Source organism: Mycobacteroides sp. H001 (genome assembly GCF_001440005.1).
In the GTDB taxonomy this organism is placed as follows: domain Bacteria; phylum Actinomycetota; class Actinomycetes; order Mycobacteriales; family Mycobacteriaceae; genus Mycobacterium; species Mycobacterium gwanakae.
This window is the reverse complement of record NZ_LJYH01000038.1, coordinates 57,672-171,754: the sequence shown is the minus strand read 5'-3', so window position 1 is coordinate 171,754 and position 114,083 is coordinate 57,672. Positions and strand designations below refer to the sequence as shown.

Annotated in this window: 114 protein-coding genes, 2 tRNA genes and 2 pseudogenes (2 of these 118 cut by a window edge); 50 read left to right on the top strand and 68 right to left on the bottom strand. The window is 63.2% G+C overall.

What is annotated here, in order from left to right:
• Positions 1–865 carry the 3' portion of a hypothetical protein gene (locus tag AOT83_RS19290; RefSeq protein ID WP_057966241.1) on the top strand. 509 nt of this gene lie to the left of the window's left edge, so only the last 865 of its 1,374 coding nucleotides appear in the window; its start codon lies beyond the left edge, outside the window; the stop codon is at positions 863–865.
• A 12-nt stretch (positions 866–877) separates the two neighbouring features.
• Complete coding sequence (locus AOT83_RS19285) at positions 878–1,936, top strand: DUF2235 domain-containing protein (RefSeq protein ID WP_057966240.1); 1,059 nt, start codon at positions 878–880, stop codon at positions 1,934–1,936.
• Here the strand turns inward: AOT83_RS19285 and AOT83_RS19280 are convergent.
• The 6 genes from AOT83_RS19280 to AOT83_RS19250 form a co-directional block, all read right to left on the bottom strand.
• Entirely contained in the window at positions 1,926–2,522 is a 597-nt protein-coding gene (locus tag AOT83_RS19280) for an LpqN/LpqT family lipoprotein (protein ID WP_057966278.1), read from the bottom strand. The genes AOT83_RS19285 and AOT83_RS19280 overlap by 11 nt on opposite strands.
• A gap of 390 nt (positions 2,523–2,912) precedes the next feature.
• On the bottom strand, positions 2,913–3,725 hold the full coding sequence (locus tag AOT83_RS19275) for a hypothetical protein (protein ID WP_131726931.1): 813 nt from the start codon (positions 3,723–3,725) through the stop codon (positions 2,913–2,915).
• A 115-nt stretch (positions 3,726–3,840) separates the two neighbouring features.
• Positions 3,841–4,389 carry an LppA family lipoprotein gene (locus AOT83_RS19270; protein ID WP_057966238.1) on the bottom strand — a complete coding sequence of 183 codons (549 nt, stop codon included), beginning with the start codon at positions 4,387–4,389 and terminating at the stop codon, positions 3,841–3,843.
• Between the two features lie 155 nt (positions 4,390–4,544).
• A complete protein-coding gene (locus tag AOT83_RS19265) occupies positions 4,545–6,206 on the bottom strand; it encodes an alpha/beta hydrolase (RefSeq protein WP_131726930.1) in 1,662 nt (553 codons plus the stop codon).
• A gap of 249 nt (positions 6,207–6,455) precedes the next feature.
• Positions 6,456–7,730 (bottom strand): hypothetical protein, encoded by a 1,275-nt coding sequence (locus AOT83_RS19255; protein WP_057966277.1) that lies wholly within the window; start codon positions 7,728–7,730, stop codon positions 6,456–6,458.
• The gene (locus AOT83_RS19250; RefSeq protein WP_046253336.1) at positions 7,730–8,458 is read right to left on the bottom strand and encodes an MspA family porin; all 729 of its coding nucleotides are present in this window, start codon (positions 8,456–8,458) and stop codon (positions 7,730–7,732) included. The genes AOT83_RS19255 and AOT83_RS19250 overlap by 1 nt, the downstream gene beginning before the upstream one ends.
• A 594-nt stretch (positions 8,459–9,052) precedes the next feature.
• Here AOT83_RS19250 and AOT83_RS19245 point away from each other — a divergent pair.
• The 3 genes from AOT83_RS19245 (at position 9,053) to AOT83_RS19235 (ending at position 10,580) form a co-directional block, all read left to right on the top strand.
• Complete coding sequence (locus AOT83_RS19245) at positions 9,053–9,466, top strand: DUF6319 family protein (protein WP_234797646.1); 414 nt, start codon at positions 9,053–9,055, stop codon at positions 9,464–9,466.
• 28 nt (positions 9,467–9,494) lie between these two features.
• On the top strand, positions 9,495–9,989 hold the full coding sequence (locus tag AOT83_RS19240) for a nuclear transport factor 2 family protein (protein ID WP_057966235.1): 495 nt from the start codon (positions 9,495–9,497) through the stop codon (positions 9,987–9,989).
• A gap of 120 nt (positions 9,990–10,109) precedes the next feature.
• Positions 10,110–10,580: a hypothetical protein gene (locus AOT83_RS19235; RefSeq protein WP_057966234.1), complete on the top strand. Its 471-nt coding sequence runs from the start codon at positions 10,110–10,112 to the stop codon at positions 10,578–10,580.
• A 270-nt stretch (positions 10,581–10,850) separates the two neighbouring features.
• Here AOT83_RS19235 and AOT83_RS28360 read toward each other — a convergent pair whose 3' ends face one another.
• The 12 genes from AOT83_RS28360 to AOT83_RS19185 form a co-directional block, all read right to left on the bottom strand.
• Positions 10,851–10,985: a hypothetical protein gene (locus tag AOT83_RS28360; RefSeq protein ID WP_276203392.1), complete on the bottom strand. Its 135-nt coding sequence runs from the start codon at positions 10,983–10,985 to the stop codon at positions 10,851–10,853.
• Positions 10,978–12,591: a hypothetical protein gene (locus tag AOT83_RS27905; RefSeq protein WP_165592889.1), complete on the bottom strand. Its 1,614-nt coding sequence runs from the start codon at positions 12,589–12,591 to the stop codon at positions 10,978–10,980. Before AOT83_RS27905 ends, AOT83_RS28360 begins: the two co-directional genes overlap by 8 nt.
• Positions 12,592–13,110: 519 nt before the next feature.
• The gene (locus AOT83_RS26990; protein ID WP_057979771.1) at positions 13,111–13,314 is read right to left on the bottom strand and encodes a hypothetical protein; all 204 of its coding nucleotides are present in this window, start codon (positions 13,312–13,314) and stop codon (positions 13,111–13,113) included.
• Entirely contained in the window at positions 13,311–13,808 is a 498-nt protein-coding gene (locus tag AOT83_RS27665; RefSeq protein WP_057990369.1) for a hypothetical protein, read from the bottom strand. Before AOT83_RS27665 ends, AOT83_RS26990 begins: the two co-directional genes overlap by 4 nt.
• 58 nt (positions 13,809–13,866) lie before the next feature.
• Entirely contained in the window at positions 13,867–14,307 is a 441-nt protein-coding gene (locus AOT83_RS19220) for a hypothetical protein (RefSeq protein WP_057964017.1), read from the bottom strand.
• 11 nt (positions 14,308–14,318) lie between these two features.
• A complete protein-coding gene (locus AOT83_RS19215; RefSeq protein ID WP_240482990.1) occupies positions 14,319–14,924 on the bottom strand; it encodes a hypothetical protein in 606 nt (201 codons plus the stop codon).
• Between the two features lie 2 nt (positions 14,925–14,926).
• Positions 14,927–17,185: a hypothetical protein gene (locus AOT83_RS19210; RefSeq protein WP_057964018.1), complete on the bottom strand. Its 2,259-nt coding sequence runs from the start codon at positions 17,183–17,185 to the stop codon at positions 14,927–14,929.
• Complete coding sequence (locus AOT83_RS19205) at positions 17,182–17,517, bottom strand: hypothetical protein (protein WP_057964019.1); 336 nt, start codon at positions 17,515–17,517, stop codon at positions 17,182–17,184. Before AOT83_RS19205 ends, AOT83_RS19210 begins: the two co-directional genes overlap by 4 nt.
• A 710-nt stretch (positions 17,518–18,227) precedes the next feature.
• Positions 18,228–18,779, bottom strand: coding sequence for a hypothetical protein (locus tag AOT83_RS27900; protein ID WP_157858377.1), 552 nt, complete (start codon positions 18,777–18,779; stop codon positions 18,228–18,230).
• A complete protein-coding gene (locus AOT83_RS27440; RefSeq protein WP_057964021.1) occupies positions 18,719–19,087 on the bottom strand; it encodes a hypothetical protein in 369 nt (122 codons plus the stop codon). The genes AOT83_RS27900 and AOT83_RS27440 overlap by 61 nt, the downstream gene beginning before the upstream one ends.
• Positions 19,084–21,507 (bottom strand): phage/plasmid primase, P4 family, encoded by a 2,424-nt coding sequence (locus AOT83_RS19190; RefSeq protein ID WP_057964022.1) that lies wholly within the window; start codon positions 21,505–21,507, stop codon positions 19,084–19,086. The genes AOT83_RS27440 and AOT83_RS19190 overlap by 4 nt, the downstream gene beginning before the upstream one ends.
• A 62-nt stretch (positions 21,508–21,569) precedes the next feature.
• Positions 21,570–21,761 (bottom strand): hypothetical protein, encoded by a 192-nt coding sequence (locus tag AOT83_RS19185; RefSeq protein ID WP_057964023.1) that lies wholly within the window; start codon positions 21,759–21,761, stop codon positions 21,570–21,572.
• 1,153 nt (positions 21,762–22,914) lie between these two features.
• Here AOT83_RS19185 and AOT83_RS19175 point away from each other — a divergent pair.
• Together AOT83_RS19175 and AOT83_RS19170 are read left to right on the top strand one after the other, a co-directional pair.
• The gene (locus AOT83_RS19175) at positions 22,915–23,412 is read left to right on the top strand and encodes a hypothetical protein (protein ID WP_057964025.1); all 498 of its coding nucleotides are present in this window, start codon (positions 22,915–22,917) and stop codon (positions 23,410–23,412) included.
• 197 nt (positions 23,413–23,609) lie between these two features.
• A complete protein-coding gene (locus AOT83_RS19170) occupies positions 23,610–24,173 on the top strand; it encodes a hypothetical protein (protein ID WP_057979773.1) in 564 nt (187 codons plus the stop codon).
• A gap of 252 nt (positions 24,174–24,425) precedes the next feature.
• Here the strand turns inward: AOT83_RS19170 and AOT83_RS19165 are convergent, their stop codons facing one another.
• Positions 24,426–25,109 carry a hypothetical protein gene (locus AOT83_RS19165; protein WP_057964027.1) on the bottom strand — a complete coding sequence of 228 codons (684 nt, stop codon included), beginning with the start codon at positions 25,107–25,109 and terminating at the stop codon, positions 24,426–24,428.
• Positions 25,110–25,631: 522 nt separating this feature from the next.
• Here AOT83_RS19165 and AOT83_RS19155 point away from each other — a divergent pair.
• From AOT83_RS19155 to AOT83_RS19135, 5 genes are all read left to right on the top strand, one after another.
• Positions 25,632–25,892 carry a helix-turn-helix transcriptional regulator gene (locus AOT83_RS19155; protein ID WP_057964029.1) on the top strand — a complete coding sequence of 87 codons (261 nt, stop codon included), beginning with the start codon at positions 25,632–25,634 and terminating at the stop codon, positions 25,890–25,892.
• Positions 25,893–26,096: 204 nt separating this feature from the next.
• On the top strand, positions 26,097–26,399 hold the full coding sequence (locus AOT83_RS19150) for a hypothetical protein (RefSeq protein ID WP_057964030.1): 303 nt from the start codon (positions 26,097–26,099) through the stop codon (positions 26,397–26,399).
• Between the two features lie 7 nt (positions 26,400–26,406).
• On the top strand, positions 26,407–28,557 hold the full coding sequence (locus AOT83_RS19145; RefSeq protein ID WP_057964031.1) for a hypothetical protein: 2,151 nt from the start codon (positions 26,407–26,409) through the stop codon (positions 28,555–28,557).
• A gap of 4 nt (positions 28,558–28,561) precedes the next feature.
• The gene (locus AOT83_RS19140) at positions 28,562–29,194 is read left to right on the top strand and encodes a GAD-like domain-containing protein (protein WP_057964032.1); all 633 of its coding nucleotides are present in this window, start codon (positions 28,562–28,564) and stop codon (positions 29,192–29,194) included.
• 34 nt (positions 29,195–29,228) lie between these two features.
• The gene (locus AOT83_RS19135; RefSeq protein WP_240482992.1) at positions 29,229–29,792 is read left to right on the top strand and encodes a hypothetical protein; all 564 of its coding nucleotides are present in this window, start codon (positions 29,229–29,231) and stop codon (positions 29,790–29,792) included.
• An 82-nt stretch (positions 29,793–29,874) separates the two neighbouring features.
• Here the strand turns inward: AOT83_RS19135 and AOT83_RS19130 are convergent, their stop codons facing one another.
• From AOT83_RS19130 to AOT83_RS19105, 5 genes are all read right to left on the bottom strand, one after another.
• Entirely contained in the window at positions 29,875–30,420 is a 546-nt protein-coding gene (locus tag AOT83_RS19130) for an MT-A70 family methyltransferase (RefSeq protein ID WP_157858379.1), read from the bottom strand.
• A 38-nt stretch (positions 30,421–30,458) separates the two neighbouring features.
• On the bottom strand, positions 30,459–31,460 hold the full coding sequence (locus tag AOT83_RS19125; RefSeq protein ID WP_082628293.1) for a DNA adenine methylase: 1,002 nt from the start codon (positions 31,458–31,460) through the stop codon (positions 30,459–30,461).
• 11 nt (positions 31,461–31,471) lie between these two features.
• Positions 31,472–32,023 (bottom strand): hypothetical protein, encoded by a 552-nt coding sequence (locus AOT83_RS19120; protein ID WP_131726942.1) that lies wholly within the window; start codon positions 32,021–32,023, stop codon positions 31,472–31,474.
• A 4-nt stretch (positions 32,024–32,027) separates the two neighbouring features.
• Positions 32,028–32,591: a recombinase family protein gene (locus AOT83_RS19115; protein ID WP_057964035.1), complete on the bottom strand. Its 564-nt coding sequence runs from the start codon at positions 32,589–32,591 to the stop codon at positions 32,028–32,030.
• A gap of 216 nt (positions 32,592–32,807) precedes the next feature.
• Positions 32,808–33,125, bottom strand: a complete 318-nt coding sequence (locus AOT83_RS19105) for a hypothetical protein (protein WP_240482994.1) — start codon at positions 33,123–33,125, stop codon at positions 32,808–32,810.
• 90 nt (positions 33,126–33,215) lie between these two features.
• Between AOT83_RS19105 and AOT83_RS19100 the strand changes: the two genes are divergently transcribed.
• The 3 genes from AOT83_RS19100 to AOT83_RS19090 all read left to right on the top strand — a co-directional run bounded on the left by AOT83_RS19100 (position 33,216) and on the right by AOT83_RS19090 (position 35,139).
• Entirely contained in the window at positions 33,216–33,551 is a 336-nt protein-coding gene (locus AOT83_RS19100) for a DUF3024 domain-containing protein (RefSeq protein ID WP_057964037.1), read from the top strand.
• Between the two features lie 151 nt (positions 33,552–33,702).
• The gene (locus AOT83_RS19095; RefSeq protein WP_057964038.1) at positions 33,703–33,999 is read left to right on the top strand and encodes a helix-turn-helix domain-containing protein; all 297 of its coding nucleotides are present in this window, start codon (positions 33,703–33,705) and stop codon (positions 33,997–33,999) included.
• Positions 34,000–34,020: 21 nt separating this feature from the next.
• Complete coding sequence (locus AOT83_RS19090) at positions 34,021–35,139, top strand: tyrosine-type recombinase/integrase (protein ID WP_057964039.1); 1,119 nt, start codon at positions 34,021–34,023, stop codon at positions 35,137–35,139.
• A gap of 258 nt (positions 35,140–35,397) precedes the next feature.
• On the opposite strand, the gene AOT83_RS19085 is transcribed toward AOT83_RS19090, so the two are convergent.
• On the bottom strand, positions 35,398–35,823 hold the full coding sequence (locus tag AOT83_RS19085) for a hypothetical protein (protein ID WP_057964040.1): 426 nt from the start codon (positions 35,821–35,823) through the stop codon (positions 35,398–35,400).
• 53 nt (positions 35,824–35,876) lie between these two features.
• On the bottom strand, positions 35,877–36,572 hold the full coding sequence (locus AOT83_RS19080) for a hypothetical protein (RefSeq protein ID WP_057964041.1): 696 nt from the start codon (positions 36,570–36,572) through the stop codon (positions 35,877–35,879).
• An 84-nt stretch (positions 36,573–36,656) separates the two neighbouring features.
• Here AOT83_RS19080 and AOT83_RS19075 point away from each other — a divergent pair, with 84 nt between their 5' ends.
• Positions 36,657–37,217 (top strand): hypothetical protein, encoded by a 561-nt coding sequence (locus tag AOT83_RS19075; protein ID WP_057964042.1) that lies wholly within the window; start codon positions 36,657–36,659, stop codon positions 37,215–37,217.
• A 33-nt stretch (positions 37,218–37,250) separates the two neighbouring features.
• Here AOT83_RS19075 and AOT83_RS19070 read toward each other — a convergent pair whose 3' ends face one another.
• The 3 genes from AOT83_RS19070 to AOT83_RS19065 are packed head-to-tail and all read right to left on the bottom strand — an operon-like array spanning position 37,251 to position 39,594.
• Positions 37,251–38,825: a hypothetical protein gene (locus AOT83_RS19070; protein WP_234797620.1), complete on the bottom strand. Its 1,575-nt coding sequence runs from the start codon at positions 38,823–38,825 to the stop codon at positions 37,251–37,253.
• 10 nt (positions 38,826–38,835) lie between these two features.
• On the bottom strand, positions 38,836–39,081 hold the full coding sequence (locus AOT83_RS27660) for a hypothetical protein (RefSeq protein WP_131726943.1): 246 nt from the start codon (positions 39,079–39,081) through the stop codon (positions 38,836–38,838).
• 15 nt (positions 39,082–39,096) lie between these two features.
• Positions 39,097–39,594, bottom strand: a complete 498-nt coding sequence (locus AOT83_RS19065; RefSeq protein ID WP_057964043.1) for a restriction endonuclease — start codon at positions 39,592–39,594, stop codon at positions 39,097–39,099.
• Positions 39,595–39,906: 312 nt separating this feature from the next.
• Here AOT83_RS19065 and AOT83_RS28445 point away from each other — a divergent pair, with 312 nt between their 5' ends.
• A complete protein-coding gene (locus AOT83_RS28445; RefSeq protein WP_346424259.1) occupies positions 39,907–40,053 on the top strand; it encodes a hypothetical protein in 147 nt (48 codons plus the stop codon).
• Between the two features lie 129 nt (positions 40,054–40,182).
• Here the strand turns inward: AOT83_RS28445 and AOT83_RS19060 are convergent, their stop codons facing one another.
• Entirely contained in the window at positions 40,183–40,419 is a 237-nt protein-coding gene (locus AOT83_RS19060) for a hypothetical protein (RefSeq protein WP_057964044.1), read from the bottom strand.
• A 126-nt stretch (positions 40,420–40,545) separates the two neighbouring features.
• Between AOT83_RS19060 and AOT83_RS19055 the strand changes: the two genes are divergently transcribed.
• A complete protein-coding gene (locus tag AOT83_RS19055) occupies positions 40,546–41,346 on the top strand; it encodes a hypothetical protein (RefSeq protein ID WP_057964124.1) in 801 nt (266 codons plus the stop codon).
• A gap of 81 nt (positions 41,347–41,427) precedes the next feature.
• Here AOT83_RS19055 and AOT83_RS19050 read toward each other — a convergent pair.
• The 3 genes and pseudogenes from AOT83_RS19050 to AOT83_RS19040 all read right to left on the bottom strand — a co-directional run bounded on the left by AOT83_RS19050 (position 41,428) and on the right by AOT83_RS19040 (position 43,439).
• A pseudogene (locus AOT83_RS19050) lies at positions 41,428–41,704 on the bottom strand (hypothetical protein).
• Positions 41,705–41,801: 97 nt separating this feature from the next.
• Positions 41,802–42,737 carry a hypothetical protein gene (locus AOT83_RS19045; RefSeq protein WP_234797623.1) on the bottom strand — a complete coding sequence of 312 codons (936 nt, stop codon included), beginning with the start codon at positions 42,735–42,737 and terminating at the stop codon, positions 41,802–41,804.
• A gap of 102 nt (positions 42,738–42,839) precedes the next feature.
• On the bottom strand, positions 42,840–43,439 hold the full coding sequence (locus tag AOT83_RS19040) for a hypothetical protein (protein WP_057964045.1): 600 nt from the start codon (positions 43,437–43,439) through the stop codon (positions 42,840–42,842).
• A 91-nt stretch (positions 43,440–43,530) separates the two neighbouring features.
• Between AOT83_RS19040 and AOT83_RS19035 the strand changes: the two genes are divergently transcribed.
• The 3 genes from AOT83_RS19035 to AOT83_RS19025 all read left to right on the top strand — a co-directional run bounded on the left by AOT83_RS19035 (position 43,531) and on the right by AOT83_RS19025 (position 46,086).
• Positions 43,531–44,196: a hypothetical protein gene (locus AOT83_RS19035; RefSeq protein ID WP_234797624.1), complete on the top strand. Its 666-nt coding sequence runs from the start codon at positions 43,531–43,533 to the stop codon at positions 44,194–44,196.
• A 574-nt stretch (positions 44,197–44,770) separates the two neighbouring features.
• A complete protein-coding gene (locus AOT83_RS19030) occupies positions 44,771–45,415 on the top strand; it encodes a hypothetical protein (RefSeq protein WP_057964047.1) in 645 nt (214 codons plus the stop codon).
• Positions 45,416–45,609: 194 nt separating this feature from the next.
• Positions 45,610–46,086 (top strand): hypothetical protein, encoded by a 477-nt coding sequence (locus AOT83_RS19025; protein ID WP_057964048.1) that lies wholly within the window; start codon positions 45,610–45,612, stop codon positions 46,084–46,086.
• Positions 46,087–46,468: 382 nt separating this feature from the next.
• Here AOT83_RS19025 and AOT83_RS27435 read toward each other — a convergent pair whose 3' ends face one another.
• The 11 genes from AOT83_RS27435 to AOT83_RS18975 all read right to left on the bottom strand — a co-directional run bounded on the left by AOT83_RS27435 (position 46,469) and on the right by AOT83_RS18975 (position 56,010).
• Positions 46,469–47,023 carry a hypothetical protein gene (locus AOT83_RS27435; protein ID WP_109394627.1) on the bottom strand — a complete coding sequence of 185 codons (555 nt, stop codon included), beginning with the start codon at positions 47,021–47,023 and terminating at the stop codon, positions 46,469–46,471.
• Between the two features lie 597 nt (positions 47,024–47,620).
• The gene (locus tag AOT83_RS26965; RefSeq protein WP_157858380.1) at positions 47,621–48,217 is read right to left on the bottom strand and encodes a sensor domain-containing protein; all 597 of its coding nucleotides are present in this window, start codon (positions 48,215–48,217) and stop codon (positions 47,621–47,623) included.
• Between the two features lie 103 nt (positions 48,218–48,320).
• The gene (locus AOT83_RS19015) at positions 48,321–50,408 is read right to left on the bottom strand and encodes a hypothetical protein (protein WP_057964049.1); all 2,088 of its coding nucleotides are present in this window, start codon (positions 50,406–50,408) and stop codon (positions 48,321–48,323) included.
• 61 nt (positions 50,409–50,469) lie between these two features.
• Positions 50,470–51,462: a hypothetical protein gene (locus AOT83_RS19010; RefSeq protein ID WP_081343687.1), complete on the bottom strand. Its 993-nt coding sequence runs from the start codon at positions 51,460–51,462 to the stop codon at positions 50,470–50,472.
• Between the two features lie 477 nt (positions 51,463–51,939).
• Positions 51,940–52,503 carry a DUF6036 family nucleotidyltransferase gene (locus tag AOT83_RS19005; RefSeq protein WP_057964050.1) on the bottom strand — a complete coding sequence of 188 codons (564 nt, stop codon included), beginning with the start codon at positions 52,501–52,503 and terminating at the stop codon, positions 51,940–51,942.
• Positions 52,503–53,021 (bottom strand): helix-turn-helix domain-containing protein, encoded by a 519-nt coding sequence (locus AOT83_RS19000; RefSeq protein ID WP_234797626.1) that lies wholly within the window; start codon positions 53,019–53,021, stop codon positions 52,503–52,505. The genes AOT83_RS19005 and AOT83_RS19000 overlap by 1 nt, the downstream gene beginning before the upstream one ends.
• Positions 53,022–53,179: 158 nt before the next feature.
• The gene (locus tag AOT83_RS18995) at positions 53,180–53,440 is read right to left on the bottom strand and encodes a helix-turn-helix domain-containing protein (protein ID WP_057964051.1); all 261 of its coding nucleotides are present in this window, start codon (positions 53,438–53,440) and stop codon (positions 53,180–53,182) included.
• 931 nt (positions 53,441–54,371) lie between these two features.
• A tRNA-Val gene (locus AOT83_RS18990) sits at positions 54,372–54,443 on the bottom strand.
• A gap of 31 nt (positions 54,444–54,474) precedes the next feature.
• Positions 54,475–54,936, bottom strand: a complete 462-nt coding sequence (locus AOT83_RS18985; protein WP_030095377.1) for a peroxiredoxin — start codon at positions 54,934–54,936, stop codon at positions 54,475–54,477.
• On the bottom strand, positions 54,936–55,361 hold the full coding sequence (locus AOT83_RS18980) for a DUF3052 domain-containing protein (protein ID WP_030095376.1): 426 nt from the start codon (positions 55,359–55,361) through the stop codon (positions 54,936–54,938). Before AOT83_RS18980 ends, AOT83_RS18985 begins: the two co-directional genes overlap by 1 nt.
• Before the next feature lie 91 nt (positions 55,362–55,452).
• Positions 55,453–56,010, bottom strand: a complete 558-nt coding sequence (locus AOT83_RS18975; protein WP_030095375.1) for a hypothetical protein — start codon at positions 56,008–56,010, stop codon at positions 55,453–55,455.
• Between the two features lie 140 nt (positions 56,011–56,150).
• Here AOT83_RS18975 and aceE point away from each other — a divergent pair, with 140 nt between their 5' ends.
• From aceE to AOT83_RS18935, 8 genes are all read left to right on the top strand, one after another.
• Complete coding sequence (aceE, locus tag AOT83_RS18970; protein ID WP_057964052.1) at positions 56,151–58,940, top strand: pyruvate dehydrogenase (acetyl-transferring), homodimeric type; 2,790 nt, start codon at positions 56,151–56,153, stop codon at positions 58,938–58,940.
• Between the two features lie 51 nt (positions 58,941–58,991).
• Complete coding sequence (locus tag AOT83_RS18965) at positions 58,992–60,272, top strand: PucR family transcriptional regulator (protein WP_030095373.1); 1,281 nt, start codon at positions 58,992–58,994, stop codon at positions 60,270–60,272.
• A gap of 159 nt (positions 60,273–60,431) precedes the next feature.
• On the top strand, positions 60,432–61,340 hold the full coding sequence (locus AOT83_RS18960; RefSeq protein ID WP_081343688.1) for an ACP S-malonyltransferase: 909 nt from the start codon (positions 60,432–60,434) through the stop codon (positions 61,338–61,340).
• Positions 61,341–61,466: 126 nt separating this feature from the next.
• Positions 61,467–61,766, top strand: coding sequence for a meromycolate extension acyl carrier protein AcpM (acpM, locus tag AOT83_RS18955; protein WP_030095371.1), 300 nt, complete (start codon positions 61,467–61,469; stop codon positions 61,764–61,766).
• A gap of 5 nt (positions 61,767–61,771) precedes the next feature.
• Complete coding sequence (gene kasA, locus AOT83_RS18950; protein WP_030095370.1) at positions 61,772–63,025, top strand: 3-oxoacyl-ACP synthase KasA; 1,254 nt, start codon at positions 61,772–61,774, stop codon at positions 63,023–63,025.
• An 18-nt stretch (positions 63,026–63,043) separates the two neighbouring features.
• Entirely contained in the window at positions 63,044–64,465 is a 1,422-nt protein-coding gene (locus AOT83_RS18945; protein WP_030095369.1) for a carboxyl transferase domain-containing protein, read from the top strand.
• Positions 64,462–65,295, top strand: coding sequence for an alpha/beta fold hydrolase (locus tag AOT83_RS18940; RefSeq protein ID WP_057964053.1), 834 nt, complete (start codon positions 64,462–64,464; stop codon positions 65,293–65,295). Before AOT83_RS18945 ends, AOT83_RS18940 begins: the two co-directional genes overlap by 4 nt.
• A 59-nt stretch (positions 65,296–65,354) precedes the next feature.
• Positions 65,355–65,762, top strand: a complete 408-nt coding sequence (locus AOT83_RS18935; protein WP_030095367.1) for a hypothetical protein — start codon at positions 65,355–65,357, stop codon at positions 65,760–65,762.
• Between the two features lie 3 nt (positions 65,763–65,765).
• Here the strand turns inward: AOT83_RS18935 and AOT83_RS18930 are convergent, their stop codons facing one another.
• Both AOT83_RS18930 and AOT83_RS18925 read right to left on the bottom strand, forming a co-directional pair.
• The gene (locus tag AOT83_RS18930) at positions 65,766–66,308 is read right to left on the bottom strand and encodes a DUF3145 domain-containing protein (protein ID WP_057964054.1); all 543 of its coding nucleotides are present in this window, start codon (positions 66,306–66,308) and stop codon (positions 65,766–65,768) included.
• Positions 66,309–66,486: 178 nt separating this feature from the next.
• Positions 66,487–67,305, bottom strand: coding sequence for a serine hydrolase domain-containing protein (locus AOT83_RS18925; RefSeq protein ID WP_057964055.1), 819 nt, complete (start codon positions 67,303–67,305; stop codon positions 66,487–66,489).
• 24 nt (positions 67,306–67,329) lie between these two features.
• Here AOT83_RS18925 and AOT83_RS18920 point away from each other — a divergent pair, with 24 nt between their 5' ends.
• Entirely contained in the window at positions 67,330–68,418 is a 1,089-nt protein-coding gene (locus AOT83_RS18920) for an S-(hydroxymethyl)mycothiol dehydrogenase (protein ID WP_044104408.1), read from the top strand.
• A 7-nt stretch (positions 68,419–68,425) separates the two neighbouring features.
• On the opposite strand, the gene AOT83_RS18915 is transcribed toward AOT83_RS18920, so the two are convergent.
• On the bottom strand, positions 68,426–69,490 hold the full coding sequence (locus tag AOT83_RS18915) for a GGDEF domain-containing protein (RefSeq protein ID WP_030095363.1): 1,065 nt from the start codon (positions 69,488–69,490) through the stop codon (positions 68,426–68,428).
• Between the two features lie 74 nt (positions 69,491–69,564).
• Here AOT83_RS18915 and AOT83_RS18910 point away from each other — a divergent pair, with 74 nt between their 5' ends.
• Complete coding sequence (locus tag AOT83_RS18910) at positions 69,565–70,938, top strand: styrene monooxygenase/indole monooxygenase family protein (RefSeq protein WP_057964056.1); 1,374 nt, start codon at positions 69,565–69,567, stop codon at positions 70,936–70,938.
• Here AOT83_RS18910 and AOT83_RS18905 read toward each other — a convergent pair.
• On the bottom strand, positions 70,935–72,143 hold the full coding sequence (locus tag AOT83_RS18905; RefSeq protein WP_030095361.1) for a lipid-transfer protein: 1,209 nt from the start codon (positions 72,141–72,143) through the stop codon (positions 70,935–70,937). The two genes, AOT83_RS18910 and AOT83_RS18905, sit on opposite strands and share 4 nt — an antisense overlap.
• Positions 72,144–72,165: 22 nt before the next feature.
• Positions 72,166–73,326, bottom strand: a complete 1,161-nt coding sequence (locus AOT83_RS18900; RefSeq protein WP_057964057.1) for an acyl-CoA dehydrogenase family protein — start codon at positions 73,324–73,326, stop codon at positions 72,166–72,168.
• Between the two features lie 81 nt (positions 73,327–73,407).
• Between AOT83_RS18900 and AOT83_RS18895 the strand changes: the two genes are divergently transcribed.
• The 3 genes from AOT83_RS18895 (at position 73,408) to AOT83_RS18885 (ending at position 76,229) form a co-directional block, all read left to right on the top strand.
• Positions 73,408–73,992, top strand: a complete 585-nt coding sequence (locus tag AOT83_RS18895; protein WP_057964058.1) for a TetR/AcrR family transcriptional regulator — start codon at positions 73,408–73,410, stop codon at positions 73,990–73,992.
• 29 nt (positions 73,993–74,021) lie between these two features.
• Positions 74,022–74,642 (top strand): TetR/AcrR family transcriptional regulator, encoded by a 621-nt coding sequence (locus AOT83_RS18890; protein ID WP_057964059.1) that lies wholly within the window; start codon positions 74,022–74,024, stop codon positions 74,640–74,642.
• Positions 74,643–74,738: 96 nt separating this feature from the next.
• Positions 74,739–76,229: a carotenoid oxygenase family protein gene (locus AOT83_RS18885; RefSeq protein ID WP_057979775.1), complete on the top strand. Its 1,491-nt coding sequence runs from the start codon at positions 74,739–74,741 to the stop codon at positions 76,227–76,229.
• Here AOT83_RS18885 and AOT83_RS18880 read toward each other — a convergent pair.
• Positions 76,226–76,738, bottom strand: coding sequence for a MarR family transcriptional regulator (locus AOT83_RS18880; RefSeq protein ID WP_057964130.1), 513 nt, complete (start codon positions 76,736–76,738; stop codon positions 76,226–76,228). The two genes, AOT83_RS18885 and AOT83_RS18880, sit on opposite strands and share 4 nt — an antisense overlap.
• Positions 76,739–76,830: 92 nt before the next feature.
• On the opposite strand from AOT83_RS18880, the gene AOT83_RS18875 reads away from it, so the two are divergent.
• From AOT83_RS18875 to AOT83_RS18865, 3 genes are read left to right on the top strand one after another with little or no spacing between them, the layout of a single operon-like run.
• Positions 76,831–77,808 (top strand): zinc-binding alcohol dehydrogenase family protein, encoded by a 978-nt coding sequence (locus AOT83_RS18875; RefSeq protein WP_057964061.1) that lies wholly within the window; start codon positions 76,831–76,833, stop codon positions 77,806–77,808.
• Positions 77,809–77,865: 57 nt separating this feature from the next.
• On the top strand, positions 77,866–80,349 hold the full coding sequence (locus tag AOT83_RS18870; protein WP_030095350.1) for a glycogen/starch/alpha-glucan phosphorylase: 2,484 nt from the start codon (positions 77,866–77,868) through the stop codon (positions 80,347–80,349).
• A 32-nt stretch (positions 80,350–80,381) separates the two neighbouring features.
• A complete protein-coding gene (locus AOT83_RS18865; protein ID WP_030095349.1) occupies positions 80,382–81,017 on the top strand; it encodes an isochorismatase family cysteine hydrolase in 636 nt (211 codons plus the stop codon).
• A gap of 131 nt (positions 81,018–81,148) precedes the next feature.
• On the opposite strand, the gene AOT83_RS18860 is transcribed toward AOT83_RS18865, so the two are convergent.
• A complete protein-coding gene (locus AOT83_RS18860) occupies positions 81,149–82,288 on the bottom strand; it encodes an acyl-CoA dehydrogenase family protein (protein WP_057964062.1) in 1,140 nt (379 codons plus the stop codon).
• Positions 82,289–82,363: 75 nt separating this feature from the next.
• Here AOT83_RS18860 and AOT83_RS18855 point away from each other — a divergent pair, with 75 nt between their 5' ends.
• Positions 82,364–82,663: a hypothetical protein gene (locus AOT83_RS18855; RefSeq protein ID WP_057964063.1), complete on the top strand. Its 300-nt coding sequence runs from the start codon at positions 82,364–82,366 to the stop codon at positions 82,661–82,663.
• Here the strand turns inward: AOT83_RS18855 and AOT83_RS18850 are convergent.
• The 4 genes from AOT83_RS18850 to AOT83_RS18835 form a co-directional block, all read right to left on the bottom strand.
• On the bottom strand, positions 82,660–83,691 hold the full coding sequence (locus AOT83_RS18850) for a M4 family metallopeptidase (protein WP_030095272.1): 1,032 nt from the start codon (positions 83,689–83,691) through the stop codon (positions 82,660–82,662). The two genes, AOT83_RS18855 and AOT83_RS18850, sit on opposite strands and share 4 nt — an antisense overlap.
• An 81-nt stretch (positions 83,692–83,772) precedes the next feature.
• The gene (locus AOT83_RS18845; RefSeq protein ID WP_030095271.1) at positions 83,773–84,036 is read right to left on the bottom strand and encodes a protealysin inhibitor emfourin; all 264 of its coding nucleotides are present in this window, start codon (positions 84,034–84,036) and stop codon (positions 83,773–83,775) included.
• 10 nt (positions 84,037–84,046) lie between these two features.
• Positions 84,047–85,081, bottom strand: coding sequence for a M4 family metallopeptidase (locus AOT83_RS18840; protein WP_030095270.1), 1,035 nt, complete (start codon positions 85,079–85,081; stop codon positions 84,047–84,049).
• Positions 85,082–85,175: 94 nt separating this feature from the next.
• Positions 85,176–86,762 carry an ATP-binding cassette domain-containing protein gene (locus AOT83_RS18835; protein WP_057964131.1) on the bottom strand — a complete coding sequence of 529 codons (1,587 nt, stop codon included), beginning with the start codon at positions 86,760–86,762 and terminating at the stop codon, positions 85,176–85,178.
• Between the two features lie 188 nt (positions 86,763–86,950).
• Here AOT83_RS18835 and AOT83_RS18830 point away from each other — a divergent pair, with 188 nt between their 5' ends.
• Positions 86,951–87,898, top strand: a complete 948-nt coding sequence (locus tag AOT83_RS18830; RefSeq protein WP_057964064.1) for a hypothetical protein — start codon at positions 86,951–86,953, stop codon at positions 87,896–87,898.
• A 2-nt stretch (positions 87,899–87,900) separates the two neighbouring features.
• Here AOT83_RS18830 and AOT83_RS18825 read toward each other — a convergent pair whose 3' ends face one another.
• A complete protein-coding gene (locus AOT83_RS18825; RefSeq protein WP_057964065.1) occupies positions 87,901–88,602 on the bottom strand; it encodes a hypothetical protein in 702 nt (233 codons plus the stop codon).
• Between the two features lie 113 nt (positions 88,603–88,715).
• Complete coding sequence (locus AOT83_RS18820; protein WP_109394629.1) at positions 88,716–89,384, bottom strand: M15 family metallopeptidase; 669 nt, start codon at positions 89,382–89,384, stop codon at positions 88,716–88,718.
• A 61-nt stretch (positions 89,385–89,445) separates the two neighbouring features.
• Here AOT83_RS18820 and AOT83_RS18815 point away from each other — a divergent pair, with 61 nt between their 5' ends.
• The 3 genes from AOT83_RS18815 (at position 89,446) to AOT83_RS18805 (ending at position 91,898) form a co-directional block, all read left to right on the top strand.
• The gene (locus AOT83_RS18815) at positions 89,446–90,477 is read left to right on the top strand and encodes a catalase family peroxidase (protein ID WP_057964066.1); all 1,032 of its coding nucleotides are present in this window, start codon (positions 89,446–89,448) and stop codon (positions 90,475–90,477) included.
• Positions 90,477–91,007, top strand: a complete 531-nt coding sequence (locus AOT83_RS18810; protein WP_057964067.1) for a cytochrome b/b6 domain-containing protein — start codon at positions 90,477–90,479, stop codon at positions 91,005–91,007. The genes AOT83_RS18815 and AOT83_RS18810 overlap by 1 nt, the downstream gene beginning before the upstream one ends.
• 66 nt (positions 91,008–91,073) lie before the next feature.
• Positions 91,074–91,898 (top strand): glycoside hydrolase family 16 protein, encoded by an 825-nt coding sequence (locus tag AOT83_RS18805; RefSeq protein ID WP_030095263.1) that lies wholly within the window; start codon positions 91,074–91,076, stop codon positions 91,896–91,898.
• A 7-nt stretch (positions 91,899–91,905) separates the two neighbouring features.
• Here the strand turns inward: AOT83_RS18805 and AOT83_RS18800 are convergent, their stop codons facing one another.
• Positions 91,906–92,676 (bottom strand): S1/P1 nuclease, encoded by a 771-nt coding sequence (locus AOT83_RS18800; RefSeq protein WP_057964068.1) that lies wholly within the window; start codon positions 92,674–92,676, stop codon positions 91,906–91,908.
• 124 nt (positions 92,677–92,800) lie between these two features.
• On the opposite strand from AOT83_RS18800, the gene AOT83_RS18795 reads away from it, so the two are divergent.
• The gene (locus AOT83_RS18795) at positions 92,801–93,070 is read left to right on the top strand and encodes a hypothetical protein (RefSeq protein ID WP_057964133.1); all 270 of its coding nucleotides are present in this window, start codon (positions 92,801–92,803) and stop codon (positions 93,068–93,070) included.
• Positions 93,071–93,074: 4 nt separating this feature from the next.
• On the opposite strand, the gene AOT83_RS18790 is transcribed toward AOT83_RS18795, so the two are convergent.
• Complete coding sequence (locus AOT83_RS18790) at positions 93,075–95,435, bottom strand: arylsulfatase (RefSeq protein ID WP_057964069.1); 2,361 nt, start codon at positions 95,433–95,435, stop codon at positions 93,075–93,077.
• Positions 95,436–95,609: 174 nt separating this feature from the next.
• Here AOT83_RS18790 and AOT83_RS18785 point away from each other — a divergent pair, with 174 nt between their 5' ends.
• The gene (locus tag AOT83_RS18785; RefSeq protein ID WP_057964070.1) at positions 95,610–96,428 is read left to right on the top strand and encodes an RsiV family protein; all 819 of its coding nucleotides are present in this window, start codon (positions 95,610–95,612) and stop codon (positions 96,426–96,428) included.
• Between the two features lie 149 nt (positions 96,429–96,577).
• Here the strand turns inward: AOT83_RS18785 and AOT83_RS18780 are convergent.
• Positions 96,578–97,052, bottom strand: a pseudogene (locus AOT83_RS18780) (hypothetical protein).
• Between the two features lie 190 nt (positions 97,053–97,242).
• On the opposite strand from AOT83_RS18780, the gene AOT83_RS18775 reads away from it, so the two are divergent.
• On the top strand, positions 97,243–100,914 hold the full coding sequence (locus AOT83_RS18775) for a hypothetical protein (protein ID WP_057979776.1): 3,672 nt from the start codon (positions 97,243–97,245) through the stop codon (positions 100,912–100,914).
• A gap of 460 nt (positions 100,915–101,374) precedes the next feature.
• Here the strand turns inward: AOT83_RS18775 and AOT83_RS18770 are convergent, their stop codons facing one another.
• The 6 genes from AOT83_RS18770 to AOT83_RS18745 form a co-directional block, all read right to left on the bottom strand.
• Positions 101,375–102,247: a hypothetical protein gene (locus AOT83_RS18770; RefSeq protein WP_057964072.1), complete on the bottom strand. Its 873-nt coding sequence runs from the start codon at positions 102,245–102,247 to the stop codon at positions 101,375–101,377.
• A gap of 374 nt (positions 102,248–102,621) precedes the next feature.
• Positions 102,622–102,695 (bottom strand) — tRNA-Ile (locus AOT83_RS18765).
• Positions 102,696–102,745: 50 nt separating this feature from the next.
• Entirely contained in the window at positions 102,746–104,296 is a 1,551-nt protein-coding gene (locus AOT83_RS18760; protein WP_057964073.1) for a DUF4173 domain-containing protein, read from the bottom strand.
• Positions 104,293–105,309 (bottom strand): HAMP domain-containing sensor histidine kinase, encoded by a 1,017-nt coding sequence (locus AOT83_RS18755; RefSeq protein WP_057964074.1) that lies wholly within the window; start codon positions 105,307–105,309, stop codon positions 104,293–104,295. Before AOT83_RS18755 ends, AOT83_RS18760 begins: the two co-directional genes overlap by 4 nt.
• Complete coding sequence (locus tag AOT83_RS18750; protein ID WP_078343063.1) at positions 105,306–105,968, bottom strand: response regulator transcription factor; 663 nt, start codon at positions 105,966–105,968, stop codon at positions 105,306–105,308. The genes AOT83_RS18755 and AOT83_RS18750 overlap by 4 nt, the downstream gene beginning before the upstream one ends.
• A gap of 86 nt (positions 105,969–106,054) precedes the next feature.
• A complete protein-coding gene (locus AOT83_RS18745; protein WP_109394631.1) occupies positions 106,055–107,272 on the bottom strand; it encodes an oxygenase MpaB family protein in 1,218 nt (405 codons plus the stop codon).
• A gap of 74 nt (positions 107,273–107,346) precedes the next feature.
• Between AOT83_RS18745 and AOT83_RS18740 the strand changes: the two genes are divergently transcribed.
• Both AOT83_RS18740 and AOT83_RS18735 read left to right on the top strand, forming a co-directional pair.
• Entirely contained in the window at positions 107,347–107,991 is a 645-nt protein-coding gene (locus AOT83_RS18740) for a TetR/AcrR family transcriptional regulator (RefSeq protein WP_057964077.1), read from the top strand.
• 51 nt (positions 107,992–108,042) lie between these two features.
• Entirely contained in the window at positions 108,043–109,278 is a 1,236-nt protein-coding gene (locus tag AOT83_RS18735; protein ID WP_234797627.1) for a DUF445 family protein, read from the top strand.
• An 89-nt stretch (positions 109,279–109,367) separates the two neighbouring features.
• Here the strand turns inward: AOT83_RS18735 and AOT83_RS18730 are convergent, their stop codons facing one another.
• Positions 109,368–110,744, bottom strand: a complete 1,377-nt coding sequence (locus AOT83_RS18730) for a metallopeptidase TldD-related protein (protein ID WP_057964078.1) — start codon at positions 110,742–110,744, stop codon at positions 109,368–109,370.
• Positions 110,741–112,255 (bottom strand): TldD/PmbA family protein, encoded by a 1,515-nt coding sequence (locus AOT83_RS18725; RefSeq protein WP_057964079.1) that lies wholly within the window; start codon positions 112,253–112,255, stop codon positions 110,741–110,743. The genes AOT83_RS18730 and AOT83_RS18725 overlap by 4 nt, the downstream gene beginning before the upstream one ends.
• A gap of 53 nt (positions 112,256–112,308) precedes the next feature.
• Between AOT83_RS18725 and AOT83_RS18720 the strand changes: the two genes are divergently transcribed.
• The 3 genes in view from AOT83_RS18720 to AOT83_RS18710 are tightly spaced (each overlapping or abutting the next) and all read left to right on the top strand, a layout consistent with a single transcriptional unit that may run on beyond the window.
• The gene (locus tag AOT83_RS18720; RefSeq protein WP_057964080.1) at positions 112,309–113,175 is read left to right on the top strand and encodes a sugar ABC transporter permease; all 867 of its coding nucleotides are present in this window, start codon (positions 112,309–112,311) and stop codon (positions 113,173–113,175) included.
• Positions 113,162–113,977 (top strand): carbohydrate ABC transporter permease, encoded by an 816-nt coding sequence (locus AOT83_RS18715; protein WP_057964081.1) that lies wholly within the window; start codon positions 113,162–113,164, stop codon positions 113,975–113,977. The genes AOT83_RS18720 and AOT83_RS18715 overlap by 14 nt, the downstream gene beginning before the upstream one ends.
• Positions 113,977–114,083: the 5' end (the start) of an extracellular solute-binding protein gene (locus AOT83_RS18710; RefSeq protein WP_057964082.1), read on the top strand. It continues 1,156 nt past the right edge of the window; 107 of the gene's 1,263 nt are visible here — the first part of the coding sequence; the start codon lies at positions 113,977–113,979; the stop codon falls past the right edge of the window. Before AOT83_RS18715 ends, AOT83_RS18710 begins: the two co-directional genes overlap by 1 nt.

Genomic DNA, 114,083 nt, shown 5'->3' with positions numbered 1-114,083 from the left:
GCAGCAGAAGCAAGACGAGGCCCGCATGATCATGCGGAATGTCTGGTCCCCCGTGTCACAGCAGGCGGCCTCCGGTCTCCCCGCTCTTCCTCCCGCTCCGCAGTTCGCAGATGCCGCAGCCATGCCGGTCAACGCCGCATCATCGCTATCCGGCTTGGGTTCCGGCAAGGACATCAAGCCCGACCAGATCAAACCCATCGATGAAGCTGCGGTACGCGCCGCTGCAGCCGCGGCTCTGGCAGATCCCGCTCAAGCATCTGCCGCAGGTGGCTCCGGTGCCGCGGGTGCTGCCGCAGCCGCCGCAGGTGCGGCGGGTGGTGGTTCCGGAGCTGGCGCTGGAAGCCCCGCGGCCGCAGCGTCCGCTGCCGCCGGAGCGGGCGCCGGAACCCGACCATCCTCAGGTGGAAGCACCACCGCAACCGGTCCAAACACAGGATCAGTGCCGGGCACCTATGGCATCGGCCGGTGGGGCAAGCCGACCACCAATAAGGACGAAAACAAGGACAAGGACCAGAACGCCGATCTGACTCCCCTCGCTGCCGGGCCGATCATCGCCGGTTCATACACCGCGGGTGCCGGCATGGGACTTTCGGCCGCACCTGCAGTGTCGCCAATGTCGGGCATGGGCATCGCTCAGCCGCCGACCATGATGACGCCCGGCGCCGCAGGCCAGCATCACCAGGAGGACGAGGATCAGCACTTCACCCCGGAGTTCCTGGTGAGTCTCGACAACGGCAATGAGCTGATCGGACCGCTGCCCAAGGTGTCTCCCGCCGTCATCGGCGTGTGGAACGAAGAGCATGTCGACTACCAGAATCCTCACGCCTCGCCCTACGATCCGAAGCCCTACGACGGCGAGGACTAGCACCACGCGACGATGACCAAGAACATCGTCATCTGCTTCGACGGCACGGGCAACCAAATCCGTGCTGCGGGAAACACGAATGTCGTCCGCGGCTACGACATGGTGATTCATGATCTGACCGACCGGCAGATCTCGTACTACGACCCCGGAGTCGGCACCGATCCCGCCATCGGCACCTACACCCCGATAGGTCAATTCGCCGCTCGCATGCTGGGTATCGCATTCGGCGTTGGCCTGCGGGCCAAGCTGGCCCAGGCCTACACATATCTGATCGAACGGTGGCAGCCCGGAGACCGCATCTTCATCTTCGGGTTCAGCCGCGGCGCGTTTTGCGCGAGAGGCCTTGCCGGGCTGCTTAACTCAGTGGGCATGCTGCGCCCCGGCTCACAAAATCTCGTGCCTTACGCAGTGAGCCTGTATGCGCAGTCGTGTGAAAGCTGGTCAGCGGAACGCTGGGATCAGCTGCACTCGTTCTCACGCACCGTAGCCCGACGCGAGGACGGAAAGTTTGCCATTCCCATCACCTACCTAGGGCTCTGGGACACGGTCAGCGCGCCCGGCATCTTCAAGCGCAGTATGCAATGGCCTTATGCACCAAGTGTTCCCAATGCACTGGCTGGTCGACATGCGGTGGCGATCGACGAGAAACGCCGACCGTACCGCGAGTACCTCATCAAGTACCTCGGCGATCAACGGCTCGTCGATGAAGCGTGGTTCACCGGCATACATTCCGATGTGGGCGGCGACTACGCCGACGACGACCGGCTGTCCGACATCGCACTCAAATGGGTGATCGACGGTGCCGCCGAACACGGCTTGCTGCTCAATACTGAAAAATACCAACGATATTGCTCGGTTGAACCCACCTACGCCATGGGCGAGATTCATCGAGTCAACTGGCTCTGGGCACTGCCGATATTCCGTCACCGCCGCATTCCCGATGGTGCCTGGATTCACGCCAGCGTTGCCGACCGTATGGCAGAAGATGACACTTACCGACCCCGGCTACCGCAGCGCACCACCATCATCGATTCCCAATGGGCCTCTCCGGCAACCGATATCAGGATGTAGCGGGCGGACTGACCTGTAGCCCTGCGAGAATGGTTTCACGTGCGCTGTCAAAATCGCCCACGGTGTCATCCAGCGCCTGCACCGATACCCCGATGGTGAAAATCTTGCGGTCATTCTTCACCGCGACAACGGTGGTGGTAACCCGGTGGACAGGGATCTTTCCCAGACCCATGTTGTAGGTCAACGTCTTCGACGGATACCCGCAGATAGTGCCCGTCGCTTCGACAAGATCGGTAATGCCGAACATCTCCAGCCCCTGCTGCTCGGCGGCAAAGGCTGCCTCCTCCGTCGACACCTTGCCGGTCAGATCGGCCATCGCCACCGTGGCGTTCGGAACAAACCCTTTGGCCTGAAGATCCGGGGCTGACAAGTAGACCCGCACCACTCCACTCTCAAACCGCTTCACGCGCTCCCACCCCGCGGGCTGCGGAACCTCGACGCGCGGCTCAGAGTCGTTGTCCAACGGCACTTCCAGAAGCGGCACCGACACCGAGCTGCACTTGGGGTTGGTGAGCCGCTTGCCCTCTTCGCCGGGAGTGGCTATCGCTTCACCGTCGACGATCGCCGTGCATCCCGAAGCCAGCATCGTCGCTGCGCACATCGCAGCCAGCATCCACCGAGGTGCCTGAATCATTGGCTCAGCCTAAGGCAGAGATTGACTACAAACGGTTAACTCGAACCGCGGGATATGTGTACTCACACCGGCACAGACCTCGTGCCAGCTGAGGCTGTTTTGGCTCATGGAGATGGGCCCAGCAACAGCGTCTCTGTCCGTCGCGTGGCGGCGAAATACTCATCCCCCACTCTCCTGGTATCTCAGACGCAGACTCTGGCGCAGCGGGGATTTCGAGTAGGACCGAACACCTGGTGTGGCCAGCTTCTCGTACGCACTCCTACGTGTAGCCCGTTGGTTCGCGAGCTGCGCAGTTATCGTTGCCGAGATGTCCTTAGCAGCCCACCGACGCGGCAGCGTGTGCTAAGGCTGGGTCTCAGTGCAGATGGTGTAGAGGCGTACGGGGTGGGCGAATCCGCCTTCGGTGCAGTCGTGGGTGTGGTTGACGTTACGGAAGACTCGTACCGGTTTTTCTTTGTTGGGTATGGCGGGGTCGTCGCACGCGACATTGATGATTTTCCCGGGGCTGATTGCTAGGCAGCGGCTGGTTTGCCAGGCGTAGTCCAGACATGCAGTCCATTGCCCATCAGGGCCATTGTGGTAGTAGCTTTGGTCAGCATCGCGGACGCATTCACGAGGGTGGCTGACTTGCTGGATGATTTTGACATTGCTGCGCTCGGAGTCGCAGGGCACGACCGACAGCGTTGAGTGCGCCGTGGTGCCGCCGAGTTGCGCGCAGGCACCTACCGGAGCAGCGGTGTCCGCTGTGGAAACCTTTTGTGCGGGGTCGGGGTACTGGCGCGGCAGGATTGTGAAGTCAGGCGGTGCCTGAGGAGCCTTATCGACGTCTTTCCACGCTTGTTCCCAGGCTGCCGCTATTTCTTTGTCGGTGGTCTGACGTACTAGCCATCCTTGGCTGATGGCTAGATAGTCGGCTCCGACCGCGACTGCGGCCACTATCGTGACTACGCCGGCAGCCAGGGCGCGGCGCCCGGTGTGCGAGATACGTGTAGCAAGCAGCCAGGCCGCCGCCACCGCTAGCGCGGCGACCAGGAACCACCAAATGCCTTGCCCGGCACGGCGCCACCAAATCATGTCGGCGATGGCGAGGGCTGCCACAACTACGAGGGCTGCACTCGCAACTAATGTCCAGCGGCGAATCGGTGGGCGGCTCATCTGCCGATGGTGGCTTCCGGATTGGACCGGGCCCGTGGCCGCGTCGTCTCCGAGCTGTTGGCTCCGCTGCGTTTCGTCAGTGTCGTTGTTTATAGAGTCAGTCACGTTCTGGGCCTTACCGGGTGCCGCTGGCAGGAGGATTGCCCTGTTCAGACTGGTAACGGTCCAGAGATTTCTGCCATAGCCGACAGCCCACTGACCCTGCCAGCCTCGCTACGACGCGGGTACCGATTTCGAAGCTGTTCGTCCATTGGTTGTTGGGGTCCGGGTTGTAGTCGTTGTCGTGGATGACGATGTCGTGGTTTTGGGCCACATCGGTGTTTCCTGCCCACTGTGTGATTCCGAAACCGCGCGCTTTGTCCTCGACGATCTTGACGGCGGCTGGCCACACGTCCTCGGGGATCGGGCCGCTGAACAATGCAGACCGTGTGTTGCGGGTGACCGCCAGCACTGATTCTTCGGCTGGCGTCTCGTATCGGGTGTCTTGGAGGCAGCTAAGCCAGTGGAGCCCGTCATCGTGCCATTTCCAGGTCAGGCCGGGCACCAGGGCTGCGATCTGGTCGGCCATCTGGGCGATAGCAGCTTCAGCAGCGGCGTAACCCTCTTCCGATGAGCCTTTCGGAGCCAGCTTGGCGATTTCTTCTTGAAGGCGCTCCGCGCTCATTGGTCCTTTGCCCGAATCACCACTACTGCAACCGCTCATGACCACGACCGCAGCTGCCAGTGCCGCAGCCCCGGCACTCCAACGTGAACGTCTGGACGTGGCATGCACAGATCCTCCTGCGTGGACGTAATGGCGATACTCTCGCACTTGGAAGCTCACTTCATTTCCTTGGTGATGATTCCTGGTTCAGCCGGTATCGCCAGCCCCGGCTGGTTGATGAGCACGGTAGCCAAGTTGTATCCCGACATACGCAGCAAATTGTTGGAGCCCTTCCGCGGATATTCCGAATGCCCGTAGGCACGCTCGCGGAACTGATTATCCAGCGGGCTGCAACCTCCCTGATCAGCGAGCAGCTGCTTGAAATTCCCCTTATAGGGGCTGGACCACAACGGGTTAATACCGCCGATCAGATCATTCTCGGCCAGCATCGCGAACACCCGATCAGGACTCATCCCCAGCCCGCCGGGCGTGCCCGCGGCCAGACCCGGCGAGCCATAGAGCACCGCGTAGTCGACATACTCCGACGCGCCGTTCTTGAGCGCATACGAACTCAGCAGCGAACCATACGAATGACCAAACAAGGCCACTGTCTGGTTCGGATTAGTCACCTGCATCATGGACAAGAACAGCTTCAGGTTCTGAGCGCCCTTGGCGGCCTTACTCGGGGTGGCGGCCCCCAGATCGATGCCGGGCGCGTCGTAGCCGATCCACGCAATCGACGCTACCGTCTCACCGCCGTGACCTGACAACTGCAGTTGCTTGCCGCCTTCCACAGCGAGGTTGTAAGCCTCGGGAACCATGCTCGACAGCGATGAGGATGTCCAGCTGGTGATGCCGGGCACCGTCACCGAGACGTGATCGGCCACCGCCGGATTGCCCACTGAAATTGCGGCCAGAATCCGCTCACTGGTGTCCCACATCCCGCGGCCGGTCGTCGGGGTGCCCGGGCCATTGAAATCCACCAGATAGGTATTCGGCGACTGCGCCAATGCGTTCTCAATCGACTTGATCTCATTGAGTCGATCGTTGATGTTGGATAGCTCCCCGCGGTTGCCGATATTGCGCCGCAAGAAGCTGTCATTGATCTCGTCGCGGCGGTTCTCCAGCCATTTCTTCTGCTCGGCCATCTGCGAGCGTAAGGCCGTATTTGCATCGTTGGGGCCCGATGCGATCGCTGAGGCGGCCTGGCCATCTGGCACGTTGACGGGCTGTCCCTTGCACTTCTGGGATTCCTCGTCCTTGGACTGCTTCTGGTTGTTGCGTGTATTCGAGCAGTTACAGCCGTCTTCACCGGGGCCTTCCCGGCCCGGCACCAGTTGCCCGCCAACATAAGAGCCACCGCTGGCTCCGGTGTTCCACACCGTCTCTGCGATTTGGTAATGCTGTGCAACTTCATCGCACTGCTGGCGCCGCTGCTCAGAATCCTGGTTGTCCCGGTCCTGCTGGTTCTGCTGCTGATCAGACTGCTGATCCTGCTGCTGATCGGCTTGTTGTTGTTGTTGAGGCTGCTGTTGCGAACCTTGTTGTGGTGTGTTCTGTTGTGGCGCTTGATAGTCCGGGTTCGCCTGGCCAGGCCCTTGGGTGTACGGGGTAGCGGTTTGGTAATTGGGGGGCTGGGTGCCATGTTGGGGTTGTTGCGCGCCCTGTTGGGTCTGCTGGCCTTGCTGCCCTGCTTGTTGTCCAGCTTGCGGGGCACCCGTGTTGTAGATGCTGATCCCATTGTTTTGGTCTAACGGCGCCCGATTGCCACCCTGGTAGTCCGGCATGGAGCTGGGCACGCCTGGGGGCTGAAATTGCGATCCGCCGCCGTCAGTCATGCCGCCGGTGGGTCCCGTAGGACCTGTGGGGTCCGCGGTGGCCCCCGGCACCAGGTTGATGGCTCCGATCCCTGTCGGCTCGTCGGTGATGTGCCAGCCCGCCATAGCCACAGCGGTCACCGCGACAGCAGCCAAGCTGCGCCGAATCCCCTCGGGTACAGACGTTTTGCGCGCCTTCATCGGCGTCATCAGCAGTTGCCTTTTCTCTTCTAAGTCAGGCTCGGCCTGCGATCGTTGTCCCCCGACCGGTCAACTGCAATAACGGTTGTTGTTCGAGGGCAAGAACCTGGTGTTGGTACCTGGCCCGGCGGGTTGGCATACCCAGCCGCCCAGCAAGTTCTCCTTGGACCACGCCGCATGACCGTTGGCCACATTCAGGCATGCCTCGTAGTCGGGCCCCGTCTGTCCAAACGTGGCGGTGCACTGCGCCGACATGTTGGCGAACGCTTGGTTCTTGCATACGTCCACCGACATTTGGGCCGGCGTGACATCCAGGCACATCGCCTGCCGCTGGCACGAAGTCCAGAAGTCGGCCGTCCGTCCGTCCTCGGATCGGAACTCGTTGGGCCCGGACAGGCAGCGATCGGCATGCCGTTGTGCGTACAGCACCGGATCGACACTGGCGGGCCGGTAAGCACCGCCCGGATCAACCACGTAATCGCCTGGTGCACCAATGATTTGCGCGGCCTTCTTCGCCTCTGGCGGGCCGCCGCCCTCGGGCAGCCCGTCCCAGTCGGTGGCCAGCTGACCGCTGGCCGGGATCGACGACGCCCGGTAGGACAGCGTGATCGTGATCGGGAAGGCGAAGATATCCGCGGGTCCAAGATCGAGCGCCAAGTTGGACTGCTGATACATGTAGTCGCCGTGGATCACCGGGTTCACTTGCACCGGATTGCCCTTGGCATCGCGTGCCACCGGCACCGACAACGTCGCAATAGTCGTGGCTGGCAGTCCCGGCGCGGCGTCGGACTCGACCAGCACCACATTGCTGCCCTGACGCACATGGGTGCCCTCAGGAACCCGCAGACCAAAGGTGAAGTTCTCCGGCGTGAAGATGGTGCGCCGGATGATGTTCACATCGGCGCCACCCCCGGCGAACGGGGAAATCCGGTAGTCGGTGTCACGCGAGGTGAAAGTCGCCGCGCCACCGTCTCCCCACTGTGCCGGCGTGAGCTCACGCTCCTGCGGCAAGTGCAGTACGACATCCTTACCGGCGATCGCCGTCGGCAGGTGGGTGCCATCGGTCGGCGATGGCGAGATCGTGACGTTGGAGCGTTCGCGTCCCGCCGCCAACGGGCGACCGGTTCCCGGTCCGAGGCCCAACGGCGTGTTCGTCTTCACCTGAGCCCCACCGATCGGGGATATCCGCGGCAGATCATCGGGCTGGGCCACCGGATACGGAATCGGCTTCGGGGGCGGCGGCTGGATGGGATCTGCCAAAGTCTTTGGAGCAGAAGCCATCACGATTGCAGAAACGAAAGCCAGCGCGGCCATCAGCGCGGCACCACGGGTACGGATAGTCATCACAGATCCTTGGGCTCGCCGTAGATGGTCTGGGTGTCATTGCCGTTCTCGGTGCGGATCCGGAACGTCGCGAAGGACTGGATCTTCACCTGGCCACCGCAACCATCGGCTTCGACGTTCTGGTTACGCACCTGCGAGACCGCCCGCATGTTCCGGAAGTTGATCCGGTCCATCGGCAGCTGAGCCAAGCCACCCGGCTTGAGCAGCACGCGCATGTAGCCGCCGATGTGCTCCTGGGCGCCCAACGAACCACCGCCGGACACACCACCGAAGCCTCCACCACCGCCACCGCTCTGACTGCCCTGTCCGTAGCCACCGCCATAGCCCTGGCCAAAAACCTGCTGAGAGAGCGTCAAACCGAGGTCCCCGCCCAACTCCACACCCGACGAGGAGTCGGTGCGGCAACCCACGAAGTACCCGGTCTCCAACTGCGCGTCTTGAATGACCGCAGACCCAGAGCCCGTGATGGTCGCCTCGGCCCGATAGGACACGCGCGCCTGCCAAGAGTTGCTCGCACCCGCGATGTTGTCGATGTGATCGATGACCTCGTTGGTCAGCGTCAGGCCAACTGTCCAGCCGTCGTCCGTCACGAACTGCTGGTACTGGTCCGGCATCCCCTGCGGATCCGCGGCGGCGTCAGAAACGCCCACCATAAGCCCCATCGCAGCAGCGACAGACGCTGCGATGGAAGTGAAACAGCTTCGACGTGCCAAATTTGGCAACTTCATGAAACCGAACCCCTCCGTGTCCCGTCCTAACCCGATCGGGTCGAACCCCCGTGCGCTTGCCCTTCGATGGGCAATGCCACTCAGTGCGTCTTACTGCGAAAACACATCACATGGCAATGGTGGAGAATCTAAGGCCGAGACCCTCTCTTGTCAACACTGAGACTGTTTCGTCACAGTTTGCGCCTTCAAGATCGCGAATTATGACGAGGTCACCGGCTATAGGGGCAAAAAGGTGTCAGCATCACTATCGAAAGCGTTTCCGGAGCGACTGCAGCGAACACCCAACACGCGGCTCGGCCATCCACCAGAGGATTCGGTCATTCAGCCACCCTGGATCTGCGGAAATGTCACGAGAGGCAGGCTTCGCCGTGACTCAAACATGAACAGCAGTCCATGCCGCAGGTTGCTAGAAGGCAACATCAAGGCGTTTGCCTGCTAACCGGCACCGATGAGGCCGCGAAGCCTCTCACGCCCCGCCGCCGACTAGCCCAGCCGCGTGCGCGGCGAGTTGCCGCAATCTATCGAACGTGTGTTCTAATGACTCTCACTATCCGCCCACTGCGCGCGAACCTTCAGAAGGAGCTCATTGTGACGATGACCGTAGATAGTCCAGCAGTAGACATATTGGACACGGAGCCAAGCACTCCCGAGGTTCTGGTGAGCCCTGTTGCGTCGACCGCCGAAGCTCCTACCGAGGAAAAGTCGCAGAAGGCGACCCCTAAGAAGGCCACGGGCAAGAGAACCAAGACTCTCGAACTGACTCTCACCGTCACCGGCACCGCCGACGGCGAATGGCACGCCGAACTCAAACAGGGCAGCACCTACCTGGCCCGCAACCTCGCTGTCGCGGCGGCCGCCGTCTCCCGCGCCGCCAAGGAACTGCACGAGGATCTCTCCACCCCTATCGACGCGGTAATCGAGGAAGCGCGATCGCAGCAGGCCGCCAAGGTCGCCGCTCTGGAAGCCGAACTCGAGGCCGCGCGCAAGGCTCTGGCCGACTTGGACTGAGCCTCGTGCGGGATGGGAAAGTAGCCAGATGAGAAGACCACTGACCCTGGCCACAGTCGCGCTGGCACTGATGTTGTCCGGCGCGACCGGCCTTGTGTCCGCGTGCGGACATTCGGACGTTTCCGCATCCGACGGGCGCGATAGTGGCCGCCAAGAGGCCAACCGTCAGCTTGTCCTCAACTTCTACGACCGGTTCTTCAACAAGCACGAGGTGCAGCGGGCCGCCGAGGTAGTGACCGACGACTACCGGCAGCACAACCCCAATGTGCCGGATGGCAAGGCGCCGTTCGTGTCCTACTTCGCGGGATTCTTCGCCGAGCATCCGGGAGCAGCGGCCAAGGTGGTGCGCAGCGCAGTCGACGGCGACTTGGTCTATCTGCACGTGCATTCGACCAATGACCCACAGGACCGCGGACAAGCGGTGGTCGACATCTTCCGCGTTGACGGGGGCAAGATCGTCGAGCACTGGGACGTGATTCAGGACGTTCCGGCAGAGTCAGCCAACGGCAACACAATGTTCTGACGACGCCGGCCTTTAGCGACCCCTCGGCGCTCCTATCGACTTTTCGATACCTCAGCAAAGCTCTCAATGCAGTCCGGCTAGAGTGAGTGGCGGTCGGGCAAAGGCGCATCGAGAGGTCACATGCCGTTCATCAAGCGTTGCTACCCGGCGTCCGTGGATAGAGTGTGGTCCGTTTTCGTCGGCCTCGAAAATCTCGGCCCCGACGAGCCCGGTCTTTGGTCGTTCGACGCAACCGACTACGAGCCCGTCGTCGGCAAAAAGTTCAACCTCAAGTGTCTGCCGATCTTGGGCACACGCTTCAATGGCAACTTCGACTGCAAAGTCATTAGCATTGAGCCACAAAGATTTTGGGCCACCACGCTAGAAGCGGAAGCTCCGCGAGGGCCTTCCGCCCGGTGGGTGCAGCAGGTAGAGTTCACCGATCACTATGGCGGCACGCTTCTGAACTGGAACCTATCTGGAGTGCAGACCGCCGATCCCCACGAACGTTTCCTGCATCGCTTCTACGGCGGATCGGCAAGCCAGGCCCTAACAGACCTGGGGCACTACCTCGAAAGAACCCGACCACAACTGTGGCAGACGGCGAGATAGACCCGCACTTCTTGGTGGGCGCGGAGGGTTTCGAACCCTTTTTCATGTGCAGGTAGGGGGCTCGAAAAGAGCTATTGAGCAGGTTAGAAGCCCCACGGTATCGGATGGGTTCGGGCTCAATCGGGCACGTTTGTGCCCAAAATGTGCCCACAGAATCTGTCACTCCTCGACGCGCTCGTACTCGACGCCCATCTCATCCAGCACCGTCCACACCGACGACTCCACGCACCCACATTGAGTGTTCTTCTCCACTTCCATCTCCTTCCTCACTCAGATCACCCTCGTCTCCCCATGCCACTCACCCTTGCGCTGCCTCTCGGGAGCGTCCCAGCCCGAGAACTTCCGACCGTTCTCCGTGTCCTGCTCCCCCAGAGCCTCCGCACCGCCAGCACCGATGTCAGCCACGCGCGCCAGCTCCCCCAACACCCTCCGCGTCTCCCCCAGCGCCGACTCCAACAACTCCGCGTGTCCCGCCCTCACGCCGACCGCGTTCACGACGGGCAGCCCCGCAGCCGCCGACCGCATCGGGCAGGAGGACACCGTGCGGGTGGATGGATACCCCGTCCGCTGTCACGTACACGCAGCGGGTCTCGAATCCCCGCCGAATGCTGGCCACAGCGAGTGGCTGAGCCCACCCCGCCTGCTCGAATTGGTGACAGAGTGAAGCCAGCACGCGGTGCAAGTGCACCTCGTCGTCAGGGAGGTCGGTGATGAACAGTGCTGGGACAAGAGCTGTCTCGGACTTCGGGGACTCGATGCCAGGGGCTAGTCCATATCGCTGTTGAATCCACGCGGCATCCACCACGGGGCTACGAGTCGGGGTAGGGCTCGGTGTGGTGGGGCTCGCTGGTGTCCCCTGCACGGCGGGTGCTGCGGGCTGCGTGACAGGGGGCGGGGTGCTGAGACCCCCTCCTCCGATGGGGGTGAGCCCAGGGGTCACGGGGGTCACGGGTGGGGTGCCCGCCGTGCCAGGGGTGATGCCAGTGGACGCGGGAACGCTCGGTGTGATCGTGGTGCTCGTGGTGCTCGGAGCCGTGGACAGTTGGTGACCGCTGGCACTGGTGACCATAGTGGCGACAGACTCGGCGGCGGCAGCGGGGAGCCCATCGAGCGGGAGGCTCGGGATGCGCGGCAGCCCAGCGGGTTTCGGAGCCTGGTGGTGCTGCTCGGTGGACTGGTGCGCTTGCGGACTCGGCGTGCTCGGGGAGGAGGGGGTGTGCGGCGAGGCTGCGCTCGGGGTTCCCGTGGCGTTCTGATTTCCTTGCCCTCCACCGACGAGGTTGGAGAGCGTGGGGTGCGGGGCCGCTGGTGCGGTGGGAGTGCTTGGTGCGCTCGGTGATTCGGTGGTCGGGGCTGTCACGGCGCGGGGCATCTCGGGGAGAGCTTTTGGGGTCACCTCGGGAGTCCGACCCGAGTTGTATGCCGTCACGGTCGCGCGAGGATCAGGCCGCTCGGCGGTCGGGCTCGTGGGGATGCTCGTGTAGCTCGGAGTGCGGGAAGAGCCTGGGGTGCCAGAGAGCGAGTGCCCGATGCCGTCCAAGTCCGATTCCAATGTGGTCTTCAGGGAGGAGATGTCGGCCCGATACTGGGCGATGAGTTCATTGGATGACGGGCTGGCGGGAGTCCCTCGGAGTTCTGATTCAAGAGCCGCGCGGACTTCGGATGTTCCAATCAGCACGAGGTCGGTAATCCGCCCCTTCGCCCCTGAGACTCTATTTGCAGCATCGACCATCCACCCCGATACGGCGGTGAGGTTCCGCGACTGCTCCAACAAGTCTGTGGCGGCACTCGCATATCCGTCCGCCACCCTCTCGGCGGTGAGCCCCTTTTCATCGACCATCTTGCTCTCTGCGGTCAGCGCCTCGTTGGCTTGCGCTGCCGCAGAGGAGCTTGCATCGTCGGCTACACCTTCCGCTGTCCGATAGGCGTTCTCGGACTCCTGAATCCAGTTGTCCTCCATAAGAGAGAACTGGTCATCCGCAGGCTTCGGAATATCTGGTTGTTGAGGCATCATGCACATCCATCAGGGAATCTACTGTCAAGCGCCGAATCTGAAATATCGTGTCCCGCTGCAAGTTCGGTATTCACGTGCGTGACGTAGTGGTCAAACTGTTTCGTTGTTGCGCTTCCCCCAGGAGAGCCAGAGAACGCAATCAAGTCCGCCCTGGTCTTGCTCAACCACATGGTCACCCACCCGAGTTTCGTCCGTACCCAAGACTCACTCCCTGGACTGCGAACGCCCTGTAACTGGGCAGCTACCGACTCATCGCTCGGAAGCTCCAGACTCGCTGGGGCACTTTCATTCCCGATAATCACCCGTGGACACGGCGGCAGCGGGTGGCTCGCCCACACCTGCGACACATCCACCAGAGCCCGAGACGGAGCCGTGGTGCTGGTCTCCCCCGCCCCCGTGGGGGTGGTGGGATGCGACGAACACCCCACCACCGAGAGTCCCACGCCGAGCGCGACGACCAGTGCTGCGAGAACTGTTGTGCCCGTCCGGGATTGCGTGTTGTTCATGCTTGACACGCTATCCCCTCGTGCGAGTCTCGGGCTGAGACCAGTCACCTGGCCCATCGACGAGCGTGCCTTGCGGGGGCACGCCGACGATGAGGTCACACGAGCTGGTGTCGAGTTCTGGTGACCATTCACACCAGGGGCTCGGGTCGGCTCCAGCGTGCGGGGCGGTCAGGATGCCCAGTGAGAGGAAGCTGGCGGCGAGCAGGGTCTTCATCGTCCCTGTCCTTCCGTCAGTCCAGGGGACGCCGAGTGGATAGTTCCACCTCGTACATAGTCGAGTGAAAAGCCCTCGGGTGGAGTGCCCTTGAGCGCCAGCGTCGAGTCAACCAGCGCTCCGGCCAGCCGTCCACGCGCGTCCTGGATGTAGGAGTGGTACTTGGCTTGCGCGTCGGGGCTGGAATCCTTGTTCCCCGTGGTCGCCATCATCGAAATAGCCATCTTGGCTGCGACGACGTGCTGTCGTGCATCGAACACGACCGCCTCCGCGCGCTGCTGGTCCACTCCTGGCTGCACATCGCTCAGAGCGCTGCAAGCGGGCCACGGCCACTCGTTCCCGATGAGACCGTGCGGGTCAGCGGGACGGGCTACCTCCGTGCAGTTCGAGTCGGCGGCGACGGGTCTGGCGCTGGGCGTGCTGTTGCTCCCGCACGCCGTGAGACCGACCGTCAGCGCGGCGCTCGCAGCCGCGAGGATCAGGTTCTTCTTCATGTTTCTTCCCTTTCTCGTGCTGGTCGGTCTGGTGAATGTTTTGTCTGGGTAGACGGTCTTAGTTGCTCTGCTGGCGCAACGAGCTGAGCAGGTTCCCCGCTGCTGGCGGTGCGGGCGTGATCGGGGACTGGGGCGGCTCGACGGCGCGGGGGTACTCGCCTTCCTCGTCCTTCTCGAAGTCTTCGTCCGCGAAGTCGTCATCGTCGGCCCAGTCGTCGTAGTCCTGAACAGGGCGGTCGTAGCGGCCCATGACAGCCACGGTGTCTCGTCGGCTCGCACCGATGGCGACGACGAACGAACCGACGCACACCAACCAGCCAATCACGGCGGCGGCGACTGACCACGTGGGCGCGGGATGGTTCGAGAGCGCCACGCCCGTGCCGATGATGCCCGCCACTAGACCTACGAAACCGATTGGACCGTAGCGGTCGGCGTGCTGGTCATACCTTTTGTCCAGCGCTCGGGCGACCTCGATGGGTACTTCAACTTCTCGTGACATATCAATTCCTCCTAAGCCACTTCTGATTTCGTCTCTGGTAGGTGCCAACCACTTGGCAGCACCATCGGGCTCAGCGCTTTGAGCCGAGCGTCCGTGCACGGCACGACGGTCGGGATTCCCATGACGGCGGCACCCGCAGCGGCGAGGGCGACAGTGCTCATCCGATAGCTCTCGCCCCGGTCCCGTACGCTCGGCCATGTGTCGCGGACAGCTCGGTCGAGCACGTCGTAGCCCCGATGGCCGACCGCTCCGTGGCCGCACATCCACTTCATCGCCGTCGCCGTGGCAAGCTCGCCCACTGGGATCCCCGCGTCCAAGAGGCGAGTGGTGATCGACCACCAGAGCGCCGCTCTGCGACCACCACTCGGGTCGCGGTTCATGTCACCCAAAGTCAATTTCGACATCACCACAAGGGTCGGTAATCCCTTGCTGAGCACAGCATCCGTGACCATTTCGCTCGTTGTGTCCGTGCGGGCGCGGGTGGCCGCGAGCGAATAATCCCGACCGCTCGGCGGGGCGACAATCAGCCCCGTGGAAGGCACCGACTCGCCTTCGGCGATGCGGGCGATGGACACCGACGTGACCGTCACGTCCAAGGCAATCACGTTGCGAGACATGCTCACCACCCATCCAGGTCGGTGCGCGGCGCTGGCCGCGCGGTGGGCTCGGTCACGGTTTCTTCCTTCTTCGTGGGAGCGGGGGTCGCCCGCTTCCGGGGTGTGCGAGGGGACTTGGGAGTTTCGGGAGCAGGCTCGGAAAGTGCTGTCACGTCCCGACTCTCGGGTTGCGGCTCGGGGGTGGAAACCCTGCTCATCGAGGCGTCTTCATCGGCGAAGTCGAGTGCCGCCGTGGCGAGACTGGCTGTCTGTGCACCGAGCCACGATGGGTTCATGGGGTCGCGCTTCTCCATACCGGGACGGAGGTTGCCGTCGCGGTCGGTCAGTGGGACGACGGGTGTCTGGGCAACTTCTTCCAACTCGCCGTCTGACCAGGCGGGTGATGCTGCATGGATTCCTAGTCGCGGCGCGAGCCACGGCACGGAGGCGCTGATGGGCTCCCATTGCTCCCACGCTGCACGCACCTGCTCGGTCGGCGGAGCCACTTTGGGGTCAGCGTGAGGGTCGAGTGATGTAGTGCCTGGGCTCCACCCGTAGAGCGACTGGAAGATGATGACCTTCTTGCCCAACTCATCGCCCGTCATGCCGCGCCCCTTGTGCCCGACCAGGCGAGGTCCGAGTTGCGCGGCACGTTCACGGGTGGCAGGACCGAAAGCGTTGTTCAATGTTTCGCTGTCGTCGGGGTTACCCAGAGACACCGCCAGCGAGATGTTCGCCTGCCACGAGCCTGGAATGCTCGCAGGGTCGGACTGTTCTTTGCGTACGGTCTGCGTGGACAGCACGACGTGGATTCGGGTCTCACGCGCAACGCGGAGAAGGGAATCAACCAACAGGCGGAACCACTTCAAACCCTTGGTTCCGTACTCACTCACGATGCCCATGCCGAGGTATCCGAACTCATCGAGAATGACAGCGATGGGCGGGAAGTCGAACGCCGTCGCGCCTTTTCCTTCCCGCTTGGCCTGTGCAGCGGCGGCGATTCGACGGTCCATCTCGGACTTGACCGCTTGCAGCATCACGACGAGTTGTGCGGTGTCGGTGGCCACCATCTGAATCCCCGGAAGTCCCTCCAGGCCCGCGAAATCGGACGGCTTACCCGAAGCGACGAACAGCCGCCAGCCCCCGCCCGCGTCCTGGCCGCTACGAGGATCGCGGTATCCCGTCCGCAGCATTTCGACCTGCGTGCGAACCCACACCGACTTACCACCTCCCGTGCCGCCGACCACGAACGCGTGGGGGTGGTCGGCCAGCGGATAGGTCAACCACTGGCCGCGTGCATCCACGCCCATCACCCACTCGGCAGCGTGATACCGCCCAATCGCCTCGCTCACCGTGCTCACGGGAGCACTCGGCGGCTCAGGTGCCAGCGCCCTCGGGAAAACGTCAGGCGCATCCTCGAAACGCAGCTCGATGGTTCCCTCCGTGCCGTCGAGCACACGGAGGTTTTCCGACTTCACGCCTGCCGCCGAGAACCCCGACCGCAGGGCTGACAATCCCCTAGACCACTTGTCCGCCGAGTCGCCCGTGCGATGCGCGAAGCGTAGAACCAGCCCAGACTCATCGACCTCGACAGCGACCAACGACGGCACATCGACCACCGTCAGACGACGTTCGTACACGCCATACTCGCCTGAAATCTGCTCCGTGCGGGTCTCGCTCGTCGTCACGCCAGCGGCTTCCAGAAGCCGAGCCAACCAAGCGTCGTCGCGGACTCTTTCGAGCACTGCATAGCGCCGCGCGATGTCGGGCAGCAGCGCTTCTACCCCGTCAGCCCATGCGACGAATGCCGCATCGCTGGACAGATCGGGAGCCTCGCAGCGAACAACATGAGAGATCACGTCGGACTCGCTGATCCCGCCGCCTGGCTTCAGCACGAGCACTGGCCCTGCATCGGATGCGGAGGCTCCGAGCCGTGTGGCGAGTCGAGCAGGAAGCGCGGCACGCCAGTGACATAGCCAAATCGGAGGGATGCCCGCCGAGCCGCCCGTACGCACAGTCCTCGCCGCGCTCAGGATCCTCTTTTCCTCGCCCGACCAGAACTTCTCGCGTTCGGACACCGCGCGCTGCGCGTCGGTCGCGGCGCGCTGGGCGATGGATTCGAGTTTCTCGCTGAGCTTCTCGCGCTCGATGTCAGCCTTTTCGCCATCTTTCAAGATGGCCAACGAGTTCGCGTCCTGCATGCGGAAGTCGCGTTGCCACAGAAATTCTTCGCGGCGCTCATGTTTGCGGGCGAGCGCGGCACGGCGCGCGTCGCGGCTCATGCGGACCACCCCGAGCCCTGCTCAGACTGCGCCTGGGCGGCGGCGCGCTGCACGGCAGCCTGCCCGCGCTTGTCCGCACGGAGCACCGCGCGACGCACCATGGCGCGAGCCTCGCGCTCTGCCCGCGCGACTTGCAGCGCGGACTCCTGGCGGGCCTGTGCCCACTCGGTCGGTCGGACATGGGGGGTCGGACGGGAAGACTGCCGCCCCTGGACGCTCATCCATCCGATGAGCCCAGCCACAGCCAGCATCCCGAAGCCGATGAGGGGATAGTCCGAAAGGAGCGACATCCCCGAAAGTCCAAGCACGACAACAAAAATCCACTTTCCCATGGGGCACCTCCTTCGGGCTAGCTACCAGGGCAGACCCGAAGGGGCTGTACTGGGGCTAATTGAGATTATAAAACCAAAATCTTTGCCCTGTCAACCCTTGATTTCACGACTTCCGGTGTCTACCAGCACTTCCCGTTACTATGACATTAACACTACCGTTTGCTATCGGTGCATAAAGTGCCCCTGAACTGGGGTTTCAGGGATGGCGGGTGACATGAGAAGTTGCGAGGACGGTGCATTTCCGCAGGTCAGAAGCTATAGATGCTACTGAGGGTATCTGTAAATCTGACGGAAAAGTCCAGGTCACAGGTGGTTTCGGCCATCCAGGATGTTCGCCGCGAGCGCCGTGCCGAGTCGAAGACTCGGTGCGGTGGGAGCATCGGGGCGGGTGCTGGGAGTTGAGTTGGGCTTACGACACGGGGATGCGGGTGCCCGAGAGCCGTTCTGGGGCTCCAGGATTGGTGGTTGGAGCCGTCTTACGGGCGGGCTTCCAAGAGGGCTCGGGAGCGGGTCGTCGGGTGGTGCTCGAATGTGTGCAGAAGGGGTTCTCTAGCAGGCCATATAGAGCAGTGCCCGAGGGTTCGGGGAAGGGGCTGATGAATCTTACGGAGCGTCTTACGGAGCACCTTACGAGCCGTCTTACGTCGTGCCTTCCGCGCGGTCTTACGGAATGAGGGGGTGCGGGGTTCCAGCGGTCGGGCAAAGGGGGGTCAGGAGGCCAGGCTGAGGGTGTTTCGGCGTTCCTGCTCGGCCTCGGCCAGCACCCTCGTGATCACGCTGTGGTGGACACCGAGCGTCTTCTCGATGACGTTCTTGCGGCTCTCATTCTCCGACATCGCCAAGATCCTGGCGACCACGCCCACGGGCTGCCTCACGGTCTTGCTCGATACGATGCGCTCAGCCAGAGCGACCAGCTCGGACGCGGGAGTCGGCGCGGTGGGGCTCCCCTGCGACGCGGCGGAAGGCGCGGGGCGCGGGGTGTTGGACGCGGCCGGGGACGCGGTGCGCGGCGCGGCTGGCGCGGCGGGCGGCGCGGCTGGCGCGGCGGGCGGCGCGGTTGAGGTGGTTGGGCGCGGCGCGGTGGTGGACGCGGAGACTTTGCCGACCTGGGGAGACGCGGCGCGGGGTGCGGGCGCGCCGACTTTCATTCTGGCGGCGATGGGCGCGGTCAACACCAATCCCCTGGTCGCGCCGAACACGCTCAAGTCGATTCCGAGAGGCGCGACCCACGCCAGCCCGCCGGCTCGTGTGTCAATTCGCATCCCGCAAGCATCGCGGCCAGGGTCAGCGGCCCCTCGTACACGTATCCCAATTCGGGATGGCGAACCGCCAACCATCGGTGAAGCCGATGCGACATCACACGGTCGCGGTCGGTCAACGGAGCCGATGGGTAGTCGGCGATCAGGTGGTTCATGACCGACTGGATGCGCTCAGCGGTCGTGGCTTCGAGCCGCGCGCGGCACTCTGTGAACCACCGCGCGCTCGGGTCGAGCAAGCCGTCCATCGTCAAGTACGGGTTGGCATTCAAGGTTTCCCGGAGCAGTTTGTCGGTCACGGTCACGGTGGTCATCGGTTCACTCCGTTCTTCGATGCGGGGACGACGAAGGCCGTGCTGTCCCAGTCCACGGTGGGGATCGGCGGTGCCGCTCGTCTCCCTGCGTGACATGGGGCCTTCTTGACCTTCACAGGCGCGGCTGTCGCCACAGGCGCTGACATGGTGTCGTCGAGCACGATCGGCCCCATGTCACGCAGGGAGACGAGCGGCACTTCGACAACAGGAACTTCGGCGGGCGTGGCCGGGGGTTTCGTCGTCTTGCCCAAAATGGCGATCTTGGGACGACCCCAATCGGCGTTCGGGATGGGGCTGACGTTGACCGACCGATACCGTGCCGTGTCCCGCAAGTCCCTGTCGAGATCTGTAATTCCGGGAACTTGCAACAAGCGTTCCTGGAAGTTTTTGAAATTGGTTGCCCCACGGCGGGTTCGAGCGGCCCAATCGTCATACAACTCGAACAGCGCCCGCCATTGCATGGAGTTCTTGATGTCGATGGTCTTCTCACCCGTCCAGCCCTCGCCGGACGCTTGCGGCCACACCCACAGCGCCTCTTTCACGAAAGCGTGGATCGCGTTCACCGACTCCTCGAACGCCGACATCACCGCCGCGTTCGGAGCCAGGAACGCTCCGCCCCTGGCCTGGCGAGCCCGCCAGGCCATCATCCAGCGATTGAAAATTCCCGGCAGCTCGGATTCGAGCTGCTTGCCGAGTGCGCGGTTTTCAGCGCCGACGTACGAATGGGGGAACGACACCGGAATCGAACGGCGCACGAACGCGCGGCTCTTTTCACCTACCGTCGGCATGACGTTGGCGCTGAACGCCAACATGGCGTTGTTGATGAAAGTGAAGGGGGTCTTGTGCTTTGGGTTGGCGCGCACGCCCTCCTCGCCACCCAGCAGTTTCTTGAACACCGACGTGTCCGGCACGTATCCGTCCGGCATGTCCGCGTCCACGTTCACCAGTTTTCCGTACAGGTCAGCGGCGGCGAACGTGTCATCGGAAAGGTCGTGCAAACCCGTGCTGGAACACATGTCGCTACCCGCCAACAACGTCAACAAGCGCAGGAACGTGGACTTGCCCGAGCCAGTCGGCCCAATCAAGAACAACGCTTTCTCGGGGCGCGCCGACAAGTCCAACATCTGACACACCACATCTTCGAGCACCGCCACCTGATCGTGGCCCCGTACCAACGTGGCGTCATGCAGCCACGTTTCGTACGACGGGCACGTGGCGTCCGGGTCGTACGCGATGTTCAATTTGTAGGGCAGCCGATAGTCCGGCGAGTGCGGAAGGAGCGCCCCGGTGCGCAAATCCACCACGCCATTCAGCACCGGCACCAACGGTTCATCAAGTCGATCTCGAAGGAACGCGCCCTCATCATGCGCGACGCCGAGCAGGCGCAGGGTCAGGTTGTTGAACCTGGCGGTGTCCATCTCATCGCGCAACAAACGACCCACCAACGCCTTCAGCGCGGACGGGTTCAGCGAATACGCGCCGTCCTGGTACACGGCGAGCTGGTCAGCCCCGGCGAGCGCGACCGGGTGCTCGGACATGATGTGACGGGACACCGTGTCGTAGCGGAGCTTGCCGCTAGGCGACCACGCCCACTCCTGGTCACCGATGTAACCGTTGTTGTCGGACTTCTCGCCGTCACGACCACCCGGAAGGACGGTAAGTTTCGGGCGCGGGGGGCGATGCGGCGCGGGCCTGGTCGTGGAGTTCCCCACCAGGGCTTCCACAAGCCCCTTGCGGTCGCGCATGTCGTGTTCGGACAGGAAGTCGTCGATGCCCGACTTGCCTCCGCCCGGGCATGGGACGAACCGCACACTCTTCGCCAACGGCTTTAGTCCATTTCCCAGCTTCTCGCCCGCTGTGTACACGTCGGGGTTGTCGGCGGCGTCCGCGTCCAGCAGGATGAACACCTGCCGCCCACGGGTCAGGTGGATCATGTCGTTGGGCACCTGCCACCCGTCACGTGACCAGCCTGTGCACCCCGGAATCTGGATGACGGTGGTGTTCATGTCGATAGCGGCAGCGACCGCATGCCCCTGCTTGGTGCCTTCCACGATCAGCACCTTCGAGCCGCTGCGCTTCAGGATGAGCCCATACCTGATGCCCGAGTCCGAGCGCATCAGGTACTTCTTGACCCGCCCCGTGTCCGGGTCGGTCAGGGGCTCGTCCAAGCGGAGCTGCCATTCGATACTTCCGTCCTTGGTGCGCCAGCCGAACAGGATTCCTCTTGGGCGCACGATGTCCTCGCGCTCACGGAAGTAGTCAGGAAGGTCCGCCTGGGTCTCCACGCTGCGGATCAGCGGGGTTGCCTTCAGGTACGCCTCTGAGATACCACTGGATACAAGGTATTCCAGGTGGTCGGCAAGCAAGGGCTGCCCCACCTGCTCGGTCGGTGCTACGATGATGTCATCGGGCAATGCCATTGGCGTGGTTTCCTTTTCCGATAGCGAGCGCTCACCCTGGCCGGTGAGCGCTTATTTTTTGTCTAAGCCGAAACTCGAATATCTGTGGGCCACAGGGCTTCGGCGTCCGCAGGGTCGATGAGGTAGACCCGCCGCCCGCCGCCGATTTCCAGCGACTCGGCGGGCAAGCGGCCCTCGGAAATAGCCTTGAGTACCGTGCATCGCGCCTTACGCGACCGCATCGCGATGAGGCTTACGCTGACCTTTCGTCCCATACCACCATGGTAGCCAACTAGTAGCCATCTGCCTACCGAAATCCACCACTATTACCGCACTGAAGTGCATGAACACTCCCCCTGTTCGACAAAACGAAACACCCATCGAGTTAGCTGACCGATGGGCTTGTGACCTCACCCTCGGGAGGATTGAATAGACGGGCACCACTCACTACCAGGCACGATGCGTAAACCCGTTGCAAGACAGCGTGTTTCGCTAAACATAACAGCCACAAGGGATTTCGCTTGCCCACGCGTAACACCCTCAGTGCGACGAGGGGGTGGAACACAAAGGTCACAGTTTGGTAACGGAGCCAAGAGGCGGGGATGACGGAAGCACAGGGCTGAAAGTGCCCGCGAACCTGCCCGTCTGACCAGCCCTCTGACCTGCGACTATGAGGGGAGGCGGGCAGATTCAAGGAAACTTGCCCGCGTGAGTGCCCGCCCAAAAATAGGTCATGACCTGGGCTTATCCGTCCAAGCGGGCACTTTTGGGTCTTTTCTCCTAAGAAAATAGGTTCAAAAGAAAAACTCTCCATCGAGTGATGTGTGGAGTTGAAAAGTTCGTATATATGCCGCAATGGGCAAAACACCCCCAAAAGTGCCCGCGTGACCAATAACCCGAGGTCAGAGACCTTTTTGGCGGGCAAGTGGGCGGGCACTTCGCGGGCAGAATCTGCCCGCGACTCTCGGAAATGCCCACTGACCTGGGGTTATCAAGTCCCCAAGCCCAGCCCACCAGGTTGCCGATCACCGGACAACCCTTTCGCTAGAGCCCCAGTCCAGAGTCTCCTAAATTGTCGGGCCTCGCTGTTAGTGTCGCGTCAACACCGTCATTCCCTCGGGGATGCACCGTCCACCACTCGACGCGGATCCCTCGATTGCAGCATCACCTTCCCGTTCATCGAACAAAGGCAATTCCATGAAAAGCAACGCTCTACGTGCACTTCTTGCGGCGGGACTGGTCATCGCGCCAACAGCGTGCAGCACGAACTCCGACCACCCAGCCGCCACATCGTCGTCCTCCATAGCGGCGTCTACGACCACATCATCGGAACACGCTGCACCCAGCGTCCAAGGGAGCACCGCCGACACGATAAATATCGGCGCGAGCGGTGTTCGCTGCCTCGCCGGACAGAAGACCGTTGCGTGCGTGACGATGGAGCACAAGGGCCTGACCACCGAGGGAAACCGCGCGTTCTCTTTCATTCGGACAGACAACCCAGAAGGCGGCGTAGAGCCTGGGTTCGCTCCTGGAAAGCACCCTCAAGCCATCGCCGCAGGCGATCTGGTTTTCATCGACACTAGTAATTGTCGGAACGCTGGCACCGCAGACCCGAACGTGGCAATTGCAAACTGCAACGCACTCATGATAAGTGACTCAGTCATCGCCGCGAACAGCAAGAACGTCATCGTCGGCATCATTTCAAAAGTCAGCGCTCAGGGCCTCACAGTCTGCGCGGCCGACACAGTGTTTGATATTCCCGTCCCACCTGTAGCCAATGCTGGGCGCGCGGTGTATCGCCCCGACGGTGGTCAACAACTCAACTCCGGACAGTCGATAAAGGTCAGAGATTATTGGACCTTCACGTTGAAAGATGAGACTTTGACGATAGACAGCCCCGGCGGCGTGACCATTGTTCACGTGTGACAATCCCCGCTTCGCCCGAAGTGCCACAGCGACAACAACAGTGGGAGCTGAGAATGCCTGTTGACCTGCGGATGTCGAGTCCCCGCGTACTGGGGTGCTCTCGTGTCGCACTCTGTCCATCCCGAGAGCCACGGACAACGTAGGCCATCGTCACCACCCAGCACGAGCGCTAAACCGTCGAAAGGTAAAGGGACACGGTGTTTCAGAACATACGACACGCGATACTTCACAGCTTTGTGGTGGTAGGAACCGTGCTGGCACTCACCGCTTGCACAGGCACCAACGACACCACCACAGCCACCACGACCACCACGAGCAGCCCGCCGTCACCGACCGCGCCGCCGACCTCACCACATCCACTCGGACAGCCGTTCCACGTGACCAAGGGCGGGCCTGACGGGTATGACGGCTTGGTGAATGCCTTTCTCGTCAGCAAGGTGAACGCCACAAACGTGCAAGACCACGAACCGCATGTGTTCTACATGTTCAACGTCAGGGTCACCTCGACCAAGGGCGCTTTCCCGACATCGGACTGGTCGCTTGAGACCGTCAACCCCACCGCCGTCGTGCCTCACGACCCCGACGTGAAGATCAATGACCACTCCAACGATCCACCCTTGGGGTCGAAAACGACCGGAAACACCGCAGGGTACATCTCGTTCTACGTGCTGGAGTCCGCGACACCCACCCTCCTTGACCTGCGCGATCCAACTTCATCGAACACGCTCATCGCGCAGTGGGAAGTCCCCGCCACACCCTAAGAGTCGTGCCCCTTCCTCCAGCCCCGCACCTCCGGTTTTCCGCCGTACGGGTGCTCGCGGGCACCGTATATTGGGGCATGCCGCGCCCTCGGAAAGGCCCACCTACCAGGCATTGTCGAGTCCCCCGCGACGGTGAAAGTGCTGGTCAGCCAAGTTACCGGGGAAGCCACTAGACGTGCCCCTGGCGACTGAGGAGGGGTAAAGGGTTGGCCAGCGGGCTCTCGGTGCAGGCGACACCCTTTCACCAGCCGTTCAGTTGAGTCGCAGTCCCCATCGGCGCATCCAGGGTTCGATGAATTCGGCGGCGGTGATGCTCTGGTCTCCGCCTGGATGGCTGACCAGGATCCCGATGGCGGTCAAAGCGCCGTCGTCGCGCACAGCGAACACAGGCGCGCCACTGTCACCGTGGACGGCGGGGGCGGTGAACCAGAGCTGGTTGCCCACGATTTTGATGCTGCGACCGCACGTGGTCTGTGAGCGGGCACCCATGATGCAGATCGCGGTGGTGGTGTTCCCGCTCAGCTCAGTGGGTCCAGCCATGTCCACCACGGGCTTGATTCCTCTGACGCGAGGGTTCACGGGTACCCGAGACGAGGCAATACCGACCAGTCCGATGTCGTGGTTGTCGTCCTGGACCGACGCCCGATAGGTGCCCACGGGTCTGCGCTCATGAGTGGGCATGTACTGCATGGACACCAAACCCGAGGACACCGCGCAGTGCCCAGCGGTCAGGAACGCTTTCTTGCCATCGGAGGCGGTCACCACGAACCCCGCCGTGCAGGACGCTTCGTCGCCGTCGGGGGTGGTTTGGAAGATCGACATACCTGGCAGCACCGCGTCTGCCTCCATGGTGTCGGCACGCGCGGCCGGCGCGCACAGCGCAACAGCCATCAGAAACACCACCACCGTCGTTGCCGCCGTGTTGCGACCAGGCATCAGAAGAAACCTCTCGGTTAATGGATAGCGCTGTCACCCAACGACACTGAGTGGTCAGTTTCGTGGTGTGGCCCCGAAGTGGGGTATGAGGTCGCTCGCGTCCGTGACCGTGATGGTGTAGGTGCGGGTCTTGCCGTGAGTGGTGACATCACAAATCTGGGTCGCACCGTTCCTGACTTCGATTCCTCCTCGGCAAGAAGCGCCGCGCACCTCGGCGTAGAAAGGATTGTTCTGCGACCCTTGAAGTTGATTCAGCTCGTATTCCAGAGACGATCTGCTCAGAGATTTCGAGGATGAACCAGGTTGGTCATCGGAGCCGCACCCGGACAACACCACCGCGCCAAGCACTCCGATGCCCGTCAACGCAGCCAGCAGTGGCGTCCTCACGGTCCCGCTGTTGCACACTGCCATTGGTCCGCCTCGCTCGGTTCGTAGGTGTTACGCCAAACGTATCAACCCATCCGTAGATTTGTCTACTTATAGGTCGATGACCAGGGGGTTCTGTCCACCCAGTCTTGACGGGTGCCGAGCAAAAAGGTGTCCCCCGTCCCCGACCTGGACACCATCGACATCAGCGCACTAGGCATCGGGATTCAGAAGCAGCGCGTGGATGCCGGACTGACGCTGGAAGGGCTTGCCGAACGCACTGGCATCCCCCGCAACACCATTCACCGCTATGAAAACGGGAAGCTGAACCCCACCGCCAAAGCCCTGCTACGCCTGGCCATCGGGTTACAGGTCAACATCAGTGAGCTGGTAAAACCCCTCAATCACCTGCGGTAGCAGTAAGACGCGAGCTTGTCGGCACAGGGATCAAAGAGGGGGTGGGTACCGCACCCTGTTCACTGGGGGTTACGGGGGGACCGTCAGAGAGCGGCACCCGACACCGAGTGTGACAGATTGCTGGAACAGTCGGCCAATCAGTGGTGTCCCCGTCACTATGGTTGTAGTCTGCCTCTGATTAGCTAACCGATACAGGGGGCGCGCATGGGGCAGGTGTTGGCCGCTGACCTGGCTGCGCTAGGCAAGCTCAAACCAGAGATAGATGAGCTTGCCTCGGAGCTGAAGGCTAAGATTCCCCCGGCCAGCACCGCACCGCATGGCGCTGATCCCGCTATCGCCGCCATGCATTCCTTGCTCTCGGACACCCTTGCCGAGGTCGGCACCGTCCTCGTCGGCTGGATGGGCGCTCTAGGGGACGTGACAGCAGCGTTCCAGAAGGGTTTGGTGCTCACCGAGGAGCAGGGCACGGCCGCGATGCGCGCGGTCGGCAGCCCCCTGCACAGCTAGGGAATCCATGCAGGGTCCATCGAAATCAGCGATACTGACCGCCGACCTCAACTCGTATCGGGGCTTGCTAGACCAGTTCAAACCCATTGCCGCGCACTACGAGTCCGTGATTTCCAAACTCAAAGGCAGTATCGCCAAACCTGGCGGCACCTACTGGGACGGAGCCACCGCAGAGGCGGGACAAGGTAACACCGAGTCTGGCTGGAAGTTCACCGCCCGCGTCGAGGACATCATCGGGCAGTACAACCGCGACGCGACGCCCATCATCGACCACACCATCGTCCCCGAACTGTCCAACGCCAAGAACATCATCGAGAACGCAGAGTCCCAGCGAGACAAGGGTATTACCTGTTCGGAGGACTTGAAACTCACCTACACACCCGTCCCAGGCACCAGCGAGAAGGTCATCGAGGAGAACACCAAACTCGTTGAAGCACGCCAGAAGGAACTGACCGCCTCGGCGAACAAGTGGTTTGCGGGCACGCAACAGATCGCGCAGCTTGTCGCTGCCGCCCAGCAGAACATCAAGGGCGTGTTGAACTCGGCGGCAGGAACTTTCGACATCAACAAGGTGCTCGCAGACAACGCACCGCGCGCCACGCCAGGTTCGACGGTCAAGCCCGACGGCTACCTCGCGGCACTACGGGGCCAAGCTGGCGAGGGTGCAGCCGACGGAACAACCAAACCCGCCGCCGCCCCCATCGGGGACACGGTTGACTACAAGAAGTTGTATCCCAAAGACATACCCGTGGGCGACAAGAACGTTGACCCCTCCAAGCTCGGCGGCGTGGGAGCCGTGCCCGGGGTGCGCGATGTCGCCAGCGGGCGCGAACCACCCGCCAAACTCGCACCCGCTCTGCAAGCCAAGGATGTGCCCGCTTTCAAAGCCGTGCAGCGCGAACTACTAGCGCGCCAAGGCGTTCCCGCCGACCAAATCGAAGCTCAGGTCAACAAGGCAGTCGAAAGCGCGCAAAACCCCCGCCTGATCCGCACCGCCGACATTCCGTCCGCCTCCCCGACCGACCCGAAATACATCGACAGGGATTTCGCAGATCAATTCCACAGGTTCAACGCCGAGGCCAGCGACCACGGGGCCGCTGCCGGTAACGCCATGCTCGACGAAGGCAAAAAACTCACCGGCCAAGCTGGCCCAGGAGCCCCCGGTGTGGCCGAAGCATGGGGAGCCCTGGCCAAAGACACCGCCAAAGGCTTGTATGACTACGCCACCATGACCCCGCAAGAACGCCTCGAAATGCTCGGCGATGAAGTGAAACGTGCCGCTGACAACCCCGGAGGGTACGTCGGGGAAAAACTCGTCCAAGGCGCAGCAGGAGCAGCCACAGGGGCAGTGGGTGGTGAAGCTGTCGCAGGTGCTCGCGGGCTCCTCGGAGACCTCACCCACACTCCCCACCCTGAGATACCAGGCGGTGGGCACGTCCCCGATGTGCCAGAACAGCACACCCCGCCGGGCGGCGGAACCGGCGACCATGCCCCTGGCGCAGTCGCCGCTGAGCACGCTGTCGGGCCACTTCGCAGCGCCGACGACATCCTGCACGAAGCACGAGATTCCCACCGTGCCCTTCGCGACCAGATGGATTGGGACAGAGGCGAACAGAATCTACAAGACCTCGCCGCCCACCACGGAGTATCGGTTGACGAACTTCCCCGCACACCCCAATACGATGTTGATTCCCCGTCGTATACCGACAAGCATGAGGCGAACCACTCCGCTGAAATCGACCGCCACACTCAAATGTGGGAACACGGGCTCAACACCCAAAGCGTCCAACAAGTGCTTGACCACATGGAAGCTGAACGCCCGGCGACCACGGATACCCGCAGTGCTCTTCGTACAGAACTCGGCGTTCGCGGCACGCAAGATTTGATCGACGCCGGATACAGCCCAGCCGAGGCAAAGCGCCTGGCTCGTGAATACGCAGACGCACAGTTCCCGTCCAGTCCGGGCCTCATCCCACAGCCAGTAATCCACAACCCGGACATTAAATTCGGCGGCTACACCGAGGGACTCACCTATGGTGATTGGCAGGTCAACAATGCCCTTGGTAACTTGACCAAGCAGGAGAGGGACGCCTTCAGGGCATGGCTGGAAACCCAAGACCCGAACGCCATCGTGAACATCAGACTCGGTAGGGAGTGAAGAGGTGCCGGACGAATACTTCGAGTGCTTCCTCGAAGAACTACCGTTTTCCGTTCCCGGTCCCCCATGCACCGACGAACACGTTCGCGCTTACACCGGCCTTGTCCCAGACTGCCTTATCGCATACTGGCAGGAGTTCGGATTCTCGGGGTTTGGGAACGGCGTGGCCTGGCTCGTAGATCCGCTCGAATGGAAGGTCACCACCGAGGAGGTTCTTCTCGACGCAATCCAGCATCCACGGTTGGGTGAAGGTGCACAATACATTCCGTTCGCCAGAGGAGCCTTCGGTAAGACCTTCTTCTGGACACCGGGGTACGGAATTTCACTCACCGTTGAGCCAGCCCGTGGGACCGTGTTTTTCTGGGCACCGCCCAAAGGCATTGAACGCGCGATGCAGTCCTTCTTCACGGCATCAGGAAAAGAGCAGTTCGATTTCTTCGATCGCAATGAGAAGCCCATGTTCGATCGGGTCCATGAACATCTTGGATCATTGCAGTTCGATGAGGTGTACGGATTCTCGCCAGGCCTGCGGATTGGCGGCGCATCCAATGTAGACAGCGCCCACCTATTCCAGATCCACGTTCACATGGCGTTCCTACGCACGGCAATCGGAGACGACTGGTACGTGCTGGGATAACCTGCCAATCACGTGTTGTGGAGAGGTAAAACAGGTGGAAGGTAGTCCGCACGAGCTTTTGGCACTGCTGCGCGCACGCCGCGACATGGCAGCCGAATTAAGCCACCACGCAGGAGAAGTCGGGGTCGCTGTCCACGAGGTGCTAAACGAGCTGACCCGGCGCGCACAAGTCATCGCCGACCGATACCCCGAAGAAGAAGCCGTGAACCCTCGACTCATCATCGAGATGCCCGTGGTGGTGGAGGCGCTCTCGGCGCTGGTGGACACCCTCTCGGCACTGGACACCCTCATCACCGAATGGGCCGACATCGTGGGACCGCGCCGCGAGGCGATGGTCAAATTCCTCGACTGCCTGCAATCGGAAGGCTTCGCGGTCGCCAACGATTGGGAAATCACCGACACTCACACCTGGACACCACTAGAGGGCGACGCTGACCCCGAATTGCTTGTGCAGCGCGAGGCCGAGAAGACCATCCGCGCCGAGCGCGCAATGACCTACCGCGAACGCATCACACGCATGGTCACAGCGTTCGAAGACACCCAGAACCAATACACCCAACGAGCCCGTGACCTCATTCCCACAGTGTTGGATGGATAGACCGCACATCAACCCTGGCGTTCCCGCCAGGCCGCAGACCTGCACGCCGCCGAGCACGACTTCTCCGCAATAACACCACTCTCTAGGACTGATTTCCCCACACGGCCCACCCGAAGCGGCATTTCGTGCACCCGCACTCGGCGTCAATGTCCCGCGTGCGATTGCATCGAGAGAACAGCTCCATGTAGGGACCAGGACTCAGGTCCATCACCATTTCTGGGAACTCAGATGGCTTTTGCGAGTGCTTACGCCGTGGCGAGATGAACCCCGCGCCCTCCTGCTCGTCGCCCAACTCAACAGGCACCTCGGCATCGCCTCGGGTGCCGAATAACACGATTTCCGTGCCCACACGGAAGTAGTTCCCCATGCCCATCTGCGGTTTCATCCACATGAGCTGCGTGCGGTACTCGAACCCCCACGCCTCCATCACTGAGAACGCTTCAGGAAGGTGCGGCGAGGTAGACCACAAGTAAAGATGGGCGTCATCGGCGGCGCTGTCCGCCACCACGGTGAGCGCGCGAATGTCGTCGATGCTCATCGTGTCGTAATGGTTCTCAGCGGCACCTCGCGAGCTGGTGTTCTGGTACCGCCAGGGCGGGTCAGCCACAAACGTCCGATACCTGGTCACATCCATCACCCCTCCAGTAGATCAGGCAGCCCGCCGCTTCATCCCGCAGCCTCGCCGCCCTCGACCGACGCACCCTCGTCATCACGCCGTGCACGCCAGCCGGCGACCCGGCAAGCCTCGGAACACCAGCGCCGCCGACGACCCCGTTTCGGGTGTCGTAACACCGCTTGACAGCCCAAGCAGCGGTGCTGCGTTTCCGTAACGCCAGCCTCCCCTTGTAACGGAAACTCACCCGCCTCGCCAAGCCCCTCCAACACCCGATTGCTCCACACGATTTCTGTCCGCCGACCGTCCCCCGACCCTTGCGACGTGATCATCGGAATCTCCCAGCGATACCAGTCCGCCAACGCCGAGTCCCACAACTCCGAGCTGTAGCCCGACACCACGACCGCCGCGTCCGCCGCCAGGCACGCCTCCGCCAGCTCCTGGTGAGCCCCCAGACTCCGCATCTCAACTCTGTACTCGCCGCCCCTCCTGATCCCCTTGTCCACTACGTACGGCGGGTCCACATACAACAGGGTGTTACGGTCGTTCCCGTACGCCTCGACCAGCTCGACAGCGGGACGGCACTCCAGGCTCACACGCTGAATCCGCTTGGCGGCAGCACCAATTCGTCCAGCGTACCGTTGCAGGGTGACGGGCATCGGGGTGCTCACAGGCCGCAAATCGTGCCGCCAACCCGTGCGAGTGAGAGAGCCCGAACGCCCTTGCGTCAGTGCGACGAACACCCGCCGCGCAATCTCCAACTCGTCCAACTCACTCGAAATCTCCTGTGCCAGAGCCCTTTCAGCCCGTGAGTGAGGGGTCAAAGAACACACCCGTTCCAGGTCGCCGGGCCTGTCACGTAACACCCGCCAAAAGGTCATCAGATGACCGTCCAAATCGTTGACCGTCTCTTGCCTGCTCCGCTTCTTGGCCAGCAGGACGGCCAAGCTCCCGCCACATACTTCGATGTAGTGTTTATGTGCGGGTAACACCGAAGCCAGCCGCTCGGCCAGCCAGGCTTTTCCACCGAAGTACGGAACTGGACTTCTCACCATGCTCCCGCATATTACCGGAAATCGTTGGAATTACTGGGATTTCCGCACCCGCAATCCACCGAGCGCTCACCAGCGACTTTGTGTTCGTGACACACCACGTACCAGGGCGTGGCCTCCTGCTCATCCTCTGACAGTCCATCCCACCAGGTCGTCCACTCGGACACTTGCTCAACGGGAATGGCGTGAATCTGTTGATGAATCCACTCTCTCGGACGCTCGTCTTGCTCGCCTGTGAGGATCCTTGCCTTCTCGGACTCGGACATCGGACTCCACGACATCGCGTCGAATCCCGCGTACGGCGCACTGAGCAGCGCATCAATCCGCGCGATGAGGTCGGTCTGCGCGGCAGCCTGCCCGTCCCCGCTCTCGTCCTCGGAACAAAATTTCTCGGCTTCCCCAGCAGCCCAACGCAATTCGCTAGCCGAATCATAATCACCAAACCCCTCGCACCATGTGGCTGCCTGTCGCGCCGTTTCGGGCGTTAACACTTGCTCTCGCATCGAGCGGAAGAGATTCCAGCCTCCAGTGACAACAATCCATTCCCCGACAACAGCGGCTCTCACTGGGTCAACCCACCTGCTTCACGTACCGAAACACCGTGGCACGAGACACCGAGAACAAGCTCATCAATTCACTCACGGGCTCACCACCCTGGTAGAGCCGAATAAGCCGTTCTTGCTGTGCTACATCGAGTTTCGGTGGTCGGGTAGCGGGCAGACCCCGAGCAGTGCGCGCTTCCCTGCTGGACTGACGACGCTCCTTGCCCAGTTCCAACTCCAACTCAGCGATGCTGGACATGATCTGCACGACCGCGCGCCCCGTAGGAGTCGAAGTATCCACGCCTTCCCGCAGGCTCCGCAGCGCAATCCCCCTGTCCGTCAAATCCGCTAGGGCGGCAGCGACTTCACGCACGCTACGTCCGATACGGTCAACGGCAGCTACGACCAGCACGTCACCTTCTCTGAGCCACGCCAGACAGTCTGCCCAGCCAGGACGCTCGCTCCCAGCACGCCCCGACGCCACATCACAGAACTCACGGTCAGCCTGCACGCCCGCCGAGACCAGAAGGTCGCGCTGCTGCTCGACCGACTGGTGCCCCGTGCTCACTCGGACATACGTCGCCGTGCTCATTCGGCACCATTGTGAGACTGATTGTGCGACATGGAATGTGACACTGAAATGTGAGACCGCTCGACCTGCTGATTCATCCCGTCCTCCGTGTGTTGTTGTGGGCGTAACACATCTTTAGATGTGAGACCCGAGTCGAGCCAGGGTGTGACGACAGTCAGACGGGCATAGAGAGCGGCGATGACCAGGCGCTCCATGGGGGTCAAGGGAGCTTCCGAATCAGACATCAGCGCTCACCGCCTCGACGTATTTGTTCACCAATCGAGCCCACGCCCAGCGCAACTCGGACACCGCTGCCTCACGTGCCGAGTCGGCACACATGGACAACACATGCTCCCCGCTGTCAGCGGCGTGACGGGACTGGATCGTTCGAGCAGCCCCGACTACCTGAGACCAGCCCGTTGTCAGGACAGCCCATGCCTCGGGATTCTCGGCTGCCGAGCAGCGCTGGGCGTCGGGGCCGTGGACGTGTTTCGGTTCATCGAACAGCGCCGTGAGCGACATCAGATGCGCTCGCGTGGTGGGTGTTTCGGACATGCCCCGACGCTAGAGGCACTGGGAGACAGGGGCAATCGAGAGGGGTGCACGTCCCCCGCTGGTCAGGGCGGGTTCTGGGATACTCACTCTATGGCGATACCTGAACTGGATGCTCTGCGTGTGGGGCGGTGGTGCCGCGAGCGGGTGCCCGAGCATCTCTGGAACGAACTGCAAGTGCAGTGTGACATCGCAGACCGTCACATCACTATCGTCGAAGTCCGTCCACCGTGGGATGACTCGGATGCCACGTGGACACGGTTCCCCATCGCTCGCCTGCGGTACACCGCCGCCAGCGGACTGTGGAGCTTGTACTGGCGCGACCGGCATCTGCGGTTCCACGCATACAAACGCCTGTCACCCTCACCGAACGTCAACGACTTGCTCGACCACATCGAGCACAGCGGAGACCCCATCTTCTGGGGCTGATCGTTGACCAGGTAGCGCGGTGTCACCATGAGTCGAACACTCCCCCTGTTCGCTTCGGAGTCAACAGGATTCAGAAACTTTCTTTCGACCAATTTCTCCAGAACGTGTCATCTGGAGGGGTGAAAATCGAAATGTGTGATGCGCTAGATGAATGTCCAGGAGCACACCGACTTCGCACCTCGCGGTGGTCGATGCTGCCCTGGTACAGGCAATAGCCGCACACGTAGTTGAGGAGCTGCGTCCCGTCCTCGCCCAAGCTCCTCGCCAGTGGCTGACCCCCGAGGAAGCTGCTGACTATCTCAAGGTCACCGAGCAGAAGCTCGCGGACCTGCGCTACCTGCGTGAGGGGCCACGGTTCCGCAAGGTCGGGCGGCTTATTCGCTATACCCACGCCGACCTGGACTCCTGGCTCGACCAGGGCACTGTAGAAACCCGCGACTCGGCATAACCTGCAGATAGTCTCAAGGACATGGCAACCATCGAGAGCTACACCGTCAACGACGGCAAGCGGTACATGGTGCGCTATCGGGCACCCAACGGCAAGCAGACCAAGAAGCGCGGATTCACCACCAAGCGTGCCGCCGAGGCATTCGCCGCCACGGTCGAGGTGGACAAGCTCACCGGGGCATACGTGGCTCCGTCGCTGGGCCTGATCACGGTGGGGGAACTCGGACCCGACTGGCTGGAGAAGAAGAAGCCCCTGGTGTCCCCATCATGGGCACACACCCTGGAAATCGCATGGCGCGTCCACGTCGAACCCCGCTGGGGTGCCACTAAACTGAGTGACATCGACCCTCTCAAGGTTGAGACCTGGATCGCCGAACTGTCGCGAGGAAAGTCCGCGACTGTGACCATTCGCGCACACAATATCTTGGCGGGGATACTCGATGACGCGGTGAAGGCCCGTCGCATTGCGTCGAACCCCTCGCGGAATATCGACAACCTCCCCAAGAAGCGGGGGAAGAAGCACGTCTACCTCACCGCAGACGACGTGGATGCTCTGGCTGGTGCATGCCTGACCACAGACAACTCGACTATCGTCTATGTGCTTGCGTTTTGTGGCTTGCGGTGGGGAGAACTCATCGCCCTGCGTGTGAAGGACATCGAGTTCCTGCGCCGACGCATCTCGGTCCATCGGAACGCCGTGTGGATTGGCACTGAATGCGTCATCGGTGAAACGAAAGGCAAAGAGTCCCGCAGCGTGCCTGTCCCCGAGTTCGTGCTGAACAAGTTGTCCGAGCAATGCAAGGGCAAAGGTGCTGAGGATTTGGTGTTCCCGCGCTCGGATGGGTCAATGCGCGGACAGAATCGCACTCCGCACGGCTGGTTCGCCAGGGCAGTCGCACGCTCGGGCATCGACGCTTCCACGACTGCGCACGCTTTGCGCCATACCTGCGCGAACTTGACCGTCTCAGCGGGCGGCAATGTCCTCGTACTTGCGCGGATGCTCGGTCACAAGGATCCTTCGGTCACGCTTCGGGTCTACTCCGACTTGTTCGATGCCGACCTGGACACCCTCGCAGAACAGCTCCACACACGGCACGGAGAAAAATCGAATGTGCCCAAAATGTGCCCAGAAAGCCCGTAAGAGTCCTCCGAAACCTTTCTGAACTGCAAGAACCTTGGTGGGCGCGGAGGGTTTCGAACCCCCGACCGCTGGTGTGTAAAAAAGCCAATCGAGTATTCGCCCAGCTCGCGGAGCTACGCCGATCTCGCTGAGCTGGGCTTATCCATCGCTGAGTTCGGGTTCCGTCGGGGTGAATGGGTCAACTGCGGGTCATCGGCGTGCGTGGGAAGCGGCGGGCGGAGCGGACAAGATATTCGACATCGAGTCAGCTTGCGCCGCTCACACCCGCGAGGACCAGTTCGGCGAGAACGGGAGCAGCTTTCTCCTCGAGGTACTGATGACCTGCTTGTCCTGTTGCCGGACCGGTAGCACAACACGCCGCGGTGGCGATCTGTCGTCGAGGTACTCGGAATCCCGGTCGTCTTCGTTGGGCAGACCTGGTCCAGTCATCCTCATGTTGATACCGCTGAACTCCCCCTGAAGATCCTTCTTCGTCAACTCGTGCGACAGGGTCCGAATGACGGACCCCTCCGCTACGACAGGGCCATAGATAGCGGCGCGCACAGCGGCGGCCTCGACGATCGACACCTCGCCGGCTTGCCCCGTGTAGCGGCGCCGGGCGACGTTCCACAACGACGACACTGCGCAGTGGATTAGAAACGCGGTCTCGATGTCCTGATCAGGGAGGGTATGGGTCAGCGACACCCACCATTCCGGCCCACTCTTCGCTCCGGGAGTCGCCGGCTTGTGCAGGTACGTCAGCTGCGAACCCGCCGACAGGTGGATGCGGTCTCCGCCACCGGGGGCGTGAACGCCATCCGAGTGCTCTCGGCGGTGTGCACCACGGTGAGACCGTGCTTCGCGGAGTTGTACAGGAACGATTCGGACAGAATGGTGTCAGCGGCGGTCTCGAGGAGCAGCTGCCATGCGGTGACCGCCGCGTCGAACTCTTCGGGCTCCACGGTGAGTGCCGCGTCGACTGGGTCCGTGCCGCCGAGGAACACCAGGGCCACGTCGCTGCGGTCGAATCCGGTTCGCAGAACAGTGTCGATCTTCTTCTTGAACTCGGCGAAGTTCACGGACGCCGCCATGCCCAGCCACGGGCAGTCCTGCTTCTCTACGTGCGCGAAGAACAGCCGTAGAAGCATCTCGCAGGCGTGGTGCAAGACCAGCACGCACTCGGTGCGGACGTAGCGGTCGCGGGCCTCCTTCGACGGGACCGGCGCACCGGCGCGGCGGGAGACACCGACAACCCGCTCCGACTCGTACGCGGGGGCGAGGACCTCGGCTGGCGCCAACATCAAGGTGACGGCCTCGATCTTCGTCAGCAAGTACTCGCTCGGGTCGTCCTTGTAGAAAGTCGCATTGAGTTCGGAGAACAGTTCGCGCGCCAGTCGCGGGCCGGCCGGAGCCGCGGCCTTCGGCTTGCGGGATTGGTTTCGGTTGCGCGTCATCAGCGCAGCGTAGGCTGGGGTACCGACACCTCGACCAGGCTCGCGCGGCGGCTGCATATCTGCCCGCGCCGATAAGCTCCTGGCATGTCTCAGTTGCCGATCTGGGCCACCATCGCGACCTCCGGTGCGGCCGGCGCCATCGTGACGGTGCTCGTGAACCGTTTCGTCGTCGGGCCCCGGCCCGACCTGCGGCTGTCCTCGTCGACGGCACTTGTCGAGGATATGGAGCGCGTCACGCGAAAGAATGAGGGCAACTTCACCGGCATGGACTGGATGCCGCTGGGGTGGGTGCGCCTCACCAACCACGGCGACGGGACAGCGCACGACGTAAAGCTGACCGGCGAGCGGTGCCGGCCGCGGGTGTGGATCGGCAACTCTGGTGTCAAGCCCTATGCCGGGCAACCGGTCGAGGCCGACTACCCGCTGTGGAGCAACACCATCGCGGCGATAGAACCCGGCGAGTCGGTTAACGTGTGCGTCGTCGCGCGCAATGATCCCTCGCAGGCGAAGCCGACCGTCACCGCCGCGTGGCCGCGACTAGCGGGCCGTCGATGGGCGGGAAGCCGCGCCGTCACCTTCGACTTCGCCACCTCGCGACAGGTCGAGTATGGGATGCCCGGACAGACGGCGCTCGGCGAGGCATGAGATGGCGGACCCAGACAGCGGCGAGCGAAGCGGTCAGACGTTAGGCCACGCGAACAGCGACCGGTAGAACAGCTCACGCGCGTCGAGCCGAGGCTCGGGTTCGCCGGGCTTCGTCTGCACGCAACCGAGGATCGCATGCGGGGCCGACGCTGCAAGTGGCTTGTTCCGCAAGATCAGCTCGGTGAACGCCTCGATCAGCCCGGTGCCAGCACTCATCAGTGTGACAGCCGCCGTCGCCAGATCGGCGACAGTGTGCCGGGTACCGAACACCTCAGCTGGATCCGCGCGCCACACACCGAGGCTGTCGTAGTGGGTCTGTGTCAACTTCGGGCTGGCACCGGGGAGCAGCTCCGGCATCGCGTCGAGGTTCAGGGCGATGTTCTTCGTGCTGCCGTAACCGCGTCCCGGATGCTGATCGACGGGCAAGATCCCGTCGTGGATGTGGTTGCGGAGCACTTTGCATATCCCGCCGTAGGCGTGCAGTCGCTCGACCTCGGCGAGCGCATCGGCTGGGTACTCCCGGACTAAGTGGTCGGTCACGTAGCCGCCGGCGTCCAGGGAGAGCCGATACTTCTTCGGATCCCGGGCCGGATCGATCAGCAGCAGGAAACGGCGGCCGTAGATATCGAAGGCTGCGGCGAGGTAGAGCAGCTGCCGGTCGAAAGCCTCCGCGGCAGCTTCCACAACGTCGGCGCTCCGCTTGCCGCTGATCGGGTTCGACAAAACGGCGAGTAGTTGGTCGAGGGCGCGGGTGGCGCGACAGAGGCGGACCCGGATCGAGTTGACCGCGGCAACGACCTCGGGTCCGCCCATCCGGCGTGCGATGAACAGGTGCAGGCAGTCGAAGTAGGGCATCCGGGCTCCGACGCCCCAGTCGTAGAAGTTCTCGATCGTGGCCGTGGACTCCGTCTGCTCCCATGAACCAACGCCAACGAGCCCGCCGCGGCGCACCTGCACCACTGAGTTGCTGGTCATCCGCAGGTGGTGCCCGATCAGGGCCACCGCGTCCTCCGGGGTGACGCTCGCGACGATGTCGTTGTCCGTGACATCGCAGCGGGCGACGGTCGGCGCCGTAGTGACGATTGCGTCTATGCCGACCACCGCTGCGGCTGCCGCATACGCTGCTGCTCGGTTGCGTTGCGCGAGAGTGAGCGGTGCCGAGCCGGATGTGGCTTGCTGCTGATCGAGCTGTTGATAGTCAGGGAAGAAGTGAGCCCGGAACCGGGGGTGCTCCCTCCCTCCATCGGTCGCCACCCAGAACTCGACACTGTCGAGGTGACGGTTGGCCTCTTCGACAGTGGTGAACCCGATTTGCCGAACGAGTGGATCGCGGAGTGCTTGTGTCCACGCTTCGGGGACCTCGACGTCCTGCGGCACCAGCAGTTGGATATCGAGCTCTTCGCGGCGGAGGAACGTGGAGAAAGTTCCGGCCGGCGGCGCAGGGATGGTAGTGACGTCGATCCCAAGACGCAGGGGGCGGGTGGCCGGGCGCAGAGGGTAGAGCGGCGGGTCATCGCTGTCATCCCTGATGGGAGGGCGTACGTACCGCATAAAGCGGTGGTTCGGTTGTCCGTCCGGGAGATTGATCAACACGGCACCGTCGGGCATGCGCGGCAGCCTACAAGCGCGTGCCCGACAACCCGCCGACACTCGGCACCTTCGTCACATCCCGAACCCCGCGTCCCCGTCTCTCCCCACATTTCCATTTCCAAGACACCAACCGCAACTCGGTGCGCACCACCGCGCGGCGGTACTCGAAATCGCGGCGCCAGTAGAACATCCACCACGAGCAGCTGCCCCGGCCGGTGAAGTCAAACTCCCGTTGGCAGGCGGCGCCAGAGCGGGCTCCCAGCCGGGAACTCATCGTCTCGAGTCCTCTTCATTCATTCGATTTGGCAGGCGCGACACGGATCTCGGGAACACCGCCCATCAATGTCAGGTGGGCTCTACCCGGGCCCACAAAGACATCGCCTAGAAATTTCAGCAAGTAGCTCTCGGTGCTTGAGTCCGCGTCGAGTTGAATAACCTTGATACCTGCCGCCGCTGCAACGAGTTGGCCACCTTTTTGGACACCGATGGGAGTGACAACAATCCCGCCTGACGCACCGAGGTCGTTGATGGTCCAGGCCAACGCTGCCATGTCGCTCTGCTTCAGACTGCTCTTCGGGTACCGCCGACATTCAATGACGACTACCGCTTCACCGTCAGCACTGACGCCTTTGGCGTCGATTTCCCATTTGGTGCCCGACGCACCGACAAGTGTCTGTTTCCCCTCAATGCTTTCGAGCCTAAGGCCGAGTGCATCGCCGATCTTGTCCAACAGCAAGCGGGCTACTTCCTCGTAGGTCTCCCAGCTCGTAGGCTTCTCGATACTCACACGACTCCACGTCCAATGTTCGATCAGGCCCTCAAGCGCCGCATGGTTTCGTGCATTCTACGTCGCGAAATCAAATGTGTACCTGGGTACTTCGAAGATCTTATGAACACGCGGAGCCGTGTCCAACCATCATCGACCTACTCGACGCGCGCGTGCGCAGTGCGGAGAATCGGCACCGGCCTGGGCGGGCACCCGGCAGGATCAGCTTATGAAGCTATGGGTGAACGACAAGCGTGAGGCTCCCGACTGCTGGGTCTGGGCGAAAACCTCTGCTGATGCGCTGATCTCGGTGGCGAATGCACGACGCGGCCAGTGGTGCACTGGCTCGCCGAACGCGACAGCTGGCCAGAGCGTGTGTACATCCATACTGCCAATCCCATTGGGAGACAGTGGCTCGAAGGAATGGCGCAGCGGTACGGGCCCGGTGTGAGCCGATGGAGCAACCCCGGCGCGCCGTAGCCATCAACCGGGGTCAGACGAGTCGTGGGGCCGTAGCCGCAGAACCCGTACCTTGCTCACCGACAAGTATGCGCTAGAAGGCGAATTAGCATCTAAGGGCGCACCCTTGCCCTTCACCGCTCGGCGGTACTAGAGCTTGTACCGCAGGTACATCATGGCCAGGAAGAGGAGCACGAACGCGCCAAGCCCCAATCCGGCGAGCACGCTTTTGAGAGCCAACGAGATGCAGACGGTCGCGACTGCCGAGGCGACGGCCCAGTAGAGCCACTTCTGGACAGTGCTTTCGCGGGGCTCTGCCAAGAGGCCGATGCCTCCACACACCGCGGCCATCAAGGCCATGTAGAAGTCCGGTTCTGGAGCTCTCATCACCTAACTCCATGTGTGAACCACATGCCCATCCCACCAGTATAATATTTGCTGTATCGCTATACTCGCTTTGTGCGCCTACGTTTAATACTTGCTCCGTGGTGGGTGCAAGCCCCGGTGCACGCCGTGCTTTTCTTCGTCCTGTGGGCGCTCTATGGCGCGGCGACCGATTCGCGGCCCGATTGGCTGCAAGTTGTCATCACCGCTGTCTTGTTCGGTCTGGTCATGGGACCGGTATCAGCGCGACGGAATCGCCGTGAAGTCGCTCCGCTGTTGACTGGTGTGACGCCGCGCAACTACCGGCAGGTATCCAAGGCGCTGCGAATTGGTCCGCCTCCAAGCGATCTGGCCATATTGCACGCAGCGGCCCGGCTGGCCCGCCTGCGTGCCGCTCAAGGCATGCGCGAACGCACCGTCTCGATAATCCTCATGGCTGTGGGTGTCGTGGTGATGATTGCCCTGGCCGAAGGGCATACGTTCCACGCGGCCGGGTATGCGGTAGCGTCGTTGTTTGGGGTCCTCGGTGCCCGCAGCTGGATCAATCCGCTTCTACTGCAGGCGCGTTCAGTGCTACTGACCGACGCCGCGCGCCAAAATCCCCTACCGATTGACACCGATGGCATCACGCCATCCTCCGCCGCCGGCCGGCACGATCCATCGCAATATCCGCTGGAAAATCACCCCACGCAACCAGATCCGACGGCAGTCACAATCTCTGGTCCCAGCCGTGGACTGTTTTCGTTTCGCGGCAGGGTGGCGACAGCTATTCTTGTACTTGCCTTTGGCGGCCTCGGACTCTGGGCTAGTCTTCACTACCGCGATCGCGAACTGTTCGCGTATTCCCTGTTTCCGCTGACGCTGGGGGCTATTTGCATCTGGGACGCGGTTAAGCTCAAGCACACCGGACTCTTCGACGTCAAACAGTAACTGCCGGGCACCAACCTGACAGGCAGCGGACGGTTCCAATTCCGTGAATCCTCCTGACAGGCAACATGAATTCTGTCGCGCTCAACGGCGCAGTGCATGTAAGCCGTACTCAAGGGCCGCGTCCGCTGCCATGAACCCACGTGGCAGAACATAGGCCGGCCAACACGGCATGCCAGTAGCAGAGCCGTTCGTTGAACCGGCCCCTGCGAGCCACAGCCACGATCGCAAATATCACGCTGATACCCAAGGTGATCCAGAATCCCAAATACAGGGCTTCGGACCAGAAGAACGGGAACAACACCGCCGCCACGATCAAACACGGCAGCATGCTCAACCCGAGGCCGGCCGCGAACGCCAAGACTGTGATGAGGGCTGTTCTAGCGCTCAAAATGTCCAACTCCCAAAGACTTTGGTATCGGTCCAGCCATACGATCGGGGCGCACAGAATCTGATTCTCATTCACCCCAGCAGAAGGTCTTGACGGCCTTTACTTCGTCGAGCATTTGCACGATGACCTTCTGATACGCCGCTTCCTGGTCGGCGACCTCTGCAGCACTACTGGTCGGGGCAGCCGCGTGCGCGCTACGCACCACGTTCGTCACCTGCACCGATATATCCGCGATGCGGCGTACCCGTGGGGCCACATCCGGGGTTGTCAACTTGGCAGCTTCGCGCTGAAGTTGATCGGACCACCCTTCGTAGTCAGCAACGCTAGGGCCGCCCTGCGCAATCAGCCGCCCGTTAGTCAGCTGATTTCGTTCCCGTACTGCAATCGTGACATTGAATGTTTTGTTGCAGTCGCGCCTGGGCCATTCCCGCTCATAGGTCACCGCGAACGCGGTAGCACACGCAACGAGACCCAGTGCAATCACCACCAGCCACAGCCGCTCTCGCTTCCCCAGAGATGGACCGCTGTCTGTGCTCTGCCCGGTTGCCGTAGCTTGAAGGAGCACAACATGGCGTTCCTGGTGGTACCCGACGTACCAATCTGACAAGAAATGCGGCACCAGCAGGTAGGCCCACAAGGTCCATCCGGCAGCACTTACGGCACTGCGGGTGAGGTAGATCTGAAAAAGCACCATTCCGATCCACATCACCGACCACCGCAGAGACGACGAAGAGTAGTTGCGGACCGTGCCCAGGGATTCGCCCAGCCGAATCGCGGCATCCAGCACAACAGGATCAGCCGGTATCTGTCGGCGCCACAACGCCTTCACGACAGCGCCGCGCTGCGCAGAACCAACGCCATTGAGTACCGCTAAGTAAGCGCGATGCGCCTTTTCCTGGTATCCGACCGATATCGCCGCGACCACCACGCAAATCCCGATCATTGCCCCGGTCCACCCCGGGCTGAAGTCCAATCCTGGGACGGTCAGCAGCAGCGGACTCATAACCAGTGCCATCAACAAGGACGTGCAAACCCACCGTGCCCACCAGGGCAACCCAATCATCCGCATCTGCACAGCGAAACTCCTTGAGAAAAAGCGTGAAAACTAAAAGACCCAGCTCTTGGGCGCCGCGATCACGAAACCGTGAGTAACCGACGGGCCTGCGTCAGAGCTGATTTCGTGTGGCGCTTTAAGGACACAGACCAAGTCCGCCGACGCCGGCACTCCGCACACAAGAGACCTCGAGGGCGGGAAGCTCCAGAACACGATCTTGTGGCCCGGGGCAAGCTGGACGGGCACCTCGTTGGCGGTGTCGCCGAAGAACTCTTCCGAGGTTTTGGCAACGAACCGGGCGGGTCCAAGGCCCCGGTCGTAAACCCCCTGTAGATCCACGATGTGCGTTCCCGTGAGCTGTCCGGGCAGGTCCCCAGCGCATGCGACTTGGTGCGTCACCTTGACGGTCTGCTCCTTACACAACAGCCCGGTCGCCGTGCTGAACCACAGGGTGGGTACCGCGTTGAGGTCGGCGGGACTGGAGGGCAGCGGTCCGCTGTCGTCGATCAGCGAGTCGATATCTGGAACCAGCGGTGCCGCAGCGGCATCCGGGAAAGGACTGACCAGCGCTAGTGAAACCACCACGATGCCAACGAATCCCACCGCAAGTGCTCTATAAACCGAGCACACACCGGTCTCTGCCCTACTCATGCCCGCCCCTCCTCCTCGACTGCAGGCAGATCGCCCAGCCGTCTGCCATCCTCTCACATCGTGAAATTTGCTGTCTGCTTACACTGTGCTGGTGTGGATAAGACTTGCGCTTGCCCCGTGGCCGATTCAGTGGCTCGCGTATTCAGCCCTGATTTTCATCGCAGCGGGCGTTCCTGTGGCGATCATCAACCGCGAAGACGAACAGGGACAATGGCTCGGTTGGTGGATCGGTATCGCCGTGGTGGCGCTCGTCGTCGGGCTGGTGTGGGCTCTGGCCGCACGGTCCCGGGCACCGCAGCTGTACCAGGCGTTCGACGGCCTGACACCCGCCCAGTACCGGCAGGCCTCCAAAGCCGTCCTGTCCGGGCCGATACCTGCCGACCCGACGATCCGGCGCGCTGCAGCACGATTGGCCCAGAACACGATTGATCGTCAACTGCGCATGATGACACCCGTCGTGCGCAAGTTCTTGATCGGATCCATGGCCGTCAACGTCCTTATCCAGGTGGGTATTTCAGCCACCGGAGCGACGATCAGCTTCGTAACCGTCTACAACGCTGCCATCTTCGCGGGCATGGCCGTATTCTGGTGGCTCTATCCCCCGCTGCTCGAAGCCCGAGCACAACTACTCGCAGATGCGAGGCGCACACCGAACATCGGCATCGCTGCACCGCCGACGCAGTGGTCGCATGCCGCCCCAGACGCACACCGCTATCAGGGCCAGCCCGAAGGCACTTACTCCCCACCACAGGTATGACGATGCGGTGGGCTGCCGCTCGAACCTGCGCATGGCTTCGTCCCAGCCCTGCAATACGATTCCAATGCCGGTCAAGTAGATGCCTGCGGCGATTCCCGCGAGCAGCAAGACCGCTGTGAGCACCTTCTTAATCTCGATGGAACCCCTTCTGCCGATGGCTATTTCGGCGCCCCAAGTGGCCTTATCGGCACTGTGGCGGTTGCGGGCGCGACGCCGAGGGCTACTTCCTGGCTGGAGTCTGGTTGGCTGCCTGACTCGCTCGTGTTCGAATTAGCGCCACGCTCAAACAAAAGTTCAATCATCGAAACGTCCGGGCAACTCCTGCGTTTTCTGATGGATATCCACAGCAGGTGGTCGCACCAACCACACCGACCTGCTTCTGTGGCAAACGAGATGACAACACAGCTCCTCGAAGTAGCGATCGAGCTGCAGCCACCGCTGGATTTCACACCGCCATGGACACGTGGCGAATTCTCTTCAGTAAGCCATAAATATCCGCTGACGTCCACTGAGACTGGCAATCAGTTAATATCGATTGGTTCTGGCAGGAGAATAGACTAGGGGGCAGTGGCCTATGCGGAATTTTGGGCAAGCAATTGTCGGCATGGCTGCGGCCGGGGTACTAGTGGCCTTTGGAAACTTGCCATCGGCCAGTGCCGCGACGGCATCAGCGAGTCTGGTCCTGAATGAGCTGCCGGGCTACAGCGTCGACGTGTATGAGACGGGTAGCAAGTTGGGCGGTGGGCTGGGCAAGTACGAGTTGAATCTTGCGTGCCGCGCCGCCATCGCTGATTCGGTGTCGAAGATGCCCGCGGATGCTGTGGCCTACCGGGGCGATATCAGTCGGATCGCAGCCGATGGATCGCAGCGTACGATCGCGTATTCGGTGCTGGTTAGCCTCGATGATCCACAGGTGGGCCGCGCCGCTGTCGCAAGTTTGGGCCCCATCCTGGCGAGCTGCCCGGACACAGGCCTTCGGCCCGGCGAGTATGGCGCCCACCCCAGCCCTATGCGGCTGCGTGGAGTCGAAGCACAAGTCGCCCAGATCTTCACGATCAAGAAAGAAGGGCAGCTGCCGACTCCCGGGGTTGTGTACGTCACCGGCGGCATTCTCGGCTACCTGGAGTTGGAGCCCACCGGGGACGAGCCCGCGGACCTTGCGCTGTGGCAGGAGCTTGCCCAGAAGCAGGTTGATCGCATCAATGCCCGCAACGCCTAGTCCCTACGTCCCAGAGTCGGCTGGTGGTAATCCGCCCAGCCGGCGTCCCGCTCAATTCCGCATGCTTCGAAAGACGTTGCTTTGCAGCCTTTTACCGCAGTTCCATCCCAGGAACCAGTTGGTCATCGATCCAGTTAGTAGGTGGCCGGTGCAGGGCCCTCTTGGCCGCTTGCCCTGATGTTAATGTTTGCTAGATGATCAGATTCCGCCGCGCGGTGTTCGATTTGATGATCCCGTTCAACGTCATAGCGGCGTTGTGGGTGTGGGTGGGCCGCGGTCTGTTCGGTGCAACGCTGGGCTGGATCGCGCTACTCATGCTGGTGTTCATCGTCCCAGTTCTCGTCGTAGCGTTGATTGCCTCGACGACCCTTGCGTTCTCGCAGCCCCGAAGACCGGTGCGGCTTTCCTCCGCCCAGGCAATCGCCCAGGCAACGTTTTGGCTGATCATGCTGATACTCGGTGTTGTGATCGTCGATGTCGATGACCAAAGCTACGAGGAATCCATTCTGATCAACATCCTCGGATGGAGTCCCGAGTTGCTCGATACAAGCCTGGAATTAGAGAAGGCGCTCGCCTTCAGTGCGGTGGCCTGCTGGCTGGTACTTGTTGGCTTGCTCGCGTGGGGTCGAGTCAGCAAGCAACCCTATTCTGACGCGACTGGACAGCCGTAAGTCTTGCCCCGCACGACGCCTCACCAACCGACTACGGCTTCCATCAGTGGTTGTTAGACATCGTCAACCATCTCAGACGGCCTGGCGTGTCCCCTGAAAGCCGTTACAGCCCAGTATATCTGGACGGCAATAGCCTGTATGTATTTCGTGATCTGCTCATCTCTGAACGTATGCGGGTAAGGCAACTTCCCCAGCGCGAAAATCCGGACGGGCCGCATCGCGCTGCATCCGCTCTGAAACGCATTCACTCTCCGCTGAGGTACCCCCAAGAAACAGCTAGACCCCCTTATCCACAGGTGTGGGGGGGTCTGCGTAGATCACGGTACACCGACCAGCTTCGCTGCAACTAGTCCCGATGTGATGCGGCGACGTTTCCCAGCTGCTAGCTGATCGGCAGGTTTTGATTGATGCCCGAACTCAGACGATCCGCCAATCGCCGGGTACGTCGTTTCCCTGTGCTGGTGTTGATCGGTGAATCAGTGAAGTCGGCAGCGGTCAGAGTTCTACCGAGGCGCTCTTCGACACAAGCGATACAGAGGTTTCCATCGATAGCGGGGTTTACTTGTGCCCACACATCATCTTTGAGCATGTAGTACTCATCGACAGTAGACATGTCGAGACCGCAACCAAGGCAGCGCCAGTCGCAGACAAACAACTCCCATCGATACGCGATTCTGGAGCCATCCCGAAGATGGATATCGCGGCCGCCAAAAGTGTGCACCACGCAGGCAACGGCAGTGCCGTGGTCGTCCAGGCACGCACTTATGGCCTGCTCGACTTGCAGCATCGTCTGTAGAACGCTCCGTGACGATGAGGTCGCGGCGGTCGCCGAGTTGGAGTCCGCAAAACTGCTCACGTCGAGCACCCATTTGACATCCACGCCGGGTTCATAGATCACCTCGGCACTGTCCGCGTTGTTAGTTGGCCCTGTTGTCACTGCATTTCCTCGATAGTCTGTGTCTCCACGGGCGAATCAATGTTCGCGCTATCAGATACCGCTAGTCGACGACTGTCCGCGTGGTGCGCGCCGCCACGAGACAAGGCGACGACGATGACTGCTATAGACGCTACGGCCAAAGCGACATAGCAAGCACGTGTCGGTCGCCGGGCCGAACAGGTCAGACGGGCCTACATTGGCCAGTTTTGGCCCGAGCGAGTCTGGGAGATGGTGTTTGATTCTCCAGTCGGCGGGGTTGAGGGCGCCGCAGGTGGGGAGGGCGGAGTTCCTGGCTGAGAGGTTTGAAGGTGATGACGTATCAGCGCAAGCTCTTCACTGATTGCCAGCAGCGCCTCTGTTTGGGCAAGGACTGCGGTATCACGCAAGAATCCGTGCATGTGGTCTGCACGATTGTATTCGACCACATTCAACGGGAAATTCAGTATCCGATTCTTAGCACTCTCTCGTAGCCCTTCTATATGCCATCCGTCGTTGCTCTTATCCATTTCTTTCGCTTCCAGGAGATGAAACCCAGCTACTGATGAAGAGATGCAAGCCTGGCCACCTGGCGGTGACCTCGTTTATTTCATGACCATATCATTGAACCCGGTCGGCGATCGTATCGAGAACAGTATGTGCTACCTGGCCGGAGTTAGATAAACCGCCTACCCCCGCATACATCAGAACTGACGATTTGACACGATATTCAGACTTTCCGCCATTGGTAACAACAAAAATGGTCGAGGAGTCAGGTCGCGTCACATCTACCCTATAGTTTTCAACTTGAAGTGAAGAACACTTCGTGAGCCCCAAAACCAGTTGATCAAAAACTCTATGCGCTGTCGCCACATCGGGGTACACGCCAATATCCTGAGTTACCGAAACAACACGTTTAACGTATTCGTCAGTCAAACCTCCATAGGTGACTGACAAGAACCCCTTAAATGCTGCACCAAAGGCCACATTCTGATCGTAAATTGCACCACAATCCTTAGGGGCGCCTGGGTCTATTAGCCGCGGCCGATCTGATCTTATTGTGTGCTCAGGCATGAATCCCTGGAAACCGGCGATTTTTCCGACATCATCGGCGCTCAGAACAAGCGCATCCGCGGAAACATTTTTTTGAGGCTCCGCGTTGGTCTCCAACGATACCGGACCGCAACCTCCCACATATAAAATAATCGCTAGAGTCATGGTAGCCCGTAAGGGAAGTAATCGACTCCTCATACTGGGACGTATTAGTGACATTTTTTATCCTTTATTTGACTTAAGCAATGCGATAGATTCTATGGCGTTATCAATTTGGCTGCTGCAGTACTGCGATTGGTATATCAGGAAGTGTCATACGTCCCGCGTCTGCCTGAAGCGCCAACATGTCGGCATTTTGTTTAGCAGCCTCTGCATTATATGCAGTAACTGCCGGATCGTTTACAGTCCCGAAAACTGGATGTGCGTTATGTTCGGCGATTTCGGCTGATAGTTTCTGAAAATCTGCTAACCATTTTACTTGATCTGATCTGTCAACCACAGCTTGTTCCGCCTCGGTGTGGCCCTGCGTCGGCGCGGGCGTCTGCGGAGTGGTCCCAGTACTTGGCTGAAACGATGGCGGATGCGATATTAGCTGACCTGTATTCGGGTCAACCCACTTCCCGGTTTGAGGAGTGGGCGTCTCTTGTGGCGTCGGCTGCCACTGCGCATTCGACCCGCCAGACGGCGATGGCGAGGGTGTCGGGGGCTCCATAGGTGCAGGACCGCTCATGTTGGTGGCAGTCCCAGACATCTGGGATGCAACCTGGGAGCTCTTAGACACCGCTTGGGCGGTGCCTTGTTGGGCCGCTTGTTGCCCGGCTTGCTGCGAGCCGCGGCGCGTAGCGGCGACAGCGAGATCGGTCGGATCGATGGGGCTCTTTTTCGGTGTATCAGGCTGCGTCGGCGGCACCTGCTCAGGCTGCTTCGGAACCTGCTGCGGTTGTGGCTGCTGACCAGGCTGACCCTGGGGCTGCTGTGGTCCCGGTTGTTGCGGCGCCTGCTGCACCGGCTGCTCGGGCGCCTGTTGCACTGGCTGCTGACCGGCAGGGTTCTGTGGGGCCTGCGCCGGCTGCTGTGCCGGTGCTTGCTGAACTGGCTGTGGCGCCTGCTGCACAGGTGCTTGAGCCGGGGGTTGTGCATCGGGCTGCCAGGGCCCGTAATTCGGCAACGGCTCACCGTGAGTGGCGTGCTGACCCGACATCTGCGGACCCAGGTTTTGGGGAGCTTGCGATCCGCCTTGCCCGGCGGACGGGTTATAGATGGAGACCCCGCCGTTCTGGTCTAGCGGTGGCTGATTGATGCCGCCTTGGTAGTCAGGCATCTGGTTCGGCATCTGCGGAGGCTGGAACATTTGTCCGCCGTCCTGGGGACCACTATTGCCGCCACCACCGCAGCCATCGGGACCACACGGATCCGCCGATGCCACAACGGCACTCTGAGGCAAGTAGGAAGACAAGGTGGCTAGGCCGAATGCGGTCGCCGAGAACATGATCAGCGCCAAGACTCCAGCGCCGGCATAGATTTGGCCCATCGGCGTGGACCCACCGGGCCCATTGGGTGTGTGCGCCCACGTCCACCACCCCGACAACGCATGCCACCACCAGGTGTTGGCGGCCAACGCCAGAGTCACGACCGCGGCGATAGCGGCCAGCGCGGCCATCGGGTCATCACCGGTCAACCACCCCGACACCCGCGGCACCACATATCCGGACAGGAAGAGCAGCGCTACGCCGCCGGCCAGCAGCATTATCCCCAAACCGGGATGACTAGCCCACCACGCAGCCCAGCGATCCTGACCCTTGGCCTGGTCTGCGCCATCTTGATCATGTTGGCGGGTACCCGAATTCGACAGCAGCAGGTTAGTGAGGGTCTTACCGCCGCCAAACAACAACGCGCCGGCCGTAGCGATGATCGCCACCTGCACCAGCTGCGATGGCAGTGTCCAACCATCGATATCGGCGATCTGGGTGAGCCACGAGCCTGCGTGCCCACGCATGACCCACCACACTCCGGCCGCACCGACACCGATGCCCGCAATTGCCCGCACCACGTCAGGGATGCCAGCCACCGACGCTGATGCCGCTGTGGTCACCGGTGCGAGGGCTCGCCGCAGCAAGGTGATGCCCTTGCCCAGCGCCGTGAACGCCGCCAACAGCAGAACAGCCCACCCAACAGATGCGGCCACACCGTCGGCTCGGGCGAGCACATGCAGACCCCACACCCCCGCCGCAGTCAAAATCGCACCGGTGATTCCAGCGGCAAATCCCGTCAACTCTGACGCTGGTGGCCGGGCAGCCGCGGGCAGGTTCTGTGTGGACATATCGTCGTCGAAGCCTCCCCTAGCGGTGTCGTTCATCGACTATCCCCTTCCTCGAAGTTGTGCCGTGAAAGATACTGTGTTGGAAGGCATCTCAGGATCAACCTGTTGTGGCGGCCGCGCCGGGGAGCATGTTTTCCTTGGCCCAGCGGGTGTGTCCGTTAGCGGCTGCCAAGCAGCCGTCGTAATCGGAACCGTCATGACCGAAAGCGCTCACGCAGGCGCTAGACAGATCCCCCAAGAATGTGTTTTCACATGTGAGCGCACTAGTGCGAGCAGGCACTGCTGTCATGCACACAGCCAACCGCCCACACGACGGCACGAAATCAGCTGTCTTGTCCGGGTTTTCGCCACCGCGAAACTGCGGCGGCCCAGACACACACCGATCACTGCGATCGGATACAGGATCGGCTGGAGGTATCGGCGGAGGGTCGCCATAAGCAACGGCGACCGCGGTGTTCGAAGCGAGGTAGGCCACCCTGATGGTCACCGGAAAGTTCAGGAGCCCCACTTCCCCAACGTTCAAGTCCACGGCCGACTGCTGATACAGATAGCTGCCGCCCACCGTAGGAGTCACTTCGATAATGTTCCCTGCGGCGTCGCGAGCATCCGGGGTGCTGAACGTGCCAATGACCACTGCGGGCTTACCCGGTGAGGCATCGGTCTCCACAACGACAACCTCACGGTCTTGGCGCAGATGCGTGCCCTCCGGAACTCGAACCCCCAGCGAGAAATCACTCGGAGACAAGAAAGACTTGCGGATGATCCGGATATCCGCACCGCCACCAGCATCAGGAATCACCACATAATCCACCGGCCCAGACCCGTAGGAGGCAGCACCACCCTCACCCCAGCTAGCCGCCGTCAGCTGCCGCTCATTAGGCAGATGGATAACGACTTGTTTTCCCGGCCAGGCAGTGGCGACGTGCAAACCGTCGGTGGCGATCGGCGGCACCGACACCAAACTGCGCTCCCGCGCTTCGGCCAGCGGCCGCCCAGTTCCGTCACCCATACCCTGCGGCACATTCGACTTAGCCTGCGCACCACCAATATTCACCGCACGGGGCAGATTGTCGGGCTGCGGGACCGCCAACGGAGGAGGCGCAGGAGGCGGCGGGCCCGGCGTCCCCGGATCAGGATGCGCAATCCCCGCGGTCAGTAGGCCCCCGATCGCAACCGTCGCAGTCGCGATGCCCCAGCGGACATGCCCTCTGACCGCTACCCCCAAACGCCCCATACCAGCGACGCTACCGCGAGCGCAGCGAATGCCGCAAGCCGTCCCGTAGCTGCCAAGAGGGCGCATTCAGCGAAAGCGCCCCTCAACCAGGCAGCTTTCAGAAGCAAACAAGACTAGTTGAGTACCATCTCGGCTGCCCGATTGAATTCACCAGTTACCCTGCATATTTATCACTCCGACCTACATGTCTTCCTAGTCCCTCATTAACCGACATGCCCAAAGGGCAAATATGAGAACTAAACAGACTGGCCACTGCCGCGTCGGCGGGAAGATCATCTTTCAAGAGTCCTTCCTTCAGCTTGGCTACGTTCAACCCCCTTCAGCAGGTCGGCGTTACAGCCACTGTCTGATCCAGTTGGAAGCTCGTTTGGCTGATTCCAGGTAACGGTTTTCGACGGTCGGTAACCGGTTGGCGATGGTGCTCGCATCGACCAACCGGGCGTCTAGCAGCGCCGCGACAAAGTTTTGATCCTTCTCGCGGAACGCGCACAGCTTCGCCACACAGACATCCTCTGGCTCCACACACCAGCCCGTGAACTGCGGATGCCCCGACGGCGCAGCGGTATTGGTGTTCTGAACACGCACCAATCGCTTGCGCCAGCCCTCGGGCAGCGCGCACGTGCCCAGATCGACCCCATCGATACGGAAACCGTGCTGCTGCTCGAACAAGGAGAACTCGCCGGCCACACCCTCAATGTCGTCGGCAAGGCGCGCGATCTCGGCGGCGGTGTCAGCGATCGGCAGGATATCGACTTCCTGGGACATCGTGGCAGCAGCCGGTAATTGGTTCTCGTCGAAGGTGCCGAGAACCGACTGAGATCCGACCACGATCACCTCGCCATGGCCAATGATCTGACACGCCGTGCGGATGGCGTGCTCCAACTGATCTCGGCGCATTACCGAATCATCGCCAACACCTGGACACGCTCGGGTTCGGGCAGCAGACCTCGCATCGGCGATACCTCCCGCATCTCAATGCAGTCGCGGTCCAGACCAGTCAGCACGCGATGAACACCAACCACATCCAGATTTTCGATCAGGTGTTCCCACCGATCCATGTTGCGTTCGTGCGGCTGACCGGTAGTGGTGTCCCGGAGCTGCCGCAAATTGTGCTCCATGCGTGGCCGCCACTGTTCGAGCACGGACCGGTTCAGATGTGTGGACAATTGCCGGTGCAGTTGCCACGACCGCCACTCCGAACGCGTCAACTCGGGCTCAACCGGCCGGCGAACCACCTCGAGGCGGTACCCCATGCACGACAACAACCGGTCCAGCTGTTCATCACTCAGATTCAACTTGCCCGACAGCATCTGACTGACACTGGGCTGACGCACCCCACTGACCCGCGACAACTCGGACTGCGAAGTGTTGGTGCGCACCATCACCTCGCGCAGCACGTCACGTGAGCTGTTCATGGAACCGAGTATAGCTTTATACACTATACCCAGGAAGTATCGACGACCGTCCAGTTCTGCACGGGAGTCCCGCCGCGGGCCACCCCGGGCTCACAGATGTTCTCGTTCGGTACGGCGACTGGCCACAGACCAGCGACAGCGCAACAGGAGATCGCAGATCACACAGTGCTGCGTTCCACGAACTCGCGAAGCGCGTCGGTCGAGATGAGTCGACGACGCCCTAGCTTGACAGCCGAAATGTCCCCACTTTGGATGCGCGCGTACAGGAACGAGCGAGAGCAGCGCAACGCAGCTGCTGCTTCCGTCACTGTCAGCAGCATCCCTGGCTCAGGGTTGGGCACCCCCTGTCCGTTCCTGATCGCGGTGATAAAGGCAGCAAGGGCGGCCGCCAAGTCAGGTACCGAGTTAGTTCCACTCATGCATCCACCGTGTCAGTTGGTCTCGTGGAGCCAAGCCCGCTGCCGCGACACGCCGAACATTCGGCACTAATCGAAGCGAGCCGCCCGTGGTGGTGAAGCATCGCGACAGCATCACCCCAGTTAAGACCCGCCTCCTCAACGCGAAACCGATGGCTGCGAACCTCAGCAATGTCGACCGATCAGTAACCAAGACGTCCGGCGACCACAAGAAACACCACCTCAGAGCTGCAATAGAGCGAGCATCACCAAACAGCAGGCACGGTCACCAGCAATGACCCATAAAAACAGCTAAACCCCACCCGATCCCAGACTCCGAAGAGGTCTGCCCGCCACCGTCGCGCGACGTGGCGCGCTTCAGACCTCTGCACCCAGACGATTTGCCAGTGGGCAGAGATGGGCAGGCTACCTAGCCGGTAAAGCTGCGCGACCCAAGCGAGATATCGAACACCTACCGAGGTCAAGCGGTTACGAATTCGACTCCGACGGTGACGTGCGAAACGCAGGCGAGTAATGGTCCTACAAGGATGAAATCCCAAGTAAAGCAAGGCGGTAAGCCCAATATCGTCGGGTCACCGCCCTGGCGCCAAGGTGGTCACCTGGTGCGCACCCACTCGGAAACGTTACGTCCACGCCGATCCACCCGAAGCGATAGGCCTACACCGTTGCATACAGGCAACGAACACCTACCACCAAATCCGGACAACAGAGCATAGTTTGCTACAGAAGCAAGAAAAGAGAATCCAGCACACAGGGAGGTCGCGCTCCAGGCCGTGCGGACTAAATCTCGCTTGTCCAACAGTCCCTGGTACCAAAGTGACTACACGGACTCCATAGACGCCATGGAGACCGTGGACAGAAAGAAATGGGTCAACGATGGGTCAACCACACACAGCCGCGAAGGATAAAAGGCCTCTCTACCTGCACTTTTCGGTGGGCGCGGAGGGTTTCGAACCCCCGACCGCTGGTGTGTAAAACCAGAGCTCTACCACTGAGCTACACGCCCGGTCCACGTCGTCGCCAACGTGGGAATCAGCTCACGAATGTAGCGCGGCCAGCGCTTCTACCCAACCCGCCTGGTCACGGGCTTGCCCGGGGTCCAGCATTTCGGCGAATCGGATGATTCCGTCGGCATCCACCACGAAAGTCCCGCGGTTCGGATATCCGGCCTTCTCGTTGAGCACCCCGTACGCCTCGGCAACGGCCCCGTGCGGCCAGAAGTCCGACAGGATCGGGAAGGTGAAGCCGCTGTAGCTCGACCAGATCTTGTGGATCGGCCCGGCACTCACCGACAGCCCGATGATCTGCACGTCGTCGTTCTCGAAGTCTCCGATGTGGTCGCGCACATGGTCCAGCTCGCCCTGGCAGACCCCGGTGAACGCCAGCGGGAAGAACACCAGCAGCACGGCCTTCTTACCGCGAAAATCGCTCAGGCTGACGGGCTGGTTGTTCTGGTTCCGCAGGGTGAAATCGGGTGCGACGGTCCCGACAGGCAGCATCAGCGCCGCCCGCCGCGCGACGACTTCGGCTGCACCAGACGCGTCGCGCTCCAGTCCCCCAGATTGACCGAGGAGGTCTGTACCAGGCCCGCCGGCGGTGCCGACTCGGCGATTTCCGAAGGCTGCACATGGCCCGGCTTGCCGGTCTTGGGCGTCAACACCCAGATCACGCCGTCCTCAGCCAGTGGGGTGATGGCGTCCATCAACGCGTCGACAAGATCGCCGTCATCATCGCGCCACCACAACAGGACCACATCGATGACATCGTCGGAGCTCTCGTCCAGAAGCTCCGAACCGCATGCGTCCTCGATGTCAGCCCGGATGTCGTCATCCGTGTCCTCATCCCAGCCCAGCTCCTGCACAAGCTGATCTCGCTGGATGCCCAGCTTGTGGGCATAGTTCGAGGCGTCAGCCGCCGCGACCACCGTTCGGCCCCTCCTTATTCACGGGTGCGTGCTTGCGCACTTGGGATGAATGCTCACATCGTCGCATGCCAGTGGCAATCCTCGTCAGGCACTATCGGCCTTTTGTCTGCAGAAGCGGTTCGCAGATCTTCCCGGCACGCTCCCGCGCGTCGTTGAAACTACGGACCACAGAGTTGAGAGTGCCACTGCTGAGCCGATTATCGAACGCCCCGGCCAGTTTTCGGGACTGATCGACGTACTGCGTCAGCGCATCGCGCAGTTCATCGGTCTGCGCCTTCGCCTTGACGGAGTCGATCTGTCCGGCGCTGGTGTTGAGCGCATTGATGACCGGGCCCACCTTGGCCTCCGCGCTCGACCCGTAGCCGCCCTCGTCGTTCATGACGGAGATGAGCTCATTACCCGCCGAAACGGCGGCATTCGACGTCATCGCGAACGTCTCACAGGCATCAGCCTGGGCCTGCGCCCGCGATGTCTCCTGACGCTTGGATTCCTCGGACCGCGACGTCTCGATGGACTGCGATACGTACGTGCGGTACTCCGACACCGATTCGCTGGGCGCCGACGCCTGCCCTCCCGTAGTCACGGTGCAGCCCGCCACCACCCCTGCACAGATGGCCGCTAGCGCGATCAACAGCGCCGCCATACGCATGTCACGACGGTACCTGCTGGAGCCGCTCTGGACCTGGTGACTGGACCAGACTCGCTAGTAGCAAGTGACTTGCGGCACGATGGGAGTACCGATCTGATTGTGACTGAGATCTGCACCCCCACCCCTAAGGAGCAGAAAAGTTGACCACGGAGTTCGCTCGCCAGGACCTGGCCGGAAATTCAAGCGTCTCAAACCAATCCGAGCGCGTTCGGGTGATCCGCGAAGGTGTGGCGTCGTACCTGCCCGATATCGACCCGGACGAGACGACCGAGTGGCTGGAGTCGTTTGACGGCCTGCTGGCCCGCTCGGGTCCCGCCCGGGCGCGGTACCTGATGCTGCGGCTGCTGGAGCGGGCGAATGCTGGTCGGGTGGCCATCCCGGCGTTGACGTCCACCGACTACGTGAACACCATCGCCACCGAGAATGAGCCGTGGTTCCCCGGCGACGAGGACACCGAACGCCGCTTCCGCGCGTGGATCCGCTGGAACGCCGCGATCATGGTGCACCGCGCACAGCGGCCAGGGGTCGGTGTGGGCGGCCATATTTCGACCTACGCCTCCTCGGCGGCCCTCTACGAGGTCGGTTTCAACCACTTCTTCCGCGGCAACGCCCACCCGGGCGGCGGCGACCAGATCTTCATCCAGGGTCACGCCTCCCCCGGCATCTACGCCCGCGCCTTCCTGGAAGGCCGGTTGACCACCGATCAGCTCGACGGGTTCCGGCAGGAGAAGAGCCACCCCGGCGGCGGCCTGCCGTCTTACCCGCACCCGCGCCTCATGCCCGATTTCTGGCAATTCCCAACGGTTTCCATGGGTCTGGGCCCGATGAACGCGATCATGCAGGCACGGTTCAACCACTACCTGCGCGACCGCGGCATCAAGGACACCTCCGATCAGCGGGTGTGGGCCTTCCTCGGCGACGGCGAGATGGACGAGCCCGAATCGCGCGGCCTGGCGCACATCGCCGCGACGGAGGGCCTGGACAACCTGACGTTCGTCGTCAACTGCAACCTGCAGCGCCTGGACGGCCCGGTGCGCGGCAACGGCAAGATCATCCAGGAGCTGGAGTCCTTCTTCCGCGGCGCCGGCTGGAACGTCATCAAGGTTGTCTGGGGCCGCGAATGGGATGCCCTGCTGCACGCCGATCGTGACGGCGCGCTGGTGAATCTGATGAACACCACCGCCGACGGCGACTACCAGACCTACAAGGCCAACGACGGCGCCTACGTCCGCGAACACTTCTTCGGGCGCGATCCGCGCACCAAGGAGCTGGTGAAAGACCTTAGCGACGCCCAGGTTTGGAATCTCAAGCGCGGCGGTCACGACTATCGCAAGGTGTACGCCGCGTACCGGGCGGCCACCGAGCACAAGGGCCAGCCGACGGTCATCCTGGCCAAGACCATCAAGGGCTACACCCTGGGCAAGCACTTCGAGGGCCGCAACGCCACCCATCAGATGAAGAAGCTGACCCTCGACGACCTCAAGGACTTCCGCGACAAGCAGCGGATCCCGATTTCGGACGCGCAGCTCGAAGAGAACCCGTACCTGCCGCCGTACTACCACCCCGGCCCGGAGGCTCCCGAGATCCGCTACATGCTCGACCGGCGCCGCGCGCTGGGCGGATTCGTGCCGTCGCGGCGCACCAAGTCGCGCCCGCTCACCCTGCCGGGCTCGGAGGTCTACGCCTCGGTGAAGAAGGGCTCGGGCAAGCAGGAAGTCGCCACCACCATGGCGCTGGTGCGGACCTTCAAGGAACTGTTGCGCGACAAGAACATTGGAAGCCGCATCGTCCCGATCATCCCTGACGAGGCCCGTACGTTCGGCATGGATTCCTGGTTCCCGTCGCTGAAGATCTACAACCGCAACGGCCAGCTGTACACCGCGGTGGATGCCGATCTGATGCTGGCCTATAAGGAAAGCGCGCAGGGGCAGATCCTGCACGAGGGCATCAACGAGGCCGGTTCCACCGCCTCGTTCACCGCCGTGGGCACGTCGTACTCGACCCACGACGAGCCGATGATCCCGCTGTACATCTTCTATTCGATGTTCGGTTTCCAGCGCACCGGCGACGGCCTGTGGGCCGCGGCCGATCAGATGGCACGCGGGTTCGTCCTGGGCGCCACGGCCGGGCGCACCACGCTGACCGGCGAAGGGCTGCAGCACGCCGATGGTCACTCGCTGCTGCTGGCCAGCACCAATCCCGCTGTGGTGGCTTACGATCCGGCATTCGCCTACGAAATCGCCCATATCGTCGAGCACGGCCTGCAGCGGATGTACGGCGAGAACAGCGAGAACGTGTACTTCTACATCACGCTGTACAACGAGCCGTATGTGCAGCCGGCAGAGCCGGAAAACGTCGATGTCGAGGGCATCCTGCGCGGTATCTACAAGTTCCGCGTGGCGCCCGAGGCCCGCACGCATCAGGCGCAGATCCTGGCCTCCGGGGTGTCGCTGCCCGACGCGCTGCGCGCGGCGGATCTACTGGCCGAACAGTGGGACGTGGCGGCCGACGTGTGGTCGGTGACGTCCTGGGGTGAGCTCAACCGCGACGGCCTGGCCATCGATCACCAGGCGCTACGCCACCCGGACCGCCCCAAGACCGTCCCGTACGTGACGAAGGCGCTGGAGGGCGCCCAGGGTCCCAAGGTCGCGGTCTCGGACTGGATGCACGCGGTGCCCGAGCAGATCCGGCCCTGGGTGCCGGGAACCTACCGGACCCTCGGGGCCGATGGGTTCGGCATATCCGACACCCGCCCGGCCGCACGCCGGTACTTCAACACCGATGCCGAGTCTGTCGTCGTCGCGGTACTCGAGGCACTGGCCGACGAGGGTGCCGTTGACCGCGAGGTCGCCGTGCGGGCAGCCGCGCAGTACAAGATCGACGACGTGTCGGCCGCCGACGTCTCGTATAAGGACACCGGGAGCGCCTAACTTCCCCGAATTTGGCGGTTTCCCACTAGGAATCCGGGGTACCTTTTAGGGATGCCCGACAATTCGGCGACCTCTCCTCGCGGATTTCGCGCGGCCCGCAAGCCGCGTGAAAGGGCCGAGGTTCCCGAGGCGCTCCTGCACCGGATCAAGCAGTACTCCGGCCGGCTCTCGACCGAAGCCGTCCATGTCATGGAAGAGCGCCTGCCCTTCTTCACCGACCTGGAGGCCTCGCAGCGCTCCAGCGTCGCCCTGGTGGTCCAGACGGCGATCAACAACTTCGTCGAGTGGATACGCGACCCCGAGGGCACGGTCGGCTTCACCATGCAGGCCTTCGAGGTGGTCCCCCAGGACCTCGCCAAACGCCTGGCACTGCGTCATTCCGTCGACATGGTGCGCACCGCCATGGAGTTTTTCGAAGAGGTGTTGCCCCTGCTTGCCCGCAACGATGAGCAGCTGGTGACGCTGACCGAGGGCATCTTGCGGTACAGCCGCGATCTCGCATTCGGTGCGGCCAGCGTGTACGCGGAAGCCGCCGAGACCCGCGGAGCCTGGGACTCGCGCCTGGAGGCGACGGTGGTCGACGCGGTGGTACGCGGCGACACCGGACCGGACATGCTGTCCCGGGCGGCCGCACTCAACTGGGACACCACCGCACCGGCAACGGTTATCGTCGGCACTCCCCGGCCGGAAATCATCGCCAACGCAACCACATTGGTCCATGAGGTCGCGCAACGGCACGGACGCGGCGCACTTGCCGTCATCCAGGGCACCCGGTTGCTCACCATCGCGTCGGGTCCGATCACAGCCCACAACAAGTTCATGGTCGATCTGTTGACGGTCTTCGCCGACGGTCCGGTGGTCATCGGGCCGACGGCGGGCACGCTCAGCGCCTCACACACCAGCGCCGTGGAGGCGCTCTCGGGGATGGATGCGGTGTCGGGGTGGCGGGGCGCGCCCCGACCGGTGTCCTCGCGCGAGCTGCTGCCCGAACGGGCGCTCCTGGGCGACAAGGCCGCCATCGCGGCCCTCAATACCGAAGTGATGCGCCCGCTCGGCGATGCCGGCCCGGCGCTGACCGAAACTCTCGACGCCTACTTAGATTCCGGGGGCGCTATCGAGGCCTGCGCACGCGCACTGTTTGTTCACCCAAATACTGTGCGCTATCGACTTAAGCGAATCACCGATTTCACCGGTAGGGACCCAACGTCCCCGCGTGATGCCTATGTGTTGCGTGTCGCGGCAACCGTCGGCAGACTGGCTCAGGAGCACGCCGAGGTGTTCACTCCTGAACCAGGAATCACACCAGTCACAATCAACGTCATTAAGGCTTAGACGGGTTACTCGCCGGTCACCTGCGAGGTCCCACATTGCGAGACGGTATAGATCGGGTCGCAACGGATGCTTTTTTGTAGGCATCCCACAAATACTTAAGACAAGATTCATTTTCTCTTACACGGCGCAAACGGCCCTTCACAGTGTTCTCTTAAATACGTGATTGCGCTGCTCGCTCCCGGACAGGGATCCCAGACTCCCGGCATGCTGACACCGTGGCTCGAATTGCCCGGTGCCACCGACCAGGTTGAGCAGTGGTCGAAGGCCAGCGGACTCGATCTGGTGCGCCTGGGAACCACCGCCACCGCCGAGGAGATCACCGATACCTCGATCACTCAGCCGTTGGTCGTCGCACTGACCCTGCTGGCCTACGACGAGCTGACCAAGCGCGGCCACCTCAACGCCAAGACCACCGTGGTCGCCGGCCACTCCGTCGGTGAGATCGCCGCCTACGCCATCGCCGGGGTCATCTCCGCCGATGAAGCCGTCGCCCTGGCCGCCACCCGTGGCGCCGAGATGGCCAAGGCCTGCGCGCTGGACCCGACCGGTATGTCCGCCGTGCTGGGCGGCGACGAGGCCGAGGTGCTGGAGCGCCTGGAGGCCCTCGAGCTGATCCCCGCCAACCGCAACGCCGCCGGACAGATCGTCGCCGCTGGCCGCATCACCGCACTGGAGAAGCTGGCCGAGGATCCCCCGGCCAAGGCGCGCGTGCGCCAGCTCGCCACCGCCGGTGCCTTCCACACCCACTTCATGGCTTCCGCGCAGGAGGCGTACGCCGCCGCAGCGGCCGCGATCCTCCCGTCTGAGCCGGTCACCACCTTGCTGTCCAACTTCGATGGCACCCCCGTCGCCTCCGGCGCCGACGCCATGGAGAAGCTGGTCAACCAGCTCACCTCCCCGGTGCGCTGGGATCTGTGCACCGAATACTTCAAGACCGCGGACGTGCAGGCCGTTGTGGAGCTGCCGCCCTCAGGTGCACTGGCCGGCATCGCGAAGCGTGAGATGCGTGGCGTCACCAACCAGGCCCTGAAATCCCTCGAAGACCTCGACGCCCTGGCCGAGCTGTAAGCGGCCAAACCACCAAGAAGTAGTACCCAGGATGGGCGGGCAGTGCCGCCCACTCATCCCGTTCCACAACACAGAGTTCACCCCAGGGCTGCACCCGCAGTCCACAACACCGAAGGGAGCCACCGAGTGGCCACCGCAGAAGAAAAAGATCGCATCGTCGCCGGTCTCGCCGAGATCATCGAAGAGGTCACCGGTATCGAGCCCTCCGAGGTCACCCTCGAGAAGTCGTTCGTCGACGACCTGGACATCGACTCGCTGTCGATGGTTGAGATCGCCGTCCAGACCGAGGACAAGTACGGCGTGAAGATCCCCGATGAGGATCTGGCCGGTCTGCGGACCGTTGGCGATGTCGTCAACTACATCGAGAAGCTCGAGCAGGAAAACCCCGAGGCCGCAGCCAACATCCGCGCGCAGCTGGAGGGCTAGGACTAGTGACAACCCCTTCCACTGCCAACGGTGGCTTCCCCAACGTCGTTGTGACGGCTCTCGCCGCAACGACATCTATCGCGCCTGACATCGAGGGCACGTGGAAGGGATTGATCGCCGGGGAGAGCGGCATCGAGGTTCTCGAAGACGAATTCGTCGAGAAGTTCGGTCTGCCCGTGTGGATCGGTGGGCACCTCAAGGAGCCCATCGACAACCACATGACCCGGTTGGAGCTTCGCCGGATGGCCTACGTGCAGCGCATGGCGCTGCTCGTAGGCCGTCAGGTGTGGCAGAACGCCGGCACGCCCGATGACATCGACAAGGACCGCCTTGGCGTCGTCATCGGTACCGGGCTCGGCGGTGGCGAGCGCATCGTCGAAACCTACGACACCATGAATGAGCATGGCATTCGCAAGGTTTCACCGCTCGCCGTCCAGATGTGCATGCCCAACGGTGCCGCCGCGGTGGTGGGCCTGGAGATCGGCGCCCGCGCGGGTGTCATCACGCCGGTGTCGGCGTGTTCCTCCGGCTCCGAGGCCATCGCACACGCGTGGCGCCAGATCGTGATGGGCGATGCCGACATGGTCGTCTGCGGTGGTGTGGAGGGCATGATCGAAGCCCTGCCGATCGCCGCGTTCTCCATGATGCGCGCCATGTCGACCCGAAATGATGAGCCGGAGAAGGCTTCTCGTCCTTTCGACAAGGACCGCGACGGATTCGTGTTCGGCGAGGCCGGCGCGCTCATGGTCATCGAGACCGAAGAGCACGCCAAGGCTCGCGGCGCGCAGATCCTGGCCCGCATCATGGGCGCCGGCATCACCTCCGACGCGTACCACATGGTGGCCCCCGGCCCCGATGGTGTGCGCGCCGGTGCGGCGATGACCCGCGCAATTCAGACAGCTGGCCTGTCCCCCAAGGACATTGACCACATCAACGCGCACGGCACGGCCACCCCAATCGGCGATGTCGCCGAGGCTAATGCCATCCACGTCGCCGGTGTGCAGCATGCCGCGGTGTACGCGCCCAAGTCGGCGCTCGGCCACTCGATTGGTGCCGTCGGCGCCCTGGAATCGGTGCTCACCGTGCTCGCACTGCGCGACGGCGTTATCCCGCCGACGCTCAATCTTGACAACCTTGATCCCGAAATCGACCTGGATGTCGTTGCGGGAGAGCCGCGTCACGGGGATTTTAAATACGCAATCAATAACTCGTTCGGATTCGGCGGGCACAACGTTGCGCTTGCCTTTGGCAAGTACTAAGCACCAGAGAGGCTCAAGATGACGATCCTGGCTCCCGAGGCCATCGACGAATCGCTCGATCCGCGTGATCCGTTGCTCCGGCTGAGCACGTTCTTCGATGACGGCACCGTCGAGCTGCTACACGAGCGTGACCGCTCGGGTGTGCTGGCCGCCGGTGGCACGGTCAACGGAGTCAGGACCATCGCCTTCTGCACCGACGGCACCGTCATGGGCGGCGCCATGGGTATCGAGGGCTGCCGCCACATCGTCAACGCCTACGACACCGCCATCGAGGAGCAGAGCCCCATCGTGGGTATCTGGCACTCCGGCGGTGCCCGTCTGGCTGAAGGGGTTTCGGCCCTGCACGCCGTCGGGCTGGTCTTCGAGGCCATGATCCGCGCCTCGGGTTACATCCCGCAGATCTCGATCGTCGTCGGCTTCGCCGCCGGCGGTGCGGCGTATGGCCCGGCACTGACCGACGTCATCATCATGGCGCCGGAGAGCCGCGTGTTCGTCACCGGACCCGACGTGGTCCGCAGCGTCACCGGCGAGGACGTCGACATGGCCACCCTGGGTGGCCCCGAGGCCCACCACAAGAAGTCGGGTGTGTGCCACATCGTCGCCGACGATGAGCTGGACGCCTACGCGCGTGGTCGCAAGCTGGTCGGGTTCTTCTGCCAGCAGGGCGTTTTCGACCGCAATCGCGCCGAGGCCGATCACACCGATCTGCGCGCGCTGCTGCCCGAGTCGGCCAAGCGCGCCTACGACGTGCACCCGATCGTCAACGCGCTGCTCGACGGGGACGACCCGTTCGAAGAATTCCAGGGCAAGTGGGCGCCGTCGATGGTTATCGGCCTGGGCCGCCTGGCCGGGCGAAGCGTCGGCGTGCTGGCCAACAACCCACTGCGTCTGGGTGGCTGCCTGAACTCCGAAAGCGCCGAGAAGGCAGCGCGTTTCGTGCGCCTGTGCAACGCCTTCGGCATTCCGCTGATCGTGCTCGTGGACGTGCCCGGTTACCTGCCCGGTGTGGGCCAGGAGTGGGGCGGCGTGGTGCGCCGCGGCGCCAAGCTGCTGCACGCGTTCGGTGAGGCCACCGTTCCGCGCGTCACGCTGGTGACCCGCAAGATCTACGGTGGTGCCTACATCGCCATGAACTCCCGCTCGCTGGGCGCCACCAAGGTGTTCGCGTGGCCGGACGCCGAGGTCGCCGTCATGGGCGCCAAGGCCGCCGTGGGCATCCTGCACAAGAAGCAGCTGGCCGCCGCCCCCGAAGAGGAGCGCGAGGCCCTGCATGAGGAGCTGGCTCTCGAGCACGAGCGGATCGCCGGTGGCGTGGATCGTGCCATCGAGATCGGCGTCGTCGACGAGGAGATCGAGCCGTCGCAGACCCGCGCGGTGCTGACCCGCGCCCTCGCCGAAGCGCCGTCACGGCGCGGCCGGCACAAGAACATCCCGCTGTGACGGTCGGCACCACGGTCACGGTCGACGGACACCGGCTGGCATATCGCCAGTTCGGTTCCGGGGACCGCGTTGTGGTGCTGTCCCACGCCTTCCTCACCTCGCACTATCTGGAACACGCCTGGGCCAAGGAATTGGCCGAGCGCGGTTTCCGGGTGATCTGCCTGGACCTGCTTGGCACCACCGCCGATGAGCGCCCGCTCGAGCCGGACCGCTACAACTCACAAGCGCTGGGCCGCCAGCTCATCGGCGCCCTGGATGCCCTGGGCATCGAGCGTGCGGTGCTCGGTGGCACCTCCGTCGGCGCGAACATCTCGGTAGAGGCGGCGGCATTGGCACCCGAGCGGGTGGCCGGGCTGCTGCTCGAGGGGCCATTCCTGGAGAACGGCATCGGCGTCGCCGGGTACCTGTGGTCGGCCGGGCTCACCTTGTTCACTCTCGGTCGGCCGCTGGTGTGGCTGGTAGGCGCGGTGGCTCGATCGTTCCCCGAAACCGAGCAGCCCACCCTGGGTCTTATTCGCTCGTTCCTGACCGCTCCGCCGTCGCGCTCGGCGGCGTTCATGAAGGGCATGCTGGTGGGCCGTATGGCACCGCCACGCGCGGTACGGCGGGCCGTTGATGCGCCCACCATGATCCTCTCGCTCACCGCCGACCCGCTGCACCCGGCGGCCGACGCGCACAATCTCGCCATCGATATCGTTGGTGCGCAAGTGGTTTCGGCTGGAACGTTGGCCACCTTGCGGTTCTGGCCGCGCCGGGTGACACCCGCGATCGTGAGCTTCCTGGTGGAGACGTTCGGCATCGACGTCGCCACGCGACAGGCCGACGCCTAGTCATCCCCCTACTGTTAGAGTGACGTTTCATTCACATAATCGACAAGGGAGTCTGGGGAATGGCACTTCGGCGCAAGAAGGCACTCAAGTTGCTTGTCGACGGTCAGCCGACCGCGACGCTCGTCACGACGAAGGTCGGGCCGAGCCTGTTTCAGCGGCTGTCGGCGCTCATCGAGAATCTGGTGCGCCTGGGCATTCGCCTCGCAGGTATCGGATTCCGGGCGGGCGGCGCCGGACTGGCAGCCACCGGTGTCGCGCATTTCATCGCGCCCCAGCCGTTCGAGTCTCTCTCCAAGGTCGCCTTCCCGGAGGACACCCGCCGCTGGGTCTACCAGAACGGCGTCACCGAGCTGCTGCTCGGCCTTGCGCTGGCATTCCGGCGCACCCGCATCGTGGGCAGCCTCGGCGGCCTCGCCTACATCGGCTTCCTGGTGAGCCGTCTGATCGGTAACGCCAACAAGAGCTGAGGTTTAACCGACTCCGCGGAGCCAGGTGACCTCGGCGCCGTCGCCGCCGCTGCGGTACGGCTCCAACGCGTCATCCCACGCGGTGCCCAGCATGTTGTCGAGTTCGGCGGTGATGCTGCCGGGGTCCGATCGCATGTCCCCGTCCAGCAGTGTGCGCAGCCGCATCTCGCTGACCATGATGTCGCCGTTGGCGCTTGTGCTACCGCTCCACATGCCCAGCTGCGGGACGTGGCTGAAGCGCTGTCCGTCCACGCCATCGCTGGCGTCCTCGGTGACTTCGAAGCGCAGCACGGGCCACGAGCGCAGGGCGTTGGCCAGGCGCGCACCCGTACCGACGGGGCCCACCCAGTTGGTGACGGCACGCAGCTGCCCCGGCATGGCTGGTTGTGCCTGCCAGCGCAGCGAGACTTCCGCCGGGCGGCTCGATGAGATCGCCGACAGGGTCGACGACAAAGCCCACTCGACGTGCGGGCACACCGCAGCCGGAGAGGCATGGACATACACCACGCCGGTTGTCGAGTCGGCGAACTGAGGCGACGCGTGCATTCGTAGTGCTCCTTTGTCTTCGACGAGGACGTCTTCCCCAACGACTCGCGAAGCTTTCAGAGCGTGTTACCGAATTACACCAATGTGCCTTGTGACACCATTGTGCCCTGTGGTGCGCGTGTTGCGCCAGTCCCAGAGCCCAATTTGAGGTAACGGCTTCCTGAGAGTTTGAGAACCCCTACCCGAATTCGGCCAGCACGGCGTCGGAGAGCTGTGGCCACAGCTGGTTGGCCCAACCGTCAAAGGGCCTGTCGGTCAGCACGACGAGTGCCAGATCGGCGATCGGGTCCACCCACAAAAACGTGCCGGACTGCCCGAAGTGGCCGTAGGTGGCCGGTGAATTCTCAGTACCGGTCCAGTGCGGAATCTTGGTGCTCTTGATCTCAAAGCCCAGGCCCCAGTCGTTGGGACGCTGCACGCCGTAGCCGGGCAGCACCCCGTCCAATCCCGGGAAGACGACGTTCGTCGCACGCTGATGCGTCTCGGCCGTCACAAGACGCGGACGCAGCAGCTCACCGGCAAAGGCCACCAGGTCCACGACGGTGGACGCTCCCCCGTACCCGGCGGTGTCTGCTCCGCCGGGCAACACCGTGTGCCCCATACCAAGTGGCTCGAACACCGCCTCACGAAGGTACTGACCGAACTCGATGGTGGACCCGGCCTGCACCGTATGCGCCAGCACCGCGAAGCCGTAGTTCGAATACACCCGGCGAGTACCGGGCTTGGCTATGACAGCGTCAGAGAGCAGCGACAGCCCCGAAGCGTGCGCCAGCAGATGTTCGACGGTCGAAGCGGGCGGGCCGGCCGGCGTCGCAAGCTCCACGGCACCTTCCTCCAGCGCCACCTGTGCGGACCGGGCCACCAATGGTTTGGTGACCGATGCGAGTGCGAATTGGTGCGTGACAGGGCCGGTTTGGGCCCTTATCCCCTCCGGCCCCACTACCGCGGCGGCGACGGTGGGTACTGGCCAATCGGCGACGAGGTCGAGGGCACCCATGCCTGGGACTGTAGCGTCTGACGCATGTCTCAAACTGTGCGCGGTGTGATCGCTCGGTCGGTGAAGGCTCCGGTGGAATTGGTGGACATCGTGGTTCCCGACCCGGGCCCCGGTGAGGTTGTGGTGAAGGTGCAGGCGTGCGGCGTCTGCCACACCGATCTGACCTACCGCGAGGGCGGTATCAACGACGAGTTCCCGTTCCTGTTGGGCCATGAGGCGGCCGGAATCGTGGAGACGGTCGGCGAGGGCGTCACCACTGTCGAGCCGGGCGATTTCGTGATCCTGAACTGGCGTGCGGTGTGCGGAGTGTGCCGGGCCTGCAAGCGCGGACGCCCGCAGTACTGCTTCGACACGTTCAACGCGACCCAGAAGATGACGTTGACCGACGGCACCGAGCTGACCCCCGCCCTGGGCATCGGCGCGTTCATCGAGAAGACGCTGGTGCACGCCGGTCAGTGCACCAAGGTCGACCCGACCGCCGATCCGGCCGTGGTCGGCCTGCTGGGGTGCGGTGTGATGGCCGGCTTGGGTGCAGCCGTCAACACCGGCAACGTCGGGCGCGATGACTCGGTCGCGGTCATCGGATGCGGCGGGGTCGGGGACGCCGCGATCGCCGGGGCCAAGCTGGCCGGGGCACGCAAGATCATCGCCATCGATACCGACGACACCAAACTGGCCTGGGCCAAGGACTTCGGAGCCACCGACACCATCAACGCCCGCACGGTCGAGGACGTGGTGACCGCGGTGCAAGAACTCACCGGCGAGTTCGGTGCCGATGTCGTGATCGATGCGGTGGGCCGCCCGGAAACCTGGAAGCAGGCGTTCTACGCCCGCGATCTGGCGGGCACCGTCGTGCTGGTGGGGGTGCCCACCCCCGACATGAAACTCGAGATGCCGCTCATCGACTTCTTCTCCCGCGGCGGATCGCTGAAGTCCTCCTGGTACGGCGACTGCCTGCCCGAACGGGACTTCCCCACCCTGGTCAGCCTGTACCAGCAGGGCCGCCTGCCCCTGGATCGCTTCGTCACCGAACGCATCAGCATCGGCGATATCGAAGAAGCCTTCGAGAAAATGCATCACGGGCAGGTGCTGCGCTCGGTGGTCGTGCTCTAACGGCGGATCAGTGCTGGGGATCTAACATCCCGCGCGAGCTTTTCACCTTGTACAGCTCGTAATCTGCCTGTTGGACAAGCGAATCCAGGTCAATTCCGCCTCCGGTTCGAGATTGCCAGGCCGCGCCAACGCTGACGCTCCACGAGTCGATGCCCGCGCGCGGCGTGCTCACGCGACGCACGGTGCTCTCGATGTCCTCGGCACGTCCGGGAAACGCGACGACCAGGAACTCGTCACCGCCGATGCGTGCGGCGATTTCGCCGACCCGCGTGCGCGCGGTAAGCATGGCTGCCACTGCCTTCAATATCTCATCGCCGGCGCCGTGGCCGCGAGTGTCGTTGAGTTCCTTGAGTCCGTCCACATCCATCAGCACCACAACGACGTTGACGGCATCGATGCGGTCTTGGTGCAGCAGGTCGATCGCGGTGGTCACCCCCCGACGGTTCAACAGGCCCGTCAGCGGATCGCGGTTCGCCGAGACCGCCGCAGCCAGGATCGAGTCGCGGCCTCCTTCGAGAACCACTTGGATGATGGCCGGCATCAGCACCACCGCGGCCAGTGCGGGTGCACCGTAAGTGAACTGCGAGGACCAGGTCGCACCGTCGACCAGGATGTTCATGGTTACCAGCACTCCGAACAATGCCAGGGCGAAGCCGCAGTGGATCACCAATGCGCGTCTACCCAGGAAAAATGTGGGAAGAAGCCCCACCAGGCTCAGGTATACGACCGCGGAAAGCCTGGCAGTCGGGTCGGAAAATGTGGCCGCCGCTATCGCCAGGGTGACGTCCGCCCAGATGACAAACGCGACCATGCCGCGCCGGCTCGGCCAGGGAAACATGATCCAGCACAGGCCGACGATTACCGCTACGGCGGCCGCGATGGCCTGAATACTGCGTGGCCACACACCCTGTGGGCCCAACGGGATGAACTGAGTAGCCCCAGCAAACAGCACGATCGAGAAGCACAAGACCCCGATGCCAACCTTGAGCTGCCTCAACTGCCCCGCGCCTCGAAGCGCATCGGTAACCAGCAGGTACTGAAACCCTGGCTCTAGCTGTTGCCGATTTTGCACACCCGATTATGGACCTTGCAATCACCATGAGCGGGTGCCTTTCGCACATAAGATCGCGCGCCGATAGTGGCGGCATGACGACACGACATGGGCGCGAGGCGGCCATCATCGGCGCGGGACAGACTGGCGCCACGGCCGCATTGGGGCTGCTGGACAATGGTTTTGACGTCACGATCTACAGCGACCGGGACCAGCGAAGTTTGCGTGAGGACGTGCCGGCCACCGGCACCGCACTGATATTCGGCGAGGCCCAACGTGCCGAGGCTAGCCTGGGGCTGACCAGCTACCTGGAGCCCGGGCCAACCTCCACCGGACTCAGCGTGCGCCTGGTCGACGGCAGCGAACCCGGCCGCCCCGAGGTCATCGCCTTCGATGCCGACTTCGACGGCGGCACGCAGGGTGTCGCCGTCGATACCCGACTCAAGGCCGATGATCGCCTCGTCCAGTTCCAGGAGCGCGGCGGACGTCTCGTGGTGCAGCAGGTGGATCCGGAAAGGCTCGACGCCATCGCGGGCGCCCACGACCTGACCCTGGTGGCAACCGGCCGCGGCGGGTTGTCCTCGCTGTTCCCGGTGGACGCTTCCCGCACGGTGTATGACCGTCCCCAGCGCCGGCTGCTGATGCTGACCGTTGCGGGTCTGGGACATGGGCCCGACGTCTTCGCGCACCGGGGACCCGCCGGTGGACGCCACAGCGCGTTCTCGTTCATCACCGATCAGGGCGAGGCATGGTGGGGACCCTACTTGCACAAGGACGCCGGACCGTCGTGGTCGTTCCTCACCTGGGCCAAGCCCGGTAGCGACTGGGAACGGCGCTACTCGGCCGTCGACAGCGCCGCCTCCGCACTACAGACCGTTACTGACGTGCATCGCGAGTACATCGACTGGGATCTCCCGGAGGTGTTGTCGCTCAACGTCATCGAGGAAGATCCGCATTCATGGATCACCGGCGCCGTCACCCAGCTGGTGCGGCACGGAGTAGGACACACCGCCAGCGGACATCCCGTGGCGGCGCTTGGCGACACCGCGGTGGCCTACGACCCGATCGCCGGTCAGGGCGCACAGGGCGGCCTGGTGCAGGCAGCCGCGCTGGTTCACAAGGCCGCCGCACACGACGGCCCCTTCGACACCGCCTGGCTCACTGCGGCTTTCGAGGAGTTCTACGACCGGCGGGCACGTGCCGCGCAGCTGGTGACCCGCCTGTATCTCGGCGACGACGAGCTGCACGATTACGGCGATCTGTTCTTCGCGGCGGGCCACGTGCACGAGGGATTCGCGTCCAAACTCTTCAGCCTGCTCGATGATCCGAAGCCGTTCGAGAAGGTCACCTCGATCGAGGCAGCCAAGGAACTCATCACCGAGTGGGCGGGGGAACCCGCCGATGCCATCCTGGAGCGGTTCTCCCCCGCCGGACGGTTCGCCCGATCCGGACTGGTGCGCGCCGCTTAACGCTGCGCCGGGCGGTACGCGGTAACCACCACCGAGCCACCCAGTCCGATGTTATGTTGCAGCGCCACACCATCCTTGGTGGCCGCGCCCGCGACCTGACGCTTGTCGGCCTGCCCGCGTAGCTGCCAGTTCAGTTCCGCGCATTGGGCCAGCCCCGTGGCGCCCAGCGGATGCCCCTTGGAGATCAAGCCACCCGACGGGTTGACCACCCACTTGCCGCCAAAGGTGGTGTCCTCGTTGTCGATCAGCTTGCCGGCCTCGCCTTGCTCACAGAATCCGAGCGCCTCGTACACCAGGACCTCGTTGGCCGAGAAGCAGTCGTGCAGCTCCACCACGTCGATATCCTCCGGGCCGATCTGCGCCTGCTCGTAGACGGCGGCGATGGCCGCCTTGTTCATGTGTGCGCCGACGATGCCCGCCGCGGTGCCGTCGAAGGTGTCGGCCCGGTCGGTGACGGTGGCCTGTCCGACGATCTCGACGGCTTGATCGGCGAGTCCGTGCTTGTCAACGAACTCCTCGCTAGCCACGATGGCTGCCGCCGACCCGTCCGAGGTGGGCGAGCACTGCAGCTTGGTCAACGGCGCCACAATGCTCCGCGACGACAGGATATCTTCCAGTGAGTACTCGTCCTGAAACTGGCTGTACGGGTTGTTCACCGAGTGCTTGTGGTTCTTGTAGCCGATCCACGCCAACTGCTCGGCGGTCAGGCCGTACTCGCGCATGTACTCCTCGGCGGCAGCGGCGAACATCCATGCGGTCATTGGCATCTGCGGTGGGGTCAGTTCACCGAGACGGTTGATCTGCGGCATCAAGGGTGACTCGCGGTCGGTGTATTTCATGCTCAGCGAGCCGCGTTCCATCTTCTCGAAACCGGCGGCCAGCACCACGTCCGATTGACCGCTCCGAATGGCGTTGGCCGCCATGAACAGTGCGGTCGATCCCGTCGAGCAGTTGCTGTTGACGTTGTAGATCGGGATTCCGGTGTGGCCCAGCTCGTAGAGAGCGCGATGCCCGGAGCACGAATCCCCGTAGACGTTTCCGACGAAGGCCTGCTCAATCTGTTCGTAGCGCACACCGGCGTCATCGAGTGCCTTGGTTCCACTCTCCTTGACCATGGCCGGATAGTCCCAGCCCTCACGGCTTCCGGGTTTCTCGAACTTCGTCATGCCGACGCCGACGACGAAAACCTTGTTCTGCTGCTTCATTGCGGCTCCTTACCGTGCCGGGTCACAGAGACCGCGAGATGAGTTCTTTCATGATTTCGCTTGTGCCACCGTAGATTTTGTTGACGCGTGCGGCGGCGTACGCGCGGGCGATCGGGTACTCCATCATGTAGCCGTATCCGCCAAAGAACTGGACACACCGATCGACCACCGCGACCCCCTTGTCGGTGGCCACCAGCTTGGCCATCGAAGCCGTTGCGGGATCGTTGACACCGTCGATGTAGTTCTGGATGCACCAGTCGACGGTTGTCTTGATGGACAGCACCTCGGCCTTCAACTCGGCCAGCTGAAACCTGGTGTTCTGAAACTTGATGAGCGGCTGGCCGAATGCCTGACGCTCCTTGGTGTACTTGATCGACTCCAGTACCGCGGCCTCGGCCATACCGGCGTTCCCCGACGCGATGATGAGGCGCTCGCGCGCCAGCTGGGTCATGAGTTGGATGAACCCCTGTCCGTCTTCCTCGCCGAGCCGGTTGGCCACCGGCACCCGCATATCGCTGAAGAACAGCTCGCGGGTGTCCTGCCCGTGCTGCCCCACCTTCTCCAGCACCCGGCCGCGCTCGAATCCGGGTAAGTCCTTGGTCTCGGCGACGATGAGCGATATCCCCTTGGCCCCCTGGGACGGATCGGTCTTGGCCACGATCACCAGCAGGTCGCAATGGGTACCGTTGGAAATGAACGTCTTCGAGCCATTGATCACATAGTGGTCGCCATCCCGGACCGCGCTGGTGCGCACTCCTTGCAGATCCGAACCCGTTCCGGGCTCGGTCATCGCGATGGCCAGCACCAGATCGCCGCTGATGATGCCGGGCATCCAGCGGGCCTTCTGCTCGGTGTTGCCGTAGGTGTTGATGTAGTGCGCGACGATCGGTGAGTGCACGCCCCAGCCCGTCGCGGTGTCCTGGGCCAGTGCCAGCTCCTCGGCGACCACCGCCGAAAATCCGAAATCGCCTCCGGCACCGCCGTATTCCTCGGGCAGGTCCAGGCCAAGCAGGCCGGCGTCGCCCAGCTTGTTCCAGAACTCACGGTCAACCTGATGCTGGGCACTCCAGCGTTCCTGGTTGGGCGTGGACTCCTTGCGCAGGAACTCTGCGGCATGCTTGCGCAGGTCGCGGTGCGCATCGGTCTCCCAGGACGCGCGATACGCCGGGAAAAGTGCAGACATCTTTCAGTGACCTCCTCGTCGAGACAATACAAGTGTATCGTTTCAGATTCGTTTGTAAAGGGGTGCGGTACAATGAGGCTTATGGCAAACCCGCGCGCGACTGAAGAGGACCTGACCGCGAAGGCGCGCATTCGCAATACCGCGCTGGATTTGTACGCCCAGTACGGCGAGGAGCGAATTTCGTTGCGCGCGGTCGCATCCGCGGCAGGGGTGACACTGGGCCTGGTGCAACACCATTTCAAGACCAAGGCCGGCTTGCGTCAGGCCGTCGATCAGCTGGTGGTCGACTACCACGTCGAAGCACTGCGCTCGGTCGACGAAGAGAAGGACCCGCGCAAGCTCGCCGCGGCCCGCGACGCCGCCGTCGTCGCGATGCTCAAGGCCAATCCCCCGATCGTGAACTACGTACGCCGGGCCGTACTCGAGCCTTCCGAAGAACAGCTGAGCCTGCTGACCGCGCTGATTCAGCTGACCCGCGACGAGGTGGCCACACTCCGCGAGGAAGGCATGGCCCCCACCGAACGCCCCGAATCCACTCAGGTTGTGTCCGTGATGGTTCGGCAGATGGGCGCACTGCTACTGCAGCCGCTGATCGACGCGGTATGGGACCGGCTGGAGCACGGAGACACCCCCAAACCCACGCTATCCATCAAAGTGCTCGACTAACCGCCGCCCCAAGCGGTTACGGTACTGCAGTGACGTCACGCAGCCCCGGCTATCGGCCCACCGACGACGAGCTACTCGATCTGGTGTTATCCGTTGTGGCCGAACAGGGTTGCGGGACAGTCACTATGGATCAAATAGTGGCGTCCGGCCAGGTGACCAAACAGACGCTCTACGCACATTTCGGCTCCAAGGACGGACTCCTCATCCGGCTCGTCGGACGCGAGGCCAACCTGATGCGCGCGATCTTCGACGACGTGTCGATGCCGGAAAACCTCGACCTGAACGACCCGACAGCATCACTGAGCGCGGCCCTGGAGCCGTTCTTCAACCATGCGGCCGCTCGGCCCTTGGGCATGCAATTGCTGGCCGATTCCACGGCGCCCCGGGTTCCCGGGTTCGACGAACAGGTGCTCACCGACGCCGTGTCCCGCATCATGTCCATCTTCCAGCTCGGGGATCCGGCGCAGGACGAGGCCGCGGCGCATCGGCGCCTGCTGCTGGCGACCATGAGCGCACGGGCGATCATGTCGGGAGTGCTGACCGCGATCACCCACCACATCGACCCTGCGGTGGCGGTGCGCACGTGCGCGACCTTCATCATCGCGGGGGTCTCGGCCGCCTATCCGGCCGCACTGCCCACGGACTCGTAGCCACCGGATTCCATCCTTGCCATACCCATTCATTGGGTCTACCGTCGAGCTTGACTCTACGTTCTAGCTTCAATGATGCAGCCAAAGGATGTCGACATGGAAATAGATCTACTTTCGGACGAGCACGTGCTCCCGGTCGATCGGGAGACGACAGCAACCGGCCTCCAGGTCACCGGTGAGATACCGAAGTTCCTGAACGGACGTTACGTCCGGACCGGTCCCAATCCCCTTCCCGGGCAATATAACCCCAACAACTACTCGGTATTCGGTGCGACCGGCGACGGCATGGTGCACGGCGTGCGGCTGCGCGATGGCCGCGCCGAGTGGTACCGGAGCCGGTGGGTGCGCACACCGAAGGTATCCAGACTGCTCGGCGAGAAGCCGAAACCGGCCAACTATCGCGCCGGCGTGACGACCGTGTCCCCACAGACCAACGTGTTTGGTTTCGCCGGCAAGACGATCGTCAGCGCCGAGGGCGGTCTGGCGCCCTATGAGCTCAACGATGAACTCGAGACCGTCGGAACCTGCGATTTCGGCCGCACGCTAGAAGGCGGATACACCGGGCATCCCAAGCTGGATCCTGTCACCGGCGAGTTGCACGCAGTCACCTACCAACTCGTCGGACCGGCGGTGGCGCGTTATGTGGTGATCGGCCCGGACGGCACGGTACGCAAGAGTGTGCCACTGGACGTGCCGGGCAGGCCATTGCTGCACGACATCGCCCTGAGCCAGAACTACGTGATGATCTTCGACTGCCCGCTGGTGATCGACCTCAACCTCCTGACTCGAAAGGTCGCACCCGCGTCGGCACCGTCGTTCATCACCCGGATGGCGGCAGGGCTCCTCGGCCGGTTCGAGCCGCCCGCGTTGCTCGGTCCGCTGGTGGCCCGCGTACCCCTACCCAAGACCGCCGAGTTTCCCCTGCGCTGGAAAGCCTCCCATCCCAGCCGAATTGGCGTGATACCCCGCCAGGGGCCCGCGACGGTGCGCTGGTTCGAGATCGAACCCTGCTATGTGTTCCACACCCTCAACGCACACGAAGAGGACGGCACCATCGTCATCGACGCCTGCCGGATCACCGGACCCGAGGACGACTCGGAGTACAACATCGCCGACGTGCTGGGGACGGGACGCCCACGGCTGCACCGGTGGGAGGTCGACCTGGAGACCGGCGTGGTCAAGGAATCATGGACCGACGAACGGCTCCAGGAGTTCCCCATGGTCGACCCGCGCCGGGTCAGCCTGCCGCACCGATACGGCTTCACCACGAGCGTCGGCGACACCGATATCGACACCTTGCAAAGCCTCGATGACGCCCGTGCCTCACTGATCCGTTACGACCTCACCGGAGGTGGCACCACCGAACACAAGCTGGAGGCCGGACACATACCCGGCGAGTTCTCGCCCGTGCCGCGTTCCGCGGATGCCGAGGAAGGCGACGGGGTGCTGATCGGATACGAGTATGACCGCAGCACTCAACTCAGCAACATGCTGATCGTCGACGCTCAGTCAATGGAAAATATTGCGACCGTTCACCTTCCGGCGCGCATACCCTTCCAGTTCCACGGCAACTGGATACCGGCCTAGCCCTCGGCTGCCACGATCCGCACGCCGTCCCTGCCGGAGGCCAGTAGGTCCTGCAGCACCTTCTCGACGACCTGCAGATCGGCATTGCTGTAGCGCTGCAAGAAGTCGCGCACGCCATGCTCCATCTCCTCGTGCAAGGTGCTGTGCACGTCGACGACGATGCCGCCGTCGGCGGTCAGGATGAGCTCGATCTCCTTGCGGTTACCGGGAATCGGCACACGCTCAACCCAGCCCGCGTCCACCAGCCGCTGCACGTGCTTGGACACCGTGCCCTTGAGCTGGCCCGAGCGCGCCGCCAGACCCACCACACTCACCGGCCCCTCGGCAATCGCCGCCAGCAGATGTAGCGACAGCGTCGGCAGCGTCCTGACAAGGTGCTCCATCCGGTGCGGGCACCGCTGCGCCATGAAATCGCGTTCGGCATCGGAATCCTCGTCCGGTTCGAACTTGTCCCCCACCGCACCCACCAGCGTGTTGATGCTGGTGATCAGCGCCGACTTGGTTTTCATGGAAACCATATTGCCATCCGGCGGCACGCGCCGTACATTGTTCATATGGTTTCGATGGAAACCATATCTACAGAAACTTTGAGGAGCGCGCCATGAAGGCAGCAGTCGTGCATGAATGGGGGCAGCAGCCCGCCTACACCGACTTCCCGGACCCGCAGCCCACCGACGGCACCGAGGTCGCCACCGTGGAGGCCTCGGCCCTGACCAACCTGACCCGGGCCGTCATCTCCGGAAAGCACTACAGCAGCAAGGAGATCAGCCTTCCCGCGATCGCCGGAGTCGACGGTGTCGCCCGGCTGGCCAACGGCAAGCGGGTGTACAGCGGATCGCTCGCACCGTACGGGATGATGGCCGAACGCACCGTCGTGTACCCGGCCGGTGCCGTCGAGGTGCCCGAGCACGTCGATTCGGTGACCGCCGCCGCGATCCCCAACCCGGGAATATCGGCCTGGTTGGCCCTGTCCCATGGCGCCGCCGTGCAGCCCGGCCAGCACGTGCTGGTGCTCGGAGCCACCGGGGTGACCGGCTCGCTGGCGGTGCAGCTCGCGAAATCGGTGTTCGGCGCCGGGCACGTGACGGTCGCGGGCCGTAACGCCGAGCGGTTGGACTGGCTGCGCACGGTGGGAGCCGACGATGTCATCACGCTGGGCAGCGATGACCTCACCGAGAGCATCACCGCGCGGCACGCGGCGCACCCGTTCGATGCGGTGCTGGATTACTTGTGGGGCTCCCCCGCCGAGCAGACCCTGAATGCGTTGGCGGCCAGTCACCCGTCGGCACATTTCCATGCTACCCGCTTCGTGCAGATCGGCGCGATGACCGGGGAGACAATCAGCGTGAATGCTTCCACCTTGCGCAGCACCGGCATCACGTTGTCCGGTGTCGGGATCGGCAGCGTGCCGCCCGAGGCCCTGATGCAGGCGCGCGCCGAGGCCTTGCCGAAGCTGTTCGCCATGGTCGACGGCGGTGACCTGCAGCTACAGACGCTGGCCCGGCCGCTGGCCGATATCGAGACCGTTTGGGCGGCAAAGGAGCCGTCCGGGGTGCGAGTGGTGGTCACCCCCCAGTAACCTCCCGGTCGCCTATTTCCGGTTTTCCCGTGCGCCATTCGATGGCACGGTGTTGACATGACGCACTCTGCCGAGCTTGACCATGACGAGCACTCCCGCACCGGCCTGAACGCCGACACTCTGCAGAGAGCCATCATCGATCATCTGCGGTACTCGATCGGGCGTCCGGCAAGCGTGCTCACCCCCGCGCACTACTACCGCGCCCTGGCACTCGCGGTCCGAGATCGCATGCAGCAGCGCTGGATTGCCAGCATGCAGACCTACCTGGACCTGAGCCGCAAGGTGGCGGTGTATCTGTCGGCGGAGTTCCTGATGGGGCCGCAGCTGGGCAACAACCTGCTGAACCTGCAGATCGAGCAGCAGGCGCGCGATGCCCTCTCGGCCCTGGGCCAGGACCTCGACGAGGTGCTCGAGTGCGAGGAAGAGCCGGGTCTGGGCAACGGCGGCCTGGGCCGGCTGGCGGCCTGCTACATGGACTCGCTGGCCACCCTGGATCGCCCCGCGATCGGCTACGGCATCCGGTACGAGTACGGGATCTTCGATCAGGAGATCCGCGACGGGTGGCAGGTCGAGAAGACCGACAACTGGCTCGACAACGGAAACCCTTGGGAGATCGCCAAACCCGACCTGAACTTCATCGTCGGGTGGGGCGGCCACACCGAGCAGTACCTGGATGAGGACGGAAACTTCCGGGCGCGCTGGGTCCCGCAGCGCTTTCTCAAGGGCATCCCGTACGACACCCCCATCCAGGGCTACGGCGTGAACACCTGCAACACGCTGACGCTGTGGAGCGCCCGCGCCGTGCAGTCCTTCGAGCTGGACGCCTTCAATGCGGGCGACTACTACAAGGCCGTCGAGGACGAGGTGTCCTCCGAAACCGTGACCAAGGTGCTCTACCCCAATGACGAACCCGAGGCCGGCAAGCGGCTGCGGCTGCTGCAGCAGCACTTCTTCGTCTCCTGCTCGCTGCAGCGTGTGCTGCACATCCTGGAGGATGTGGCCGAGCGCCCGGTCAATGAGCTCGCCGAGCAATTCGCCCTGCAGCTCAACGACACTCACCCGTCCATCGGCGTCGCGGAGTTGATGCGGCTGCTGGTCGACGAGCGCGGCCTGGGCTGGGACGAGGCCTGGGAGATCACGGTAGCGGCCTTCGGGTACACCAACCACACCCTGCTGCCCGAGGCGCTGGAAACGTGGCCGCTGGGACTGTTCGCCGAATCGCTGCCCCGGCACCTGGAGATCATCTACGAGATCAACCGCCGCTTCCTGGACGAGGTCCGCTCCCGCTTCCCCGGTGATGACGCCCGGGTGCGGCGCATGTCGCTCATCGGCGAGGAGGGCGGCAAGAGTGTGCGGATGGCGCACCTGGCCACCGTCGGGAGCCACGCCGTCAACGGAGTAGCCGCGCTGCATTCGGAGCTGCTCAAGGAGAGCGTGCTCAAGGACTTCTACGAGCTGTGGCCGGAGCGGTTCAGCAATAAGACCAACGGGGTGACGCCGCGCCGGTTCCTGGCGCTGGCCAACCCGGGCCTGCGCGAGCTGCTCGACGACGCCATCGGCGAGGGCTGGATCTCCGACCTGGAGCGGCTGCGCGAGCTGGAACCGTACGCCGAGGACTCGTCGTTCCGGATGCAGTGGCGAGAGGTCAAGCGCCTCAACAAGGCCCGGCTCGCCGAGTACGTGCTGGCGACCACCGGGGTGGATCTGGATCCCAACTGGATGTTCGACATCCAGGTCAAGCGAATCCACGAGTACAAGCGTCAGCACCTCAACGTGCTGCACATCGTGACGCTGTACCACCGGCTCAAGCAGAACCCGGAGCTGCGGATCGCCCCGCGCGCCTTCATCTTCGGAGGCAAGGCCGCACCGGGATACTTCATGGCCAAGCGGATCATCAAGCTCATCAATGCGGTGGCCGAGACAGTCAACAACGACCCGCACGTCAGTCAGTACCTCAAGGTGGCGTTCCTGCCCAACTTCAACGTCAAAAGCGCGCACCTGATCTATCCGGCAGCCGATCTCTCGGAGCAGATTTCGACGGCGGGCAAGGAAGCCTCGGGCACCGGGAACATGAAGTTCATGCTCAATGGGGCGCTGACCATCGGCACGCTCGACGGCGCCAACGTCGAGATGCGCGAGGAGGCAGGCCCCGAGAACTTCTTCCTGTTCGGGCTGACCGTGGACGAGGTACAGCGCCTGGTGCACGAGGGATACCGGCCGGAGGACTTCGTCGAACTCAACGACGAACTCCGCGCCGTGCTGGATCTGATTGCCAGCGGCCATTTCTCGGGTGGAGATCCGTCGGTGTTCGCGCCGATCGTGGACTCGCTGCGTAGCCACGACCCGTTCCTGGTGCTGGCCGACTATTCCTCGTACATCGAATGCCAGCAGCGGGTGTCCGACGCCTGGCACGACGTGACGGCGTGGACGCGGATGTCGATCCTCAACACCGCACGCGGTGGCAAGTTCTCCTCGGACCGAGCCATCGCCGAGTACTGCGAGCAGATCTGGGGCGTGCAGCCGGTCACCGTGCAGGTGTAGGCACTGCCGGGTTGGGCATCTAGTGTTGGGGAGTGACAAGCTTCGTCGCTCCCCAGTGGGACAGTTCGGCTTTGGTGGTCATCGATGTGCAGGCGGAGTTCGTCTCCGGCGCCATGGCGGTGCCCGGGACCGCTGATCGAATTCCCGCGCTCGGTCGGCTGATCGCCGCCTTCCGCCAGGCCGGTCGGCCGATCGTGCACGTGGTGCGGCTCTATGTACCGGGCGGCACCGACACCGATCTGCCCCGTCGCGCAGACATTCTCGCCGGCCGCGAGGTGGCCGCACCCGGCACCGACGGTTCCCAGATCCCCGTCGAGCTGCTGCCACACGATGCTCAACTGGACTCAGAGCTGCTGTTGGCAGGCGGGTTTCAGGAAGTCGGCCCCGCGGAGCACATTGTGTTCAAGCCCCGCTGGAGCGCCTTCTACCGGACCGAGCTGGAGCAGCACCTGCGTGACCGGGGTGTTTCGACCGTCGTGGTGGCGGGCTGCAATCTGCCGAACTGCCCGCGCGCCACGCTGTTCGACGCCTCCGAGCGGGATTACCGCGCGGTGCTCGTCGAGGACGCCACCTCGCAGGTCACGCCCGAGCGCCTGCACGATCTGACACTCATCGGAGTGAACGTCTCCGACGTGGCGTCGGTGGAACAGGAGCTGGCGCGGGTCTGAGGGCGCCCAGGGATTCCCGGGACATGCCGCTAGTGCCCGCGTCTATGCGACAACTTTCGCGGCGGTGCCGGTTTGTCGCATAGACGTGGGCACATCGAAGTGCCTTTCTCCGACCGATTCCCCGCTCAGCCTCAGGAGAATCCGTCGATCTGGGAGAGCACCCGCATCATCACCTCGTCGGCGCCGCCGCCGATACTGAGCAGACGCTGATCCCGGAAGAACCGCGATGTCCACGTCTCGGTCATGTACCCCATGCCGCCGTGCACCTGCAGGCACCAGTCACCGGCCTCGCGAACCAACGGTCCGGCGGTGAGCTTGGCGATGGTGACCTTGCGGGTCACGTTCTCCCCCGCCATGTACCGGCCGGCGATGTCGCGGTTGTAGACCTCCAGCATGTCGGCCCGCGCGGCCAGCCCCGCGTACTGATAGGCCAGATGCTGATTCTTGGTCAGTGGCTTGCCAAACACGTGGCGCGCCAACGCGTATTCCTTGGTGCGCTGCAACGCCCTGTTCACGCTCGCGGGTATGCCGTAGGCACCGAACATGCGCTCCATGACGAACTGCGACATCTGCTGCTGGAACCCGCGGCCGATCTCGCCGATGGTGTTGGACACCGGCACCCGCACGTCGTCGAAGGTGATCAGACCGGTGTCGGAGGCGTGCATGCCCAGTTTGTCGAGCTTGCGCACCTGGTACCCGGGCGTCTTGGTGGGGACGATGATCTGGCTCATCCCCGCGTATCCGCCCTCATCGGAGGTGCGGGCCAGCACACACAGCCAGTCGGCCTGAACCGAGTTGGTGATGAACATCTTTGAGCCGTTGATCACCCAGTCGTCGCCGTCGCGGCGGGCGTGGGTCTTGATGCCGGCCACATCGGATCCGGCGTCGGGCTCGGTTACCGCAATCGCGGCGATCTGCTCGCCCTGCAGCGCCGGTACCAGGAATTCGCGCTTGAGCTCATCGGTGCCGTGCTTGTGCAGCGAGGGCGTCGCCATCGCGATGTGCACCCCGAAGGCCATCGGGAAAGAGCCGTGATCCACCCGGCCCAATTCCTCGGCCAGCACCAGCGTGAAGAGGTGATCGGCGCCCTGTCCGCCGTATTCGGGGTCGTACTCGAGGCCGACCAGCCCCAGTTTGGCCATATCGGCGATCACGTCGTGCAGCGGCATCATCTGCTCGCGTTCCCACTCGTCGACGTGGGGGTTGATCTTCTCTTCGATGTACCGGCGGACGGTACTGCGGAAATCGTCGTGCTCGGACGAGAACGTCATCGGTCTCTCCTTCATGGGATGTGAGGTCCCATCTTGCCTCAGCCGAGCGAGCTAACATGGTGGAGGAGGTTCGTCATGCGGTTCGCAGCAGTGGTGATGTCGGCGGTGATGGCGCTGTCACTTGCGCCGATAGCCGCCGCGGACCCCAACTGGCCGGTGGCCGGATCCGGCTCGGCCAGCGAAACCATCTCGGCGCTGGAAAGTCAGGGGTACGAGGTCCAGATCAATTGGGTGAACGGCAACACCCTGACCCCGCTGGTGTACTGCACCGTCAACGGGATCAACAACCCCGACCGCTCGGGCACGCAGGTGAAAGCCAATACGACGGTGTATGTCGACGTGTCCTGCCCCAACTACTGGGATGTGGGCGACTAAAGCCCGACCTCGGTCCAGGCCTCGTCAACTGCGCTCGCGGGTGAGTCGGCACCGGGGCGGGCCGCCGCGATCTGCCGGGTGAGTTTGGCGAAAGCCTTGAACGTCATGTTCTTGCGGGCCTTCGGGCTGGTCAGCGCCTCGTACCAGACCGTCCCCACCGCTTCCCAGGATTTGGCGCCGTGTTTGGTCGCCGCCAGGTAGAACGCGTGGTTGGGGATGCCGCTGCCGTCATGCGGATCACTGCCGGGCACATAGTCGCGATAGTGAGCCGGTTGCGGTGAGAGGCAGTGCTCGGCAGCGGGATCGGCGAGATCCCGCAGGCAGGTGTAACCCTTGGCGAGGGCCCGCGGACCCAGGATGTCCTTGCCGATCAGCCAGTCGGCCTTATCCGCGCTCTGGCCTGCTTGCCACTGCCGGAACATCGAACCGAAGACATCCGAGACACTCTCGTTCAATGCCCCGGCCTCGTTCTCGTAGTTCAGACCTGCGGTGAATTGCGTAACCCCATGTGTGAGTTCATGACCGATCACATCGTTGGCCTTGGTGAAGTCCAGAAACAACTGCCCGTCACCGTCGCCGTAGGCCATCTGCGAACCGTTCCAGAACGCGTTGGCGTACTTGACGCCGTAGTGGACCGACGAGATCAGCGTCATGCCGGCGTTGTCAACGGAGTTGCGCCCGAAGCACTCCCGGTAAAACCGCACGACGTCAGCCGTTTCGGTGAACGCCCGCTGGACGGTGGCGTCCTTGGATGTGGCCGGATCGGCCACGGCGACACCCGGCAGCGAGGTGGTCTGCCGGCAATCGAACACCGGTGTTTCGGGGACCTTGGCCAGTGCCGTGATGGCTGCGCTGATGGTATTACCGCTTGCCGTCCGGGTGGCTCGCGTGTGCGCATTACGCAAGGTACGCCAGGACAATTCAGATGCCGCGGTGTCCAGCAGCGCAACCCGCGAGTCTTCGGCGATATCACCATCCTCAGCCAGTCGCGTCAGTACGGCCGGGGGGATGATGAAACGGTTGCACATTGCGAATCAGCCTACCCGGCAATGCGGATGCCCGCTCAGCGCGAGCGGTGAACTGTCAGGTCCCGCCGCGTCAGCCGTCCGTCAGATTCGCTCTTTGACGACCTGCCGAACGGCGTCGGGCAGCAGACTTTCCGGGATAGCCCGCGTGGTTCGATCAGACCCGCTGACCCGGGTCACCGTGTAGGTGAAGCGGTCGGCACCCGGGTCGCCCGGAAGCGACCCGGGGCTGTCCAACAGTCCATCCAGTGCACGTCGCGCCTCGGGGTCCAAGCTCTGGTCAGTACACGTACCGCTGGCCGGAAGCCCGGTGAATCCGCCCCGTCTGTCGATGAGGTACTCCACCATGACGGCGACGCTACAGCCCGACCGAGGTCCACGCGTCGTCAATCGCCTTATGCACCGATTCGGCGGCCGCATTGGCTGCGGAGATCTCCCGCGTCAGGTTCGCGAAGGCCTTCATCTTCATGTTGGGACGGGCCTTCGCGCTGGTCAGAGCCTCGTACCAGACGGTGCCCACGTCCTGCCAGGAGTAGCCGCCGTGCTTGGTCGCCGCAAGATAGAAGGCGTAGTTGGGGATGCCGCTGCTCTCATGCGGGTCGCTGCCGGGCACGTAGTCGCGATAGTGCGATGGCTGCGGTGCCAGGCAGTGCCGGGCGCCCGGATCGGACATATCGCGCAGGCAGGTGTAGCCCTTGGCGATGGCACGCGGACCCATGATGTCCTTGCCGATCAGCCAGTCGGCTTGGTCGACCGTTTGTCCGGCGCTCCACTGCCGGAACATCGATCCGAACACATCCGACATGCTCTCGTTGAGGCCACCGGCTTCGTTCTTGTAGAGCAGGCCCGCCGTGTACTGGGTGACGCCGTGCGTCAGCTCGTGGCCGATCACGTCGTTGGATCCGGTGAAGTCGACGAAGATCTCACCGTCCCCGTCGCCGTAGGTCATCTGCGAGCCGTTCCAGAACGCGTTGGAGTAGTTCACGCTGTAGTGCACGGAGGACACCAAGGTCATGCCTTCGTCGTCCACGGAGTTGCGCCCGAAGCAGTCCTTGTAAAACTTTGCGACCGCAGCGGTTTCGGTGAACGCGTGCTTGGCGGAGGTGTCGGTGGAGGTGCCCGGATTCGCGATCGTGATACCGGGCAGTGAGGTGGTGTGCTTGCAGTCGAACACCGGGGTGCCGGGCGCGGTGGCCAGTGCCTTGGCTACTGCGACGAACGCATCGGCCCGGGCCAGCAGCCCGGCCTGGGTGGCTTCGGTGTGCGCGTCGCGCAATGTGCGCCAGGCCGTTTCGGATGCGGCCGTGGCGGCCAGGGCCGTGCGCGAATCGTCGGCGACGCTGTCATCGTCGGCCAATCGCAGCAGGACATCTTGGGGGATAATGAAACACATCGTGAGTCTCCTTGACATGGCCGCGGGTGCGCGGTTCTGGAACATGACGAGCTCAGCGTGCGTGTGAAGTAACCCTGCGGACGTGCGTACCGCACTACCCGATTTCCGGTTCCGTCCTCCAGTCCGTCTGCACGGCACCGATGTCGTCGAGGAATCCAAGGTCGTGGCTGGCCACCACCAGGGCGCCCCGGTACTCCCCCAGCCCCGACACCAAGGCGTCGTAGGAGGCGAAGTCCAGGTTGTTGGTGGGTTCGTCGAGGAGCAGCAGCTGCGGCGCGGGGTCTGCCAGCAGCACCGCCGCCAGCGTCGCCCGGAACCGTTCACCACCGGACAGCGCACCCACCAGCCTGTCGGCGGTATTGCCGCGGAACAGAAATCGCGCCAGCCGTGCACGGACGGCATTCATGTCGGCATGCGGAGCGCGCAGCGCTACGTTGTCGGCGACACTGAGCGCATCATCGAGCAGGTCAAGGCGCTGCGGAAGTAAACCCAACGGAACATGCACCGTCACAGTGCCTTCGGCGGCCGGAATGGTTCCCGCAATGGTGTGCAGCAGCGTGCTCTTTCCCGAACCGTTGGGCCCCACCAACCCCACCCGCTGGGGCCCACGCAGATCCAGATGCGCGGCCACCCCATGGCGCAGTACCAGGTTGTCGGTGCTCAGGACCACGCGTCCGGCGGGCACATCGGTACCCGGCAGGTCGATACGGATGGAACGGTCGGCACGCAGCCGGGTCTGTGCCTCGTCCAGGTTCTCGCGGGCCTTGTCCAGCCGGTCGGTCTGGGTTTGTTTGAGCGCTGCCGCCGATTCCTGCGCGGCCCGCTTGCGCAGCCCCATCACGATCTTGGGTTCGCGCTTGTTGGCCTGCATCTTGGCGCCGTAGCGGCGCCGCTGCGCGATCACCCGTTCAGCCTCGGCCAGGTCGCGGCGCTCGCGGCGCACGTCCGCCTTGGCCGTCGAGATCGCTTGGGCGGCAGCCTCCTGTTCGGCGGTGATCGCGGCCGCGTAGTCGCTGTATCCGCCGCCGTACCAGGTGACGGTGCCCTCCCGCAGATCGCCGATGCGTTCCACGTGCTCCAGCAGTTCACGGTCGTGGCTGACCACCAGCAGCGTGCGCTGCCAGGACGACACCAGCTCGTACAGGTGCCGACGGGATTCGCCGTCGAGGTTGTTGGTGGGCTCGTCGAGCAGCAGAACGTCGGGGCGCCGCAACAGCAGCCGGGCCAGACCGAGCCGGATCACCTCACCACCGGACAGATCTCCGAGCGTGCGGTCCAGCACCGCCGCGGGTAGTCCGAGCCGGTCCAGCTCGGCGCGCACCCGCTCGGCCAGGTCCCAGTCATCGCCGACGGTGTCGAAGTCGGCCTGGTCAGTGGACCCGTTCTCGATGGACGCGATGGCCGTCAGCACCGGTGTCAGACCCAGCAGGTCGGGTACCGACTGGTCGGCGCGGATGGTGAGATCCTGTGGCAGATATCCGATATGGCCCGAGGTGTGGACCATCCCCGACGTCGGGGATAGCTCCTCCGCGATGAGCTTGAGCAGTGTGGACTTGCCGGAGCCGTTGACTCCGACCAGCCCGGAGCGGCCCGCCGGAACCAGCATGTCGAGTCCGTCGAGAACGACGGAACCGTCGGGATGTGTGTAGGTGAGAGCGTTCGAGGAGATGACAGCAGACATGGAGTGGACTTCCTGTGAGGTGGGGTCGCCGAAATCGCGCGAGGGCGCGTCGGCGTAATGCCAGACCTCACAGATCCATGTCATACCTTTCGTCGGGGACGAGGACGCCAGCCAGGTTAGGCGCAGCGGGCTTGGGCGGCAAGGGAATTTTCCTCCCAGGTCAGGGCCCTCGCGCGTAGCATGCTGCCATGCCGGCCGGTGCAGCGTCGGAGGAGCCAGCGCGTCAACCTGACGATGCGCCGGGAAAAGTTGATGCCCCGACTGCTGAGGACTCGCCGGATACGGTGTCGGTCCTTCGCCCCGTCATCGCCGTGATCACCACGGTGGGAACACCGTTGACGATGATCACCGCGCTGCTGCTGTATTTCGGTTGGGCGCGCAGCGACGCGCAGTCCCGGTGGATGGGCATCGAGGTGAGCCTGTTCCGATTCACCACCCAGGACTATGTGCTGCGCAGCATCAGCACCCTGTATCTGCCGATCCTGGCGTCGGCGGTCATCGGAATCGTCTGGCTGGCAGCGCATCGCGCGGTGACCGAGAAGATTGAGCGCGACGGCATGACCGACGCGATCCGGGTGATCTGCCGGGTGACCATGCTCGGCGGGCTGGGCATCGCCATCCTGGGCGTGGTGCTGCCCGCCTTCACGCGCTCCTGGGAACCCGGGACGGTGGTGTGGCCGCTGATGATCGCGATCGGCACGGCGCTGGCGGTGTACGGCAGACATTTGAGTCGCCGGGGGCAGGAAAGCGCGCGACCACGCAATGCCATTGCCCGTCCCCCGGATGTGCTGGAGGCCGTGCTCGTCGGCATTGTGATTGCGGCAGCGATGTTCTGGGCCGTGCAGGGATACGCCGACATCGTCGGGCGGGGGTATGCGCAGCGCTACGAAGCGTCGGTGTCGTCGCTGCCCCGGGCGACGGCGGTCAGCGAGAGCCCACTGGGTATCGATTCGCCCGTGGTGCGTACCGAGGAGATCATCACCGGACCCAAAACGCTGTACCGCACCACGGGATTACGGCTGCTGGCCGAGTCCGGGGGGCGGTTGTTCCTGATGACCGAGGGGTGGACCGTCCAGAACGGCAGCATCGTCGTGCTGGACGAGGACGATTCGGTGCACTGGCAGTTCTCGCACTGACCTCACCGCGTCGGTGTGGTGGTGGTTGCCGTGCTCGAGGTGGTCGTGGCTGACGTCGTGGTCGATGTTGTGGTGCTCGATGTCGTGGAACTGGTTGTGGAGGAATCGGTCTCGTCCGGGGGCACGAAGCTGTTGTTGTCCTTCGAACATGCCGTCCGGCCGTCGGTCTGCGGGTACGTCAGCTCGGGCTGGCGGCCCGGGTTCGCCTCGTGCCAGGCAAGGAGCTTGCTGACCATGGCCGCGATGGTGTCGTCGACACATTGGGCCGGTCCGATCTCGACACCCGCACCGCGCGCCGCGAAGGCCTTGGTCGCGACATCCCATTGGCTCTCTTCGCCGTTCACCGCGGCCCGGCATACCCCCACCGCGGCGTCGTAGAGGTTTCCTTCGGGTTTCTGAACGTTCTTGAGGCTGTCGCAGTCGTGTTTGAGGAAGTAGACGTAGACGTCCCAGCCCGGTGTCGGGAAGGCAGGGTCCTTGGGGCCGTAGGGCACCCACGCGAGCCCGTCGTCCTTGGGCGTCTTACCGGAGGTGGACGACCCACCGCCGCCGGTACTTTCGTGCGAACCGCCGCCGTCGTGGGTGATCGTCGTCTGATCGGTGACGGTCTGCGTCACGGTGCGGGTGACCGTCTCACCGGTGCCGCCGCAGGCAACCAGAACGGAACCCACGAACACTGCGAGAGGAATCGGCGATGCAGGCATGACAACCTCCCAGCGGGATCGTTCGATCCGAAAGGGAAATTACTCCGGTAGAGCGGTATCGCACCGGGTACTGGACTACTCAATTTCTCCCGAGTAGTGGAACGACCGTGTGGTCAGTTGACGGGAGCGTTGAGGAACGGGCGTCCCTCACCGGCTCCGGGCCCGTCGAAGTGCCACCACTCCCCCGAATACACCTGCAGGCCGCCCGCCTGCATGGCGCCGCGCAGGCGGGCACGGTTGGCCTGCTGATCGGCGCTCACCCCCTCGGTGGCGTAGGCCAGGGAACGCGGCGAGAAATCGTCGAATCCGGTGCCCATATCGACCAGGCCCCGCGCGTTGGCCAGGGTGACATCCACCGAACGTCCGGCCTCGTGGCTGCGAGCGTACTGGCCGGGCTTGGCAACCCAGTTCGGGTTGGGCACCACCTGGAACATGCGGACCTGCACCTCATGCGGGCGGTAACAGTCCCAGAAGACCAGCCTCTCGCCGTTGGCGCGCAGGGTGTCGGCGGCGGTCTTGAGGCCGGGTGCCATCGACTCGTGCACGAGGCAGCGGGCGTTGGCCGGGTACAGCTGCACGCCGGTGAAGTTGTTGGTGGTGGCGTAGCGCAGATCGACGATCGCGTCGGGGACGACGCTGCGCACGTCCAGCAGTCCGGCGGCGCGTGCGGCGTCACTCACGGGTGGGATGTCGGGGTCAGCGCTCGCGGGCGCGACCTGGCCGAGAGCACACCCGAGACCGAGTGCGGCGTATCCGAGACCGAGGATGAGGCGCTTCATCATCGTTTCATCATCGTTTCATTGTCCTCGGTGTGCTCTCAGATTCGCGTATTAGGCTCGTTTCGTGGTCGAACGCAAGCTGGACCGGCGCATGTTCGTGGGTCTGGTCGCCGCTGGCGCCGTCACCGTGACGGGACTGGGCGGCTTCCTGGCTCTGGAGGGTCGTGGCGGGCTGCGGCTGACCGGGCGCTCCTTCATCGACCTGTTCGAGGCGACTGGCGGAAAGTTCGTCGGGTATCGGCGCAATCACGCCAAAGCTCTTGCGGTGTCGGGCCGTTTCGAAAGCAACGGTGCGGGCGCCGAGGTCTCGTCGGCGTCGGTCTTCGTCGAGGGTGTGCATCCCGTCGTCGGACGGTTCTCGGTGGGCGGGCAGAACCCGCACCAGCCGGACACCGGGTCTGGACAGGCACTGGCCCTGGAGTTTTCGCTTCCCGGCGGTGAGCAGTGGCGCACCGCGATGGCGGCCGCGCCGGTGTTCATGGCGCCGACGCCCGAAATGTTCTACGGGCTGCTGGCGGCCCGGAGTTTAGGCAAGGACGCTGCGGCGGCATTTCTGCGGGATAACCCGCCTGCGGCAGCCGCGCAGAAGCTGATCGGGGCGGCGCCCAAGGCGTTGTCTTTTGAGACCGCCACCTACAACAGCCTCAACACGTTCATTCTCGTCAACAAGGACGGTGCCCGGATACCCGCACGGTGGCGGGTGATTCCCGACATAGATGAGTCCAGCGCCCCGGTGAAAAACGGACCCAATTGGATGTTCGAGGCGCTGGCCAACCGGGTGCGTCAGGGTGAGCTGCGATACCGGTTGGTGCTGCAGGTCGGTATGCCAGGTGTAGATCCGACGCACGACCCGACGCTGCCGTGGCCACCTGATCGTGAGCAGATCAACGTCGGAACCCTGGTCCTAGGGCACGCGATCCTCCAAGAGCAGGAACGCATTCGGGATACCAACTTCGATCCGACGGTGTTGCCCAACGGAATTGAGATATCCGATGATCCGATCCTCACGGCGCGCGCGGCCGTCTACGCGGAATCGTTCCGCCGCCGGGCGCGGGAGACTCCCGCGCCGGTGGAACAGTTCGGGCAGGACATGTGATGACTGAGTCCAGGGGTGTCGAGCGTTTCGGATTGGCGGCGCAGCTTCTGCATTGGCTGATGGCGGTTTCGATCATCACGATGTTGGTGCTGGGCGCCCTGCTCGTCGGATCGCTGGGCGACTATCCAATGGTGCTGGCCTGGCACAAGGCCGTCGGTGTGGTGGTGTTGGTGCTCGCGGTGCTGCGCGTCGGGAACCGGATCTGGCACAAGCCGCCGCCGATGTCCCTGGCGCAGCCCGAACGATTCATCGCGGCGGGTTCCGAGCTCGCGATGTACACGCTGTTCCTGGCGCAACCGGTGATCGGATGGGCGCTGGTATCGGCGTCTGGGGTTCCGGTGACGATCGCCGGACTGCATTTTCCGTCGATCGCGCCGACCAGCATCGGGTGGTACGGCGTGCTGTGCGAAGCACACGCGTGGGTGGCGTACGCGTTGCTCGCCTGCATAGTTGCCCACGTCAGCGCGGTGCTGTTTCACACGATCGGGTTGCGGGACGGATTACTCTCCAGAATGCTTCCACGCCACTAGCAGCCAAAATAGGCGGGGCTGCGTTCATCGGCGGGTTTCAACCATTATCGTTTCGGGGTGCCCGAAATGGATCGCCGTAAGTTGATACTGACCATGGGCTTCGGCATCGCCGCAGCCGCCCTGCCCCTCCCGACGGCTCAGGCCGACCCGGGACGTAGCCCGGCGGCGCCGCCCGATGCCCAGTCCAGTGGCTTTGTCTTCCGCGACGAGTTCGACGGTCCTGCCGGTTCGGCCCCCGATGGTTCCAAATGGGTGGCCGCGAAGTTCCGCGAGAAGATCAAGAACCCGGTGTTCTGGGACCGCCCCGAAAACATGGGCGAGTACCGCGACAGCCGCACCAACATCTTCCTCGACGGAAAATCCAACCTGGTGATCCGCGCGACCAAGGAAGGCAACAAGTACTTCAGCGGCAAGCTGCACGGCACCTTCCGCGGCAGCGTCGGCCACACCTTCGAGGCGCGCATCAAGTTCAACTGCCTGACCGACGGCGCGTGGCCGGCATGGTGGCTGCTGAACGACAACCCCGAGCGGGGCGGCGAGATCGACCTTGTGGAGTGGTACGGCAACCGTGACTGGCCCTCGGGCACCACGATCCACGCGCGCCTGGACGGCACCTCGTTCGAGACGCTGCCGATGCCGGTGGACAACAACTGGCACACCTGGCGCTGCACCTGGACCGACGCCGGGCTGTACTTCTGGATGGACTACCACGACGGCATGGAGCCGTACCTGACGGTCGACGCCAATTCCCTTGATGATTGGCCGTTTAACGACCCGGGCTACACCCTGCAGCCGATGCTGAACCTGGCGGTTTCCGGTTCCGGTGGTGGCGATCCGTCGGGTGGTTCCTACCCTGCAGAGATGCTCGTCGACTACGTGCGGGTCTGGTAGATCCGCTCTAACTCAGCGTCTCGTTGATCAAGCGCGCCAGGCGATCACCGGCCAGTCGCAGCTGCGCCTCGGCGATCGGCCGGTACTGGTTGGTGTAGTCGCTGCCGATGGTCGAGGTGTTCGGGTACACGCCGACGGCAATGTGGCAGGTGTCCTGCGCCCAGTCGACGGGATCGGTGCTGCCGAGATCGGGCGCGGGCAGTGCCTGGATCACCTGCGTGTACTGAGCGTCGTTGAGGCCGCGGGTATTCAATAATCCACTGTCCCACAACGAATGCAGGTTGGTGGAGCGGCCGCTGTAGGTCAGCGGAATGTCGTTGCCGCCGCGGTCGCGGGCGTAGGCGTCATGCATCGGCTGGTGGATGTCGCCAACGAAATGCACGACGAACTTCAGCGCCTCCTGGCGTTCGGCATCCGTTTTGGATGTGTCGCCCAGGATCGCCGTCTGGTTGCGGATGGCCTCGATGACGTTGTTGCCGTTGTCGCCATTGATCGCGGGCACGTACTGGCAGTTGTTCTCGGCGATATCGGCGTAGTGCCAGGGCGCGGTGTTGGGCCGGCTGGGACGCACCTGGTCGGCCCAGTTGGCCACGCCCGCGAGTGTCGGGGTGGCTTGTCCGGCCAGCAGGCGTGAGACCTCGGCGCGTGCGGCGGGCGTGAGCTGCGCATCGGCGACCGCGCCCACGATGCTGTGCCCTTGTGGACCCCACGCGGAAGCCAGCGGTGCGGTCACGAGCAGCAGCGCGGCGGCAACCACCAACGCGCCAAACTTTTTCATCACCCGTCCACGGTGACACAGTGTGGCCGCGATGGCGCAAGTAGACACCTACTCGTTCTGTGAGTTCACCGCTTCGTCAAGTTGTGGCTGCCCAGAGCGTGCGCTGGCGCGTAGCATCCGATTCGTGAGCATCTGGCGGCGTATCGATGGCAAGCACACCGGTGTTGGTCGTGACGAGCCTGTGGCCGAGTGCGGTCAGGAAGTCGCCGAGGCCGCCGCCGCGGCACCCGGCCCGATCTACATCTGGGATGGCACCACGCCCGAGGACCGGCAGGGCGGATTCGCGATCGACGAGTACCACCCCGGTTCGGCGGTGACCGCGCAGATCGTGATCGAGTCCGCGAAGAAGCCGCCGTTCGGTGAGTGGGAACAGCTCGCCGACTGGCCCGCCTAGCCCCTTAGTCCTTGGCGAAGGCGATCGCGAGTTTCTTCTCCAAATTTTCGTACGGCTCCCCGGAGATGTCGACGACCACCTGCGCGATGGAACCGCCGGTGAAGGCATAGGGCGCCTTGTAATCCGAGGACACCGCCGAGCCGCTGTTGCGCCCGATGGACAGGCTGGCACCGGCGAGACCGAATGTGCCCGGGTGGATTTCGACGGCGCTGAGCGAGCCGACGGCGTGTTCGTCGATGAAGAGGGTCACGTCGCCGAGCGGGGTGTGGCTGCCCGCGACGGTGCCGGTCTTGGCGAAGCGGGCCCCAACCACATGGGCGCCCAACGGCACTGCGCCGTCAGAGGAGACCTTCTGCTCCTTCTCCCCCATGAAGTTATAGATGTAGTGCAGTCGTCCGTCCTGGATGAACAGCACGTGCCCGCCGTGCGCGCCGCCCTGTTTGAAGATGACGCCCTCGGCCCCTGAGTCCACTGAGACTTCGGCGAGGATCGAGAAGGACTGTCCGCGAATATCGACGGCGGCACCGATGCCCAGTTCGGCGGTGTTCGGGTAGTAGGTGAAGGACTTGCGCTCCCCCACAAGGTAGGGCCGCCACCGGGTGAGGGTCTCCAGGATGTTCAGGTCGGCCAGCGGCAGGCCGTTGTACTTGGCGGCCTCGTCGAACCAGAGTTGTTTGAGCTCTTCGAGTTTCTCCGGGTGCGCGTCGGCGAGGTCGTGGCATTGGCTGCGGTCGAATTCGATGTGGAACAGCTCCCAGCGGTCCTTATCGAAGTGCGACCAGCCCGAGGGTGTGGCGGCATGCACGGTGTTGGCGAACCAGCCCTTGTGCCAAATGCCACGGGTGCCCAGCATCGTGTAGAACTGTGTGTCCTTGCCGGTGTCGGCGGCCGGATCTTTCAGCGCCGCTGTAAAACTGATGCCGTCGAGCGGTTTCTGGGCGATGCCCTTCACGGTGTCGGGCGGGGTGATGCCCAGCAGGTCGTAAATGGTCGGGGTGATGTCGCTGACATTGACGTAAGTGTCGCGGACCTCACCGTGCGCGGGGATGCCGTTGGGCCAGCTGATGATTGCGGTGTCGGCGATCCCACCCTCATGCGAGGCGTAGCGCTTGTACAGCTTGTACGGGGTGTTGAACGCCATCGCCCACCCGATTGGGTAGTGGTTGTAGGTTTCGGTGCCGCCGAGGTTGTCATAGAAGCGCAGGCTCTCCTCGACGGTGTCGATGTAGCCGTTGAAGAACTTCACCTCGTTGACCGAACCGTTGGGGCCGCCCTCGCCACTGGCCCCGTTGTCGGAGATCACCACGATGATGGTGTTGTCGAGCTGGCTCGATTCCTCCAGGTAGTCCAGGACGCGGCCGATCTGGTCGTCGGTGTAGCTCAGGAATCCGGCGAACACCTCGGCCATGCGCGAGAAGAGGCGCTTCTCCTCATCGTTCAGCGAGTCCCAGGGGCGCACGGTGTCTTGCAATGGCCAGGGTTCACCGTTGGGGCCCTTGACGTCCAGATACGGGTTGAAGGGCGACAATTCGGTGTCCGGCGGGACGATGCCGAGCTTCTTCTGGTTCTCCAAGACGATCTCGCGGTACAGCTCGTAGCCCATGTCGAACTTGCCGGCGTACTTGTCGGCCCAGTCCTTGAAGACGTGGTGCGGGGCGTGTCCGGCGCCGGGGCACACGTAGGAGAACCAGGGCTTGTCGGGGGCGATCACCTTGGCGTCGCGGATGAATTCGATGGTCTTGTCGGCGATGTCCTTGGACAGGTGGTAGCCCTCTTCTGGGGTGGCGGGCGGCTCGACCGGGTGGTTGTCGTAGACCAAGTCGGGGTACCACTGGTCGGTCTCGCCGCCCATGAATCCGTAGAACCGCTCGAAGCCGCGCGAGAGCGGCCAATGCCGTTTGGTGGCGGCGAGATTCGACTCTTCCAGCGGGGTCAGATGCCACTTGCCGACGCAGTAGGTGTTCCAGCCCTTTTCGGCGAGTACTTCGGAGAGCAGTGCGGTGTCGAACGGGATGCGGCCGCTGCAGTTCGGGAAGCCGTCGGTGAACTCCTCGATGGTGGCCATGCCAACGGTGGTGGCGTTACGGCCGGTGAGCAGTGAGGCGCGGGTGGGCGAGCACAGCGCGGTGGTGTGGAACTGCGAGAGGCGCACACCGCGCTCGGCGATGCGGCTCATGGCGGGCATCTGAACCAGCCCGCCGAAGCAGTCCCAGGTGGCGATGCCGGTGTCATCCCAGACGAGATACAGGACGTTGGGTGCGCCTTCGGGTGCGGCGGGTGCGGCGTAGGGGGTCCAGTCCGGTTCGGAATCCCTTATGTCCAGGGCGATTTTGCCGTTGAATCCGGATTCGGGTGATCCCGTCATGGCTACTCCCTCGTAGGGGTTCAAGATCCAAGGACGCAGTGATCGTAACGACGTGACGGGGGCGCTGAGAGGGCTTCCACCTGATTATCAGGAGCTTCAAAGGTGCAGGTCGGTTCGGTGCCTCAGTTCTGCGGTCCGGGCACTTGGTTCACCGTGCGAAGTTAGAGTGCAGGCGTGCCCTACTTATCCATACGCTCGGTAAGCGCGTCCGTACTGGCCACGGCTGCCGCCATCTTCGGTTTTTCTGGCGTAGCGGGGGCAGCGCCACACGACTACTGCGCCGACCTGAAGGGCAATAACACCGGCACCACGTGTGAGATCCGCCTCTCAGACCCCGGGTACAGCGTCGACATCACCATTCCGCTGAACTACCCGGAACAGAAGCCGATCGCCGAATACGTCGCCAAGACGCGCGACACATTCCTCAACACGGCCAAGTCCAATACCGCCCGCAGCACGCCGTATCAGCTGAGCATCAAACCGACCGCATACACCTCGGCGATTCCCCCGCGCGGCACACAGACCGTGGTGTTCAAGATCTACCAAAACACCGGCAGCGCGCAGACGACGTTCAAGGCATACAACTGGGATCAGAGCTATCGAAAGCCGATCCTCTACACGGTCGCGCAGGACGACAAGGAAAGTGCGCCGTTGTGGCGAGTGGACGATCCGCTAAAGACCGTGGCGCCGATCGTTCAGGCTCAACTACAGCAGCAGCTGGCACCGCCGCCGGTCGCGACTCCCACGCCGACGACGACCTCGGGACAGCCGACTACCACCACCTCGGCTACGACTTCCACTACGACGCCACCTCCCCCGCCGCCGCTGCCGTTCTCGCCCGCGTCGCTGTACAACCCTTCGAACTACCAGAATTTCGCGGTGCTCAACGACGGGGTGATGTTCTTCTTCGACCAGGGCGCGATATTGCCCGACTCATACGGGGCGTTGCAGGTGCTGGTGCCCCGGTCCGCGATCGACCCGATGATCGCGTAGGGCTTCACGGCGTGCGCCTAGTACAGCGCATGCTCGGGCGTCCTAACCCTTCAGGGCCTTGTCAGCGGCGACACACACCTGGTGTGGCTTGGGCATATTAGGGTTCCGGGCTGTGCTACCCGCCACTCACTCCATCCACGTTTCGATCGTTACACCGGCAACGTCGGATGACACCAAGAGTAAAGCGCCGCAGCCTGTTTGGCTGCATAGACCATCACCGGCCTGGAGCCACGAGAGAGCACCGCGTGCGCTTCTTAGAGTTGATCTCGGGCGGGGCCCAACAGCTGGTAATTGATGGCTTCGGACCGCTTCGGGAACCGCGGGTGGTCCGGGCGGGTGATCGACGCCTCGAAAGCTGCCTCCGTGTTCGGCACCACCACGTCACCTGCGAAGTAGTCGTCGACCATCTCGTCTTCTGCGCATCTTCACCGCATAGCGCCGGTATCCCTCCGCTTGCCACCGCATCAAATCAATCAGCACCTGAAGGCTCGCGGCGTCCTGAGGCGAAATACCGTAGCCAGAAGCGTCGCCGAGAAATACGTCGAGCTGCCAGGCCGCCATGTCATACAAGCCCGCAGCAAGCTCCAGCCGCAGCGGATCCAGTTGTGGCTGGTACTTACTCAATCGCCTATGCCTTACCTGGTCGTCGTCGCGAGGCGCTCCAACGCACAGATATGAGCCGTCACGCGAAGCACTCACCGCTTGCGTCTATAGATCGTCAACGACCACCGAAGCCTTCCACTGGACCTGGGCAAGATAGAAACGCGGCGAAAGATTGGGTCTACTACCGGGCCGGGCCGATACGGTGACCATCGTGAATGCAGATCAAGCCGAGATCACCGGGCAGTCTGCTGCGCCGCCGCGACTGATGTCGCTGACGCCGGGCTACGACGAGCGCCACCACAGCATCTACCTGCGACACCTGAAAGATGCCGTAACAGGCACACAAAGTGCAACCATCACTAACATCGCACTGACTGGCAGTTACGGCATAGGCAAGAGCAGCATCCTTGAGAAGCTCGCCGCAGAGTTCGAAGACACGTCGGTGCAACTGTCGTTATCAACTTTGGGTGAAGATCCTCAGGATCCCGGCGACGCGTCGGCCGGAGCCCATCGTTCTGTGTCTATCACCAACCGCATTCAGAAAGAGATAGTCAAGCAACTGCTTTATCGTGAAACCCCGACAAGCGTGCGCGACTCACGGTTCCGACGAATTGGGCGATTCCGCTTTTGGTGTCAGCTTCCTGGAAGCGCCCTAATCGCGGCCCTGCTTGTACCGTTCATATATGTCCTTGGACTCGCCGACAGGTTTGTCCACTTCGCTGGAGCGACAATCGTTCCACGCGCACTAGCTTATCTTGCGGTATTTTGCTTCCTGACCGCAGTGGTGTCCTGCATACGGTATGTCACGCACAATCAGGTTCTTCTTGAGAAACTCGGGGCGGGCCCCGCGACAATTTCTTTATCGACCAACTCACAAAGTTACTTCGACCAGTACCTAGACGAGATCGTATATTTCTTTGAGGTATCGAAGTGCACTTTGGTAATTTTTGAAGACATCGACCGCTTCGATGAGCCTCGCGTATTCGAAACCCTAAGGGAACTAAACACAATTCTAAATAGTTCGAAACAACTCGCGGGCCGTCGAATTCGGTTCATTTACGCTATTAAGGATAGCATCTTTGAGCGTATAGAAACATCTCAGCAACCGACCGAACCGATGACCGCGCGTAGCGCTCTATCTCCACGTGCCAACCGGACCAAATTTTTCGATCTAGTCATTCCGGTAGTTCCCTTCATCACACACAGAAATGCTCGCGATTTGATGACGGAGACTATGGCTACCGACTCGGGCGTAAAGCGCGACCTCATAGACTTGGCGGCAAAACATATTACAGATATGCGCATGATCAAGAACATCCGCAACGAGTTTGTCGTCTTCAAGGAAAAACTCGGGCTGGACTCTACGCGACTGCCGGGGCTAACGAGCGATGCGCTATTCGCGCTTGTTCTCTATAAGAATGCGCACCTAGCCGACTTCGAATTGGTAAAAGAAGGCACCAGCCACCTTGATGATATCTACTTGGCGAGCCGCCAGCTCGTGGACGAAAACCTACGAAAGCTGAGGCGCGATGCTTTCGGATTGAGGCGCCGCCTCAGTCGAATCGATTCTGTTGAATCGAGGGCCGCCGCCTTAGGTGAGGCGTTGAAGCTGTACGTCAGTCGAGTCATCCGACATGCGAACTTGCCGGACTTGACTTGGGATCGAGTCGAACTGACTTACAGTGGCGCATCCATCTCAGACGCAGAACTTGTTTCAGCAAATTTCTGGCGGGAGCTCACCGCATCCGATTCCAGCACTGATCTAACGGCATCATTACCGTACGCGCCCGGCCAGTTGAGTTTCACCAAGTCGGACCTCCGCGAAGCGTTAGGCGATGACCTAGACGTGGAGCGTTGGCATGAAGTTGATGTGAAGGAATTGGAGACGAAACTCACGGAAATTGAAAGGAAAAGAGCGTTTCTTCGGAGCGCGGATATGCACGATCTCTATCGTCGACAGGACTTCAAGATGACGGTGGGTGAAGAGTCTCTGAGCTTCAAGCAACTCACGGAGATCCACCTACCCACTTCGCTGGCATCCGATCTTATGGCCAATGGCTACATAAGCCGCAACTTCACACTTTACGTCTCGGAGTACTACGGCGTTCACGTGAGTTTGGACGCGATGAACTACCTAATTCACTTCATCCAACCTGACATTGTCGACACTCATTACTCCCTTAGTCCGGCGGATGTGGAATCTGTGCTCCAAGAGGCGGGCAGCACTGTGCTGGGCGATCGGAGTATGTACAACATCAGCATTCTCGACCATCTCCTGGGGGCCCAGAGCGCCAAGTGTGACCGAATACTCGACAACCTGACCCGCTGGGGTGAAGCCGAGCAGGAGTTCGTCAGCGCATACGTAGCCGATGGAAAGCACGCTGGCGAGCTCTTTCGGCGGCTCAGTCAATCGTGGTCCGAGGTGTTTGCGGTGATCACCGCGCAGGACATCGACGATGACACGCGGCTTAAGCTATACGACGGTGCGTTCTCGGGCGCCAACCTTGATAACCAATACGACATAAGCCCCGACGTAAGGGAGTACCTTAGTCGGCAGTACGCGCAACTATCCGCGCTGACCTCGCCTATCGATGATGAGTTTGCCGAAGCCACGCTCGATGTCCTCAAGCGATTTGGCATCGTTCTTCCGAGCCTGATTGGCCTTGATCCACGTATAAGGCGAGGCGTCATCGACCGGCGCGCCTATGAACTGAGCGAACGAAACCTAGTGGCGGCGCTCGATGGTAATTCGAACTTGGCGCTGGATGTCATGCTGGATAGCAACGTCGAGGTGTACCGTCACGCTCTCGGTGACCTCGCAGGTTACGTCGCGATCGTCGATGAATCGCTGTCCACCCCACACACGATCTCCTCGTCCACTCATTTCGGCCAAATAGTTGCGGACGTGGCAGCCGCATCAATAGACGACGTCGAGGGCGTCGCCCAAAGATCCTCACCTGATTGCCGCGTAGCCGATTTATCCGATGTGCCGGAAGCAGCTTGGTCAGCCCTAGCAAGGTCGCGGCGAATCGCGCCGACATTCACCAATCTTCGTCGGTACACAGAGGTCTACGGGATCGACGAGAATCTTGCTGCCTTTCTGGCCGGTGTCGAACGCGTGGATGTGGCAGACGAAGACGCACAGTCGGAACGCCACAGCTGGGCGGTTCAGCTACTGAACGCATCTGCGGTGGTCCCTGAATCGCGGACGCGCGTTGAGTTAGTATCTAGCCTGAACCTCGACGAATACATAGATATCTCGGCCATAGAGCCAGAGAATGGTGATTTCTTCCCACTCTTACTCATGAAAGACGTGGTAGAGGATGTTCCAGAGGTCTACGCGGCCATGCAACCTCTAGCTTGGGAGTCTCGCGAGCAGTTCATTGCCGTGTCCAGCGAATTCACCAAATACGCGACAGCAGATCTTATTCCGGCACAAGACGTTGGTTCAATCATGCGCAGCGGCCGACTGAGCGACGCGGTAAAACGTGCCGTATTGACACTTCTACCAGGGATGAGCGACAGCCTAAGCGCGAGTGCCGCCAATGCAGTTTCTGGCTATGCGCTCGACATGGGTATTGCGATTCCCCTTGACGCCCTGAGCATCATCGCTAAATCGGGTGCTGATCCGGCACCCATCATCACGCTGCTGGGGCCGCACCTCGCATCGATAACCCTCGGGGCGTTGTCTGACCTCCTCCAGTCCATGGATTCCCCTTATTCCGCCCTTGCCGTGTCCAGCGGCGAAACTGTAACGGTTCCAACGTCGTTGGACATATCTGCGTTACTTCGGCGCCTTCGTTCATTGGGCCGTATCCGGAGTTACCGCAAACAACGCTTGGGTGCAGGAACTAATGTCAAACTGGCCGCAGACACGCCGTGAACGAGATGATGCTGGTGTTTCCGTTCAGACCGACAGCGTCTCGCCCACGCAGCAGGCAGCGCAGGTGAATAAGCCGTTCGACACTGACAGAGCACCATTGTGGAAGTAGTACTGCCTGAGACTATCGTCAGAGCTGGGATCAGCGCATATTCGAAAATGCAGCAGTTACCGCGAACGCCGCCAAAACGATTCGCCTGCGGTGGCACGGAGCAACGCATGAGTCTGCGACAGAGTGGAGTGACGGTCTCGCCGATAAACATTGCGGCCGGCGCAGGCTCCACCGTCTGCACACCAACCGTTCTGAAGGCGATCCGCCAACCCTCGCCGGGATGGCCGAGTGGGCAAGGTGCCATGGCCGCCGCCCGTCGACGAACGGCAATGGGCAGTGTTGGCCAAAGGTCGTCACTAGCTTAGTCGCTATCTGTGTCGAGCAACGATCTCGACCATCGAACAAGCGTAGCTAAGCACCCTGTTCGCGAATGGCTTCGCCAATAGCCAGCAACGCTCTGATATGGGCCACTTCGAGCGCCACTTCTTGCGTGAGTGGCGACGCCTCGCGCGGGCTGTCATCCTGCGGCCAGTGCTTGACCGGCTCGATCGCCCAGAGTCGACGAACCACTTCACTGTGGATGTGTCCCGCATTACCTGTTCCCGCCGCGGTCGGCCTGCGCCGCGCCTGTAGGTCGAGCGCTGAGGGGCTACCTTCCGATTGGCCAACCGAGAACAAGCCGCACTCAGCCGGTTCTAACGTCCCAAGGTCGATGTTCCTGACCCACCATCGCAACGCTTGATCTCGAAAGGCCACCTCGACCTTAACCAGAGAGAGTCCCATGCCCTCAAAGGCCGCCAACGCTTCCCAGTTACCCGGTTCTAGGAATGGGACATACAAGAGGCGGACGACCTGATCTCGCGCATCGCCGTGAGTCTGTTGGTCCCGTCGGCCTGGCAGCTCGCCCGTCAGTCGAATCTGTACATGCGCCAAGCCCTTCGACGCATTGATGAACCCTAGTCGAATTCCTGTGTACCCCACCGGGTTGTTGGGCGAACTTCCACTCTCAAGTCCACCGATTTTCCAGACAGTAATCAACTCGGCCTGTTGTCGTTGCTGCTGCGCGCGGTTGTCGAAAAAGACGACCAGCGCGATGACGAAAGCGGCGAATGTAGCGATGCTCCCAGCCGCACCGAACCACTCGGGCAGCGTCTTCGACACGGCGCGCCACCCCTGCGTGTGCAGCAACACTGCCTGAAAAATAGTGACAGTTGCTAGGGCGCCCGACAGCAGCCCGAACGTAACAGCGATCAAAACAGCATGCCGTATGAGCCATTTCTTCATAAGGCCGCAATCTACGTCAGCGTGTGCCGTGGACCGTATAGCGATAACTCGAGATGCACCGCACTCGCTGTGTTCATCCCTCAGCGTTTTCTGTGTGAGCCGGTCGAATCGCTCACGCGTAACCGCAGCGCGCGGGGGTCATAGGGCTCTGCTCGGTTGCACCGCGGACGAGACCGCCTTCGGCGGGCCTGAAAAATGGCCAGCTAAATCTCTAACGCGGAGTCGCTCGATAGAATGGCGCACCGTTCGAGACCGCTATATGACCCGCGGCCGGATCCATACCCAGGTAGCCGATCTGCTCGACCGAACCGTCGCCAAAAACGGTGAATAAATGGTGACCGATCACGATCGAGAGCCAAAACCAGCCTCTGAAGTAGGGCGGGCGGGGCTCGAACCCGCGACCAATGGATTATGAGTCCACGGCTCTAACCAACTGAGCTACCGCCCCTAGCAGCCCTGAACTCTATCCGATCGGCTGCCGCGTCCCTGAAACCCCGGTCACCTGTGGTCGTAATCCACGTTGCACGAGGTCTCCTTGACCTCGGCGACCCGCAGCTGTGCCCGGCTCACGTTGTACTCGTACCAGGGTGCCGTCGGCCGCAAGTGCTCCTTCATCCGCCCCTGCACGCAGACTCGCACATCCTCGGGCAGCGACTTCGTCGCCGCGAACGCGTCTGAGGACAGCGTGCCCATGTACCACTGGTCGATCTTCCCGGTCTGCTGGAAGAACTCGACATTGCGCTGCGCGATATAGCTTTCCGGGTTGAAGATTGCCAACCCGAGCATCCCGAATGAGCCGACCGCCACCACCGCGGTGGGCAGCCACCGCGCACTCATCCGAATCCCCGCCACGAGAATCAGCACCAACACGATGGCCATGCCCAGCTCGATCCAGCGCACCAGCAGCCGCTCCACACTGAACCCGTACGCCTTCTCGTACAGCGACATCCGGTGAATGGCCGACGCCACGATCACCAGGGTGGTCAGGCACAGCCCGCCGATCAGCACCCGCAGGTACAACCGGTCGCGGGCATCCTCGCGGCCCGCGACCCGGATCGCCACCGCGATCACTCCCATCACCAGAATGGTGACGAACAGCAGCTGCCAAAAGCCCTGGCGCGCATACTCCGCGTAGGTCAACCCCTCAGTGACCTGCACGTGCTCGTCTCCCCCGAACAACACCGAAATCTGCACGCCCACAAAAGCGATGAACAACAGATTCAGGGCGGCCAGCGGTAGGCTCCACTCCCAGCGCGGCAGCTTCTTGGGCTCCGTCGGCGCCAACCGATCAAAGCTCGGCGGCTTGGACAGCACGTAGATGGCTGCCAGCGCGAACCCGCCCACCAAGACACCCACGATGACGCGGCCGACCACATCGCCGAAGGACACGAACGGCAAGACCCCGCTGATCAACGCGTTGAACCGCGCGTCGGCATCGGCCAGCAGCGCTCCAAACGCTGCCACCAGGCCAACAGTCACCAACACCACGATGGCCGCCCGGTCCAGGTTGATCTTGTGGCCGCGCGACATCGCTCGCCTACCGCGGCGCATCCATCCCGCCACCCGGAAAGGCGTCCTCAGCATCACGAACTGCCCGTACACCAGCCCCGTCCAGGTCCGTGCCGGAGCCAGCGCATAGACGAACAACGCCAGCGAGGTCAGGACACTCAGGGCAACAAGCCATTCCGCATCCCGCACCGTCGGCACCACCGCCAGACACAGCGCCAGCGCCAGTGCGCCGATGCGCGTGGGCGTCCATTGCACCTTCTGGGTTGCGAAGGCGGCAAGCGCCACCGCGAACGCGGTCAGCGTCCAGCCCAGACCGGGAAGCGAGGAGCGCCAGCACAGGGCTGCGGCCAGCCCGGCCCCTAATCCGCCGAGTAGCGCACCCTGCGTCATCTTCGAGCGGATATCCCGGGGCCAGGCCGTCATAAACCGGGTCGGCGGACCGAAGATCGGTACCGGCGGGCGCGGCACAGGCGGCACTGGAGCCTCGGCCGGCGCCCCCGGAATCGGATATGGCGGCGGCACTATCGAACCTGTGGTCATGAATTCCCCTCCTCGTTGTCGAACTGCGGCAATGTGACTCGCACCCGGCAGCCGGGCGCGTCCACGATTTCGATACGGCCGCCATGTAGATCGACGGCCCACTGCGCGATGGCCAGCCCCAGACCGGTGCCGCCGTCGCGCGATCCCCCGTGGGTGAATCGTTCGAACACTCGTGATCTTTCGTACGGAGCGATGCCGGGCCCGGTGTCGGCGACCTCCAGCAGCAGCGCGTCATTCTCGGTGCGCGCGAACACCGACACCTGTCCCCCGGGCGGACTGTGCCGGGATGCGTTGTCCAGCAGGTTGGCCACCACCTGGTGCAGCCGCGCGGTATCGGCCACGGCCGCCAGATCGAATGGCTCGACCGTCACGTGATAGCGCACCTGGCGTCCCGTCGTCTTCGCCTCGGCCACCGCGCCATCGACGAACTCGCGCACCGCGAACGATTCGCGGTGCACCGGAACCGATCCGTTCTCGAGTTTGGACAGGTCAAGTAGGTCGTCCACGAGCCGGCCCAGTCGTTCGGTCTGCGCCAGTGCGGTTTTCAGCGTCGCCGGGTCCGGCTCGGCCACCCCGTCGACAATGTTCTCCAGTACCGCCTGCAGCGCCGTGATCGGCGTGCGCAGCTCGTGCGACACATTGCCCACCAGCTCACGCCGGTACCGCTCGGCGGACTGCAGTTCGGCGGCCATGTGATTGAAAGCCGTTGCCAGCTGGCCCACTTCATCACGGGAGGTCGAGCGAATCCGGCGCGAGTAGTCGCCCTGGGCCATCGAACGCGCCGCCGCCGTCATATCCCGCAGCGGCGAGGTCATTCCGTGCGCCAGAAACCATGTCACCCCGAACGACACGAACAACGCCAGCGTGAGCGCGTACCGCAGCTTCCATTCGGCGGTGATCCAGAGCAGGCAGGTGGCGATCAGCAGCGCCACCCCCACCAGCACCGCTGTCTTGAACTTGAAGGAGCGCAACGGATCCAGCGGACGCGGCAGCAGTTCCAGCAGTGGGCTCATCGTGGTACCTCCAACGCGTATCCGATGCCGTGCACGGTGCGGATCAGCTCCTGACCGAGCTTGCGGCGTAACGCCTTGATGTGGCTGTCCACGGTGCGCCGCCCCGACGGCAGCCCCTCGCTCCAGCCCCACACCTGATCGAGCAGACGGTCACGGCTGATCGCCACCCGTGGGTTATCGGCCAGATAGGCCAGCAGATCGAACTCGGTGCGCGTCAGGTGCACCTCGTCGTCCCGGTGATAGACGCGGCGCTCGGACACATCGATGCGTACCTGCCCGATCCGCACATCGGTGCTCGGCGGCGCGACCCGCTCGGCGCGGCGCAGCAGGGCCGCCACCCGGGCCACCAGCACCCGCATGCTGAACGGCTTGGGCAGGTAGTCGTCGGCACCCACTCCCAGGCCCACCAGCATGTCGGTTTCGGTGCCGCGCGCGGTGAGCATCAGCACCGGGATCGGCGCCTGCGCCTGCACCTGACGGCACACCTCCAGCCCGTCGAGCCCGGGCAGCATGACATCGAGCACCATCAGATCCGGCGGGTTCTCGCCGCAATGGCGCACCGCATCGAGGCCGTTGTCCTCGGTGTCTACCGCATACCCCTCGGCGCGCAGCCGCGCGGAAATGGACGCACAGATGGTCGGCTCGTCGTCGACAACCAAGATTCTTCGCTGGCTGGGCACATGAACAGGTTATTTGACGCTTGTGGGGATGGCTGGAACCTTTTGTGAAGGTTCTGTGGAGACCTCTAAGCAGCCACGGTGACGCGCGTGGCCGAGTGTCCGATGGCCGCCTCGTGCTCCCCCGTCATGGTGCGCAACATGGCCTTCTGCTCGCGGTATCCGCGTGCGGCGGTGCGTTCTTTTCCACCGGGCAGCGTCAGCGCCACGGCGGTGCGGGCCAGGTTGAACGGGATGCGCACCAGCGGATACCAGGGCAGCACATAGGCGGGCAGGCCCAACGCGCGCATGGCCTTGGGCCCCAGGAAACCGCTGGTGATCGACAGATGCTGGGCACGGGCGAAGCGGCGGCGCAGGCCGGGCAGTGTGCGGTAGTTCCAGGCCATCGGGTCCTGGGCCATCGGCTGCGCCAGCATCTTGGTCGATTCGTCGGGGGCCGAGAGCGCGGTCAGCGTGTGAAAGAGCACGCGGATGGCGTCGCGGAAGCTCAGCGGCAGCCATTCTTCTTCGACGCCCATCAACCAGCCGACATACCGCGTCAGGTGTGCCATGGCCTCCATATCCGAGGGCGTGGACACCATCCCCATGGCCAGCGCTCCGGCGGGCGGTGCGATGAGCGCGCCGACCAGGGTGGCCGCCATATCGGTCTGGTTGATCGGCAGGCCCCACTCCTCGGGGCGCCAATCGGGCATCGCCGAGACGTGCCGGCGCACGAAGGCGTGGATGAGCCGCACCCGGATGGTGGATTGGTAGCCAATCCCCAAGGGCCGCAGGCTGTCTTGCGCGATCACATCGAGCGCCCACTGCAGCGTCTCGGCGAAACGCGCATTCGAGCCCTTCTCCAGCGCACCGGTGCGCAGCAGGGTCTTGTTGAAACCCGAGAATTGATAGCCGCCGAGCAGCGCCACATCCCGTGCGATGTACATGCCGTCGGCGCCACCCATCCGGAAGGCCCGCTGACCCTGGCGCAGCTTGTCATCATCCACCCAGGCGGGGCGCTTCTCGACGCCACGAAAGAACTCGCGCAAGGGTTCTGGCGCCTCCGGCACGTTGTCGATGCCCTCGGCCAGCGCCCGGTCGAACAGCTGACGGGTGTGCTTGCCCTCCGCGGCCATCCACGCCACCAGGCGGTCCATCGGCGCGTCACCCTCGGTGAGGCACTCGCCCAGCCGATCCCACTGCCGCTGATTGGGCTTGGACAGCCCGAGCACCACGGCGAACGCCCGGATGGCGGCCGGTACCGAGCCGGGCTGGGCGGGATGGCGCGTCGGGATGGGCGTATTCACTCGGACACTCTCCTTTGAGCTCCATTTGGATAACATGCGTATTCCAAAACTATCCCGGCGGTAGGGTGCTGTCAATGAAGCGTGCAGAAGTGGTGCGCGACTACGGCGGTGTCAGCGCGGCGGACCGCCGCGATGAACGGCGCCGCAAGCTCGTGGCGGCCGGTCGCCGGATCTGGGGCGAGGGCAGCGTTTCCGATGTGACGGTGCGCGGGGTGTGCAGCGCCGCGGGATTGACCCCGCGCTATTTCTACGAGCACTTCACCAACCGCGAGGCCCTGATCTTCGCGATCGCCGACGACGTTCGGGATCAGCTGCTGGGGTCGCTGGTGTCCGTCAGCCTCGCCGACCCCGGGCCGCTGGCCGACAAGGTCCGCTCCGGCCTGACGGCGTTCCTCGACGCCGCGGCCGCCGATCCCCACATCCACCGCATCCTGACCGGAGACATCAGCAGCGTCCCCGGCCTCACCGAGCACCGCGTCCAGGTCATCGATGTGATCGCCGACCTCATCATCCGCTACGCCCCGGACATCCTCGGTGCCGAGACACCCGACCCGGCGGTGCTGCGCCGTGGCGCGCTGTTCCTCGTCGGCGGAGTCAACCGCATCATCGACGACTGGCTCCTCAACCCGGTCGAGACGACGGCGGAGCTGGCCGCCCAATGCACCGCGCTGTGCATGATCACGGTGGAGGGCGCCCTCAAGCTAGGTCCCACTACGTAGAACGTGTTCATACGCCCACGCGGCGTGAAGCGCCGTGCCTACGATCGGCGCGTGAATTTCTGGCTCGATGTCGCTCGCGATATGGGTGAGCATTGGGTCGTCTACCTGTCGATGCCGTTCATCGCCGCACTCATCGGGTACGTCACCAAGCTGGTGGCCGTCGAAATGATGTTCCGCCCGCTGGAATTCGTCGGCATCCCGCCCTATCTGGGTTGGCAGGGCATCATCCCGCGCAACGCCGCGCGCATGGCGCAGAGTGCGGTATCCCTGCTCATGGACCGGCTTATCGATCCCAAGGAGCTCATCGACCAGCTCGATGTCGATGACGTGGTCGACAAGATGCGCCAGCCGCTGCGCAACATGATCGACGAAGTCACCCGGGAACTCATGCTGTCGCTGGCGCCGACCATCTGGGTGTCCCTGCCACAGGCCGTGCAGGACACGGTGATCCGCCGCGTCGAGGATGCCGTGCCGGAGCTGCTCGCCCAGTTCAAGACCGAGCTGCGCGACAATCTCGACGCCATCGTGAATCTCAACACCGTCGCGGTCAACGCCCTCACCCGCGACAAGTCCATGACCGTCAAGATGATTCGCACAGTCGGGCGCAACGAGATGCAGTTCATTGTGCGAATCGGCATACCGTTCGGATTCATGCTGGGCCTGGTGCAGGCGGTCACATGGGCGCTGACCCACTCCCCCTGGATCATGCCGCTGTTCGGCGCCTTCACCGGCCTGTTCACCGACTGGCTGGCGCTGCAGATGATCTTCCGGCCCAAACGACCCACGCGGTACCTCGGGCTGTTCACGTGGCAGGGCCTGTTCCACAAACGCCGGGCCGAGGTCACGCACGACTACACGCAGCTGATTTCCAACGAGATCCTCACGCCCGAGAACCTTCTCGAAGACATGCTCACCGGCCCACGCTCGGATCGCTTCATGTCACTCATCAGCCAGCAGATCCAGCGAGCCATCGACAACGCCACCGGCATTGCCAAACCCATCGTGGCGTTCGCGGTGGGCAGCGACCGCTACGAGGCGATCAAACAGCAAGTCGCCCAGCGGGTCATCTCCACCATGCGGGAACGCACCGCCGAGTTCGGGCCGATGGCCGCCAACGCGATGGCCCTGCCCGAGCTGATGGAAAGCAAGATGAAGCTGATGACCGACGACGAGTTCGAAGGTCTGCTGCGCCCGGCGTTCAAACAGGACGAATGGAAACTCGTCACCGTCGGTGCCGTGCTCGGTTACGTCATCGGCGAGCTGCAGGTGCTGCTGCTCCTGGAGTAGCGGGCCGCCGGCCGCCGCCCGCGCGAGACCGAGGTTATGGCGAATATGTGCGAGACGAATCCGCCACAACCTCGGTTTCGGCGAAGGTGTTACTGGGCGGCGCTGACCGAGGACATGTGAAAGTCCGGAATCCGCAACGCGGGCATAGCCTGGCGGGTCGCGTAATCGCTCCACTCGCGCGGCAACGTGTATTCGGTGACACCCACCTGCGAAACCCGTCGCAGCAGATCGATCGGGCTCTCATTGAACCGGAAGTTGTTCACGGCGCCGGTGATCTGTCCGTCGCGCACCAGGTACACCCCGTCGCGGGTGAGCCCGGTCAGCAGCAGCGTCGTCGGGTCCACCTCGCGGATGTACCAGAGCGTGGTCAGCAACAGCCCGTTCTCGGTGGCGGCGATCATCTCCTCCAGCGTCGCGCCACCCTCTCCGGTCATGATGAGGTTGTCGGCACCCACCGTGGGGGCGGCACCGAACTCAGCGGCATCGGCACGCGAGTAGCTCAGCGCGTTGATCACGCCGTCACGCACCCAGTCGACGCGCCCGATACCGACACCATTGTCGAAGACCGACAACGATTCCCGCGAAATCGGGGTCGCCACAAATGGGCTGCTTTCCAGTCCCGGGTACGACGGGTCCGAGTACACCGTGACCGGCAGCTCGGTCAGCCGCTCCCCGAGCCGGGTGCCGCCCGGTGCCGCGAAGGCGTTGCGGCCCTCATGCGCGCCGCGCCCGCCCATGGTCCACACCAGGTATTGCATGAGGTCGCCGGTGGCCGATGGCGGCAGCAGCGTCTCATAGCGACCGGCCTTGAGCTCGATCTGATTCTGTGCGGCCGTGAGCCGTTCATTGAGCTGGCGCAGCAGCGATTCGGTGGGCACGTCGACGAACTCGGGGGTGCACACCCCGGCCCAGGCGCTGCCCACTCCGCGTTTGGCGTTGATCTCCACCTGGCCGGTGGGCTGGGTGAACCTGCGGCGCAGCCCGGTCGACGAGGCCAGGAATGTGGTCTGGCGTTCGTGACGGGCGTATCCGTACAGGGTGTCGGGGCCGTCGAAGCCCGTCGACAAGTCGGCCGCCAGAGACCCGAACACGTCGGCGCCGGTCGGTGAGATCGCCGCGTCCCAGCTCTCCCCTGCCGCATCGCCGGGACCCAGCAGCGGCATGGCATCGCGAGACGGTGGCGCCGAGGCGGCCTCGGCCTGGCTGGCCGCCACCAGATCCGCGAGCGCGGCCGGGTCGGCGTCCTCGGTGAGCACCGAGCCGACCCGGGTCTGATCGCCTTGCCGCAGAATCGATACCACCGCGATGCTGCGCTTGACCGACTCGCCGTTGGTGGTCATGGAGCTGCCCGCCCAGCGCAGCGAGGCCTCGCTGCTGTCCTGGATCAAGACGATGGTGTCATCGGCGCCGCCGCGGCGCGCGGCTTCGGCCAGGACATCCTCGGCGACCTGCTGTGCGGGGATCACGCGGCACCGCCTTCCTGCTTGGTGTTCAGAATGTTCACGCCGCGGAACAGTGCCGACGGGCAGCCGTGGCTGACCGCCGCCACCTGTCCGGGCTGGGCCTTACCGCAGTTGAAGGCGCCGCCCAGTCGCCAGGTGGATTGGCCGCCAACGGCTTCCATCGAACCCCAGAAGTCGGTGGTGGTGGCCTGGTAGGCGACGTCACGCAGCTGGCCGTCCAGCTTGCCGCCGCGGATGCGGTAGAACCGCTGCCCGGTGAACTGGAAGTTGTAGCGCTGCATATCGATTGACCACGACTTGTCGCCCACGATGTAGATGCCGTCTTCGACTCCGGAGATCAGGTCGTCGGTCGAGCGCTCGTCCGGGGAGGCCTGCAGCGACACGTTGGCCATGCGCTGGATCGGCACATGGTGCGGCGAGTCGGCGTACGAGCAGCCGTTGGAACGCTCCTGGCCCAGCCGGGGCGCGAACACGCGGTCCAACTGGTAGCCGACAAAGATGCCGTCGCGCACCAGGTCCCAGCGCTGCGAGGCCACTCCCTCGTCGTCGTATCCCACCGAGGCCAGACCGTGGACCTCGTTGCGGTCGGCGGTGACGTTCATGACGGGCGAACCGTATTTCATGGTGCCGAGCTTGTCGGGGGTCGCGAATGAGGTGCCCGCATAGGCGGCCTCGTAGCCGATGGCCCTGTCGTATTCGGTGGCATGGCCGATGGATTCGTGGATGGTCAGCCACAGGTTGGTGGGGTCGATCACCAGGTCGGTGGGGCCGGCGACAACGCTGGGCGCCTTCACCTTCTCGGTGAGCAGCTCGGGGATCTCACGTAGCTCGGTGCTCCAGTCCCACACCCCGTCGCTGCCGATGGCCTCCCAGCCGCGGCCCATCGGCGGTGCCAGGGTGCGCATGGTCTCGAAGGATCCGGTGGCGGCGTCAACGGCGATCGCGTCCAGCTGCGACATGACCCGCACCCGCTGCTGGGTGATGGACGAGCCGAACGTGTCGGCGTAGAAGGTCTGCTCCTTGACCGCCGTCAGCGACGCCGAGGCGTGGTCCACGCCGTCGGAGGCCAGCAGCCGGGCCGAATACTCCTGCAGCACCGCGATCTTGTCGGCCTGCGGCACTCCGAACGGGTCAATCTCGTACTCGGACACCCACTGAACGTCGGCATAGACGGGCTCGGCCGCCAGTTCGACGCGCTCGCGGTTCAGGCTCCGCAGCCCCCGGGCGACGGCCACAGCCCGGCGCGCGGTCTCGGCCGCGGCGGTCGTGTCGAGCTGCACATGCGAGGCGAACCCCCAGGTGCCGTCGACGATCACCCGTACCGCCAGCCCGATGGTGCGGCCGGACACCGCGGTCTCGACCTGCTCGTCGCGCAGCATCAGCTCCTCGTTGATCAGCCGATGGATGCGCAGATCGGCATAGCTGGCGCCGGCGGCGCGCGCCGCGTTCAGGGCAGCGTCGGCGAGTTCAGCGCGAGGTAGCGCCAGGAAATCGGAATCTACGGACCGAGTCACGCGCTCAACCGTACCTATGCCACACCGGTGGCGGCGCGCGGTTTAATGTCCCCGTGAGTAGGTCGCGGCAGACAGCCGTCGCATACGGGCTGCTGGCCCCCAGCCTGTTCGGGGTGGCCGCGTTTCTGTTGCTGCCCATCCTGGTGGTCATGTGGCTGAGTCTGTGCCGCTGGGATCTGCTGGGACCCATCGAGTTCGTCGGCCTGGAGAACTGGCGTTCGGTGCTCACCGACGGCGCCTTCGGCCACTCCCTGCTGGTGACCCTGCTCTTTGTGGCGTTGGTGATTCCGGTGCAGACCGTGCTCGGTCTGGCCGCAGCGACGCTGTTGGTGCGTGGCCTGCCCGGCACCGTGTTGTTCCGGACCATCTATGTGATCCCGTGGATCTGCGCGCCGCTGGCCATCGGCGTGCTGTGGCATTGGATGCTCGCGCCCACCGATGGCGCCATCAACACACTGCTCGGGCAGCGCATCGAATGGCTCACCGATCCCTCGCTGGCGCTGCCGGTGGTGGCGGCGGTCAGTGTGTGGACGAACGTCGGTTATGTGGCGCTGTTCTTCATGGCAGGTCTGCTGGCCATCCCGGGTGATGTGCACAACGCGGCCCGGGTAGACGGCGCGACGGCCTGGCAGCGGTTCCGCCGCATCACCCTGCCGATGCTGCGGCCCACCTTCTTCTTCGTGCTCGTCACCGGGGTGGTGAGCGCGGTGCAGACCTTCGACACCGTGTACGCACTCACCGGCGGTGGCCCGCAGAACCGCACCGACCTGGCCGCGCACCGCGTGTATGCCGAGGCGTTCGAGTCCGCCCACGTGGGGCGCTCGGCCGCCATGTCGCTGATCCTGTTCCTGATCTTGGTCGCGGTCACGGTGATTCAGCACCGCTACTTCCGGACGCGGGTGAGCTATGACCTGGTCTAGGAATGCGCTCGTCTATCTCCTGTTGATCCTCGGCGCAGCCCTCACGCTCGGGCCGTTCCTGTTCGCCCTGTCGGCATCGCTGAAGACCACGCGGCAGTTCTCTGCCGAATCCCCGCTGGCCCCGCCGAATCCGTTCACCATCGCCAACTACACCGGGCTGGCCGATGCCGGGTTCGGGCGCGCGGCGCTGGTGACGGTGTTGATGACGGCGATCATCGTGATCGGCCAGCTGACGTTCTCAGTCCTAGCCGCGTATGCCTTTGCGCGGCTGCAGTTCCCGGGGCGCGACGGACTGTTCTGGGTGTATCTGGCCACGCTGATGATTCCGGCGACCGTGACCGTGGTGCCGATGTATCTGATGCTGACGCAGGTAGGGCTGCGGAACACATTCTGGGCGTTGGTCATCCCGTTCATGTTCGGATCGCCCTATGCCATCTTCCTGCTGCGTGAACACTTCCGCACCATCCCCAACGACCTGATCCGTGCGGCACGCCTGGATGGCGCGAACACGCTCGACATCCTGTGGCATGTGGTGGTGCCGGTCAGCAGACCCATCCTGATCACGCTGACCCTCATCACCGTGGTGTCACAGTGGAACAACTTCATGTGGCCGTTGGTGATCACCAGCGGCGGCAACTGGCGGGTGCTCACCGTCGCCACGGCCGGGCTGCAATCTCAGTTCAACGCGCAGTGGCCGATCGTGATGGCGGCGACCACCGTGGCGATCGTGCCGTTGGTGATCCTGTTCGTGGCGTTCCAGAAATACATCGTCCGGTCCATCACCTTGAGCGGACTCAAGTGATGAAGTCCTCCACGCGCGCGGCCTTGGTCCTTGGCCTGGTGACGCTGCTGCTCTTCGGAATTGCGGTCTGGCTCGGAATTCCGAAGACCGCTCAAGGCAAAACGGT

Bases quoted from the DNA above. Each gene is read 5' to 3' on its own strand.
- AOT83_RS18760 (WP_057964073.1), bottom strand. From the start codon at position 104,296: ATGACCACAGGTTCGATAGTGCCGCCGCCATATCCGATTCCGGGGGCG.
- AOT83_RS18845 (WP_030095271.1), bottom strand. From the start codon at position 84,036: ATGGTGGAGTACCTCATCGACAGACGGGGCGGATTCACCGGGCTTCCG.
- AOT83_RS18905 (WP_030095361.1), bottom strand. From the start codon at position 72,143: ATGAAGCAGCAGAACAAGGTTTTCGTCGTCGGCGTCGGCATGACGAAG.
- AOT83_RS19220 (WP_057964017.1), bottom strand. From the start codon at position 14,307: ATGTCACGAGAAGTTGAAGTACCCATCGAGGTCGCCCGAGCGCTGGAC.
- AOT83_RS18755 (WP_057964074.1), bottom strand. From the start codon at position 105,309: ATGAGCCCACTGCTGGAACTGCTGCCGCGTCCGCTGGATCCGTTGCGC.
- AOT83_RS18975 (WP_030095375.1), bottom strand. From the start codon at position 56,010: ATGCGTATGGCGGCGCTGTTGATCGCGCTAGCGGCCATCTGTGCAGGG.
- AOT83_RS19165 (WP_057964027.1), bottom strand. From the start codon at position 25,109: ATGCCTGGTCGCAACACGGCGGCAACGACGGTGGTGGTGTTTCTGATG.
- AOT83_RS18825 (WP_057964065.1), bottom strand. From the start codon at position 88,602: ATGCCTGCATCGCCGATTCCTCTCGCAGTGTTCGTGGGTTCCGTTCTG.
- AOT83_RS27665 (WP_057990369.1), bottom strand. From the start codon at position 13,808: ATGAAGAAGAACCTGATCCTCGCGGCTGCGAGCGCCGCGCTGACGGTC.
- AOT83_RS19270 (WP_057966238.1), bottom strand. From the start codon at position 4,389: ATGAGCGCGGAGCGCCTTCAAGAAGAAATCGCCAAGCTGGCTCCGAAA.
- AOT83_RS18920 (WP_044104408.1), top strand. From the start codon at position 67,330: ATGTCTCAAACTGTGCGCGGTGTGATCGCTCGGTCGGTGAAGGCTCCG.
- AOT83_RS26990 (WP_057979771.1), bottom strand. From the start codon at position 13,314: ATGAAGACCCTGCTCGCCGCCAGCTTCCTCTCACTGGGCATCCTGACC.
- AOT83_RS19005 (WP_057964050.1), bottom strand. From the start codon at position 52,503: ATGCGCCGAGATCAGTTGGAGCACGCCATCCGCACGGCGTGTCAGATC.
- AOT83_RS19015 (WP_057964049.1), bottom strand. From the start codon at position 50,408: ATGAACGACACCGCTAGGGGAGGCTTCGACGACGATATGTCCACACAG.
- AOT83_RS18935 (WP_030095367.1), top strand. From the start codon at position 65,355: ATGGCACTTCGGCGCAAGAAGGCACTCAAGTTGCTTGTCGACGGTCAG.
- AOT83_RS18810 (WP_057964067.1), top strand. From the start codon at position 90,477: ATGACTGAGTCCAGGGGTGTCGAGCGTTTCGGATTGGCGGCGCAGCTT.
- AOT83_RS19080 (WP_057964041.1), bottom strand. From the start codon at position 36,572: ATGACGCGCAACCGAAACCAATCCCGCAAGCCGAAGGCCGCGGCTCCG.
- AOT83_RS18840 (WP_030095270.1), bottom strand. From the start codon at position 85,081: ATGTGTTTCATTATCCCCCAAGATGTCCTGCTGCGATTGGCCGACGAT.
- AOT83_RS18715 (WP_057964081.1), top strand. From the start codon at position 113,162: ATGACCTGGTCTAGGAATGCGCTCGTCTATCTCCTGTTGATCCTCGGC.
- AOT83_RS19045 (WP_234797623.1), bottom strand. From the start codon at position 42,737: ATGAGTCCGCTGCTGCTGACCGTCCCAGGATTGGACTTCAGCCCGGGG.
- AOT83_RS18740 (WP_057964077.1), top strand. From the start codon at position 107,347: ATGAAGCGTGCAGAAGTGGTGCGCGACTACGGCGGTGTCAGCGCGGCG.
- AOT83_RS18880 (WP_057964130.1), bottom strand. From the start codon at position 76,738: ATGAAAACCAAGTCGGCGCTGATCACCAGCATCAACACGCTGGTGGGT.
- AOT83_RS19100 (WP_057964037.1), top strand. From the start codon at position 33,216: ATGGCGATACCTGAACTGGATGCTCTGCGTGTGGGGCGGTGGTGCCGC.
- AOT83_RS19030 (WP_057964047.1), top strand. From the start codon at position 44,771: ATGCGGAATTTTGGGCAAGCAATTGTCGGCATGGCTGCGGCCGGGGTA.
- AOT83_RS18945 (WP_030095369.1), top strand. From the start codon at position 63,044: ATGACGATCCTGGCTCCCGAGGCCATCGACGAATCGCTCGATCCGCGT.
- AOT83_RS19280 (WP_057966278.1), bottom strand. From the start codon at position 2,522: ATGCTGGCTTCGGGATGCACGGCGATCGTCGACGGTGAAGCGATAGCC.
- AOT83_RS27905 (WP_165592889.1), bottom strand. From the start codon at position 12,591: ATGCCTCAACAACCAGATATTCCGAAGCCTGCGGATGACCAGTTCTCT.
- AOT83_RS19275 (WP_131726931.1), bottom strand. From the start codon at position 3,725: ATGAGCCGCCCACCGATTCGCCGCTGGACATTAGTTGCGAGTGCAGCC.
- AOT83_RS19090 (WP_057964039.1), top strand. From the start codon at position 34,021: ATGGCAACCATCGAGAGCTACACCGTCAACGACGGCAAGCGGTACATG.
- AOT83_RS27900 (WP_157858377.1), bottom strand. From the start codon at position 18,779: ATGCGAATTGACACACGAGCCGGCGGGCTGGCGTGGGTCGCGCCTCTC.
- AOT83_RS19040 (WP_057964045.1), bottom strand. From the start codon at position 43,439: ATGAGTAGGGCAGAGACCGGTGTGTGCTCGGTTTATAGAGCACTTGCG.
- AOT83_RS19095 (WP_057964038.1), top strand. From the start codon at position 33,703: ATGTCCAGGAGCACACCGACTTCGCACCTCGCGGTGGTCGATGCTGCC.
- AOT83_RS19235 (WP_057966234.1), top strand. From the start codon at position 10,110: ATGCCGTTCATCAAGCGTTGCTACCCGGCGTCCGTGGATAGAGTGTGG.
- AOT83_RS19265 (WP_131726930.1), bottom strand. From the start codon at position 6,206: ATGACTGACGGCGGCGGATCGCAATTTCAGCCCCCAGGCGTGCCCAGC.
- AOT83_RS19255 (WP_057966277.1), bottom strand. From the start codon at position 7,730: ATGACTATCCGTACCCGTGGTGCCGCGCTGATGGCCGCGCTGGCTTTC.
- AOT83_RS27440 (WP_057964021.1), bottom strand. From the start codon at position 19,087: ATGACCACCGTGACCGTGACCGACAAACTGCTCCGGGAAACCTTGAAT.
- AOT83_RS19210 (WP_057964018.1), bottom strand. From the start codon at position 17,185: ATGAGCCGCGACGCGCGCCGTGCCGCGCTCGCCCGCAAACATGAGCGC.
- AOT83_RS19245 (WP_234797646.1), top strand. From the start codon at position 9,053: ATGACCGTAGATAGTCCAGCAGTAGACATATTGGACACGGAGCCAAGC.
- AOT83_RS18850 (WP_030095272.1), bottom strand. From the start codon at position 83,691: ATGTGCAACCGTTTCATCATCCCCCCGGCCGTACTGACGCGACTGGCT.
- AOT83_RS19205 (WP_057964019.1), bottom strand. From the start codon at position 17,517: ATGGGAAAGTGGATTTTTGTTGTCGTGCTTGGACTTTCGGGGATGTCG.
- AOT83_RS19240 (WP_057966235.1), top strand. From the start codon at position 9,495: ATGAGAAGACCACTGACCCTGGCCACAGTCGCGCTGGCACTGATGTTG.
- AOT83_RS19185 (WP_057964023.1), bottom strand. From the start codon at position 21,761: ATGGGACGAAAGGTCAGCGTAAGCCTCATCGCGATGCGGTCGCGTAAG.
- AOT83_RS19250 (WP_046253336.1), bottom strand. From the start codon at position 8,458: ATGAAGTTGCCAAATTTGGCACGTCGAAGCTGTTTCACTTCCATCGCA.
- AOT83_RS18770 (WP_057964072.1), bottom strand. From the start codon at position 102,247: ATGAAGAAATGGCTCATACGGCATGCTGTTTTGATCGCTGTTACGTTC.
- AOT83_RS18925 (WP_057964055.1), bottom strand. From the start codon at position 67,305: ATGGGTGCCCTCGACCTCGTCGCCGATTGGCCAGTACCCACCGTCGCC.
- AOT83_RS18895 (WP_057964058.1), top strand. From the start codon at position 73,408: ATGGCAAACCCGCGCGCGACTGAAGAGGACCTGACCGCGAAGGCGCGC.
- AOT83_RS18820 (WP_109394629.1), bottom strand. From the start codon at position 89,384: ATGATGAAGCGCCTCATCCTCGGTCTCGGATACGCCGCACTCGGTCTC.
- AOT83_RS19075 (WP_057964042.1), top strand. From the start codon at position 36,657: ATGTCTCAGTTGCCGATCTGGGCCACCATCGCGACCTCCGGTGCGGCC.
- AOT83_RS18800 (WP_057964068.1), bottom strand. From the start codon at position 92,676: ATGAAAAAGTTTGGCGCGTTGGTGGTTGCCGCCGCGCTGCTGCTCGTG.
- AOT83_RS27660 (WP_131726943.1), bottom strand. From the start codon at position 39,081: ATGAGTTCCCGGCTGGGAGCCCGCTCTGGCGCCGCCTGCCAACGGGAG.
- AOT83_RS18930 (WP_057964054.1), bottom strand. From the start codon at position 66,308: ATGCACGCGTCGCCTCAGTTCGCCGACTCGACAACCGGCGTGGTGTAT.
- AOT83_RS18790 (WP_057964069.1), bottom strand. From the start codon at position 95,435: ATGACGGGATCACCCGAATCCGGATTCAACGGCAAAATCGCCCTGGAC.
- AOT83_RS19145 (WP_057964031.1), top strand. From the start codon at position 26,407: ATGCAGGGTCCATCGAAATCAGCGATACTGACCGCCGACCTCAACTCG.
- AOT83_RS19000 (WP_234797626.1), bottom strand. From the start codon at position 53,021: ATGAACAGCTCACGTGACGTGCTGCGCGAGGTGATGGTGCGCACCAAC.
- AOT83_RS19070 (WP_234797620.1), bottom strand. From the start codon at position 38,825: ATGCCCGACGGTGCCGTGTTGATCAATCTCCCGGACGGACAACCGAAC.
- AOT83_RS26965 (WP_157858380.1), bottom strand. From the start codon at position 48,217: ATGACTCTAGCGATTATTTTATATGTGGGAGGTTGCGGTCCGGTATCG.
- AOT83_RS18885 (WP_057979775.1), top strand. From the start codon at position 74,739: ATGGAAATAGATCTACTTTCGGACGAGCACGTGCTCCCGGTCGATCGG.
- AOT83_RS19025 (WP_057964048.1), top strand. From the start codon at position 45,610: ATGATCAGATTCCGCCGCGCGGTGTTCGATTTGATGATCCCGTTCAAC.
- AOT83_RS19285 (WP_057966240.1), top strand. From the start codon at position 878: ATGACCAAGAACATCGTCATCTGCTTCGACGGCACGGGCAACCAAATC.
- AOT83_RS19215 (WP_240482990.1), bottom strand. From the start codon at position 14,924: ATGTCTCGCAACGTGATTGCCTTGGACGTGACGGTCACGTCGGTGTCC.
- AOT83_RS18870 (WP_030095350.1), top strand. From the start codon at position 77,866: ATGACGCACTCTGCCGAGCTTGACCATGACGAGCACTCCCGCACCGGC.
- AOT83_RS18835 (WP_057964131.1), bottom strand. From the start codon at position 86,762: ATGTCTGCTGTCATCTCCTCGAACGCTCTCACCTACACACATCCCGAC.
- AOT83_RS18995 (WP_057964051.1), bottom strand. From the start codon at position 53,440: ATGAGTGGAACTAACTCGGTACCTGACTTGGCGGCCGCCCTTGCTGCC.
- AOT83_RS18985 (WP_030095377.1), bottom strand. From the start codon at position 54,936: ATGCTGCCTGTCGGGACCGTCGCACCCGATTTCACCCTGCGGAACCAG.
- AOT83_RS18900 (WP_057964057.1), bottom strand. From the start codon at position 73,326: ATGTCTGCACTTTTCCCGGCGTATCGCGCGTCCTGGGAGACCGATGCG.
- AOT83_RS18910 (WP_057964056.1), top strand. From the start codon at position 69,565: ATGACGACACGACATGGGCGCGAGGCGGCCATCATCGGCGCGGGACAG.
- AOT83_RS18860 (WP_057964062.1), bottom strand. From the start codon at position 82,288: ATGACGTTCTCGTCCGAGCACGACGATTTCCGCAGTACCGTCCGCCGG.
- AOT83_RS19115 (WP_057964035.1), bottom strand. From the start codon at position 32,591: ATGAGCACGGCGACGTATGTCCGAGTGAGCACGGGGCACCAGTCGGTC.
- AOT83_RS18965 (WP_030095373.1), top strand. From the start codon at position 58,992: ATGCCCGACAATTCGGCGACCTCTCCTCGCGGATTTCGCGCGGCCCGC.
- AOT83_RS19105 (WP_240482994.1), bottom strand. From the start codon at position 33,125: ATGTCCGAAACACCCACCACGCGAGCGCATCTGATGTCGCTCACGGCG.
- AOT83_RS19060 (WP_057964044.1), bottom strand. From the start codon at position 40,419: ATGAGAGCTCCAGAACCGGACTTCTACATGGCCTTGATGGCCGCGGTG.
- AOT83_RS19150 (WP_057964030.1), top strand. From the start codon at position 26,097: ATGGGGCAGGTGTTGGCCGCTGACCTGGCTGCGCTAGGCAAGCTCAAA.
- AOT83_RS18830 (WP_057964064.1), top strand. From the start codon at position 86,951: ATGCCGGCCGGTGCAGCGTCGGAGGAGCCAGCGCGTCAACCTGACGAT.
- AOT83_RS19125 (WP_082628293.1), bottom strand. From the start codon at position 31,460: ATGGTGAGAAGTCCAGTTCCGTACTTCGGTGGAAAAGCCTGGCTGGCC.
- AOT83_RS19190 (WP_057964022.1), bottom strand. From the start codon at position 21,507: ATGGCATTGCCCGATGACATCATCGTAGCACCGACCGAGCAGGTGGGG.
- AOT83_RS18875 (WP_057964061.1), top strand. From the start codon at position 76,831: ATGAAGGCAGCAGTCGTGCATGAATGGGGGCAGCAGCCCGCCTACACC.
- AOT83_RS18805 (WP_030095263.1), top strand. From the start codon at position 91,074: ATGGATCGCCGTAAGTTGATACTGACCATGGGCTTCGGCATCGCCGCA.
- AOT83_RS18855 (WP_057964063.1), top strand. From the start codon at position 82,364: ATGCGGTTCGCAGCAGTGGTGATGTCGGCGGTGATGGCGCTGTCACTT.